Below are 115,343 nucleotides of genomic sequence, written 5' to 3'. Positions count from 1 at the left end.
AGTTAACCTACACTCGCGAAAAAAGTCTCAGCAAGGAAACCCCATGAAATATAACGTTCCCTCGATGATTGCACTGGCGCTGGCCACCTCTTTTTCAGCCTATGCGGCAACCCCGCCGGACACCCTGGTGATCGCCCAGTCGATTGACGACGCCAGCAGCCTTGACCCGGCGCAGGGCTTTGAACTGACCTCTGTGCAGGCGTTCACTAACCTTTACCAGCGTCTGGTACAGTCTGACCCGAAAAACCCTATCGACATCCAGCCGACGCTGGCCAGTAACTGGCAGGCGGGTGCCGATAACCGCAGCATGACCTTTACCCTGCGTGACGGCGCGAAATTTGCCAGCGGCAACCCGGTGCGCCCGGAAGATGTGATCTTCTCCCTCTCCCGTGTGGTGAAGCTGAACCTGGAGCCGTCGTTCATTCTGACCCAGCTGGGCTGGACGCCGGAAAACGTTGATGCGAGCCTGAAAAAAGTCGGCCCGAACCAGGTACAGGTAAGCTGGAGCGCCAACGTCAGCCCGACCTATGTGCTGAGCCTGCTTTCCGCGCCGGTGGCGTCGATCGTGGACGAAAAAACCGTGATGGCGAACCAGAAGAAAAATGACTACGGCAACCAGTGGTTGATCACCCACTCTGCCGGCAGCGGCCCGTTCCAGATCCGCCGCTTCATCCCGCATGAAGTGCTGCTGATGTCCGCCAACCCGACGTCACCGGGCGGCGCGCCGAAACTGAAAAACGTGCTGATCAAAAACGTACCGGAACCGGCTGCCCGCCGCCTGCTGCTGGAGCAGGGCGACGCGGACATCGCGCGTAACCTGGGCGCTGACCAGATGGCCGCCCTGAAAGGCAAAGCCGGCGTGAAGCCGCTCGCCATCCCGATGGCCTCGCTCTACTACATGCAGTTCAACATTGACGCCTCCCCGGCGCTGAAAAACCCGGCGTTCTGGGAAGCCTCACGTTACCTGTTTGACTACAACGGCATCGCCAATGATTTGCTGAAAGGCCAGTTCCAGGTGCATCAGTCCTTCCTGCCGGAAGGCTTCCTCGGCGCGCTGAACGACAACCCGTACACCTATGATCCGGCGAAAGCCAAACAGATCCTGGAAAAAGCCGGGCTGAGCAACGTCAGCTTTAAGCTGTCCGTGAGCAACCAGCCGCCGTACCTCGACATCGCACAGGCGTTGCAGGCCAGCTTCGCCAAAGGCGGCGTGAAAGTGGAATTGATCCCCGGCATCAGCACCGAAGTCGCGACCAACGTCAAAGCGCATAAATATGAAGCCACGCTTAACGCCTGGGGTGCCGACTACTTTGACCCGAACACCAACGCCGCCGCCTTCGCGTATAACCCGGAAGATGGCAGCACCACGCTGGCGATGCGCTCCAACTGGCATATCCCGGAGCTGACCAAACAGGTGATCGCTGCCACCGCGGAAAGCGATAAAGCCAAACGCGTGGAGATGTATCAGGCGATGCAGCGCGAGGTGCAGAAAAGCTCGCCGTATGTGATCGGGTTGCAGGCGCGTAACCTGGTGGCGGTGCGGGACAACCTGCAAGGCTACGTGCAGGGCATCAACCCTGACATGGTCTACTATTCCCAGGTCACCAAGTAATGGCGGCACCTTCCACTGAAGCCGGGTCCGCCCGGCTGTTCTGGCGCCGTGCCTCACGGGTGGCGACCGGCCTGTTGTCGGTGGTGGTGACGCTGCTCGGCCTGCTGGCGTTCACTTTTGCCCTCTCCCGCCTCTCCCCGGTTGACCCGGTACTGCAAATCGTCGGCGACCATGCCAGCACCTCAACCTATGAGCAGGCGCGCCGCGATCTGGGGCTGGACCAGCCGGTGCTGATGCAGTTCTGGCACTACCTGGAACACCTGGCGCACGGCGATATGGGCATCTCCCGCATCACCAACCAGCCGGTGTTGAGCGATCTGCTGCGGACGTTCCCGGCCACTGTGGAACTCGCCACCTGCGCGATTATTTTCGGCGCGGTGTTCGGCATTTCACTGGCGCTGCTGGCCGCCTGGAAACCGGGCAGCCTGCTCGACAACCTGGCGCGGATGATCTCGTTGCTGGGCTATTCGGTGCCGATTTTCTGGCTGGGGCTGCTGGGGCTGCTGCTGTTCTATGCGGTGCTGCACTGGTCGGCCGGGCCGGGGCGGCTGGACGATCTCTACGTCTATACGCTGGAGCCGAAAACCGGCTTTGTGCTGATCGACAGCTGGCTCTCCGGTGACCCGGAGATGTTCCGCAACGCCCTCGCCCACCTCTGGCTGCCGGTGGTGGTGCTTGGGCTGCTGGCGATGGCCGGGATCACCCGCCTGCTGCGTGCCGCGCTGCTGGAAGAGAGCAATAAAGAGTATGTGACGCTGGCACGCGCCAAAGGTGCCGGCCGCGGCCGCATCCTGCTGCGCCATATCTTCCCGAATGTGCTGGGTACGTTGATCACCGTGCTGGCACTCTCCTATGCCAGCCTGCTGGAAGGTGCCGTGCTCACCGAGACGGTATTCTCCTGGCCGGGCGTCGGGCGTTACCTGACTACCGCGCTGTTCGCCTCTGACACCCCGGCGATCCTGGGCGGTACGCTGCTGATCGGCACCTGCTTCATTATCCTGAACGCGCTGGCCGATGCCCTGACCTACCTGACCGACCCGAGGACACGTTGATGACGCAACATTTTTCTGATGCGGAAACCCTCACGCCGCCGCACCGCCGCCGCCGGGTCACTACCCTGGCGATTGGCGGCAGCCTGATTGCGGTGCTGCTGCTGGTGGCGCTGTTTGCGCCCTGGCTGGCCCCGTTTGACCCGAATGCGCAACAGATGAGCGCCCGTTTGTTGCCGCCCTCTGCGCTGCATTGGTTCGGCACCGACGGTTTCGGCCGCGATCTCTTCTCCCGCGTGCTGTACGGTGCGCGCCCGACGCTGCTGCTGGTGTCACTGATCCTGGTGCTGACCATCCCGGTCGGGATGCTGATCGGCATCAGCGCCGGTTATCTGGGCGGCTGGACGGAGCGTGTGCTGATGCGCATCACCGATATCTTCCTGTCGCTGCCGAACCTGGTGATCGCGTTGGCGCTGGTCGCGATGCTCGGCCCTGGCTTGCTGAACGGCGCACTGGCGCTGGCGTTGACCAGCTGGCCGCCGTTTGCCCGGCAGGCCCGCGCCGAAACACTGGCGCTGCGCCGCAGTGACTACCTGGCGGCTGCGCGGATGCAGGGCATCAACGGCCTGCGCCTGATGTTCGGCCACATCCTGCCGCTCTGTATGCCGAGCGCCGTGGTGCGCGCCGCCCTGAGCCTCGGCGGGATCATTCTCGCCTCCGCCGGCCTGGGCTTCCTGGGCATGGGTGTGCAACCGCCTACCGCTGAGTGGGGATCGATGGTCGCGGAAGGCAGTAAAGTGATCTTTGACCAATGGTGGGTGGCCGCTGCACCGGGCGGGGCAATTCTGTTTGCCAGCCTCGCCTTTAACCTGACAGGCGATGGCCTGCGTGACCGACTGGATACCCGCCATGGCCATTAATTCTTCTTCACCGTTAGTGATCGCTGAGCGGTTGCGCGTCTCGGTGGCAGAGACCGGCGCGCCGCTGGTTAACGATCTGCGCTTTACCCTGGGGCGCGAGCGCGTGGCGCTGGTCGGCGAGTCCGGTTCCGGCAAATCCCTGACCGCCCGTTCGCTGATGGGGCTGTTGCCGCCCTCGCTGAAGGTGCAGGCGCAGCAACTCAGTTTTGACGGGGAGAACCTGTTGCAGCTGAGCGAGCGGCGCTGGAACGCGATGCGCGGCAACCAGCTCGCCATGGTGATGCAGGACCCGAAATACGCCCTGAACCCGACCCGCACCATTGGCTGGCAGGTTGAGGAGCCGCTGAAACTGCACACCAAACTGGGGCGCGCCGAGCGCCGCGACAAAGTGTGCGACATGCTGGACGCGGTCGGCCTGCCGCAACCTGCCCAGCTGATGACGCGCTACCCGCACCAGCTCTCCGGCGGGATGGGCCAGCGGGTGATGCTGGCGATTGCGCTGATCACCGATCCGCAGTTCCTGATTGCCGATGAGCCGACCTCCGCGCTCGACCATGCGATGCGCGATCAGGTGCTCGGCCTGATCCGTAAGCTGGTCGAGCAGCGCAACATGGGGCTGCTGCTGATCAGCCACGATCTGCAACAGGTGGCGGATCACTGTGACCGGGTGATGGTGATGTACAAAGGCGACATTCTGGATTCGTTGCCGGCGGCGGAGCTGCCGCGCGCCACCCATCCCTACACCCATACGCTGTGGGCTTGCCGCCCGAACAAATCGACGCACGGCAAGCCGTTGCCGACGCTGGATCGCGCTGCGCTGGAGGCTGCCCGTGAACATGATTGAACTGAATGGCCTCAGCGTTTCGCACCGCCAGGGGTATGAGCTGCGCAAAGTGGTGCATGAGGTCTCCCTGACGGTACAGGCCGGGGAGTGTTTCGGGCTGGTCGGGCCGTCCGGCTGCGGCAAATCATCCCTGCTGTGGGTGATGGCCGGGCTGAACCCGCATTGGGAGGGCCGTATGCGGCTGGCGGAACATCAGGCGCAACCGGGCAAAGCCTTCACCGGCACGCTGCGCCGCGAGGTGCAGATGGTGTTCCAGGATCCGTATGCTTCGCTGCACCCGCGCCACCGCCTGCGCCGCACGCTGGCGGAGCCGCTGAAACTGTTTGGTTTCGACAACATCGATGACCGCATCCAGCAGGGTTTCCGGCACGTCGGGCTGGACCCGGCAATGGCGGATCGCTACCCGCATCAGCTTTCCGGCGGCCAGCGCCAGCGCGTGGCGATTGTGCGCGCCCTGCTGCTGCAACCGAAAATCCTGTTGCTGGATGAACCCACCTCCGCGCTGGATATGTCAGTACAGGCCGAAGTGCTCAACCTGCTTAATGACCTCAAGCGGCAGGACAACCTCACGATGGTGCTGGTCAGCCACGACCCGGACGTCATCGACCATATGTGCGACCACGCGGTACATATGGACGCCGGCCGCATCGTGCGGTAAATCAGCTGAATGCAAAAAGCGCACCCCGCAAGGCGTGCGCTTTTTTTATGACGGGATTTCGCGCTGGGGTGCAGCTTTTTGTTTCTCCGGGGCTGAGGCAGGCACTGATATAATATTATCATGAATTAGTATGTTGTAACTATTCATGCAATGAATGGTTCTCTTATGCTTTTAAGAATCCGGGATGGTGTTTGGCGCTGTCAGCCAGTCTGTAGTGTGGATCGGGGCCACATGCCCTCCCTGCCAGAAGAGTTGCCGGGCATTAAGGTGCCGGGCAAATGCCTGCTGTACCTGGGGTGGGGTTAATTCATCTTGTTGGGTGATGACGTAGCTGACCGGGCAGCGCAGGCGGGTAATCTGCGGTGGTGGCGGGTCAAGCAGCAACTGCACCGGCTCACTCGGTGCCAGCGGTACTTCCTGCCCCAGCAACGTGAGGAAACGCTCAGGATGCTGCAAATGGAGACGGCCACCCGGCATATCCAGGCGGCACAGGTCGGCCACGGCATGCTGCCCGCTCTCCTGATAGCTTTCCAATGCACTGCCCCCCTGGCTGGTGAGCGCACTCAGCAGCCATAAATGGCTGACCCGCTCCCCCAGCCGCGCATATGGATGCCGGGCGCATTATGCGGTAAATCAAAAGATGTAAAAAGGCGCACCCTTTGAGAGGGACGCCTTAAATCGTGCTGCAATCTTAAATATCATTTTTGCCACAGATAGCGTTTCTATTGGCTATTTCTTTTTTTAATAAGCTATAGAGCTCATCTTGTAAGCTACTTAACTCATCGTTCTCTTTTTTAAGCATATAGCCATTCCTGTGTAGAATAAGATCATTGAAAGAATTCGCACTACCAAATAGCTGTTTTATCTCGTATAATGCATCATCATAATGTGTATCAATACAATAATTAAGCCATTCAAACCTATTTACCCATAAAGCCTCATCGCTTTCAGCAAGAAGAACAATAATTTTCATCATCAATTTTTTTATTTCTTCTTTCATTTCAACCCACCGTTTTCTATGACTTTTATTCCTGGTATATTCCAAGGTGCAGGGATAACAACTTGTTCTGTACCCCCCATATAGAAACCATTTTGATATCCTATGTCTCCAACGTAGATCTTTGTTCCTGCTGGAATTTCCACCTGATAAAAGCTATCAAGGGGAGATGTCCCGCCATCAGGCCACTTTGGCAGCAGTGCCTTATCAATTCTAGCTTGAATAATGCTCAATGGCTTTTCGTAGCTAAAAAATCGTCCAAGTGCCGTCCCATTAAAACCTGCACGAAAAAAAATAGTATTCTCAGATAAAACAATCTCTTTATAAATCCCTCCAGAAAATGTTTCGGCTAATCTCTCGCTTAAAGGCCCAGGATTTATTGCTGAGTATTCACCTTCCACTTTTCCCAGAAAATGCAGTTCGCCATGTTGGGAAATCCGGTTTGCTGCCCCTATTCTTCCAACGCCTAACCCCGCAGCGACAGACGCGAGCGCAATTGCTGTCCCTACTGTTTTTTCATTGAGAATTTGTGTAAAACCTTCTGGCGCCTCACCTCCCAGTTGGCTGGCCGTTTCGCGAAATCCGTCAATGTTTCCGTTATAGATACCACCAACTGCAAGAAGCCGACCAACATTTTTACTGTTCAGTGTTTTTGCTGCCTGAGTATATTGTCGTGGAACTTCGCCATACTGCCGTTTCACTGTTGGGGCAGGCTTTCCTCTGTGGTAATAATGAACGCATTTTTCATAAGCCCGCCTTACTTCCTCTTCAAATATGCTGCAGTAGTGATCCATAAAACAGTCATAAATAAGATCACCATTGTCATCGAAGTAAAAAGGGTTAGTGAAATGATCCCACGGCTCATCTGTGTCCACACCTACAATCCAGCCCTGATTCAGGTTCCGCTGAGTGTCGTCATATAGCCCATCATAATAAGAGCGATATTTTCTTTTTGCAGGAAGAGTAAGGGCGGTGACCAAACCTTTTTTTCTTTCAGGAACCTCATGGGGAGAAACCCGATAAGGATACTTCAGATAATCCAATTCATAGAAAATTGCGGCATTTCTGAAAGCAACGTCTGGTGACTGAATGAACTGAAAATCTTCAGGAACAAGCTCTCTTTCCAGGTCCCATGTTCGGTACAATTTGAACATATACCCACTTCCCATCTTTAACCTTAGTGAAAACAAGGATTAAATAGTGTAAGTTTTTAAAAAGCAATATAAGCAGTTTCATAAAATTTGAAAAAGAGACGTAGTCAATAAAACGTGACAATTATGCCTGTCAGGCAGATGAATTTTTATCGGCCAGTTCCGGTATGTTTATATTTATAATTATATAAAGCAAGTTGTAATTATTAACGTCATGAATAAATGTTTTATGTATTTGTAAATTTTGGCGCGAAAAACCAGAAAACAGCCGGAGCCTTCGCCCCGGCCGTCACTCTTCAGAAATCCACAGCAGCGGAGAGCACCACTTCGCGCGGGTCGCCGATGGCGATACGCAGGTTACTGCCGCTGGAGGTGTAATAGGTTTTGTCGAACAGGTTTTTCACGTTCAACTGCCATTTGACATCGTAACCACTGAACGGTGTGCGCCAGGCGACGAAGGCATCCGCCACGGTGTAGGACTCCAGCCAGAAGCTGTTGGCAGCATCGCCGGGGCGTTTGCCGACGTAACGCCCGCCTACCCCGGCGCGCAGGTTGTCATTCGCCAGCAGCCCGGTACCGCCGAAGTCATTGGTCAGGAACAGCGCAGCTGTATGGCGCGCCGTGTTCGGCATCAGTTTACCGCGGTTGTCCGGGTCTTCCGTCACCCGTGCATCTGTATAGGCATAGGAGCCCATCAGGCTGAGCGTGGAAGTCAGGCGGCCGGAAGCGTCCAGCTCAACGCCCTGGGAGCGTACCTGCCCGGCAGTGCGGGTGACAGTGTCACCATCGACCAGCTCACTCACCATCACGTTGCGCTTGCGGATGTCATACAGCGCCAGCGTGCCGGTGATGCCGTTCTGGGTGTCGATCTTCGCGCCGATTTCATACGCTTTGCCCTGCTCCGGCGGCAGCGCGCCAATCTGTGTGGCAATCGATGAGTTAGGCTTGAACGACTCGGTATAGCTGGCATAGAGGCTTGACCAGTCCGTCAGGCTGTACACCACGCCGGCGCGCGGCACCAGTTTGCTGTCAGAACTCTGGGTATTGGTGACAAACGGGCGGCCTTTGCCGGCCATCACCTCAAAGCTGTCGTAACGCAGGCCACCGATCAGCCGCCAGCGGTCGTTCAGCCGGATCTCGTCTTGTAAGAACACACCGCGGCTGTCGATGTTCTCGCGCTGGTCGCTGTCTTTGGCGCTGACAGTGGTGCTCGCTGCCATCTCGCCATACACCGGATGGTAGACGTTGAACGCCGTATTTTTGCTGCCGCGGATCATATCACCGCGGAAGGTGCGGTCCGCCTCATAGTCAAACCCCATCAGCAACTGATGGTTGACGCGCCCCCAGTCCACATCCCCTTTCACCGAAGCCTGCACAATCTGCGTGCGGGCATCGGCGTCGGCCGTAGAATCCGCCTGCCGGGTTAACACGCCGGTATCGGCGTTATACGCAGTGGCGCGGGCCTGGTTGTCACTGTAGCGGTTACGGTTAAACGAATAGGTAAACTGGGACGCCCAGTTCTCGCTCAGTGCCTGATCGACCTGTAGCGTCAGCGTATCCTGATCGCCCCGGGTGGCGTTGTAGCCCTCGTCGAAGCGGCGTTCACGCGGGGTGTTGACCGGCTTGCCGGTGTTTGAGTCGATCACCGTGCCGCGATCAAAGGGGACGAGGTATTCCATGTGCTCCCACGAGACTCGCACCATCGTGCTGTCACCAAACCACATCAGCGACGGCGCGACCACTGTCTGGCGGTTGCGGCCGAAGTTGCGCCAGTAGTCGGTTTCGCTGTGGTCAACAATCAGCCGCCCGGCAAAGCCGCCGCCCAGCGGCCCGGTAACATCGAGTTGCCCGCCGCCCCCGCCGAAGCTGGTGGTGCGCCCTTCCAGATGCACATGCGGCGTCAGTTGCGGCTTTTTGCTGATGATATTGATCATCCCGCCCGGCTCATTCATGCCGAACAACATCGACGACGGCCCTTTCAGCACCTCGACCCGCTCGCTGGTCGGCGTGAAGTTACGCGCCTGAATCGAGCGCAGGCCATCGCGCAGGATCGAGCCGTCACGGTTATCGCCAAAACCACGCTTGATCACTGCGTCCTGCGTGCCGCCCAGGGTATTGGACTGGGTAATGCCGCTGACATAGTTCAGCGCCTGATCCACACTGGTGGCCGCCTGATCTTTCAGCACCTGCTCCGGCACCACGGTAATGGACTGCGGCACCTCAATGATGCGGCTTTCGCTGCGGGTGGCGGTGACGCTGGTGTGCGGCTGGTAGTTGGTAGCCGCGTCCGGCGTGCTGCTGTTTTGCCGGGTGACGATCAGCGTGTCACCCTCTTCGGCCTGGGTTAAGGCCGGGATGATCAGGCTGCTGCCCAACAGGCAGGTGGCGATGGTTTTCATGGTGGTAACTGACTCCAAAAGGTCCCTGAAAATGCCAGCGGTAAAAAGCGCTGGTAAAGGTCTTGTAATGTGTGTTGTGGGTTGAGATCGGCGAACTGCTGTGGGTAGAGCGCCTTGGCAAAGAATTCGGTGGCCACCACGTGATAGGGGCTGAGGTAAAAGTTGTGCCAGAGCGCATAAGCGCGCCCGTTCTGCACGGCACTGAGGTGCGTAAGCACCGGCTGCGCGGCCATGATCTGCCTGAAACTGGCAGACGCCTGTTCGGCCGACACCTGCGGCCCGAGGCTGACGGTTCGCGCGCCCTCTTCCGGCGCGGCCATGCCGGTGGCGATGTAGACCTGGGGGTTGGCGGCCAGCACGTTTTCCGGGTTCAGCTCGCCAAATACGCCGCTGACCTGCGATGCCGCGATATTCTCCCCCCCGGCAAACGCCAGCAGTTGCCCGAGGTTGCCGTTAACCGCCGTGGTGCAGCAGGTATCACGCCGCCCAAGGTGGAGGTGCAGCATCACGCGGGTTTTCGGGCCGTGGTATGCCGCCAGCCGCTGGCGGACAGCCTCCATATGCTGCTGGTAGAAATCGATGAATGCCTGCGCGCGCTGCGGCTGCTCAAAAATCTCGCCCAGCAGCCGCACGCTCGGCACGGTGTTGTTCAGCAGGTCAACCCGCAGATCCACCACCACGACCGGCACCCCGGCCTGCGCCATCAGCTGCATGAAGGCGGCACTGTTGGCGGTGGTTTTCGCCAGGCGCGGCAAAATCACCAGGTCAGGGCGCAGGGCGAGTACCTTTTCCGCATTGATGTCATTGATGCTGCCGTTACCGAATTGCGGGATTGTGGCCAGTTGCGGGAAGGCATGGAGGTATTGCGCCCAGGTTTGCGGATCGTATTTCGCCAGGTCGCCCGGCCAGCCGGCGATGCGCGCCGCCGGGTAACCCGGCTCCAGCAATGCCAGCGTGTAGAGCATCCGGCTTTCGCCCAGCACCACGCGCTGCGGATGGTCAGGTACTGTGACCTGCCGCCCGAGCAGATCGGTCACCTCTCTGGCCTGGCTGGTGAAACTCGCTAACAACAGTAATAAGGCGGCGATGCGCATGGGGTTATCCCGGCCATGTAATGTGGCCGGGAAAGATAATCAATATCATTCGCTTTTACAAGCCATTTGGCCGGGCGCCGGATACACGCGGAATCGGTGGGTGATTGAAAGATAAGCAAAAAACAGCAAAGATGTCAGGATTTCAGAATCCTGGGATTCTAGAATCCCAGAATCCCAGGATTATAACGCACGAGGTGGATGGCGGGCGATGAGCATTTCAGGCCCTCCGCCTCCGTCACGCCGTGGCACAGGTTTCGGTAGGGAATGCGAACAGCGCAGCCCAGCGGCGGACGCGTTCCGGGCCGGAGTGATAGACCCTATTCATCAGCCCAGCGCCTGAGACATCAGCCCGAATGCCTGCGGGGCACCGGCAGCCGGTATCCAGGGCGTTCCCCTGATCATCACGGTCGGCACATCCACCACCGGCAGCCCCTGGGTTTCCAGCCACGCACCCAGCCCCAGTAATGGATCGCTGTCGATGCGCACAAACTCCCCGGCCAGCGGTTGCAACAGCTCGCTGACCAGCACCCTGGCCTGCTGAGGGTCATGGGCGATCACCGGGCCGATAGCCAGGCCACGGCCAAAGCGGCGCAGCGCGGCGAAGCCCTGCGGCAGGCCATACTGGTCTTTCACTATCACTACCCGCTCCGCCTCGGCCAGTAACATCGCGATCAAGGCCGGACGCGATTGCCCGTGCGCCCGCTGGTCAAGCGCGGTCAGCACCGCGGCATCCTGCGGCCGTGCCGCGCTGAGGAACTGGTGCGCCGTCGGCAGGGTTGGGGTGATCCGGCCCAGCGCTGCGCACTGGTGCTGCTGGATAATACCGGTCACCTGAAAACCGAGTTTTTCATACAGCGGCCTGCCTGCGTCGGTGGCGTGCAGCCGCACGGTGTAGCCCGGCATGTTTTCCAGCACCGCCAGCAACAACTGTTTGCCGATGCCGCGCCCCTGGCAGGCCGGGTCAACGATCACCAGCCCGAGGGTGGCGTAGTGTTCACCCCAGCGCCAGCCGAGGGCCGTGCCGACCACCTGCCCTTTCTCTTCCACCACAATCCCTGCCCCCAGGCTCAGCGCCTGCTGCCAGTCCTCCAGGCGGTGCGGCCATTTCACCTGCTGTGACAGCGTCAACGCCGTGGGCAGATCGCCCTCACGCATTATCCGAATCTGCATCCTGTTTCTCCTTACATCATGCCGGGCGCGTCAAGCCCCGGGCCGTTAACCCGCCGCGCGTAGCGGCATGAGGTGGGGTCAACCACCGGATCATCATTCATCACCAGATCGGCAGCCAGCCGCCCGGCCTGATGCCCAGGCCGGGGTCGCTTTACCCGGCCGACAGCCCAGCCCCGGCAGTGACGGCACGGCACCACGTCGTCAGGGTTCATACTCAGCATAGCAGCGTCCCTACTGGTGACCTGAAAAGGCAGACGAACGCCTTTTTTAACGCATTAATAAATAACGCGGTTAGCGCAGAAGGGAAAGAGGGTGCAGGTTACATGCCAACCTGGGGGAAAATTTTAACGCGTAAGCAGCGGCGGGAAGAAATTTCCTGCCGAATCCGTTGGCATAATAGCAGGAGGAATGCGCAGCGGCGTACCAGGGCGCAAATCCAGGTTTTGTGCACTGTCACCGGGCAATTTCCAGCTGCAGTGCACCCGTACCGGCATAAGGTTATGCCTGCCGGGAATAACGCGCTGCTGTAAAAAGTGTGACGCAAATCACTACTTGCCGTGGCCGGATGGGGCGACTACACTGCCCGGCCCGCAAGGGATGGGGAGTCAAACGCAGGGATAGCCTGCCCGCGCCGGGCGGCATTACCGCAGGCGTGATAATCACTTCCGGGTTTTTCCTTCTCTCTTCAGCGCCGGGCATTGCCCTGTCGCCGTCGTTTTTCTTTTTTTTGAACCACAACCTAAGCCGTATTTCACCATGGAAAATAATCGTTATACCCCGGCGCCTGCGCCTTCCCTCGCCCTGGCGATCTTTGCCCTGGCGCTCGGCAGCTTTGCCATCGGCATGAGCGAGTTCTCTATCATGGGCCTGCTGGCTGAAGTCTGCCGGTCGATGTCCGTGACGCTGGCGCAAGGCAGCCATTTCATCAGCGCGTATGCCATCGGTGTCGTGATTGGTGCGCCGCTCTTTTCACTGCTGACCACCCAACTGCAACGCAAACACCAGTTAATGCTGTTTATGGCGCTGTTCCTGGCCGGGAATGTGGCCAGTGTGCTGGCGACCGATTACCACGCGCTGGTGCTGGCCCGCTTCGTCAGCGGCCTGCCGCACGGGGCATTTCTGGGCGTGGCAGCGCTGGCGGCGGCGTCGCTGGTGTCGCCTGACCGCCGCGGCAAAGCCGTGGGGAACGTGCTGCTCGGGCTGACGCTGGCGTCACTGCTGGGTAACCCGCTGGCGGCCATGCTGGGGGAATACATCAACTGGCGCTGGGCGTTCGGCACCGTGGCGCTAATCGCGCTGGTAGATGTGGCACTGATCGCGGCAATTTTCCCGAAAACCGCGCAAGAGCCTGCCGGTTCGCCATTAAAAGAGATTAAAGCGCTGATGAACCGGCGCATCTGGCTGACGCTGGGGATTGCGGCGATCGGTTTCGGCGGCATGTTCTCGGTCATCAGCTACATCTCGCCGGTCGTCACTTATGCAGTGCACCTCTCCCATAGCTGGCTGCCGGTGATTCTGTTCGCCTTTGGGCTGGGCATGGTGGCGGGCAATCTGGCCGGGGGCTGGGCAGCGGACAAAAAGGTGATGCTGTCGATGTTCTGCATCCTGCTCTGGAGCATCGCGGTGCTACTGCTGTTCCCGCTGCTGGCCCCGACGCTGTTTGGCGCGATCCTCGGCAGTTTCCTGATCGGCACTAACCTCGCGCTCTGCGCCCCGTTGCAGGTACGGCTGATGCAGGTGGCAGGCAAAGCGCAGACGCTGGCCGCCACGCTGAACCATTCGGCGTTTAACATCGCCAATGCCCTGGGGGCCAGCGTGGGGGCCTATGTGGTGGAAAATGGCTACCCGGTCACCTATACCGCGACGTATGGCGCCATCCTGCCGCTGCTGGGGCTGGTGATTTTCCTGGTTTCGCTGCTGAATGAGCGCGTCTCCCGCCCCCGGCCTGTGGTCATCACGCCGGAAGCGTAATCCGCGTCCCACTGAATACGCATCAGCCCGCCGGAAGCGGGCTGATGCTGCATAAAGCCATGCGCGGGGCGGTGCCGCCAGTGCTCAGGCGAATTCAAAAATATAATCAAAAAACGTATCTTCCCTGAAGGGCAAGATTTTCTTTTTATTGGCACAATCGATTAATGCCCAATCATCGAAGTCGGCCCGGCTGTCATTCAGGCGGCATTCAAACAGTTTTTTCTCTTCCCCGTTCATATGTAATGACACAAGCAACCGCCCTTTTACCCCACCCAGGCAATACATGCCCAATGGCGTAATATGCAGGTGTTTTTCTTCATTAATTAATGTCATGCCCGGAATGTGGTAAATCACTTCAGGGGCGATATGTTCTGTGAGGCTGTTTTCCCATTTTTTGCAGTGAATCGGTGTATCTGCAAACCATTTTTCGACCGTTACCAGCAGGTGTTTCGTCTCTTTCCTGAACGCCTCAATATCCTCCTGCAAATTGTCAGCAGCCGCTTTTTTGCTGATGTTATGGTCGAGTTTTTTAAAAAACTTGTTTTGAGCAGACATTATACTCTCCTTCTCATGGTAAGAGGCAGCGAGTGAACGGGTAACTTTCAGTAAACTTTTTTACCCGGCCGCGATATCTGTTTTCCCTGGTATAAATGCAGCACATTGATAAACGTGCTGTATTAATCATCACGCCTTTCCTGACGCCAGGTGTGTATTCCGTAGTTATCCCTTGAAATAAGTATAACGACGCCCTTTTTACTGCAAAAGCGCGCGGCCATAATTTAACAGCCACAATGTTTTTTTATGTTTATTTTTAGAAAAATGAGGGGATCTTTGTTATTAATGATATCCACCGCAAAAAGATAAACAGTCTCATTTTTTCTCAAAACATATTAGCCGTGCTTTTCAATCAAAGAAAATGACGCCATCCTATGTTCACCGCTTCGCTTCCCGTTATTTCACAACATTGCAAGTGTGGCATGACCGGTGAGGGGAGCGGGTATGTGAATGACCAGACTGAAGGAATATCATGAAACAGCAATCTTTATCTTATTTCTATATTTACCAGGATACGCGGCAGACATGGAATTGGCGGCTGATGTCGCGGGGCGGGCGGGTTATTGCAGTTAACCCTGCCGGATATGATGATCTCAACACCTGTAGGGAGGACATTAAACAGATGACGCTTGATGCGGGGCTGGCCGTGTGTGTAGGGGACAATCACTATATGAGGCTGACCATGTAATTTTGCTGAACAGAATACTGCATCGCCGATACAGTATTCCTGATAACCCTACGCGGCTTTCAGTGCCGCAACGCCGGCAAACGAGAGGGGCAACTTAACCCTCATTTTTAGACTGACGGGGGTTCTTCCCCCATAAATTCGCAGAACCTCAGCAGATATCCGTCCGGGTCCTGCACTAAAAATTCACGCTGGCACGCCTCTGTTTCGCCAATCAGATAACGGCTCTCCTGTACGTCCCGGTAGAGCATAACGCCATTGGCGGCGAGGTTGGTCAGCAGCGGCGTCAGGGAATCGACTTCAATTTGCAGGTTGATACCCCGCCCCAGCGGCCGTGCCAGCGTGGCCACATTCCAGCCCTGCGTGTGGAAGGCTTCCAGCATCAGTTGTGCCTCGCCCAGGCACACATAAGCAAAATCAGGATCGTCCCGCCGTACCCGGACATGGAATCCCAGAATACGTTGGTAAAAATCCAGCGACTGGGCGAAATCCATGACCGTGAGCTCCGGCACCATTTTGTTCCAGTACGTTTCATTGTCTGTGGCCACACTGTTCTCCTTGTGAAAGGTTTATTTGCTTATCACTTTGCGCTGCCAATATAAACGCATTCTTACCCGGCGGTAAATGCCCAAGCGGAATAAACTCCCGTAAAGAAGGATGAAACGGCACATAAATAACCATTTCTATTAAGCATTGAATTAATGGATAAGAAAATAAATAGGAGGCTTATTTTTACAGCCGGCGCACCCTGTTTTTATGGGTTAAAAAACACCCTTAAAACATATAGATTATTGATCGATTTAAGATTATGTATTTTTTCAGTTAATGATTTGCACTTACTGCGCGCACTTACGTCTCATATATTTTTTCGATCATTCAACTTTGATTGATCCATCAGGCAAATAAAAGCACCAAGAGACAGTAAAATCAATACATTAAAAACAATTAAGTGAAAATAATATAAACATTAAAAATCTGTAAATTGATATGTCGCCTCTCTTATTTAAGATGCCTGTGACTTCTCCACCCCGCTTTCCCAAAACGGGTGAGCGTGTTTTCTTTATATTGATTACTCATGGGATTTTTAAAAATGAAGAAAGGATTTTTTGTTTCTGCCGTTACCGCCCTGGTGGTAAGCCACTCCGCTTTTGCTGCAGATATCGGAGACGGCACCATTCGTTTTAAAGGCGAGATTGTTGATGCGCCTTGCGTGGTGTCCGCGGATTCCCAAAACCAGGAAATCAATCTGGGCCAGGTGAAAGCCACGACATTAGCCACAGCGGGGGATAAATCCCCGGCAAAACCCTTCCAGATTAAATTAGAAGAGTGCGATATCACCAGCAAAACCAAGGTGAAGGTGCAATTCAACGGCCTTGCCGACGCAGATGGCCGCTTGCTGGTGAATAATGAAGCCGGGGCGGCCACGAATGTGACCATTGGTCTTTTCGACAAAGCGGGCGCGGATATTAAAGTCGGCACCGCCACCGCAGAAGAAATACTGAGAGAGGGCCAGCACGTGCTCTATTACTCCGCGGCTTATGTCAGTAAAGGCAGCGCAACGCCGGGTTACGGCAACAGCCAGGTTGATTTCGATGTGACCTACAACTAATTACGCAAGGCGCACCTCTATCAGGTGAATCGCTGTATTTTGCGGGCGGCATCTTCTTTTCATACCGCCCGTTTCTTTTTATGCCGGGCGCAACCATGAAATTGACCAAAAAACTCCTCTGCTCTTTTTTATGCCTTCTCCCGTTGGCGCAAACTGCTTACGCCGCCGGGGGCATCGCCATGAGTGCCACGCGCGTGATTTATCAGGCCGATAAAAAGGAAGCCGCGCTTACCGTCAGTAACCGCAACCCGAAAGAAGCCTTCCTGATCCAGACCTGGGTTGAAGACGCGGGCGGCAATAAAAAAACCCCCTTTGTGATTACACCGCCGCTGTTCCGCCTCGACCCGGCTAAAGACAATGTGCTGCGTATTGTGCATCTCGGTACGCCGTTGCCGCAGGATCGGGAATCCGTTTACTGGGTGAATGTGAAGGCCATTCCGTCTACCCCGGAAGCCGGCCAGAGCAAAAACGTGCTGCAAATTGCCGTGCGTACCCGGCTGAAGCTGTTCTACCGGCCGGCCGGGCTGACGGGCAATGCCAATGAGGCCTACCGCCAGTTGACGTTTACCCGCCAGGGCGACCAGGTGGTGATCCATAACCCCACGCCTTACACCATGTCGTTTGATCATCTCGCGTTTGATGGCCGGGATGCCGGCCGCGTGCCGATGGTGCCGGCCAAAAGCCAGGTAAGCCAGCCGCTGCCTGCCGGTATGCAGAGCGTCGCCAACGTGACTTATTCGGTGATCAATGATTTCGGGGCCTCAAGTGACTCCCTGAATCAGCCGGTTAAATCCTGAATGTCTTCCTTTTCTTTCTTACCTGAGTGACCTTCACCATGCAGCGGATGCACAAACGCCCACACCCGGCCCTCTGTCAACTTTTTATACGTTCGGCCCTGGCGGTACTGGTCGCCGCTGCCTGTCACACGCAGGCCGCGCAGTTTAACCCTCGCTTTCTGGAAGATGTCGGTACCGGCAGCGCACTGGCCGATTTGTCGATTTACGAAGGCGCCACCGGGAAGCAACTGCCGGGCAATTACCGGGTAGAGATTATCGTTAATGAGCGTAAGCATGAGGTACGCGAGCTGGCATTCAGCGCCGCGACGGCCGCCCAACAGGCCGCCGGTGAATCCCTGACGCCTTGCCTGAGCCGGGTGCAACTGGCGGAAATGGGCGTGCGGGTCGGGAGTTTCCCGGCGCTGGAGGCGTACCCGGCAGAGGCGTGTGCGCCGTTTACGGAGCTTATCCCCAACGCCGCCAGCCATTTTGATTTCAACACTCAGACTTTAATCCTCAGCTTCCCCCAGGCGGCGATGGTGCAGACCGCCCGAGGCACGGTGCCGGAAAGCCGCTGGGATGAGGGCATCCCGGCGCTGCTGCTGGACTACAGCTTCTCCGGCAGTAACGGGCGCACCGACACCGACTACCAGGAGAACCACTACACCGATGAGTGGGGCCGTGAGCATGATGACAGCAGCGGCGGGCGCAGTTACAGCAACGGCTACTATTTCAACCTGCGCAGCGGCGTTAACCTCGGCGCGTGGCGCTTGCGCAATAATTCCACCTGGAGCCGTTACGACGGGCAGACCAGCACCGATAACCTCGGCACCTACCTCACGCGCAATATTGTGCCGCTGAAAGCCGACCTGACGTTGGGTGACACCTACACCGCCGCCGATGTGTTTGACAGCGTGCAATTCCGCGGGGTGCAGCTCACCTCGGATGATGAAATGCTGCCGGACAGCCAGCGCGGCTTTGCGCCGGTGGTGCGCGGCATTGCCCGCACCAATGCGGAAGTGGTCATCGAGCAGAATGGCTATGTGATTTACCGCACCTTTGTCCAGCCGGGCGCGTTTGAGATTACCGATCTCTACCCGACCTCCAGCAGCGGCGACCTGACGGTGACCGTCAAAGAGAGCGACGGCCGTGAGCAGCGCTTTATCCAGCCGTTTGCGGCCGTCTCCATCCTGCTACGCGAAGGGCAGTTGAAATACAGCGTCAGCGGCGGTGAATACCAGGGCGGGAACTATGAGTCCGGTAACCCGCAGTTCGTCCAGGGCCATGCGATCTATGGCCTGCCGCACGGCATTACCGCCTATGGCGGCACCCTGTTTTCTGAAGACTATAACGCCCTCGCGCTGGGCGCGGGCATTAACCTGGGTGACATCGGGGCCATCTCGCTCGACGTCACCCAGGCAAAAAGCGATCTGGGTGACGGCCGCGACGAACAGGGCCAGTCTTACCGGTTCCTGTATGCCAAAAGTTTTGCCGACAGCGGCACCGATTTCCGCCTGCTGGGCTACCGCTACTCCACGCAGGGCTATTACAGCTTCCAGGAAGCCACCGACGTGCGCAACCACGCTGACAGCGACTATGCCCGCTACCACCAGCGCAGCCAGTTACAGGGCAATATCACCCAGCAGATGGGGCGCTACGGCTCGGTCTATTTCAGCATGAACTTACAGGATTACTGGGGCGATGATGATACGCAGCGCTCGGTCAGCGGCGGCTATAACGGCCGCATCGGCGCAGTGAGCTGGGGCATGGCCTACAGCTATACGCGCTCGCCGGACTATGACGACGCCGACCATCTCTTCTCCTTTAACGTTTCGGTGCCGCTCGGGCAGGCCTGGAGCTCCTACCGTATGACCAGCGATCTGCACGGCCGCACCAACCATCAGGTCGGGCTGAGCGGCACCGCGCTGGAACAACGTAACCTGAACTGGAGCGTGCAGGAGGGCTACGGCTCAGACGGCGTCGGCAACAGCGGCAATGCTTCGCTCGGCTACCAGGGCAGCAAAGGCAACATCGATCTCGGCTACAACTATTCGCGTGACAGCAACCAGGTGAATTACGGCCTGCGCGGCGGCGTGATCGTCCACAGCCAGGGCGTGACGCTGTCACAACCGTTGAGTGAATCCATGATTCTGGTGAACGCGCCGGGTGCCGCGGGCACCAGCGTCAGTAATAACAGCGGCGTGGCGCTGGACCACTTCGGCAATGCCATCATTCCGTACGCCACCCCGTACCGGGAAACCGAGGTGTCGCTGCGTACCGATACGCTGGGCGACAACGTCGATCTCAGCGAGCCGATCCAGTACGTGGTGCCGACCCGCGGCGCAGTGGTGCGGGCGCAGTTCACCACGCAGGTGGGCTACCGGGCGATGGTCAGCCTGAGCCGGGCGGATGGCAGTGCGGTGCCGTTTGGCGCGGCCGCCACGCTGGTACAGAAAGAAAACGTGAAAACCCCACAAAGCGGCATCGTCGGGGAAGCGGGCCAGCTCTATATGAGCGGCCTGCCGGAAAAAGGCACCCTGACGGTGAGCTGGGGCAAAGAGGCCGGGCAGCAATGCAGTGCACCCTATCAGGTGCCGCCTTTAGGTGCGGAACCTGTTGCCGTGGTCACCCTGACGGCGCAATGCCGATAACGCTGCAAGCCGATAACTATGCAAAAGGTGAAAACAATGAAGTGGAAAACAGGCGGTACGCTGGCGGCGCTGGTTACCGGGTTGCTGCTGCTGAATGGTTCGGCAAGGGCAGAGGATGGTTGGGGGGCATGCTGGCCGAAGAATGGGCCAAACCTGTTCTCTGCCACGATAGATAAGCCCCTTGACCCGGAAAAAAACTACGCAGGCGCGTTATACCCTTCGGCCTTTAGCTGGAATCACTCGGCCACGTACAAATTGTTATGTGATTGCCCTACCGATACGTCGCAGCACAGATATACTTATTTTAAAGCAGAGCCTAATTACAGCTTGCCTATTGGGCATGAAGAAGGGTTTTATCAAATCAATGAAAACCTCGAATTTGCAGCTTATATTAGTGTAGGTAACCGCGGCCAGTTTAGAGCGCCTTTTCAGGACATCCCTAATTCATCGGATAACCGTTCCGGCTGCCCTGAGACCAATGCAGACTGGGGGTCGGGTTATAGAGGACATCTCGATATTTATATTAAAAAGCCTTTTGTCGGCGAAAAAGTCATCCCGTTAACTACCCTTGTCTCAGTCTGGGCGACAAAACAACCCGGCGTTTATAAAGACGATCTTCCGGTCACCATCATGCAAATTGAGGGGCGGATTGAGATTCCGATGGGGTGTGAAATCCCGGCTGGTTACAGCACCCAAATTGATTTTGGTGACTATAACGCCAGGGATTTCAAAAACAGAACCGGTAATGTTCCGGTGAATGCCCGTGCCATTGAAAAGAAACTGGACTTCAAATGCAATAATATTTCTGAGCATTCCACAATTTATTTAAAACTTGAAGCGACGCCTAACCCCAATAATCCGATGGCGATTGATATGGGTAACCCTGATATTGGGGCCGTCATCCTGCGGAAAGAGAGTAATATGCCTATCCGCCCTGGTACTAACGATAATGTGGAATTGACGACAACATCCACTGACGGTATTAACCGTTATTCCAGCGTGACGTTAAGAGCTTACCCCATCAGCACCACCGGCAAAATTCCGCAGAGCGGTGAATTCGAAGGCATTGCCACCCTCAGCCTGGATGTGGAGTAACGGGATGAAACAGATAACATGCGCCCTGCTGGCGGCCTGTGCCGTCGCCCCGCTGCTCTCGCCGGCCTCACAGGCGGAGATGGCCCATATCGGTAAACCCGGCGAGCTGCATTTCAGCATCCGCATTATCCAGGGCACCTGCATCCTGGCGGACAGTATGCTGGAGGTGGATCTCGGCACGCTCTACCTGCACCGTAGCCGGGGCGGCAGCCAGGGCAACGATACGCCCGGCACCGTGCTGGGTGAAAAACCGTTCGCGCTGGAGCTGGAAGAGTGCGGTGACGTGGCACGCGCGTACGTCAAAATGGATGGCGAAGCCGACGGTGACGACGATACCCTGTTTAAACTCAGCGGCGGCGCACGCGGTGTCGCGTTGAAACTCAGCACCGCCGCCGGGCAACAGCAGCGCCCCCAGCCACTCTCTGCCGCAGAAGCAGGGATGCAGTGGAACCTCGTCAAAGACCAGAACAACCGGCTGGATTACGTGGCACAGTATGTCGTCACCCAAAATAATCCGCAGGCAGGCCACGCCGATGCACTGGTGAATTTCTCGATTACCTATGAATGAGGCCGCTGAGGTGGCTGCCTGCCCCATAAAAAATCCCGCTGAACGCAGCGGGATTTTTTTATATCACGTTAAAACAGGTGCGGTCAGCGACGCGTAGCCTGTTTGCGCAGATAGAGCGCCAGCAGGATAAAGGTCAGCAGCCCAATCGCCGCGCCGGTTTCGCCGATGTCGCCCAGCGAGGAGAACAGGATGATCTGGTTGCCGAGCAGCGCGCCGAGGCCAATCCCCAGGTTCACGATGGATGAATAAATCGACATGATGATGTCCGGCGAATTGGCGTCCGTCGCCAGCACTTTCACCTGGAATGACAGGTTTACCATCATGATCGCCATGCCCCAGAACACGCTGAGGATCAGCATCTCCAGCGCACTGGTCGCCACAAAATTCAGCAGGAACATCGAGACGGTGATCAGCGCAACCGACAGCATCAGCAGCGCGGTGGTGAACCGCTCGCCCATAAAGCCGAACAGCAGGCTGCCGAGAATGCCCGCCCCACCGAACACCAGCAGCAGCAAGGTGGTAAAGCCATCGCCCATCTGGCCGATCTCTTTGATATACGGCTCAATATAGCTGTATGCGGTGTAGTGCGCGGTGAACACCAGCGCGGTGAAGAGGTACAGGCTGAGCAGCATCGGCCGGCGCAACAGGGTCGGCACGCTTTTCAGCGAGGCATGGTGCTCACTCGCCAGCGGCGGCAGCAGTTTGTAGAGCATCACCAGCGTCACGACGGCAGACACGCCAATCGCGACGAAGGTCATCCGCCAGCCAAGCAACTGGCCGATAATCCGCCCCAGCGGCAGGCCGAGCACCATCGCCAGTGCCGTACCGGTTGCCAGCATACTCAGCGCCTGGGTTTTCTTGCTCGGCGGGGCGACACGGATGGCGATCGATGCGCTTATCGACCAGAAAATCGCGTGCGCCAGCGCAATGCCGATGCGCCCGGCCACCAGTATCCAGAAATTCCACGCCAGCACCGACAGCGCATGGCTGAGGATGAACACCACGAACGTCCAGAGCAGCAGGGTTTTGCGCTCTACCTTGCTGGTGACCAGCATCAGCGGCAGCGACATCAGCGCCACCACCCAGGCATAGATGGTCAGCATCCAGCCCGCCTGCGCGGTATCGATCTGGTAGGTTTGTGCGATGTCGGTCAACAAGCCCACCGGCACAAATTCCGTGGTGTTAAAAATAAAGGCGCTGATGCTGAGCAGAAGCACGCGGGACCACTGAACGCGGCGTGAAGTCTGGGGGAGTTCCGAAATGGTGTCAGTCATGATGCAATTTACGCGTCCTACGCTGAAGTGAACAAATATTTTGAGACTTTCATCGCAAAATTATAATGATTTTATTGAAGTCTAGACACAAGAATGTATCGCGGCAACCTGTGATAGCGCATTGATCTTAAAAAAGAGAATGCCGCAAAATCGCTGAAAAAGTGTGCCGTCCGGCACAGTATGATCTGATGCGCCCTGCTCCCGCCGTTTCGCCATGATTTATCCATTTCCCAGCTAACCAAATCCACAAAAAGCATTTAATCATTAGGCATATATTATTCCGATAAAGCCGTTTTCAATTCAGTGTCAGCTCGTCAGGATGGGGGCATTCCGTGCGGCGCAATGGCATTGGCACGGTCACCCTGATCCCTGAGATGAGACGAAAACATGCGTAAAAAAGGATTCCCTCTTCTGTTCAGCGCGGCGGCCATTGGGCTGGCGCTGGTCGCCTCTTCTGCCGTGGCCGCAGAGAAACCCGAGACCGTGAATATCGGCTACCAGAAAGCCAATATCTTCGCGCTGCTGAAATACCGCGGCACGCTGGATGAGGATTTCAAAAAACAGGGGATTAAGGTGCGCTGGGTAGAATTCCCTGCCGGGCCGCAGATGCTGGAGGGGCTGAACGTCGGCAGTATCGACCTGGCAGCCACCGGCGATGCACCGCCGACCTTTGCCCAGGCGGCGCAGGCCGATCTGGTTTACCTCGGCCACTCCCCGGCGAACCCGAAGACCGAGGCGATTGTGGTGCCGGAAAACTCGCCGATCAAAACGGTGGCCGATCTGAAAGGCAAGCGCGTGGCGCTCAACAAAGGCTCGGATGTGAACTACCTGCTGGTCAGCGCACTGGAAAATGCCGGTCTGAGCTACAAAGAGATCACGCCGGTCTACCTGCCGCCCAGCGATGCCCGCGCCGCGTTCCAGCGTGGCTCGGTGGATGCCTGGGTGATCTGGGACCCGTTCTACGCGGAAGTGGAAGCCCATGCCAACGCCCGCCTGATCAAGGATGCCGAAGGGCTGGTACCGCACTACACCTTCTACCTGGCCAGCCGCAAATTTGCTGACCACTACCCAGACACCGCCAAACAGGTGGTGGATGAACTGGCGACCCTGAGCACGTGGGCAAACAGCCACCCGGATGACGCGGCAAAAATCCTGTCGCAATCCACCGGGCTGGAACAGGCCATCTGGTCACGGGCGCTGGCGCGGATGCCGTTCGGTGCCGAACGCATGACGGCGGAGGTGTTCACCCAGCAACAGGCACTGGCGGATAAATTCACCCAGATTGGCCTGCTGCCGGTCAAGGTGGATGTACGCAGCGCTACCTGGTCACAGGACGCCGCGCTGAAGAAGTAAGGCCCCGCCGAAGAAACAAGATCGCAGGCGGCCAACCGGCCGCCCGTTCTGCTTAGCCGCCGTTGCCAATCTGCCAGACAAACACCGGCTCCTTGCCGTTCACTTCCCAGTCCCCCACGTTGCGGAGTTTATAAATCACCGGGTTATGTGACGCCACCGTGCGCGCATTGCGCCAGTGGCGGTCCAGCGCCTTGCTCAGGCGGGTGTCTGACGCGCCCAGCGCATTGAACAGCTCAGTGGCAGCGCGCGGCACCAGTTCAGTGGCGATCGCCTGCGCTTTGGCGGCGTCAATTTCTGCCGCTATGTTCAGCGCCTGTTTCAGCGCCTCATCCCCTGACAGATGCGCCTCATACGCCTGTTGCAGCGAGTGCGTGGCCTGCAACACCGTGGCCTCGGTGGCGAACGCCCAGGAGGCGATCTGCCCGACCACCTGCAATACCTGGGCATCATCGCGCACCTGCCCGGCGTTGCCGTGGCTGTAAACCCGGCGGCGCTGCTGTACCTCTTCTTTCACGTCCCGCAGCACTGCCCGCGCAATCCCGGCCAGCGTCGCCAGCAACACGTGCTGATAAAACGCGGTCTGGTAGCGGAACCGATCCGCAAAGTCATACACATGCTCCTGCTCCACCTGCGCCGCCTTAAAGCGGGTGGTGCCGCTGCCGGTCAGCCGCTGGCCGAAGCCGTCCCAGTCATCCAGACGCTCCACCGCGGGCTGGTGGGTGCTGACCAGCGCAATCACCGCGCTGCCGGTATCGCTGCGCTGCGCGAACACATCGATCCAGTCCGCAAACAGCGTGCCGGTGCTGTAGAACTTCTCGCCTTCCAGTTGCCAGCCCTCACCTTGCGGCGTGACTTTGGTGTTCACCTCGCCGAGTTTGACATTGCCGATCTCCGTCCAGCCGCTGCCGACAATCTCGCCGTCAATAAAACGCCGGAACCAGCGATCGCGCGCCGGGGAGTCGGGCTGGTTAAGCTGGTCTTCCACAAACGCCACATGCGCCCGCAGGGCTTGCGGCAGGTTGGAGTCCGCCTCCGCCAGTTCAATCAGCAAACTGGACAGTTGCGGCAGTGATGCCCCAAACCCGCCTTTCGCCTGCGGGATGCGCACCGTGCCGAACCCCGCCTCTTTCAGCCACTGGATCGGGGCTACCGGCAGTGTGCGGTGATGTTCGCGCTCCCGCGCGCCCTCAGCAATGCGGGCAAACACCGGGCGGAAATGCGCCGCCAGCGCCGCGTAATCTGTACCGGTTGAGAGTAATGGCGTGCTCATAAAGATTCCCCTTCAGGTTGGTGATCGTCAATGTCATGGCGGGTCGGCTCAAAACGCACCACCAGCAGAAAAATAATCGGGATGATGGCGCTGAGCGACACCACCCAGAACATGTTGGTGCCGAGCGAAGCTTGCAGGATCGGCAAGATAAACAGCGCCAGCGCACTGCCGATGCCGGAGAGCGAGCGACTGAACCCCACGCCGGTGGCGCGGATCGAGGTCGGGTAAGAGAGTGCCGGGTAGATCATCAGCTGTGCGCCGGGGCCAAACCCTTCAGCAAACAGCCAGAGGCCCAGCATCAGCACCGCAAAACCGATGCCCAGCGCGGCCTGCGGGTGGCCAATCAGCGCCAGTGCCACCAGCGCAATAAATTGCAGGGCGAAACCGGCAATCGCCACGTGGCGTGACGGGTATTTCCACGCCAGCCGCATCCCGAGCAGCCCGCCGGTAAAGGCAAACAGCGCATTCAGCCCCAGCGAGGCGGAGATGGTTTCAAACACCCCGGCACCCAGGAACTGCGCCAGAATCGACGGCAGGAAAAAGGCGATGGCGGTGTACTCAAAGGAGATACAGACGTTCATCACCCCAGCGACAATGGTGCGTTCCCGGTAAGGCTTCTCAAACAGCACGCGGAAACTGACTTTCGGCGCGGCCACCTTTTTTACCTGTGGGGCAGCGGGTTGTGCCTCATGGGCATGGATGCCGTAGGAGTCACGCAGGATGCGCACCGCCTCTTTCAGGTCGCCCTGGCTGGCGGCCCACAGCGGCGACTCGTTCATAAACCGGCTGCGTACCGCGATGATCAGCAGCGCCGGCACCGCCCCGAACAGCAGCGAAGCACGCCACAGCCAGTCGAGATGCTGTTCCGGCAGCAGGAAATAGAGGCCGAAAATGATGAAGAAACAGACGGACGACGCGGCGTACCACATCGGGCACCAGGCCGCGAGCCGCGAGGCTTTGTTGGCCTTGCCGCTGAATTTGGAGAACTCCGCCAGGTAGGCCATCGCTACCGGCAAGTCGATGCCGACGCCGATGCCCATCAGGAAACGGGCGCCGATCAGCACCCAGACGTTGGGTGCCAGCCCGGCAGCCACCGCCGACACCACAAAGAACAGCATATCGGCCATAAATACCGAGTAGCGGCCATATTTGTCGGTGAGCCAGCCACCCAGCAGGTTACCGACGATGGTGCCGATCATAATCGACGAGGTAACCAGCCCAGTCAGGGTCGGCGTCAAATTAAATTCGCGCACTACATCATCAATGCCGTAAGAGAGTGTGGTGAGGTCATAGGCGTCGAGAAACACCCCGCCCAGCGCCAGAAACACGATCATGCGGGCGTAGCTGTTTTTGTCACTGCGGGTGTTGATCAACCGGGCCACATCACTGGCAGAGCTGACCGGCGCAGAGTGTGGCGGCGGCACCGCCAGGCTGTCATCAATCGGTATGGTGCTCATGGCATCCTCTGTTGTTTTCAGGCAGGTGAGGAGACCGTTATAAAAGTTACCGGCTGACATCACAAACAACAAAAACTGCTTTTAAATACTGATAATTCAAAAAGATAGCGCAGATTCCAGCCAGCAAAAATACCGGGTCAGCCTGCGCGGACCCGGTAGGGAAACCTGTTTTTCTCACCGGGGGCAAGCTTACGCCCCCCAGGTGTTATGCCGCCGTGACGCTGTCACGCACGCTGCGGCGATACCCTGCCGCCGGGTGCGGTGCGGCCAGCCGCGGCCCCTGGCCAAAAAGTTTTTCGCGCATCGTGCCGGGGGCATAGTCACGCTTATACACGCCGCGTTTTTGCAGCTCCGGGATCAGCAGTTCCACCACATCGGTAAACGTCTCATGCGTGACGGCGTAGGCCAGGTTGAAGCCGTCCACGTCGGTTTCGTCCACCCAGCTTTGCAGCTCATCGGCCACGGTTTCCGCACTGCCCACCAGCAGCGGGCCAAACCCGCCGATGCCGACCCAGTCCGCCAGCGCCTGCACCGTCCACTGGCGGTTGGGGTCAGCGGTCGAGAAGGTCTCGACCGCCGACTGAATGGCATTGGTGTGCAGGTGTTTCAGCACCTGATCCGGCGCGTACTGGCCGAAATCAATGCCGGTCCAGCCGGAAATCAGCGCCAGTGCGCCCTCATAGCTGACGTAAGATTTGTACTCCTGCCATTTGGCCTGGGCCTGTTTGTCGGTTTCACCGACGATCACCGTTTGCAGGTTGAAAATCAGCACGCTGCGCGGATCGCGCCCGGCCTCTGCGGCACGGCGGCGGATGTCGGCCACGGTTTTCTTCAGCAGCACTTTGGACGGCGCAGCCACAAACACGCATTCCGCATGTTCCGCAGCGAACTGCTTGCCGCGGCTCGACGCCCCGGCCTGATAGAGCACCGGCGTGCGCTGCGGCGAAGGTTCACACAGGTGCATCCCCGGCACCTGGAAGAAGGTGCCCTGATGGTTAATCGGGTGGATTTTAGCCGGGTCGCTGAACAGGCGTCGGGCGCGGTCACGCAGCACCGCGCCCTCTTCCCAGCTTCCCTCCAGCAGTTTGTAGATCACCTGCAAATACTCATCGGCATAGTCATAGCGCGCATCGTGGTCGCTCTGCGCCTGATGGCCGAGGTTACGCGCGCCGCTCTCCAGGTAGGAGGTCACGATGTTCCAGCCAATGCGCCCTTTGGTGAGGTGGTCGAGCGTCGAAAGGCGGCGGGCAAAGGGGTAAGGGTGCTCAAAGGAGAGCGACGCAGTCAGGCCGAAACCGAGATGCTCCGTCACCAGCGCCATCGGGGTGATCAACGCCAGCGGATCGTTCACCGGCACCTGCGTTGCCTGCCGGATGGCGGCATCGCCGCTGCCGTTCAGCACGTCATACACCCCCAGCACATCGGCAATAAACAGGCCGTCAAATTTGCCGCGCTCCAGCAGGCGCGCCAGATCGGTCCAGTACGCCAGATCCTTGTACTCCCAGGAGCGGTCACGCGGGTGCGCCCATAAACCGGGGGACTGGTGGCCGACGCAGTTCATATCAAATGCATTCAGGCGGATTTCACGTTTTTGAGACAGGGGCAATGGCAGAGACATGGTTTTTCTCCAAAAGGCGTCCGTTGGGCCGGTTGGCCCACACAGGGAAAGGTCAGTAAGGGGGAAAATCAGGGATCAGCGTGAGCCGGGACATCGCTCGTCAGCGTGCAGGGTATGCAGCAGGCGGCGTGCCACCGCTTCAGCATGTTCCGCCACTTGCGGCAGCCCCATCAGCTCGCCAAAGCGGCCGCGTGCCGCCGGGCCGGCCACCAGCAGCCGGGGGTTGGCCTCGCCTTGCCGGTTCAGGGTTTCTGCCTGTGCATTCACCAGAATACCCAGCCCCAGCGGGTCGGCCTGAATCACGCCCTGCCGCGCCAGATGGTGCAACAGCGGCTGGCTCTCCAGCAATGCGCTGTGCGCCGGGCCGGTGGTGACGATCACCCGGTCAACCTGTACCTGTTCGGTACTGCCGTGACGGCGTTGCAGCAGGAGCGCGGCGGCCTCCCCGTCCGGCGCAATCTGTTTCAGCCTGGCTGCCAGCACCTGCAAACGGCCCTCCGCCCGCGCGGTGTCGATGACTGCCGCCACCTGCGGCGCGATGCGGTAACGGTGCACGTCCCACCAGGGGCGGAGATGGCGTAAAAAGCGCTGCTGATCCGCCAGCGACAGCGACGGCCAGATCTGCTGGCCCTGTGCGCGTATCTCATCCAGCACCGCCTGCCAGCTGATGCCCTGTTCCGCCGCGGCGGCGATCTCCTGCCGGGTACGCCTCAGCCAGCCGCGCAGGGCGTGCGGCAATGGCGATGAACGCAGCGACCACGGCGCATAATCCCCGCGTGCGTTGGGGCGCGGCAGCAACCCACGGCGTGAAAAGGCCGTGACCGGCCCGCGATGGCCGCGCCGGTGCAGCGACGCCACCACATCCGCCATGCTCAGCCCGGTACCGATAATCGCGACCCTGTCCTGTTCGCCGATGCGGTCAAAGGCGCCCGGCTGCCACGGGTCGGCAATCAGCGCCGGATGCTGCGCCAGCGCGTGCGCCACAGCACCGGGCACGGTGGGCGGCGGGTGGCTGATAGCCAGCACCACCGCATCGGCCCGGAGTTGCACGCCGTTGGCGGTTTCTACCGTGTGGCCGTGCAGCCGCGTCGCCCGGTCACGCAGGTGGCGCAATGTGGAAGGCGTGGTCGCCGCCGCCTGAAGGAATTTCTCCGCCACATAACGGCCGAATGCCGAACGCTGCGGGTAGAGTTTGCCGTCTTCCCAGCGCGCGCCGGGGTCATCGGCAAAGGCCGGGCTGTTTTGGTACCAGCGCTCAAAATCGCCCTGTTCTTCTGCCGACAGGAACATCCGCCCGGCAGGCACATTGATGCGGTGCGCTGGGTCTTGTGCCGAATAAGCCACGCCGTGGCCGGGCAGCGGGCGCGGCTCGACCAGCGTGATCTCAAGCCCTTCTGCGCTGAGGCGCGCCAGATGGATCGCCAGCGCCGTGCCGGTAAAGCCGCCGCCGATAATCACCACCCGCCGCTTAGCCATGCTCAGTGACCGCCTGCTGTTGCCGCTCCAGTTCCCGCACCCGCGGCAGCACTTCACGGCCGAAATACGCCACTTCTTCCTGGAAATGCAGGAAGCCGAGTAGCATCAGGTCAGTACCGGCATTTTTATAGGCGATGATGCGTTCCGCGATCTGCTGCGGCGTGCCGATCAGGTTGGTTTTGAACCCATCGTTGTATTGCACCAAATCCTCCAGCGTTGAGGCGGCCCAATTGCCCTCACCTTCCGGCGAAGCGCGGCCGGCATTCTGTACTTCATGGTGGAAGCCCTGCACTGCCGCCGGATCGGCCTGATCGAGGATCTGTTGCAGCACCTGTTGCGCCTCCTGTTCAGTATCACGGGCGATGACAAAGCCATTGACCCCGATTTTCACCTGATGCCCGTTATCCTGGGCTTTGGCCTGGATATCTTCGATCTGGCGGCGGATATTGTCCACGCTGTTGCCGTTGGTGAAGTACCAGTCCGAAACGCGCGCCGCCATGTCCCGTGCGGCCCGCGAACTGCCGCCCTGAAAAATTTCCGGCAACGGGTCGAGCGGCTTGGGTTTCATCACATAGTCACGGTAGCGGTAAAAATCCCCGGCGAAGGTAAAACTCTCCTGTTGCCAGATCCCCCGCAGGCAGCGGATAAACTCCTCAGAACGCAAATAACGCTCCTCATGGTCAAGCCAGGGTTCGCCGATGGCCTTGAACTCCCCCCGGAACCAGCCGCTGACAATGTTCACCGCAATACGCGCCTGGCTGAGGTGGCTGATGGTGGCGATCTGCTTGGCCGCCAGCGTCGGGTGCCAGGGGCCGGGCAGCAGCGCGGCGATCACTTTCAGCCGCGTCGTCGCGCCCAGCAGCGCCTGGGAAAAAGCCACCGACTCGTGCTGGTTATCCGCCCCATAACCGGCGGTAAAGCGGATCTGGGTCAGGGCGTAATCAAACCCCGCCCGTTCGGCGATCTGCGCCAGTGTCCGGTTGTACTCCGCATCCCAGCCGGTACGCTGCGGGATCTTACTGACCACCAGCCCGCCCGAGACATTCGGTACCCAGTAAGCGAACTGGAGAGGGGCATGTCGGTTTGTTTGCTCAGGCATCAAAAGCTCCTTTGAAGGCAGAGGGACATCGGCGCTGTTTATCCGGGCACTTATTTACCCGGCCGCTTGTCGTTGCCGATGGTTTCCCCAAACGGCCCGGTGTTGATGGTGCGCGCTCGCGGCTGGGCGGCGCTGTCCAGCGGCAGCAGCGGCATCACCAGTTCGGCAAAGCGGTGCGCCTCTTCCAGATGCGGGTACCCGGAGAGGATGAAGTTCTCAATCCCCAGCGCCTGATACTCGCGGATGCGCTCGGCCACCTGTTCCGGGCTGCCCACCAGCGCGGTGCCTGCCCCGCCGCGCACCAGCCCGACGCCTGCCCACAGGTTCGGCCCGATGCGTAGCCCGTCACGCGAACCCTGATGCAGCGCGCTCATCCGTGCCTGCCCGGTGGAATCCATCCGCGCAAAAATTTTCTGCGCCGCAGCGATGGTTTCGTCATCCACATGCGCAATCAGGCGGTCAGCGGCGGCCCAGGCTTCCTCTTCCGTCTCGCGCACAATCACATGCAGCCGGATGCCGTAACTCAGGGTGCGGCCCCGTGCTTCAGCGCGCTGGCGCACCACGGCAATCTTCTCTGCCACCTGTTCCACCGGCTCGCCCCAGGTCAGGTAGCTGTCAATCTGTCCGGCCGCCACGTCGATAGCCTCCGGTGAGGAGCCGCCAAAGTAGAGCGGCGGGCCATTTTCCTGCACCGGCGGGAACAGGATCTCTGCCCCTTCCACATGGATATGTTTGCCTTTGAAGTCCACTTTCTCGCCTTTCAGCAAGCGGGAATAGACGTTCAGGAACTCGTCCGTGACTTCATAGCGTTCAGTATGGCTCAGGAAAATGCCGTCGCCTTTATTCTCGACCGGGTCACCGCCGGTCACCACGTTGATCAGCAAACGGCCTTCAGAGAGCCTGTCGAGCGTCGCGGCCATGCGCGCCGCCAGGCTTGGCGGCTGCAAGCCGGGGCGCACCGCCACCAGATAACGCAGCCGCCGGGTGATCGGGGCCAGCGCAGACGCCACCAGCCAGGAGTCTTCGCAGCTTTTGCCGGTCGGGATTAACACCCCATAGTATCCGAGGTTATCGGCTGCCAACGCAACCTGCTGTAAATACTGCAAATCCACCGGGCGGCCGCCCTGCGTGGTGCCGAGGTAACGGCCGTCGCCGTGGGTAGGTAAGAACCAAAATAGTTTGATTGTCCCGTCTGCTGCCTGGCTCATATGCGTTTCCTATATAACGTTATCTGTTATTTATCGGATGAATATCCGAGTTTGGTTATAAAAGACAAAGCAGGAACCGTGCCAGATTTCTGAAAATTTTTTACTGTTTACTATCAATGGATTAGAGGAACGTGGGTAAAACAGGCCTGTTGCAAATGCAACAGCGGCAACGCGGCGGCAGTTGCTTTTGCAACTTTTGCGGCAGGTTGCCCCCTCGTTCTGCCGGAAAGAGTGGGATAAGCTTTTTCCACCGCTGCTGCCAGGAGTGCACACCATGCAAAGCCCGTTACCTTATACCGCTGATCACCCGGTGCTGATCGACCCCGCCTCGCTGGCCTTCCAAAGCGTGCTGGACAGGCTGGCCCCCACCGATGCCACGGTGCTGATTGTTGGGGAAACCGGCACCGGCAAAGAGGTGGTGGCGCGTTACCTGCACCATCACAGCGAGCGGCGCCAGCAGCCTTTTCTGGCGGTGAACTGTGGTGCGTTAAGCGAAACCCTGGCAGAAGCCGAGCTGTTCGGGCATGAGAAAGGGGCATTTACCGGCGCAGGCCAGCGGCAACCGGGCTGGTTTGAGGCGGCCGAGGGCGGCACCCTGCTGCTGGATGAAATTGGTGAGCTGAGCCTGTCGTTACAGGTCAAACTGTTGCGGGTGTTGCAGGAGCGCGAAATCACCCGCGTCGGTTCACGCCGGCCGGTGCGCATCAACGTGCGGGTGATTGCCGCCACCCATGTCGACCTGGCGCAGGCGATCCGCGACAAACAGTTCCGGGAAGATCTCTACTACCGGTTGAACGTCGCTGCCGTCACCCTGCCGCCGTTACGCCGCCGCCGCGAGGATATCCCGGTGCTGGCGGCGCATTTTCTGTCGCTGTATGCCCGCCGCCTGGGTCGCCCGCAGATGCGGCTCTCGCCGGAGGCGCTCACGGTGCTGAAAGCCTACCCGTGGCCCGGCAATGTGCGCGAACTGGAAAATACCCTGCATAACGCGGTGCTGCTGAATAAAGAGAGCGTGATTGCCCCACAGCACCTGCGGCTGAACCAGGAGCTGTCCGCGCCGCAGGCCGACGAGGACGACGGGCTGGACGGCTTTATCCATCGGCAACTGGCGAGCGGCACCCCACACCTTTTCCCGCGGATGGTGAATGCGCTGGTGCGCCAGGCGCTTGAGGCCGGGGGCGGCAACCAGATGCAGGCGGCGGCGCTGCTCGGCATCAGCCGCCATACCCTGCGCACCCACCTCGCCAACCTGGGCATGATTAAAGGGCGCAACAAACCCGCCCAGCCTGCACCGGCACGGCCGGCGGCCGGGCGCGAACTGCGCATCGGCTATCAGAAGTTCGGCAATCTCGGCATTCTTAAGGCGCGGCAAAGCCTGGAAACCTTGTTCGCCCAGCACGATATCGCCGTGCTGTGGAGCGAGTTCCCCGCCGGGCCGCAACTGTTGCAGGCGTTGCAGAATAACGACATTGATTTCGGCACCACCGGCGAAGTGCCGCCGATTTTTGCGCAGGCGGACGGCAGCCCGCTGGTCTACGTGGCGTACGATCCGCCCGCGCCGCAGAGCGTGGCGCTGGTGGTGCCCGCCAATAGCCCGGTGCGCACCCTGGCTGACCTGCGCGGCAAGCGGATCAGGGTAAATAAAGGGTCGAACGTGCACTATCTGCTGGTGCAGATGCTGGATGAAGAGGGGTTATCGCTGGAGGATGTGCGCATCGTCTACGCGCCGCCCACCTACCCGCTCTCCCCCAGCGATTACCACGCGGCAGAGGCCTGGATGATGTGGGACCCGCTGCTCAGTGACGCCGAGCGCAGCGGCACCCTGCGGGTGGTGGCTGACGGCAGCCGCCGGGTGCTGAACCAGCAGTTTTATCTGGCGCGCCGTGACTATGCCAACCACTCTGCGGACATCCTCCAGCGGCTGCTCCAGGCCCTGCAACAGACCGGGCACTACATCGACACCGAGCGGGCGCAGGCCGCCCGGCACCTCTCAAGCGAACTGGGGCTGCCCTCCCCGGCGCTGGAACAGGCGCTCTCCCGCCGCAGCCACCGCACCCAACTGATGGACAACCAGGTGATCCGCGACCAGCAAACCATCGCCGACCGTTTCTACGCCCTCGGCCTGCTGCCCCGCCCGATTCAGGTACGCGACGCCATCTGGCAGCCGGGCGGGTAAAGCATGCTCATTTATCCAGGTCATTCACACATAGGGCGGAGAAAATACGCCCGGGCTGTGATTACGGTGATAATAAAATCTTATATGGCCCAGGTAATTCTCTTCATTACGCGGGCTTAGACACACTATTTTCTTTCGCACGCTGATGCTCATAATGCCTTTTGCTATAAATAATCAGCAGACAACCTGACGCCAGGGTGATGAGAATAGAGACGCCCATTAACGCGTAAACCAATATCGTCGAGCCGGTTGAAAAATACAGCAGCATCCCGACCAAAGGCAATATGGATTGATTTAACAGCATAATTAATGACGATGTGCTTGCCAGGACATGAGAAGGAATGACTTCTATCCTGATCATTCTGCCTATATTCCCCGAAAACACTTTACCAATGATTGATACGGCGTAACACCCAACAAAGAATAAAAATGAGGACTGATTAAAAATCAATACTGACGAACTGACGGTTATCAACGTCACTGACAAGCCCAATAACACCCGCCTGTCAAACGCACGTTTAATGTACCCATATAAATAGGTTCCGATAACGCCGCAGACACCTGCCGCCACATCAATCATGCCGAAATACTTAATGGGCAAGCTCATTTCCCGGTGAATCAATGCTGCCCCACTGGACTCGACCAGACCATCAAACATATTATTCCCTACCGCCAGCAAAACAGCACTGACGATAATCGGGGTTGTAAAAATAAACAGGACATGTCTTTTAAGGCTCAGTGCATCACTATTAACCCGCTCATCGGCGGTGCAATGAGAGTGAACGTCATTTTCTTCGGCGCGCAGCGCCTCTTTTTTTACGTAAAAGAAAAATGCATTGCTGATATAGAGCAGGCAAGGCAGGGCTAACACATATTTGTAGCCATAATCGAGCAGCGCCATGCCAACCAATGGGCCGGCAATCATAGCAAGGAAGTCCATTCTTGACATAATATTAACATGATGCTCTTTCGCATCACTTATCAAGGCAATGATCTTTTCGTAAGCAATAATCGTTTGTGAATTCCCTATAGATATTATACTGCCGACAATGCCAAAAGACACGGCAACCATGATGTTTGAAGAGAAATCCACACAGATAAGGAATAAGCACCCCATAACCTTTACCACATCAGAAAATATTGATAATGCTCTGACGCCAATTTTATCTATATATCTTCCAATTAAGGGGATGATAAAAATCCTGGGTAACCACCACAACGCATAAGAAAGGCCTGAATATTCTATACTTCCAGTAAGCTGATAAACGATGACTGAAGTCAGAAAAACCATCAGACCATCTGCTGTCAAAACAAAAAAAAGCAGATAAAAAAATAGGATGCTCATAGTGACGGTTTACACCTTTTCCTTCAAAAGGACTTTAACATGCTTACCTGTCTCTTCATCATAAACCACTATCGATTTTGGTGTACGATGCGTTGGCGCATCTTTAACGATCTCTTTCTGTTTAGAAACAATGAAAGTATAATAATCAAGATCGGCTTCGAGAGTATTTGTTTTATAACTCAGATAGTTTTTATTATTGATTGGCCAGTCAATAACATCATGCCCAGGAATATACTCTTTATTTTCATCAAGATATATAACAGGCCGGTTAATGGTTGTTATCCGGGCCATGTTAACCAGCGCGTGTGCTACGCCGCAGGGTATGACCAACTCAACATTGGGATGGGGGGTAAAGGTTATTTCTTCCTCAACAAAGAGGGTATCGGATCCCTCCCGCATATCCACCAACTTCAGGGTTATTTCATGTGCTGAATGCCCCAGGAATGTTAAGTGATCCTCTTGCCCTAAATGTAAACCGTAAGAGTCAAAGTCATAATTATCATTGCCATGTTCGACAATGTACATTGGCGATTGCCTGGTTAATGGGACGATGCAACTCTCTTTACCGGTTTTGATAGAGGGGATCTCCCTGAATTCAACACCCGATATTTTGACAACAGGTAGAACCAGTTCATTCTCCTCTGTGATTTTTTCCCTTATCCGCACATTAACCTGGCTTCCATCCTCCAGGATGAATTCGCGCGTTTCGGAATGTTGGAACTTATGCTTCTTGAGGTTTTCCTGCTGAAATTCGCCAATTCGATGATAAACCAAATCAGACGCCTCTTCCGTCATAGGCTCATAACCTTCGACATCATCAGCAGATATATCTTCTGGAATATTAATAACGTCATTTCCCGGCGACCATGTCAGCTTGCTGCTTAATAACCTGTCGACACTGGGTAAAAATAGCTTATACGAATTTAATGTAAATACGTTTTCCAGATTATGAAAGGTATGCGCAACCCCAGGAGGGATGATCAAGGTTTTTCCTGACGATGGAAAGATAGAAAACATCAGGCTTTTTCTGAAGGTGGGTGAGTTTTTCCGGCAATCAATAAATTTCGCGAGTATGGATTGTTTTTCGTCACCTAAAAAAGTCAGCGTGTCTTGCTGGCCAAGATGAATACCATATTGGCCATATTTAAAATCGTGTTCGCCATGATAAACAACATTGATCGGGAACGTGGTTGAAAATGGCACGACGTAGGAATCATCCTTGCCGTTATTGACTCTCCATCGTGGCACCCAGTGCAAGCCTTCAATGCTGATATTTTTATTCAACTCATTAATTTCATCGCTCATAGAGTGCTCCTGAGTATAAGGCAGCCTTTCGGCTGCCTTCATTTTTAAAGGTTGACTACTTCAATGTCATAACCTGCATTTTTAGCACTTTTCATCAGTTCACTTAAACTGCTGGTATTTAACTGAGCGTATTTATCATCTGCAGGGGCATTTTTGATACCGGCCAGATAGGCCAGCTTATCAAAAGCCGCTGTAGCTGCATTTTTGGTTTGAAAGATCATATCTGTGAAGCTATTGCCTTCTACATTTTTTTCTTCTACGACTGGTCTGGTTTTATACAGATTTGCAATGTCATTTATTTTGCTCATAAGACACCTCATTTATTTCCAGTGAGAAAGGCCGATTCAAACCAAATAGCCTAGTTAATGAAATGTTAAATAAACACTTCAGCGCAACTTTTATCATTACTAATTATTGGCTGTCAATTAGCCCCTCTTTTACTGCATCGGCGGTATTTTTGCAGACAAAAAAAATAACTCAATGAAATCATTCTGTTGTGATCCACCGCTTTTTGCTGCTTTTTCTTTAATAATTAAAATAAACCGATAATACCTTGGTTTTACAGGATAATGGTCTGCCCTGAATCACTACAGGCAGCGTTAATCACCACTATGATCTTATTTTTAACCTTAAAATTTCGATTTATAATTAAAGAGAACTCAGTAACATCTTATTCCCGCCCAGACATCTTTTAGTTTCACGCTAATTTATAAATAAAAAATACCTTATAAATCATTTGTTTAATTATGATAACACTCTCTATTTAGCGACTGGTATTCCGGTATACTAACGTAACCAATGAGGTAAGCGCGCCTGAATAGTTTTACCGTCGATAATTTGATCGTTGTCATACTTTACGTCATGAAGGAATAAGTTAACGTAAAAGAGAGCTACCGGCGTTCACCTCTCCCCCCTTCACGCCTATGATTTGTCTATTTATTCACCATAAACCCCTAATTTGTAAGATTATATTTAATCCCTCTAAATGCAAAGAAAAGGTAAACAAATGAGAATTTAATGCGTCCTTGTTAATTTTTTGTATTACATAAGTAAGTGAGCGCAGTAAATGTCTAAACAATTTTCAGGAAACTCCCGCCGGGATTTCTTGTTGAAAACCATTACCCTTGCCCCGGCCGTAGCCATTGGTGCCAGCGGGCTGGGGGCGTTAACCTCACCAGGTAAAGCGGACGCCGCGGAAGATATCGCGCCTGCCAATCAGAACGCGAAAGCGTACACCCCAACGTTCTTCACCCCGGAAGAGTTTGCCTTTATCAAGGCGGCCGTGGCGCGCCTGATCCCCGCGGACGATCGCGGCCCCGGCGCGCTGGAAGCAGGCGCTCCCGAATACATCGACCGCCAAATGTCGACCCCGTATGCAACCGGTTCCAATTGGTACATGCAGGGGCCGTTTAACCCGGATGCTGACCCGGCGCTGGGCTACCAGTTACCGCTGGTGCCGCGGGATGTCTACCGCCTCGGCCTGGCCGAAGCCGATGCCTTTGCCAAAAAACAGCATGGGAAAGTCTTTGCTGAACTCAATGCAGATCAACAGGATACCCTGCTTGGCCTGATGGAGAGCGGTAAAGCGGACTTTACCCAGGTGCCGTCAAAAACCTTTTTCGCCATGCTGCTGCAAAACACCCGTGAGGGCTTCTTCAGTGACCCGGTACACGGCGGCAACCAGAATATGGTCGGCTGGAAATTGATCGGATTCCCCGGTGCACGGGCAGATTTTATGGACTGGGTAGAACGGGGCGAGCGTTATCCCTTCCCGCCGGTATCCATTCGTGGCGAGAGGGCGTAAGCGATGGCAAATGCAATGAAAAAAGTGGACGCGGTGATCGTGGGGTTCGGCTGGGCCGGGGCGATTATGGCCAAAGAGCTGACGGAAGCCGGCTTAAACGTGGTGGCGCTGGAGCGCGGCCCGCACCGGGATACCTACCCGGACGGCGCTTATCCGCAGGTGATCGACGAGCTGACCTATAACATCCGCCGTAAGCTGTTCCAGGATCTCTCCAAAAGCACCGTCACCATCCGCCACAACAGCGGGCAGACCGCCCAGCCCTATCGCCAGCTTGCTGCGTTCCTGCCTGGAACCGGTACCGGAGGCGCGGGGCTGCACTGGTCGGGCGTTCACTTCCGTATCGACCCGATGGAACTGCGGATGCGCAGCCACTATGAAGAGCGCTACGGCAAGAAGTTCATCCCGGAAGGCATGACCATCCAGGACTTCGGCGTCAGCTACGACGAGCTGGAGCCCTACTTCGACAAGGCCGAGAAAGTGTTCGGCACCTCCGGCACCGCCTGGAGCGTCAACGGTAAGGTGATTGGCAAAGGCAAAGGCGGCAACCCGTTCGCGCCTGACCGTTCCAGTGATTTCCCGCTGCCGGCACAAAAGCGCACCTTCTCCGCCCAGATGTTCGCGCAGGCGGCCGAAAGCGTGGGTTACCACCCGTATGACCTGCCCTCCGCCAACACCTCCGGCCCGTACACCAACCCGTATGGCGCGCAGATGGGCCCGTGCAACTTCTGCGGCTATTGCAGCGGCTACGCCTGCTACATGTACTCCAAGGCCTCACCGAACGTTAACATCTGGCCGGCACTGCGCCAGGAGCCGAAATTTGAGCTGCGCGCCAATTCCCACGTATTGCGTGTGAACCTGAGCGATGACAAAAAACGCGCCACCGGCGTGACCTACGTTGACGCCCAGGGCCGCCAGATTGAGCAACCGGCGGACATCGTGATCCTCGCTGCGTTCCAGTTCCACAACGTCCACCTGATGCTGCTCTCCGGCATCGGCAAACCTTACGATCCGGTAACCAACGAGGGCGTGGTCGGCCGTAACTTCGCCTACCAGAACATCTCCACCATCAAGGCATTCTTTGACAAAGACGTGCACACCAACCCGTTTATCGGGGCGGGCGGCGCGGGCGTCGGGGTGGATGACTTCAATGCGGACAACTTCGACCACGGCAAATATGGCTTTGTCGGCGGGTCACCGTTCTGGGTGAACCAGGCGGGCACCAAGCCGATCTCCGGCCTGCCGACCCGGCCGGGCACCCCGGCCTGGGGCAGCAAATGGAAAGCGGAAGTGGCGGACGTCTACACCCATCACCTGTCGATGGATGCCCACGGCGCGCACCAGTCTTACCGCACCAACTACCTGGATCTCGACCCGAACTACAAAGATGTCCACGGCCAGCCGTTGCTGCGCATGACGTTCGACTGGCAGGAGAACGACATCAAGATGTCGCAGTTTATGCATGGCCGTATGCACAAGATTGCCGAGGCGATGAACCCGAAAGTGATCGCCGGGGCACCGAAACATCCGGGCCAGCATTTTGATACCACCATCTATCAGACCACCCACATGAACGGCGGCGCGATAATGGGCGAAGACCCGAAAACCAGCGCGGTGAACCGCTACCTGCAAAGCTGGGATGTGCATAACGTCTTTGTGCCGGGCGCGTCGGCGTTCCCGCAGGGGCTGGGCTATAACCCGACCGGCACCGTGGCTGCGCTGACGTACTGGTCAGCACGCGCCATCCGCGATCAGTATCTGAAAAACCCAGGCCCGATGGTGCAGGCATAAGGAAACAGCCATGAAAAAGATGATCTTTGCCCTCACCCTGGGGGCAATCAGCGTGGGCGCCTGGGCGCAGGACAACGGCGCCGAGCAGATTGCGCGCGGCGAATACCTGGCGCGCGCCGGTGACTGCGTGGCCTGCCACACCGCGATGGGCGGCACCGAGTTCGCCGGTGGGCTGGGGATGAAAACGCCAATCGGCACCATTTACAGCACCAACATCACGCCGGACAAAGAAACCGGCATCGGTGACTATTCGTTTGAGGATTTCGATAACGCGGTTCGCCACGGCGTCGCCAAAAATGGCCAGACGCTCTACCCGGCGATGCCGTACCCCTCTTACGCAGTGGTGACCGAAAGTGACATGCGCGCCCTGTACGCCTACTTTATGCACGGCGTGGCACCAGTGAAGGCCGCCAACCGTGACAGCGACATCCCGTGGCCGCTGTCGATGCGCTGGCCGCTGCGTTTCTGGCGCGGCATTTTTGCGCCGGAGGTGAAAGATTTCCAACCTGCGAAAGCGGAAGATCCGGTGCTGGCGCGCGGCCGTTACCTGGTTGAGGGCCTTGGCCACTGCGGCGCGTGCCATACGCCGCGCAGCCTGACGATGCAGGAAAAAGCGCTGAACAACAGCGAAGGCAGTGACTATCTGGCGGGCAGCAACGCGCCGATTGATGGCTGGGTCGCCACCAGTTTACGTGGTGACAACAAAGACGGCCTCGGCCGCTGGAGCGAAGAGGAGCTGGTACAGTTCCTGCGTACCGGCCGCAATGACCATACTGCCGTGTTTGGCGGCATGACCAGCGTAGTCGAGCACAGCCTGCAATACCTGAGCGCGGACGATGCCACCGCCATCGCCCGTTACCTGAAATCGCTGCAACCGGCTGACCCAGGCCAACCGGCGTTCAAACCCGATGACACCGTGGCGCAACAGCTGTTCAAAGGCGATGACAGCAAACCCGGTGCCTCGCTCTATGTGGACAGCTGCGCCGCCTGCCACCGCACTGACGGCAAAGGCTATACCCGCTTCTTCCCGGCATTGCGCGGCAACCCGGTGGTGCAATCTGACGACGCGACCTCGCTTATCCACGTGGTGCTGACCGGCGACACCCTGCCGGGCGTGAAAGGCGCGCCAAGTGCCGTCACCATGCCGGCCTTCGGCTGGCGGCTGAACGACCAGCAGGTGGCGGACGTGGTGAACTTTATCCGCAGCAGTTGGGGTAACCATGCACCCGCCATTACCGCGAAAGACGTGGCTGACGTGCGCAATGATAAGGACGTGATCACTGACCCGATCATGCTCGGCAATCCTTCCATTGATAAATTGCATGTGAAGTAAGCGCCCCATCACAACAAAGCCGCGATCCCTCGCGGCTTTTTTTATTGGTGGAACCCCAGCGGTTACGGTGCCGCCGCCACCGGTTTGCCGTTCACCGCCAGCCAGCCTTCCGGCAGGTGCAGCGTGGTGCTTAGCGCCTCATCCATCGCATGTGCCCCGGCAATCACCTGATAGTCACCGCGATAGAGGTGCCACTGCACTTTCCCGTTGTCCCAGCGGGCGATCAGCCGTGGGTCGACGTCAACCGTGACATCCCCCTGCTCGCCCGGTTGCAGCGTGATCCGCTGCCAGCCCACCAGCCGTTTCACAAACCCGTGGCCGCTGCTGCCGTTACGCAGGTAGAACTGCGGCGTGTCGGTGGCGGCGCGCGAACCATTATTGATGACCGTCATCCGCAGCCGCAACCCGCCGCCCGCCACCGGCTCCACCTTCAGGTTATGGTAGTGGAAGCGGCTGTAGGTCAGGCCATAACCGAACGGGAACAGCGGCGTCAGCGCCTGCCGCTCAAACCAGCGATAACCGACGTCTGACCCTTCGATGTTGTAATCCACCCGGATGGCCTGCTTCAGCGGCAGCCCCGGCATCGCCGTGGTGCTTTCCGGATCCGGCAGCGTGCGGCGCGGAAGCTGGGACTCATCCACCGGGAACGTCACCGGCAACCGGCCGGACGGCGACACCTTGCCGCTGAGCACGTCAGCGATCGCCTCACCGCCGCGGCTGCCGGGATACCACGCCTCCAGCACCGCGCCGACCTTTTCCAGCCACGGCATTTTCACCGGCCCGCCGGTCTGCAATACCACCACGGTGCCGGGGCGCGCCTGCGCCACCGCCTCGATCAACGCATCCTGGTTGTCCGGCAGTGAGAGATCAGGCGCATCCACCGACTCCGCCATCCACTGCCAGGCGAAGACGATCGCCACCTCCGCGGCCGCGGCTTTTTCAGCCGCCCGTTTGGGGTCGCGGCCATCGTCATAGCTGATTTCCGCCTGCGGGAAGGCTGCGCGCAAGGCAGCCAGCGGCGCGGAGGGGTGCAGGACCCGTTTGCTGACGAAAGCATTCTGGAACGGCGTCGGCAGGCTGATGCTGCCGGCCGGCACCACCTGGCTGGAGCCGCCGCCGGACATCACCCCTTTATCCGCATCGCCGCCTATCACCACCACCCGCCGCACGTCAGGCTTGAGCGGCAAACGCTGTTCCGCATTTTTCAGCAGCACCATGCCCTGCCGCGCCACCTCCGCGGCCACCTCCGCATGGGCGGCTTCATCCACGGCGCGCGGGCGCGGCGGCTGTGCCAGCCCATCGACGGCAATCAGGCTGCGCACGATGCGGCGCACCATATCATCCAGCCGCGCCACCGGCACGCGCCCGGCTTCCACCGCCTCTTTCAGTGGCGCCACAAAGAAGCGCGCCTTGTCCAGCTCCTCGCCGGACTGCTGGTCCAGCCCGGCCATCACCGCTTTTTCAGTGGAATGGGTCGCGCCCCAGTCAGACATCACCCAGCCGGGATATTGCCAGTCCCCCTTCAGCACCCGGTTCAGCAGGAACGCATTTTCAGAGGCGTACTCGCCGTTGACCAGGTTATAGCCCGGCATGACCGACCCCGGCTGCCCGCGCTCCAGTGCCAGCTGGAATGCCAGCAAATCGGATTCGCGGGCGGCCGCCTCCTCAATCACTGAGTCCGCCTGCACCCGCCCGGTCTCCTGCGCGTTCAGCGCATAATGTTTGACGGTCGACACCACGTGGCGGCTCTGGATGCCCGCCACCGCCTCACCGGCCATGCGCCCGGTCAGCAGCGGGTCTTCGCTGAGGTACTCAAAATTGCGGCCGTTGCGCGGCTCCCGGATCAGGTTCATGCCGCCGGCCAGCAGCACGTTAAACCCCTTGGCGTGCGCCTCTTCGCCCAGCATCTCCCCGCCCCGGTACGCCAGCTCCGGCGAGAAGGTCGCGGCGCTCATCAGCCCGGAAGGCAAGGCGGTCGCGCTGTCACCAGGGCGGATATTGCCGGGGTTGGCGATGCCGAGGCTGGCATCGGTCTCTTGCAGGCCAGGGATGCCGAGGCGCGGAATGCCCGGCGTATACGCCGCTGACCCCACCGCCCCGGCCGGTTTGCTCCCCGGCCCCAGTGGAAAGCCAAGCGGGGCGTGCACCAGCATGATTTTCTCATCCAGCGTCATTTTGCTGACCAGCGCCGCCGCCTGGCGATCGGCCGGTGCGGTGGCCTGATAAATCATCTCTTCCTGTTGCGCGTTCTCCGCCATCCTTTTTTCCTCTTTATCGACATGTTCTTTAAAAGGTAGTTAATGGCGTACCGGGCGAGGCCTGTTTTTACAAAAACCTCACAATGAATGGCCTGATTGCGCACGCTCAGCTAACGTCTATTCAGGCAGAGCACAGGAGGCAGCGATGGGAGTTCGTTTAGCACGGCCGGATGAGGCCGAAGAGACCTGGAAAATCCGCAACCTGGCGTTGCGCCACGGCTGCCGCGCGGTGTATGACGCCGACGCGCTGGCGGCCTTTACCCCGGACGCCATGCCCGCCAACTATCGCCGGGCACTTGAGGAGAACCCGTTTTTTGTCTTTGAAGCGCGCGAAAAGGGGCAGTTGGCGGCCACCGGGTTTCTTGATGTGCGGGAGCAGAGCGTCGAGGCGATTTTTACCCTGCCGGGCTGCGAAGGGCGCGGCTATGCCTCAGCGATTCTGACGGCCATTAAACAGGAGGCGCTGCGGCGCGGCATCAGGACACTGACGCTCTCATCCACGCCCAATGCGGCCGGGTTTTACCTGCGGCACGGTTTTACCCGCCTGCGCGACAGCCACTATTTTTCCGCCCGGACCCGCAGTTATTTTGCCTGCGTAGAGATGGCGTGGGCGGACGCACGCGGGCAATAAAGTAAACCTGGAACAGGGTTTTACTGGCAGGGCGTTGGTTGATTCGGAAAAGTTACCTATAAGCTTTCTTTACCTCTTTTTTACATAACTTTACCGTAAAGGGCAGCCTGTCTGGGGGACGATTTTTTATTCCGTAAGCGCTCATTATGTATCCCTCTAATCTTATTCTGATTCTTTTCCAGACTGATTAATGTGGTAAATCACTGTGCTATAAATCCCCCCACAACCGCACTGGGCTTGCTTTTGGCCGGGTTTTACCCGCCGGGAAACCTTTGTGTCCTGCTTCTTTTCTGGAGAAAACTATGCGTCTGGCTTCAACCTTAATTACTGCTGCAATCGTTAGCGCCGTTGTCAGTGCTGTCGTGATGAAAACCCCGGCCCTGGTTGACAAATACCACGCCATGACCGCCCCAAAAGATGACCCGGCGTTCTGGGTGACGCCGACCATCGAAGGTTACGGCCCGGTCCACAACTTTGAAGATGTGGCTTACAAACCTGCCGTAGGCAATGGTGACCCGTACAAAATCGTCTTCTTTGTGAACAAACAAGAAGTCGGCCCGGCACAGATTAACGAAGGGCTGGATCGCGTGGCGCGCGCCGTGAACCTGTATGTCGGTTCCGGCGTGCCGCTGAATCAGCTGAAATTCGTGGCTATCCTCACCGGCGGCGCGACCCCGGCGACCCTGAACAACGAGCAGTACCGTAAAATCAACGGTGTCGATAACCCGAACCTGCCGCTGATTGAGAAACTGCGCAAAGCGGGCGTGGATGTCTCCGTGTGTGACCAGTCCGTCGCAGCCCACCACTATGAGACCTCCTGGGTGGATAAAAGCGTGACCCAGGCGCTCTCCGGCCTGACCACCGTGACGGTGCTGGAGCACCAGGGTTACACCTTCATGCCGTTATAAGGCCCCCGGCGGCACGCCCTGTGCCGCCGTTTTCCTGCCCGGCCGCAATCGTTATTCCGTTTTGTTGTAAGCCGCTCATTGGACACGGCTATTTTCGTCTACTAGCCTTTAAAGACGTCACCAATAATGGATAAACAGGAGATTACGATGAGCCAGGTCACCCTTTCCCAGTTGTCGAAAGAGATTAAAGATATCGATTACGCGATGTTCTCCACGCTGAGCGAAGGCGGCACTATTGCCAGCCGGCCGATGAGCAATAACCGTAATGTGGAATATAACGGCGACGCCTATTTCTTTACCACCGAAGACAACCAGATCGTGGCGGATATTGAAAACGACGCCACCACCACCCTGAACTATGTCACGGCCAAATCCTCTGACAAGCCGAGCCTGTTTATTTCTATCCAGGGCGAGTCTTCGTTAATCCGCGAGAAAGACGCGCTGAAAGAGTACTGGACGCCGGACGTCGAGAAGTGGTTCCCGCAGGGCATCGATACGCCGGATCTGCTGTTAATCAAAGTCACTGCGCAGCACATCACCTACTGGGATGACAAAAATAACCACCAGGAAATCGCGTTGTGATTTCCGGCGGGCCGGGGCACCCCGGCCTGGTTTTCATCCCCTTCCCCGCGTTATTCCCCGTTAATTTGAGATAGGCAGCCTGTTAATTTGAGATAGGGTTGCGGCTAATTTGAGATAATAACCGGCCGCATTATTTTTGGCCTGTGCATTGATTTGATTCTCAAAAAGAAAAAATAATTTCCCTGGTAAACTTTCAACCTTTTTCTGGCCGGGCCGATAAAGATCGGTGAAGCCCCCTATGCGCCGGTGTACGTTACCCATGACAGGAAAAGAGCCAGAATGCTGCCATTTTCAGCCGACCCCGATAAACCCACACCGGTGGTAAGTTATTTTACCCTGCCCCAACGGGTAATAAAAAACGTTGCCCTGCTGACCGGCGCCCTCTTTCTGATTACCTGCGCCGCGCTGTTTTATATTGTGGCACAGCAAAACCACCGCCAGATCGAGCACAGTAAAGTCGACGTCGCCAAAGCAATGCAGAATTTGCAGGATAAGGTCGGCAATGTGCTGAAAGATTACGCCTTCTGGGGGGATGCCTATATTTTCACCCAGAGCAGTATTAATCTGGACTGGGCCTACAACCGCGACAATATCGGCGAGTCACTTTATACCCAATATAATCTGGAAGGGGTATTTATTGTCACCCCTGACCTTAAAACCCGCTATGCGCTGATTGATGGGAAAATAAGCCAGGCCGATGCCGCCACCTGGCTGACCGGTGATTTAACGCGGCTTATTGCCCTCGCCCAGGAAAAGGCCGCCACCGATGATTATGCCTCCGATTATTTTTTAATTAACGGCAACCCGGCGATTGTGTCAGCGGCGGTGATCCGCCCGGACAACAGTTATACCGATTACGCGCACCTCTCGGTGCTGATTTATGCGTTTATTCTGGATAACGAAAAATTAAAGGCCCTGGACGAAGACTTTGACCTGCATAACCTGCGGCTCGATCTCTCTGCCGGGAAATCATTGAAAGAACCGTTTATCACGCTCAGCTCCAGCGGCGGCACGCCGTTCCACCTGCGCTGGGATGCCGAGTATCCGGGTAACCACCTGCTGAAAACCATTCTGCCGCTGTTGCTGGCGCTGGCGATCCTGTTCTGCCTGATTTTTAACCGGCTGAAGACGCGGCTTTATCTCGCCGCGAAGAAACTCGATACCATCCAGGCCTCGCTGACCCTCAGCGAGGAGCGCCTGCGCCATGTGATTGAAGGCAGTTCAGACTGGATCTGGGAGACCAATGCGCGCCAGGAGCTGATCTACCTCTCCGACCGGTTTATCTGTATGACCGGCTACACCGCCGGGGAGTGGCTGGGCAAACCGTTCCACCAGCTGGTGGATTATGATCTCGACGCCTTTGAGAAAGGGGCGTTTGACCCGGTCAGCAGCCCCGGCATCCGCAAGCCGCTGCCGTGCCGGTTGAAAAACCGCATCGGCCTGACGCGCCATTGCAGCCTCTCTGTCCGGGCGATCCTTTCTGGCCGGTCGGTCATCGGCTATCGCGGCACCGTGTGTGACATTACCGAAGAGGTTGAGGCGAAAGCCCACATTGAATATATGTCGCTGCATGACGGCCTGACCGGGCTGGCAAACCGCAACCATATGCATAACTTCCTCCAGGCCAGCCTGGGCGGGATGCCCGGTGCCCAGCGGATCGCGGTGCTCAGCCTCGACCTCGACCGTTTCAAACCGATTAACGATACCCTGGGCCACGCGGCGGGTGACCGGGTGCTGAATGAGATCGCCGGGCGGCTGAAACAGTGCATCCGCCAGTGCGATCTGGTGGCGCGGATGGGCGGCGACGAGTTCATTATCCTCGCCATTGATCCGGGCAACCAGCAGAACACCGAGAAGCTCTGTCGCCGCATCATCGACGCCATCAATACCACCATTTTCATCGGCGAGCATGAGCTGAGCGTCGGGGTGAGCATCGGTATTGCCCGCTGCCCGGAAAACGGCACGCTGGCCAACGACCTGCTGCGCTATTCCGACATCGCGCTGTATGAGGCCAAATCCGCCGGGCGCAATAACTGGAAATTCTACGTCAATGAGATGAATGAGCGCATCCTGGAGCGCCGCCAGGTGGAGACGGATTTGCGGCAGGCGTTACGCCGTAACGAATTCTTCCTGGAGTTCCAGCCGCGCTTTGAACTGAACGCGATGCGGGTCGCCGGGGCAGAGGCGCTGATCCGCTGGAACCACCCGGTGAAAGGGTTACAGAACCCGGCGCACTTTATTTCCGTGGCGGAAGAGACCGGCCTGATTGTGCCGATCAGTGACTGGGTCATGCTGACGGCCTGCCGGGAAGCCACCGGCTGGGATGAAGATGTGTTTATTTCGGTTAACCTGTCGCCGGTGGAGTTCTATTGCGGTGACCTGATCGCCAGGGTCAGCAACGTGTTGCAGGAAACCGGCATCTGCCCGGCCAGGGTCGAGCTGGAGATCACCGAAAGCGTGATGATGGAGGATGCCGACCAGGCGCTGGTGATTATGCGCGGGCTGAAGGCGCTCGGCATCCGGCTCTCCATGGATGACTTCGGCACCGGTTACTCTTCCCTGAGCTACCTGCGCCTCTACCCGTTTGATGGCCTGAAAATTGACCGCAGCTTTATCGCCAACCTCGACGACAGCCAGAGCAGCCAGGCGATTATCCAGTCCGTTGTCGGGCTGGGCCGGGCGATGTCCCTGACCGTCACCGCCGAAGGGGTGGAAACCTCCGCCCAGCTTGATGAACTGTTGCGCGTCAATTGCCATCAGGCGCAAGGCTTCCTGCTGGGCAGGCCGATGAGCGTGGCGGCGCTGAAGGCGCTGATGAAAACGCCGCTGCACCAACCCTGACCGGCATCAGGTGACGTTTAACATGCCCATCATGCCCAGCTCCTCATGCTCGATGATGTGGCAGTGGTACATCCGCATCCCTGGTGAGTCCTGCCGCATCAGCAGCCGGACAATCTCACCGGGGCGCAGGTTGACCGTGTCTTTCCACGCCAGGCAAGCCGGGGCGCTTTTTTTGCCGAGGTACTGGCGCTCTGTCACCTGGAACTGCCCGCCGTGGATATGGAACGGGTGATCCATCGTCGTGGCATTGATGATCTCCCAGCGGTCAACCACCCCCGCTTTGCTGTTTAAATCCATCCGCGCCATATCAAAGGGTTTGCCGTTAATCAGGAAGGCGCGCGGCGGCGTGCCGCCTTTGTTCTTCATGATGTCGCCCATTTTCTCCATCATCACCGCGCGGAGCTGGTTGCCCGGCTCGCCCAACGGCGCAATGGTGCGCAGGGCCGCGCCCTCACTCACCGGCAGCGGGGCAGCGCGGTAACTGACCGTGGCAATATCGGTGGCCGCCTGTGGCGGGGGTGACATCATCCGGTGGCGGTTGTAGGGCAGCAGGGCCAGCGAGGTGTGGCCGTCCGCGCCGGTGACGAGCACTTCCATCCGTTCGCCGGGCGAGAGCAGAATCGCCTCCTGGGCGGGCAGCACCTTCTCCAGCAGGCCGCCGTCACTGCCGACCGGGATAAACCGGCAGCCCGGCAGCGACAGGTTGAGGTAGCGCGCTGAACACATGTTCCAGATGCGCACCCGGTGGGTGCCGCTGAGCGCCATCGCCGGGCGGTACTGGCCGTTAATCAGCACAAACTCCCCTTCACGCCCATCCACCCAGTCGCCATAAGTATGCGGTGGGATCTGCGCGTCGGCGTCGAGCCGCAGGTCGCTGATCGCCCAATGCTGCTCCGGCAGCGCGGCAAGCGGGTCTTGCGGCGCGCGCACCACAATCGCCCCGGCCAGCCCGCGGGCAATCTGCCCGGAGACGCCCTGATGCGGGTGCGGGTGATACCAGTACGTCCCGGCGCTGCCCGGCGGCAGGGTAAAGCGATAGACCCGCGTTGCCCCCGGCGCGACCGGGTCATCCGGGCCGCCATCCTGATTGGCGGGAACCGGCAGGCCATGCCAGTGAATGGTGCTCGGTTCCGGCAGCCGGTTGATAAAGGTCAGGCTGACGTCCATGCCCTCTTCCAGCACAATCAACGGGCCGGGCAGTGACTGGTTATAGCGCCAGCAGGCGGTGGCGCTGGGGTCGTTGGTCAGCTGGGCGCTGCCCGGCTCCGCCACCAGCGTGCCGGCAAAGGTGCCCGGTTGGGTGGATTCATTGCGCAGCAGCGGCAAAGGCCGGAGTGCCTGCCCGGCGCGCAGGCGGTCAGCGGGCAGCAGCGCGGCGGCCTCCGCAGCGGCCGCGGCCGGCGCGGCGTGAGGGGTCATGGCAGAGGCGGAATGCGCCGCAGCAGGCGCGGGGTGGGCCACGGCCCGGCGCAGCACACCGGCTGCCGCCAGCGCCGTCAGGCCGCATTTCAGAAAATGGCGTCGATGCATAAAGGGTTCCAGAGCGAGCCAGGCCACTCAGGGCCAGGGGTAGTCGGCAGTTTTCATGCCCTCTTTCAGATAACGTTTCACCAGCTCCCGCCGGTATTTCACGACATCCTCTACGGGGGTGCTGCGCAGGGTATTCACCTCTTGTGCGGTAAAGGCCGGATAGCCCTGCGGGTCACCCCATTTATCATTCAGGTAGTTCATCAGCTCGGCGAGCTGCGCATCATTGAGGCTCGAGGCCACAATGCCCGGCACATGCATCAGGTAGAGACGCCCGGCCGGGTCTTTGGTAAAGGTGCCCAAAAAGCCCGGCAACGGGGGAATGCCCCCCGGCAAAGAGCCTGAGCCGTCCATGTCGTGGCAGCCGGAACAGCGCAACACATAGTTCTGCCACGGCGTATTTTTTTCACGATAGGCTTCAGCCTGGGCAAAGACAGGCAGCAGCAACAGCAGCAACACGTATAACCCTGTTCGTCTGTGTTTGCCCGGCATGGCTTACCCCCCGTTCCTGAGTTTGCGTAACGCCGCGTGCTCGGGCGGGCTGGCCTGGTACTGGGTGATCAGCGCCGCGGAAGGGCCGTCGCCCACCTGGTTGACGTCGCGCAGCACATATTGGGTGATTTCCACCAGCGTCGCGGTGTCGAGGTATCCCAGCGGCGGCATCACCAGCCCTTCATAAGTGGTGCCTTTTGACTGGAGGGTGCCGCTCATGCCGCCGGTGACCACCCCGGCAATGTACGCCTGCCGGTTGTCGCCCAACGCTTTCCACAGGTCGGCATTGTGCAACGGCGGGGCCAGCCCCTCAATCCCTTCTGCATCAGCACCGTGGCAACTGGCGCAGTTCTCTTCAAAGGCCGCATGGCCGTCGGCCCAGGCAGCGGGGGCCAGCAGCGTCAGCAGCCCGGCCAGGATAAGCGGTTTATTCATTGGCAATCCCCACCAGTGTCGCCACTGTGCAGTGGTAGCCTTTGTTGGTGTTCGCCATGCACCAGTTGATGTCGTTATGCAGCCCCATGCGGTAACCGGGGCGCTCGCCCTGGCTGGTAAAGCAACTGGTGGCGTTGGCGACCGTGGCTTTGCCGCAGCAGTCGTTGTAGGAGACGAGGTAATCCTTATTGTCGTGCGGGTTGCGGCAGGTGCCGACCCACGCCACTTTGGAGGCCTCCGCGCCGGGCGGGCAACTGGTCATGCTGCCGCCGGAGGTGGAACAGAGACTGCCATCCAGCGCGCAATAGCGCCAGTAATCACAGGAATTGGCATCCTCTGCGCCGGTGGCGGCAAACGCCTTGCCCATTGAACGGTCAAACGGCAGCAGCGGCATCAGCCCGGTGCCGACCAGCACCGCCCCGGCTTTGGCAAGGAAACTGCGCCGCCCCAGCCGCCGGGCCGAGTCCCGCATTTTTCGTTCGGAAAGCGTATCAAGCGACGCCAGTAGTGAAGTCAGAAATTTCATAAAATTCTCCTGCCGGTTAAGGGTTGGCGGTCAAAGAGGAAGCGCGGCTGTAAGCCTGGATCGATTCAACGCCGGACTCCTGCGCGTTAAACAAGCTTTCAAACTGTTCGCGGCTGTTGATCAGGCCCTTGGATGTGATGACGCCCTGCGGGTTAAGCAGCACCGAGAACGGCAGCTTCGCCACGCGCCAGGTCATGCCCAGCTCCTGCGACAGCACATAGGGGATGTCGTCCAGTTGCTGTTGCCGGATAAATGCCCGCTGTTTTTCGCTGTCACCATCACTGGCCAGCACGATGTTCAGCCATGCCCGTTCGGCGGTATGCAGGTTTTTCACCACCGGCAGCAGCGTTTTGCAGATTGGGCAGGTCGGCGACAGGAAAAACACCAGGGTGCTTTTCGCCTGTACGCCGCCCAGCGTCACCGGGCCGTGGTTAAGGCTCGGCAGGGTAAATACCGGGGAGGGATCGCCGATGGCCGGGCCGTTGTCATTGATCATTGCGCCCACCGGGGTGATGCGCTCAAACAGCACGCCAACCTGCCGCGACAGCGCCAGGAACGCGACAATCAAACCCACCACCAGCACCGTCAGCAACGCCAGCATAAAGAGGATCAGGGTATTCATAGGCACCTCAGGGTTAAGGGGTAACGGAGCCCGGCGATAACTGCGCGCGCAGGCTGTGCAGACGCAACAGCTGGTCGAGCAATTGGTAACCGAGCCACAGCACCAGGCCAGACAGTATCGCAACGGCCAGATTAAGCGGGGCGACCGGCTGGCCGCCGGTCAGCGCCGCCAGCCCGGCCAGCGCCAGCAACACCGCGTTGCGCACCACCAGCAGCCGGGAAAGTGGCTGGGTTGCGCCGCCGCAGCCGCAGTCAATGTGGCGCTTACCGTGCCGCAGGGCCAACAGCATTGCGCCGCCATACAGCGCCAGCAGCGCGCCCATCAGCATCAGCCCGGATGCGGAGGTTGCCGGGGTCAGCGTCAGCCCCATCGCCGCGCCCTCCGCCACCACCAGCAGCCAGGTCACCGGCAGCGCCAGCGCGGGGGCAACCACGCCGTAATCCGCCACATAACCGGAGAAGCGCCGCACATCCCCGGCTTTGTGCAGCGCCGCCTGGCCGAACAGCAGCGTCAGGAAGGTCAGCACGCAGAGATGCAGCATGTCACAGAGGGCGGCCATCTTAGTTGTCCACCCGCAGCAGCAGGTTGAAGTCGCCCAGCCCCTTCACACTGCCCTGCTGTTGGGCGGTGAATTTTTTATCGTTGCTGAAGCTGTATTTGGTCACCGTGCCGCCCTCGCCCTCTTCGTTATCTTTCAAGGTGAAGAGTTGCGGCTGCTCAGTGGCGCTGACCGTGACGGCCACCGGGTTATCCACCTTGAAGCGCGTCACCACCTTATGGCCGGCCATGTCGATGCCCCACACCTCTTTGGCGGCATCTTTATGGCTGCCCTCTTTGCCGTCAGGGTGCATGGTGACAAACATCAGGTTATTGGGTTTGTTGTACGCGAGGATCTGGAACCCGCCCGGCACCCAGTGGCCTTCCACACCGTCGGTGTAATTGAATTTCTCTACCAGGGTGGCTTTGGCCGCTTTGTCAGACACCACCACCATGTTGCCGGTAAACGAGGTAAACATCAGGTTATCGCCGTCACGCTGGGCAGCCAGGAACAGCGCATCTTTGTCGCTGTCGAACAGCTTTTCGCTTTTGCTGGCCTGGTAGTTCTTCTCATCGGCGGCGATCTGGTAAGACGCGATCGTGCCGTCACCGCACAGCGAACTGAATTTGCCCGGTTGTTGCGAGGCGTAAATTCCCCAGCAGCCCGGCGTCGGCACTTCCAACAGATGCCGGCCGGTCGCCAGGCTTATCACGGAAACAGAGGCCGCCGGGGTGGCATTCTGCACAAAGGCATATTTGTCCTCCGCGGAGAGCTGGAAACTGTTAATTGACGGCGCGACCTGTGCCATTTTCGGCAGGGTTTCCATCTCTTTGATTTGGCTAAGGGTGGCGATGTCAAAATCCTGGACAACCGCTTCCGTGGGGCCGGACATAATCCGTTTCGGATATACCGAGGCGGTATAAAGATGTTTTTTATCTTGTGACAGGGTGAACTGGCTGATTAAACCGTCGGAAATATTTCCTTTGGTGGAGAGGTCATCGGCGGAGAGTACGGTAATGGTGCTTGCCCCTTTCCAGTTCTGATCAAGCACGAACACATTCGGGCCGGGGGATATATTTTTTTCAACGCTGATGCGTTCGGGTTTAAACGGTTCTGCGGCCTGACTGGTGGTAAAACTCAATATTCCCAGGGTGGTAAATAACGTTAATGAACTATATCGCATACAGGCTCCGGGTCAGTGAAGGTCGACTGAAAAAGCCTTTGCAACTCGTGTGCCAACTCTTTTTTAATGTTTCCCTACCGGCGGGCTGCCTGTTACATGCGATACCGGGAGTAACGCGCCCATTGCGGCGCCTCAAAAGTGTGCAACGAAGCCGGTTTTGAGTGAAAAGCGCACCATTTCGGACGAAACCAAAAGGGTTACGTTGATTTCTTATGCTTTTTTCTCGTCCGCCGTGAGCGGCACCCGCCGCCACGATAAAAAAATCCGGGGCAAGACCCGCGGGGATGAGGCGCTGATCCACCGGTTGCCGGCCTTTCCCGCTGACGATTTTTTACGCTTTTTTACCTTTATTTCTGCGCCCGGCGCGGGCCGGCCCTGAAAAAACTCCTGCGAATTTTCTTAACCGTCGGTGAATCGTTATTTCTCTGCAAGCTGCCGTTAATAACCGGCAGCTATTTCCATCATGGTGCAAACGGCTAAGAATAATCCTTGTGATGAGCCGGAAAAATATCAGGCTGCCTTAAGGGAGGTTTTTTTTCGCGGGGGGAAAGCCTGGGCTGCCACGTTATTTGTTCACTGCCTGCCGGGAAATTTAGCTTAACGGTGCCAAAGCGGCGCAATAAAGTCCCACTAACGATAGGACTACCCGGTTTTATTGCCGGTGCGGATCAGGGTATGGCGATGGAACAGCGAATAATATTGTTTATTAAACGCCCGATCAGCGGTTTATTTGGATTTTTCGCTTATTCATTGACCGTTAAAACTCCGTTTACTGTTCCCGTAGTCTATCCTTCTGATATAAATGTTATGCGTCAACGGAAACAATAAACCTTGATAACCATAAAAACAGGTCCTCTCTGCTATGAAGCTTCGTAAGAAACAAGTAAAGCCTATCGGCTTGAAGGACGTAACCATCATTGATGATGCCAAGTTACGGAAAGCCATTACCGCGGCCTCTCTGGGTAACGCTATGGAGTGGTTCGATTTCGGGGTGTATGGGTTTGTGGCGTATGCCCTGGGCCAGGTCTTCTTCCCTGGTGCCGATCCTGGCGTACAGATGATCGCCGCGCTGGCGACCTTCTCTGTGCCCTTCCTGATCCGCCCGCTCGGCGGCATGTTCTTCGGGACGCTGGGTGACAAATATGGCCGGCAAAAAATCCTGTCGATCACCATCATCATTATGTCGGTCAGTACCTTCTGTATCGGCTTAATCCCTTCCTATGCCTCTATCGGCATCTGGGCGCCGATATTGCTGTTGCTGGCAAAAATGGCGCAGGGCTTCTCCGTCGGCGGCGAATACACCGGTGCCTCGATTTTTGTGGCGGAATACTCCCCTGACCGCCGCCGCGGCTTTATGGGCAGCTGGCTTGATTTCGGCTCGATTGCCGGGTTCGTGCTGGGCGCGGGTATCGTGGTGATCATCTCCGCCGTGATAGGCGAAGAGAGCTTCCTGGATTGGGGCTGGCGTCTGCCGTTCTTCCTGGCGCTGCCGCTGGGCATCATCGGCCTCTACCTGCGTAACGCACTGGAAGAGACCCCGGCATTCCAGCAACACGTGGACAAGCTCGAGCAAGGTGACCGCGAAGGGCTGCGTGACGGCCCGAAAGTCTCCTTCAAAGAGATTGCCACCCGCCATTGGCGCAGCCTGCTGGCCTGTATCGGTCTGGTGCTTTCCACCAACGTGACCTACTACATGCTGCTGACCTACATGCCGAGCTACCTGTCGCATAACCTGCATTATGCGGAAGATCACGGGGTGATGATTATTATCGCCGTGATGCTGGGGATGCTGTTTGTCCAGCCGGTCATGGGCCTGCTGAGCGACCGCTTTGGCCGCCGCCCGTTTGTGATTGGCGGGAGTATCGCGCTGCTGTTTCTGGCGGTACCGTGCTTCATGCTGATCAACAGCCATGCTACCGGCCTTATCTTCTGCGGCCTGCTGCTGCTGGCGGTGATCCTGAACGCCTTTACCGGTGTGATGGCCTCTTCCCTGCCGGCGATGTTCCCGACCCACATCCGTTACAGCGCGCTGGCCAGCGCCTTTAACATCTCCGTGCTGATCGCGGGCCTGACCCCAACCGCCGCCGCCTGGCTGGTGGAAACCACCGGTGACCTCTATATGCCGGGTTACTACCTGATGGTGGTGGCGATTGTCGGCCTGGCAACCGGGATCTTTATGAAAGAGACCGCCAACAAGCCGCTGCGCGGTGCCACTCCGGCCGCTTCTGACCTCAGTGAGGCAAAAGAGATCCTGCGTGAGCACCACGACAACATTGAGCACAAGATCGAAGACATCAATGCGCAGATTGCGGAACTGGAGGCGAAACGCGCCAACCTGATCCAGCAGCACCCGCGTATTAACGAATAACATCACCGCGTCATCCCCGGCCTGTGGCACACCCACAGGCCGTTTTTTTTCAGGCCCGCCAAAGCTGTACAACCGCCCTCACGCCGTCTAATTTTGTGTAATATTTAGACAATTTTCTTAACGAAATCTTTAAACACGCCGTTTCCCGCGATTTCTCTTTTGTTAAATAGTCTCCTATTCAATCGGTTAGCGCGACGCAGAAGAAAATGCGCCTTTCAACCGCCCGCCTGCGACTTTAAGAAATATCTTAATTGATGATTTCCCCTGCTCATTTTCTCTCATGGCCTTTAACCGGGTTCTATAACTTATACGTGTTGTGCGCCCGGCCAGCATGTCAACCCGGCCGGTTCGGCGCACGCTGACACAGTTCTGCCCCTCCCTCCGTTGCGGCCTCTGCCGTGGCTGGAGCTTTTATGTGAGCACCTCGTTTATATCAGCACCACAATGCGATTTTCAGGGATCCCCCATGAAAATCGACCACCCGAACATTGAGGATGGCGAATGTTTAAACATGTGAAATCACTTCAGTACACCGTCCGTGTCGCCGAGCCGAACCCCGGCCTTGCCAACCTGTTACTGGAACAGTTTGGCGGGCCGCAGGGCGAGCTGGCCGCGGCCTGCCGCTACTTTACCCAAGGGCTGGGCGACGATGACCCAGGGCGCAAAGATCTGCTGCTCGACATCGCAACCGAAGAGTTAAGCCACCTGGAGATCATCGGCACCATCGTTGCCATGCTGAACAAAGGCGCAAAAGGCGAGCTGGCCGAAGGCACCCAGAAGGAAGCCGACCTGTACCGCTCGTTGACCGGCAACGGCAATGACAGCCACATCACCAGCGTGCTGTATGGCGGCGGGCCACCGCTGATCAACTCTGCCGGCGTGCCCTGGACGGCGGCCTACATTGATACCATCGGCGAGCCAACAGCCGATCTCCGCTCCAATATTGCCGCCGAGGCCAGGGCTAAAATCGTCTACGAACGTCTGATCAATCTTACCGACGATGTCGGCGTACGGGATGCCCTCTCTTTCCTGATGACACGTGAAGTGGCGCACCAGCTTTCGTTTGAGAAAGCGCTGTACGCCATCCGCAACAACTTCCCGCCGGGCAAACTGCCGCCGGTGCCGGAGTTCGCCAACACCTACTACAACATGTCTGATGAAGGAGAAGTGCGCGGCAGCTGGAACTCGGACGAGAACTTCAACTACGTGGCCAACCCGCAACCGGCGGTGGATGGCGGCGACGGCCTGGCCGTGCTGACCATTCCGGAAGCGCAGAAAGTGGATTATGAAGTGATGGCGCAACGCACCCAGTCTGACCCGTCGGTGAACCCCACCACCGGTGCTGAGCTGGGCGCCACCTCGCCAACCGGTATCGCGCAGGACAAGGACGCCACCGATCCGAACCTACCGCCGGCCTGAGGCAGCAGATAAAAGAAACCGGGCACGCCTTGCGGTGTGCCCTTTTTGTTGGCGTTGGCCCGTGTTTTACTTCAGGGCAAAACGTGGGTCAAAGTAAAAAGGGGCTCGCTGAACGGTGTTAAGGGCGGCAGAGGCCGCCGGATGCCGGGGGTTAAAAAGCGCGTTCCATTCGCCGGTAATGGTACTGGGCACTTTTAATACCAGGCCATTATCCGTACTGCTCAGCCATCCATCGCCAATCTCTTTTGTTGAGGCGGGCGCCGGGTCGTCCTGCCATCCGTCAGGCAAGGCGGCCTTATCAAGCTCAGCAATCAGCGCTTCGGGGATGTCCAGCGACAACATGGAATAGTTGTGCGACAGATCGGCAATAGTAAGATGGACAAGCGATTCAAGCACACACAGCGCCCGGCTTGATCCCAGGTACACGCAGGCGTTGCCGACCGAATTCCAGCGCCCACCATAGGTACGGGCACCAAAGCCATCAAAGGCGTTACCGGCATAGGTGGTTTTAACCAACCGATAGAACGTCACGGTGGCCATCAGGTGATAACACTATGCTCAATCTGGCCGATCAGGTTAATCACCGCCTCTGCACCGACCACGGTTGAGGTCAGCTCTGACGGTTTTTTGCCCCCTAACCCTTTGGCAGGCGTATCAAGCCATTCAGCCGCACGGCGCATGTCACCATTAAACAGTTTTCCGGCGGCGGAGAGCACCCGGATCAGCATATAAATCCGCCCGCTCTGGTCAGCAGAAAACGTCTGCTCTGTGCTTTTTACCCGGCGGTTATAGGTGTTCCGGTCAATCCCCGCCAGGCGGCACAACCAGGCTTCATCGAATGATGAGAGCGACGCTGTCTGTTTTAACAGCGTTGCGCTCAGCCCATCCGTTATGCGGTTATGGGCTTCAGGCAGTGTTTCCGGCAGATTCAGTGAAAACAGCAATGATCGTTCAACCTGCTGTTTATGCGGTTTGTAGACATTGACAGACATACGCCGGCCCTCCCATGTTCATTTGATGCTTATTTTAGCTCACATGAACATGACCGGCAAGGCAGCATACCGGTGCCCCTGGCCACTAATGAGCTAAACCTGCCGTCGGCGTAAGGCTGGCGATAAAAAGAAAAGGGCACGCTGTAAGGCGTGCCCTTTTTGTTTACCCTCGCCCCTGGTTCCGCAGGGTATGGATCACGTGCAGCACTTTGCCGAAAATCTCCAGCTGGTTGGGGGCCGGGTAGAGCGGCGTGTAGGCCGGGTTCATCGGCTCCAGGCAGAGGCGCGGGGTCAGGCAGAGCCGTTTTACCGTGAACTCCCCTTCTACCGCCGCGATCACGATGTCCCCATGTACCGGGGTCTCTGCGCGATCCACCACCAGCAGGTCTCCGCTGTTGATCCCCGCCAGCAGCATCGAATCCCCCTCCGCGCGCACAAAATAGGTGGCGCTGGGGTGGCGGATGCAGTACTCGTTCAGATCAAGCGAACGCTCAATGTAATCCGCCGCCGGAGACGGCACCCCGGCACGGCAATAGTCAGCAAACAGCGGCAACGCCAGTACCGGTAATCCCTCATCCGGACAGGTGAACAGTTCAGTCACAATCACATCACTTCCCTCAATGATACTGTATGTATACCCAGTATAAGACAATTTATCTTCTTGAGAAGCGGCATTGATCCCTTTTCTTCAACGATTTATCAGCAAAGGCATAACATTTTTGCTTAGTGGTGTGCGGCCAACGCGGCGGCCAGCCCGGCGCGGCAGGCGTCACCATCAGCCTGGAAACGCGCTTTCTGCGCCGGTGTCAGGGCGCGGTAGGCGTCAATCACCCGGTTGGCCTCCTCCTCATCCAGCGCTTTATGGTCGAGCGCATACGATGCATTCCCTTTCTCAATCACCGTGCTGAATTGTGCAAGATAATAATCCGCCGGGTGGCCGGTTCCCTGCCGTTGGCTAATCACACACATCAGGGCAGAATAATAGGCGTCATTTTCTTTATGGGCTTTATCCGAGCGGGATTTCATCACACCGCCCCCAACGGCCAATATCAGCCCCACGGTCAGAATAGCGGTTACGCTTTTTTTCATGTTTTGTTTTTTTCACCAGAATAAAAGGCGATGGTAAAGCGGAAAAGGGGAAACCACCAGAGGAAATAAGCGGCCGGGAGAGGTAAGGTTTAATTAAGGGGGATCCGGGCACGAAAAGGGTATCAACGGACGGCAGTAGCAACGGATAACGGTATCAACGGACAACAGTATGAACGGGCGCCGCAGCGCCCGGAGGTGTCAGAGGGCGAAATCGTCCAGTGACTTGCCGGCATCCAGCGCCAGCTTGATCGGTTTTGGGGTACGGCCCTGGCCGGTCCAGGTTTTGGTTTCGCCGTTTTCATCCACAAACTGATATTTGGCCGGGCGCGGGGTGCGCGTCTTGCGGCCCGGTTTGCTCTCGGTCAGTACCAGCAGCTCGGCCGGGTCGATGCCGTCTTCCTGCATCAGGGACAGGTACTCTTTCAGTTTGGAGGCGTGTTCTTCTTGCTGCTGCTTTTGTGACGCTTCTTCCGCGCGGCGTTCTTCCACGATGGTCGTCAGCTTTTGCAGGATTTCCTCTAAGGTTGACAGATTAACCTCCCGTGCCTGGGTACGCAGGGTGCGGATATTGTTCAACGCCTTCAGAAAACCATTCATAATAAATCCTTCCACATTATTGCTTTATATTTATGCATGTCTTAAAAAACCGGGATAGTATAATATCTTCCCGCAGAATAATACCCACGGGCCGAAAATCGGCGACAACAGATGAATTATTACCCGATTCCGGGCGGATATAGTCCGCGCGCGGAAAAGGGTTTATTCCCCCGGCAAGAAAGCCGCGGCGGAAATAGCAGGCCGTTACTGCGTCAGGCGTGGTGAAATATCCCGGCCATATCGGCGGATATATCCGCCGCCCTACAACAGCAGCGCCAGCTCCATTGCCGTACGTTGTAACTGCGGTAATACCTTCTCGCGCAGGGTCTGTGCCGACACCTGTGACGCATTAACCCCAACGTTCATCGCCGCCACCACGCCCCCTTTGCGCGAATGCATCGGCACGGCAATTGAGCGCAACCCAAGCTCAAGCTGCTGATCGTTAATCGCGTAGCCCTGCCGCCGCACCCTGGCCAGTTGCTCCCGCAGTTGTTCCGCATTGCGCACCGTGTGCGGCGTCAGCGGTTCAAAGGTCACGCGCGAGAGGTAGGCGTCCAGTTCCGCCTCGTCCAGCGCACTTAATAACACCAGCCCCATCGACGTGGCATAGGCCGGTAAACGGCTGCCGCGCCCGAGATCAATCGTCATGATGCGTTTCACCGTGGCGCGGGCGATGTAGAGAATATTGTCCCCGTCCAGTGTGGCAACCGAACAGGACTCATTGAGCTGTTTACTCAGGAACTCCAGCGAGTTTTGCGCCGCTTTCGCCAGTTCTGAACTGGAAAGATAGGCATGGCCGATGGTCAGCACCCTGGGCAGCAGCACATAGTGCCGCCCGTCCGGGCAGTGCACAAAACCGAGCGCGCGCAGCGTGTAGAGGCAACGCCGCACCGCCGCGCGTGGGATGCCGGTGCTCTGGCTGATTTGCGACACTGACAGCCGGTGGTGCAACGGGGTAAATGCCTGCAACACCTCCAGCCCGCGCGCCAGCGACGCCATAAAATTGGGGTCGCCTTTGTAGGTGGCGTCCGTCAACGCGCCAATCTCATCAAGACGTTGTAATTCACTGTTGCTGTCCATGAGCCTCCTTCTTCGCTGCCGATTCTGTACCTCACCCTGTTGCGCCGCGGCAAGCCTGCACCCGCGCTTTTCTCTGGGTAGATCACAATTTTAACACCTCAATAACAATATGGCCGATAATCGCACAATGTTTTGATATTCGGTCTTGCAGCGGCCGGGTGGGCAGGCATAGGGTGAAAAAAGAGCAGCCGACAAGGCAGACACAGGACAGGAGAGCCGATGATTGATAAAAGCGTCCCCTCCACCGACGACGCGGTGGCGGATATCCCCGATGGGGCAACCCTGATGATTGGCGGGTTTGGGCAGGCCGGGCAGCCGTTCGCCCTGCTGGAAGCGTTGATCCGCCGCCGCCCGCGTGACCTTACGCTTATCAGCAACAATGCCGGGAACGGTGACACCGGGCTGGCGGCGCTGCTGAAAGCGGGCTGCGTGCGCAAGGTGATCTGCTCCTTCCCGCGCCAGTCCGATTCCTGGGTATTTGATGACCTCTACCGCCGCGGCGAACTGGAACTGGAACTGGTGCCGCAGGGCAACCTGGCGGCGCGCATCCAGGCAGGCGGCGCCGGGCTGGGCGGGATTTTCACCCCGACCGGCTACGGCACCCAACTGGCCGAAGGCAAAGAGACGCGCGAGATCGACGGCCGCCACTATGTGTTTGAACGGCCGCTGAAAGCCGATTACGCGTTGATCCGCGCCCATCTGGGTGACCGCTGGGGCAACCTGGTGTATGACAAAACCGGGCGCAACTTCGGGCCGATCATGGCGATGGCTGCCACCTGCACCCTGGCCGAGGTCAACCGGCTGGTGCCGCTGGGCGGGCTTGACCCGGAACAGGTGATCACCCCCGGCATTTTTGTCCAGCGTCTGGTGGCGACTGCCCCGGCTGACCGCCTTTCCGCCTGAGGAGCCGATGATGGATCCCGTGAACTATGAACAAAAACTGACGCACGAACAGCTGGCACGCCGGATCGCCCAGGACATCCCGGAAGGGGCGTATGTCAACCTGGGCATCGGGATGCCGACGCAGATCGCCAATTATCTGCCGCACGATAAAGAGATCTTCCTGCAAAGTGAGAACGGCATCCTCGGCATGGGGCCTGCCCCTGCGGAGGGCGAGGAAGACCCGGAGCTGATCAACGCCGGGAAACAGTACGTGACGCTGCTGACCGGCGGCTGCTATTTCCACCACGGTGACTCCTTCGCCATGATGCGCGGCGGCCACCTCGACATCTGCGTGCTGGGCGTTTATCAGGTGTCGGCACGCGGTGACCTGGCAAACTGGAGCACCGGCAAGCCGGGCGCGATCCCGGCAGTGGGCGGAGCGATGGATCTGGCGATCGGCGCGCGGCAGGTGTTCGCAATGACCGAGCACCTCACCCGCCACGGCGAGTGCAAAATTGTGGAGCACTGCACCTACCCGCTGACCGGCATCGGCTGCGTGAGCCGTATCTACAGCGATCTGGCGGTGATGGATGTCACGCCCGACGGGCTGGTGGTGACGGAGATTTTCGGCGGCCTGACGCCGGAACAGTTACAGGAGGTGACCCCGGTCCGCCTCATTTTCAACCTGACGCAAACCGAGGCCGCCGATGAACGCCGCTTATCTGTGTGATGGAGTCCGTACCCCCTTTGGCCGCCTGAATGGCGGGCTGGCCGCGGTGCGCGCTGACGATCTGGCCGCGCTGCCGATCCAGGCGCTGATGCAGCGCAACCCGCAGGTGGACTGGGGCCAGCTGGACGATGTGCTGCTGGGCTGCGCCAACCAGGCGGGCGAAGACAACCGCAACGTGGCGCGCATGGCGCTGCTGTTGGCCGGGCTGCCGGTGTCGGTGCCGGGCTGCACGGTCAACCGGCTGTGCGGTTCCAGCCTGGATGCGGTGGCGATGGCCGCCCGCGCGATCAAAACCGGCGAGGGCGACCTGCTGCTGGCCGGCGGCGTGGAGAGCATGTCGCGCGCGCCGTTTGTGATGGGCAAGGCGGAGAGCGCCTTCAGCCGCACCATGCAACTGGAAGACACCACCATGGGCTGGCGCTTCATCAACCCGAAAATGCAGGCGCTGTATGGCGTGGAAACCATGCCGCAAACCGCTGAAAACGTCGCGGCGCGCTTTGGCATCAGCCGGGAAGATCAGGACGCCTTTGCCCTGCGCAGCCAGCAGCGCACCGCCGCCGCCCAGGAGAGCGGGATATTTGCCCGCCAGTTGATGCCGGTGACGATCCCGCAAAAACGGGGCGAACCGCTGCGCGTTGAACGGGATGAACACCCGCGCGCCACCTCCCTGGAGGCGCTGGCAAAGCTGAAACCGGTCGTCAACGGCCAGGGTACTGTGACGGCGGGCAACGCCTCCGGCCTGAATGACGGTGCCTGCGCCCTGCTGCTGGCCAGCGAGCGCGGCGCACAACGCAACGGCCTGACGCCGCTGGCGCGGGTTGTCGCCAGCGCGGTTATCGGGCTGGAACCGGCGTTTATGGGCGTCGGCCCAATCTCCGCCGTGCGCAAAGTGTTGCAGAATACCGGGCTGAGCCTTGACCAGATGGACGTGATTGAGCTGAACGAAGCCTTTGCCGCGCAGGCGCTGGCCGTGACCCGTGAACTGGGGCTGCCGGATGATGCGCCGCACGTTAACCCGCACGGCGGCGCGATCGCGCTCGGCCACCCGCTCGGTGCCTCCGGCGGGCGGCTGGCGATGGCCGCGGCCTATGAACTGCAACGCACCGGCGGCCGTTACGCCCTGTGCACCATGTGCATCGGCGTCGGCCAGGGTATCGCGCTGATCCTGGAACGGGCCTGAGGAGAGATGATGGAGATTGATTACCGCCTCGACGGGCCGGAGCAGGCCCCACTGCTGGTGCTCGCCAACTCGCTCGGCACCACTTATACGATGTGGCAGCCGCAGATGGCGGCGCTGACCGCCCATTTCCGGGTGCTGCGCTATAACCCGCGCGGCCACGGCACTACCCCGCTGCCCGCTGAACCGCTGACGCTGGCGCAACTGGGTGAAGATGTGATTACCCTGCTGAATCACGTCGGTGCAGAGCAGGCGTATTTCTGCGGCATCTCGATGGGCGGGCTGACCGGGCTGTGGCTCAACCGCTATGCGCCGTCACGCTTCCACGCCTTTGTTGTCGCGAACACGGCCGCCCGCATCGGCAGCCGCGAAGGCTGGCTGGAACGGGCGCGGCTGGTACGCGCAGAGGGGCTGAAGCCGGTGGCGGAGGCCTCCCCCGCCCGCTGGTTCAATGAGGACTTTATCCGCCGCCATCCGGAACAGGTCAATGCCCTGGCCGCTGCGCTGGCGGCCGCCGATGCAGAGGGCTACGCCGCCTGCTGTGAGGCGCTGGCCGGGGCGGACCTCCGCAGCGCACTGCCCGCCATGCCGCGCCCGATGCGGGTGCTGGCCGGGCAGGATGACCTGGTCACCACCGTGCAGGATGCGGGGGAGATTCTCCGCCACGCGCCGGATGCTGAACTGCATATTCTGCCCGCCTCGCACCTCAGCAATATCGAAGTGCCGGACGCCTTCACCGCCCAATTGCTGCATTTTTTAGAACGACAAGGAGCCGCCGATGAGCATTCAGATCGCACGCATTGAGAGCTGGCTGGTGGATATTCCCACCATCCGTCCGCATAAACTCTCGATGGCCACCATGGGCTGCCAGACCCTGACCATCGTCAAAATGACCGACAGCGACGGCGCAGTCGGCTGGGGCGAGGCGACCACCATCGGCGGCCTGAGCTACGGCCCGGAAAGCCCGGAGGGCATCAAATCCGCCATTGACACTTACCTCGCCCCGGCGGTGTGCGGCAAACGTTTTGACGGCCCGGCATCACTGGCAGCGGCGATGAACCTGCCGGTGAAGGGCAACACGTTTGCCAAATCGGCGCTGGAAACCGCCCTGCTCGACCTTCAGGGCAAACGCCTCGGCGTGCCGGTCAGCACCCTGCTGGGCGGCGCGATCACGCCTTCCCTGCCGGTGTTGTGGACACTCGCCAGCGGCGATACCGGGCGCGATATCGACGAGGGAAAACGGCTGCTGGCAGAGGGCCGCCATCAGGCCTTTAAGCTGAAAATCGGCGCGAAAACGCTGGCGGAAGACCTGCGCCATACCCAGGCAATCAAAGAGGGGCTGGGCGACGGCGTCAGCATCCGGGTGGATGTGAATCAGGCGTGGGACGCCGTCACCGCCGTGCGCGGCATGGCGGCGTTGCAGGAAATCGGCATCGACCTGGTGGAGCAGCCGGTAGCATTGTGGGACCGTGCCGCGCTGGTCAGCCTCAGCCAACGTTTTGTGCTGCCGGTGCTGGCAGACGAAGCGGTAGCCGACGCCCACGACGGTTACGCGCTGGCGGCGGCCGGGTTTACCGGGGCCTATGCACTGAAAATTGCCAAAGCAGGCGGCCCGGCGCAGGCGCTGAAGCTGGCCCATGTGGCGCAGGCAGCGGGCATCGCGCTGTATGGCGGCACCATGCTGGAGGGTACGCTCGGCACCGTGGCCTCGCTGCACGCCTGGTCAACCCTGCCGCTCAGCTGGGGCACGGAGATGTTTGGCCCGCTGTTACTGAAAGACGATATTATTGCCAACCCCCCGGTTTTCCGTGATGGCCGGGTTACCCTGCCGCAAGGCCCAGGGTTGGGCATCACGCTGGATGAAGATAAATTCCGCTTCTACCAACGCAAATAGATCTTACACAGGAGTCACCGGATGTTATTTAAAGTTGAGATGACCGTGAATATTCCGCTGGATATGCCGAAAGATGTGGCAGATAAAATAAAAGCGGACGAGAAAGCCTATGCCCAGAAATTACAGGAGCAGGGCAAATGGCGGCATGTCTGGCGGGTGGCAGGCAGTTATGCCAACGTCAGTATTTTCGACGTGGAGAGCAATGAAGAATTGCATAACCTGTTGAACGGGTTGCCGCTTTACCCGTACATGACCATCAGCGTGGCACCGTTATGCCGCCACCCTTCCAGTATTCATAGCGACGACCGTTAATTAAAAAAGGCTATACCGGGCGGTGTATTCACGCCGCCCTGCCGCTGTCTACCCTGACCTACCCTACACTGCAATGAGGGCGATAACATGACAACTAAATTCAGCCAGCATGAAGACGTAAAAAAATTAATTGAGATCAGCAGCGGGCTTAATAGTGAAGGCGGCGATCTTCGCTTTAAAAAAATAATGCACCGGCTGGTGGGCGATATTTGTAACCTGATTGATGAATTTGATATTACGCCGGAGGAGTTCTGGCAGGCGGCCAATTACCTGCACACCCTGGGCGGGCGGCAGGAGGCGGCGCTGCTGGCAGCAGGCCTGGGGCTGGAGCACTACCTTGACCTGCGTGAAGATGCGCGCGAGGCCGAGGCGGGCTTTGGCGGCGGCACCCCCCGCACCATTGAGGGGCCGTTGTATGTGGCGAATGCCCCGTTAAGTGACGGCTATGCACGCATGGATGACGGCCGGGATCAGGGCCGGGTGATGTGGCTGCATGGCCAGGTGAAAGACACCGACGGCGAACCGCTGCCGGGGGCGATTGTTGACATCTGGCACGCCAATACGCTCGGCAATTACTCGTTCTTTGATAAATCACAGAGCGAATACAACCTGCGCCGCCGTGTGAAAACCGATGCCGACGGCCGTTACGCCGTGCGCAGCATTGTGCCGTCCGGCTACGGCTGCCCGCCGGACGGCCCAACGCAGGCGCTGCTGGACCGCCTCGGCCGCCACGGCAACCGCCCGGCGCATATCCACTTCTTTATCTCTGCGCCCGGCCACAAGCACCTTACCACCCAGATCAACCTCAACGGTGACCAGTACCTGTGGGACGATTTCGCGTTCGCTACCCGTGATGAACTGATTGCTGAACCGGTGGAGATCACTGACCCGCAACTCAGCGCCCGGCGCGACCTGCCGCACCCGCACACCGAGATTGAATTTGATTTCGTGCTGGCCCCGGCCACCCAGCCGCTGGAGGAGCAGCGCATCAACCGCCTGCGTGCCTTGCAGGAATAAAGCAGGAAGGAAAACACGGGCAGCGCGCCTGCCCGTGAACAAAGGGAATCAGTGGGTATGAACCGGCGCAGAATGGGGATTTTCCAGTTTTACAGACAGGGTGCGCCCATCGGAAATCTCCAGGCTGACGGCATTGGTGCGGCTGGCGGCCAACAGGTTAAACGTCAGCAGCATCACGACCGCCACCTGCTCCTCGGCCCCCAGTTTGCTGCTGATCAGCACCTGTTCAAGCCGGTCTAAAATATTGTCTCTTTCTTCATTCTTCATAACCCGTCACTCCGGAAACACAACCATGTGTCATCAGACGGCACGTGTGCAGGGTGCCCGGCCGCCTGTGGCGCTTACCTGCTGAATCAGGCGCGGAGAGTATACAAATTTAGCCACACAAACCAAAAGGCTATTCGCCATAATGGGAAACGTGCCGCATAAAATCAGCCGGGGCAGGAATAGCTGCAATAACAGGCACAAGCGTAATCATCAACTATTCTTATCTATGGTGGCACCCGTCGCGGATAATCTGATGAGGGGTGCTGACGTTGCGCCTTGCGGGCCGGAGCTTGCCCCAGAGTGGCGCGAGACGACAGGGAGGAGCTGATGACCCTTTATGTATGTTCCACGTGCGGCACCGCTTACCCGCCGGTCGCAGCCGCACCGGCACACTGCGCAATCTGCGATGATGAACGCCAGTGGGTACCGCCTGATGGGCAAAAGTGGACCACCGCCGAGCACATTGACCAACACTACACCCACGCCTGGCAGTTGCACGAGCCGGGCCTGTTCAGCCTGCACCCGACGCCTGAGCTGGGCATCGGCCAGCGGGCTTTTTTACTGCAAACCCCGCACGGCAATATCTTATGGGACTGCACCGCCCTGCTGGATGACGCCACCAAAGCGCTGGTGCAGAGCCTCGGCGGGCTGGCGCATATTGCCGTGTCCCACCCGCATTACTACACCCGGATGCAGGACTGGAGCGCAGCGTTCGGCAATGTGCCGGTTCACCTGCACGCCGCCGACCGTGCGTGGGTGGTGCGCCCTTCCCCGGCGATCCATTTCTGGAAGGGGGAAGCCCTGGATCTGCTGCCCGGTGTGCAGCTCGCCTGCCTCGGCGGGCACTTCCCCGGTGCCACGGTGTTGCACTGGAACGGCACCCACGATCGCACCGGTGTGGTGCTGGTGGGCGACACGCTGCAAATCTCCCCGGACAACGCCCACGTCTCCTTTATGCGCAGTTACCCCAATCTGTTGCCGCTGGGCGCAAGCGATGTGCGCCATATCGGCAGCCGGTTGGATACGCTCTCCTTTAACCGGTTGTACGGGGCATTTCCCGGCCAGCAAATCCTGCATGACGGCAAGCGCGTCGTGGCACAGGCGGTAAAACGCTATATCGATCTGCTGAGTTAGCGGGAAAAACGGGCCGGACAGCGGATGTCCGGCCGGCAGGTTACGGCGCGGTTGAGACGGCCTGCGGGGCAAAGGCCGCGGGCTGGCGGCTCAGGAACCGGGCGCGCCAGGGTTTCAGCACCCAGAGCGCCAGGGCCGCGGTGATGAAATCCAGGGTAATCGCGCTGCCGAACACCAGCCCCCAGCCACCGCTGTGCTGATAGAGCATCGCCGCCAGCGGCCCGCCGAAGATGGAGCCCACCCCTTGCGACATATAGAGCCAGCCATAGTTGCTGGTGGCGTGTTGCGCCCCGAAGGTGTCCGTCAGCGTGGACGGGAACAGCGAGAAGATTTCGCCCCAGCCAAAGAACACCAGCCCGGAGAGCAGCACAAACAGCACCGGATCGCTGCGGCACATCAGCCAGAGCGTCATCGCCACCCCTTCCAGCGCAAAGGCCCAGAACATCATCTTTTCACGCCCGATGCGGTCAGAGATAAAGCCGCACAGGGGGCGGGTCAGGCCGTTGGTGAAGCGGTCGATGGTCATCGCCAGCGGCAGCGCCGCCAGGCCAAACACCGTCACGCCGGTCATGCCGAAATCGTGGGCGAAGATCGCCATCTGCGAGGTGACCATCAGGCCGGAGGTGGACATCATGGTCATCATCAAAAACATCAGCCAGAACAGCGGCTGGCGCAGCATTTCACCGGGGCGGAACTGCCGCTGGGCAGGCGCGCCCGCCGTGGCGTCATGATGCGCCAGCACGGCCGACGGCGGCACCCGCAGCCCCTGCGCCGCGACAAACCCAATGGCGGCAAAGATCAGCCCGAACAGCCACAGGGTGTGGCTCAGGCCATACGCCGCCAGCGATGCGGAGATCGGGAATGTGGTGACAATCGCGCCCATGCCGTAGCCCGCCGCCACCATCCCGGCGGCAAAGCCGCGCTGCGCCGGGAACCAGCGCACCATCAGCCCCACCACGCCCACATAAACAATGCCGGTACCGAGGCCGCCCATACCGCCATACACCAGATAGAGCATCGGCAGGCTGGCGACCTGTGAGGTCAGCACCCAACTGAATCCCGCCAGCAGCGTGCCGAGCGAGATAAGCAACCGTGGGCCAAAGCGGTCAATCAATTTGCCCTGAAACGGTGAGAAGAAGGTCTGAAGGATAATCAGCAGGGAAAAGGTCACCTGAAGTTCTGCCAGCGGCACGTCCAATGACGCGGCCAGCGGCTTGGTCAGTAACGTCCAGACATATTGCGGGCTGGAGATTGCCGCCATACAGATCAAACCGAGCACCAGTTGCTGCCATTTGGTGCGTGCCGTAAAACCCAGCGGGAGAGTGTGTGCCGTCATACTTATCGTTCCTTTCATTCCGCCGCCGGGCGCGGGGATCGCGCCGGCCGCCAACAGGGATAAGCAGGTAATGCAGGATGTGTGCCAGGGGAAAGGGTAACCGTATGGCGCAAAAAGGGGCATTCGCCCCTTTCGCCTTCAGCGTGACAGCGTGGCCAGGCTGGTATCGAGTGCGCTGACCAGCCAGTCGATGTCGCTGGCCTGGAACGCCAGCGGCGGGCGCAGTTTCAGCACGTTGCCATACGGCCCGGCAACCGAGGTCAGTACCCGCTGTTCGCGCAGCCGTTCAGTCACGTCCAGTGCCAGCGCTTTGTCCGGGGTTTTCGCCGCCCGGTCGCTGACCAGTTCGAAACCGATAAACAACCCGGCCCCACGCACATCGCCCACGCACTCATACTTCGCGGCCAGCCCCTGAAGCTCACGTAACAGCTGTTGCCCCACGGCCAGGCTGTGTTGCTGCAATTGCTCGTCTTTAATCACCTGCAACACCGCCTGCGCGGCGGCCATCGCCACCGGGTTACCGCCAAAGGTGTTGAAATAAGGGATGGTGTCACTGAAGGCAGCCAGCACCTCGCTTTTTGCCAGCATGGCGGAAACCGGGATGCCGTTGCCCATCGGCTTGCCGGTGGTGACGATGTCCGGCACGATGCCGTGGCGCGCAAAGCCCCAGAACGCCTCACCGGTGCGGCCAAAGCCGGGCTGCACCTCATCCGCGATATAGATCCCGCCATTTTTATGCACCACGTCGATAACCGGTTGCAGGAACCCGGCCGGGTCCGGCAACACGCCGTCTGAGGAGAAGATCGAATCCGCCAGGAAACCGGCGAATGTAATGCCGTGCGCGGCCATGTCATCAATCTGTTGCTGGATCTGGCCGGCAAACCAGGCACCGAGATCAGGGTCAGTGACCCGGTAGCGGTCCGGCGGCGGCACCAGCCGGGTGGTGGCCGCCAGCGGCTGGCCGCTGCCGAGCGCCGGGGAGACGCCGGAGGTCAGTTCGCTGGTGCCGTGGTATGCCTCCTGCGTGACAATGATGCCGGTGCCGCCGCTGTACGCCTTCGCCACGCGGATCGCCAGATCGTTGGCTTCCGAGCCGGTGCACATATACATGGCGCGGTCGAGGGCGGCGGGCAGCGTCGCCAGCAGATCTTCTGAATAGTCGAGGATGCGCTGGTGCAGGTAACGGGTGTGGGTATTCAGTTGCTGCATCTGTGCCGTTACCGCCTCCACCACGGCCGGGTGGCAATGGCCGATGCTGGCGACGTTATTGTAGACATCCAGGTATTTGTCCCCGGCGGCGTCCCACAGGTACTGGCCGCGGCCTTTCACCAGATGCACCGGTTTGCGGTAGAACAAGCGGTAAGATTCCCCCAGCACCCGGCTGCGCTGGTCGGTCAGGCGGCGCGTGTCGCTGTCCAGCTGGCCGGCATGTTCCGCGCGGAAGCTGTTGGTGTCCATGATGGTTGAGCGTGTAGCCATAATGATCCCTTGTTTGCTGGGCGCGGGCGACCCCCGCGCATAATGGTTAATCCTGGGTCAGCATGCTGTCTTTTGGTGCGGCGGCGCGCTGGGCATGGGTCAGGCGGAAGTAGCCGTAACCCAGCAGCATCAGCCCGATAAACAGGCTGCCCACCTCCGGGTTAAACCAGAACATCGCGGCCAGGCAAACCAGCGCCAGCCCAAGCGCGATGCCCGGCACCAGCGGGTAACCCGGCGCGCGGAACGGGCGGCGCAGCCCCGGCTCGGTACGGCGCAGGCGGAACAGGCTCAGCATACTCATGATGTACATCACCAGCGCGCCGAACACCGAGAGCGTAATCATCGCCGCGGTCAGGCTCATGCCCTGCAAGTTCACCCGGCCATCCGCCAGGATCGCCATAATCCCGATCGCCCCGCCCGCCAGGATTGCCCGGTGGGGGGTGGAAAAGCGTGACAGTTTGGCCAGAGACGGCGGCAGGAACCCGGCGCGCGCCAGCGCAAACCCCTGCCGCGAGTAACCGAGGATGATGCCGTGGAAACTCGCCACCAGCCCAAACAACCCGATCCAGACCAGCATATGCAGCCAGCGTGAGTCATCCCCCACCACCCGTTTCATCGCCTGCGGCAGCGGGTCATTGATGTTGGCGAAGCTGCGCCAGTCGCCCACGCCACCGGCCATCAGCATCACGCCAATCGCCAGCACCACCAGCGTCAGAATGCCGCCGATATAGGCGCGCGGAATGGTGCGCACCGGGTCTTTGGCCTCTTCCGCCGCCATTGCCGTGCCTTCAATCGCCAGAAAGAACCAGATGGCAAACGGGATGGCGGCAAAAATACCGGAGAGCGTCTGGAGCGAGAAGTGATCGGCCCCCGCCCAGCCCTGGGCGGCAAAGTTCGCCACGCTGAACCCCGGCGACACCACGCCCATAAACACCAGCAGTTCCACCACTGCCAGCACCGTCACCAGCAGCTCAAACATCGCCGCCAGATGCGCACCGAGAATATTCAGCGTCATAAACACCAGATAGGCACCGATCGCCGCATAACGCGGATCCAGCGCCGGGAACTGCACATTCAGGTAAGCCCCGATCGCCATCGCAATCGCCGGTGGGGCGAAGACAAACTCAATCAGTGTGGCCATCCCGGCCAGAAAACCGCCGGTTTCACCCCAGGCCCGGCGGCTGTAGGCAAACGGCCCGCCGGCATGGGGGATCGCGGTGGTAAGCTCGGTAAAGCTGAAGATAAAGCAGCTGTACATGGCCGCCACCCCGAGCGTGGTGACCAGAAACCCCAGCGTCCCGGCCACGCCCCAGCCATAGCTCCAGCCGAAATATTCGCCGGAGATCACCAGCCCGACAGCAATACTCCACAAATGCCAACTGCCCAAAGAGGGTTTTAACTGACTCATTGCGTTACTCCGGTCGAGGTCAAAAGAGTGATCCCGATAATGCACGCCTTGTGCGCGGCTGACTTGACCGCAGCCGGTCAGCCGCTGTGCGCTGAAGTCAACTTTGCCCTTTGCGCCGCGCCCGCGTGTTCTGCGGTCAACTTCCTGCCCTGTGCGGTCAGGTAACGCCCTGCGTCCCGCCGCATCCTAACGCCATCAACCGCTCAGGCCGTATGCACCAATGACAGGGGACGCCACCATGACCACCATCGCCAAACAGTACGACACGCTGGACAACGCCGCCCTCGGCCGCCTCGCCGCCCAGGCGCTGGCCACCTGCCCCCAGGTTACCGCGCCGCAGATAGCGCTGTTCTGCCGCTCAGAGAATGCCACCTTTCAGATTACCGATGCCCGGCAGCGGCGTTATGCGCTGCGCATCCACCGGCCCGATTACCACCAGCAGGCGGAGATCCAGAGCGAGTTGCTGTGGCTGGACGCACTGCGTGATGCGGGCATTGAGGTGCCGGCGGCGCACACCAACCGTGACGGGCAGCAGGTGATCCCGCTGCGCACGGACACCGGCGACACCCGCTATGCGGTGCTGTTTGACTGGATCGCCGGGGAGGTGCTGCAAGATGACCTCAACCGGGTGGCGCGGGAGGATTTTATTGAGCTGGGGCGTACCACCGCCCGCCTGCACCAGCACAGCCGGGGCTGGCAGCGCCCGGCACATTTCCGCCGCCTGCGCTGGGATCACGCCACCATGACTGGCCCGGACGGCCACTGGGGTGACTGGCGCAGCGCGCCGGGGCTGAGCAACGCGGATATCCCGCTGGTGGAGGAGACGCTGCATCAGGTCAGTGCCGCCATGCAGGCGTTTGGCCAGGGGCCGGACCGCTTCGGGCTGATCCATGCCGATTTGCGCCTGACCAACCTGATGCGCCATCAGCAGCAGACGCGGGTCATCGATTTTGATGATTGCGGGTTTGGCTGGTACCTGCACGATCTGGCGGCAGCCATCAGCTTTGTTGAGCACCATCCTGATGCCCCGGCATGGGTCGCGGGCTGGCTGGAAGGGTATCAGCATACCTGCCCGCTCACCCCGGCTGAGGTGGCGGTCATCCCGTCGATGCTGATCCAGCGCCGGATTCAGTTGCTGGCCTGGGTGGGTTCCCATGCGGACACCGGGCAGGCGCGCTCGCTAGGGCCGCACTGGGCACAGGAGAGCATCAGGCTTTGCCGCCGTTACCTTGAACAGCGCGGGCTGCCGGTGGGTGCAGGCTGAATCGCCCTCTGGCAGGCATGGGCGATGGCACAGCTTTTGCTTTACTCCTGAGGTGCCCGTTTATCAGGAGAACGCGATGATCACTGCCCAGACCTTGCCCCACCCTGCTGTGCTCCCGGCGCTGACCCAACCGGCGATCTCCGGCCATCAGGGCATTCTGGCCGCAGCGGCCTGCGGGCTGGAAGCGTTTATCGCCCAGCAGGGCGGCGACCCGGAGCGCATCCTCGGCATGTGCCGGATCTCCCCGGCCCTGCTGACCCAGCCCACCCAAAGCCTGACGCTGCCCGGTTACTGCCGGGTGCTGGAGGAGGCGGCGCGCCAGACCGGTGCGGATAATTTCGGCCTGCACTACGGCCTGCAATTCAAACCCCAGCAGCTCGGCCTGATTGGCTATGTCGGTCTCTGTTCTGCCACCGCAGAACAGGCGCTGCGCAACCTGGTGTTTGCTTTCCCGTGGCACCAGCACGCCACCCTGACCCGGCTGGTGGACCTGCCGCACTGCCTGCGTTTCGATTACCAGATCCGCCACGGCGCGATTATCTCCCAGCGGCAGGATGCTGAGCTGACGCTCGGCATGGTGATCAACCTGCTGCGCCATGCGCTGGGGCCGCAGTGGGCCCCGAAAGAGGTGCATTTTGAACACCCCCGGCCGGAACAGTGGCACGAGCACTGCAAATATTATGATGCGCCGGTCTATTTCGACCAGCCGTTCAACTCGCTGCTTATCCCGCGCCATGAGCTGCAACGCCCGATGCCGGAGAGTGACCCGATCCTGCTGATGGTGATGCAGGACGCGATGCGCCGCCTGAACCAGAGCAGCCAGCCGTTATCCGTGCTAGACCAGGCGCGCGCTGCCATCCGCCAGCAGTTGCCGCAGGGTGAGCCGGTGATGGAGCAGGTCGCCGGGCTGCTCGGCATGTCGGGCGCGTCGCTGCAACGGCGGCTCAGTGACGAACAGCTCACGTTCAGCCGGGTGGTGGACAGGGTGCGGCAGGAGATGGCGACGCACTATCTGGCGCAGCGCCATTTGCCGATTTCGGATATGGCTTTCCTGCTGGGGTACTCTGAAGTCAGTGCCTTTTCCCGCGCCTTCCGCCGTTGGTTCGGCATCAGCCCACGTGCCTGGCGACAGCAACAAGACCGCCCCTGACATGCTGGGCGGTTCCTGCCGCCCGCCGCTTTTTTTACCGCCAACCGCGTATTCTCTCCTCTTTCCTGAGGTAAACCCCTACACCTGCTACACTTTTATGCACACATGGCAGAAGAAAACGGGGCGTGAACCCGCCCCCGACAGAGCATAAGAGGATACGCGCTATGGATTTTTTAGGGTGGACAGCCGCAACCGGTGGGTTGTTGCTGATGATGTCGCTGGCATCGGGGTGGATTAGCCGCAGCCCGGTCAGCACTTTTGGGCTGTATCTGGCCGCCGGGATTTTATGCGGCCCCTGGGCGCTGAACCTGTTACAGGTAGACGTGGTTGACCACTCAGTGCTGGTCGGCCGGGTCACGGAAATTGCGATGGCGGCCTCGCTGTTTATCACCGGGTTGAAACTGCGCCTGCCGTTTAGAACCCGCAGCTGGCGGATGGGCGCCCGGCTGGCGTTCCCGGCGATGTTGCTTACGGTCGGCGGGGTGACGGCGGCCGCGCACTATATGCTGGGCTTTGACTGGCCGCTGGCGCTGGCGTTCGGGGCGATTGTCGCGCCGACTGACCCGGTGCTGGCGAGCCTGATTTCAGTCAACGATGCCAGTGACAATGATGATTTGCGGGTCGCGCTCTCCAGCGAGGCCGGGATGAACGACGGCTCGGCGCTGCCGATCCTGATCCTGGCGATGATGCTGATCGGCTCACAGGGCAGCCTGAGCGGCGAAGAGTGGCGGCACTGGGCGCTGGTGGATGTGGTCTGGGCGTTGCTGGGCGGGCTGGGCATCGGGTTTGTGATGGGGCGGCTGGTTGGCCTGCTGGCGACCCTGTTGCGCAGCAAGCAGCATGACGTGGCCCCCAATGACTTTCTGGCGCTGGCGCTGATCGCCCTGAGTTATGCGGCGGCGCAAAGCCTGGAGGCCTCCGGCTTTCTGGCGGCGTTTGCCGCGGGCGTCGGGCTGCGCCGGGCAGAGATGAAAGTGATTAACCGCCACCCGCCGGAGGAGATCAGCGAGCATGAGAATTACCCGCCCGCCGAGGAGCTGGTTAACCCTAACCAGCGCCACACCATCGATACCGTCGGCCCCGCGCATTCGGTGGGCCTGGTGGTGGGCGATGCGCTGGCGTTCGGTGACATCATGGAGCGGATTTTTGCCGCTGCGATCGTCATCGTCCTGGGTATCACCCTCGCCCAGCACTGGGATTTCCAGGGGCTGTTGATGGCGGCGGTGCTGTTTCTGGTCATTCGCCCGGTGTCGGTGTGGATAGTGAGCATCGGCACCGGCATTCCGTCCCTGCGGCGCTGGCTGCTTGGCTGGCTGGGCATCCGCGGCATCGGCAGTATCAACTACATTGCCTACGCCTATACACACGGGCTGGGCAACGGGCCGGACGCCACGCGCATGGTGGACATCGCCTTTACGGTGATTGCCGCCAGCGTGATTGTGCACGGCATCACCGTCACGCCGCTGCTTAACCTGCGGCAGGCGCGCAAGGCAGCAAAAGAGGAACGCCGCCGCCAGGAGCAGGAACAGCGCGAAGCGGGTGAAGAAAAGACGCAGGAAGAGCAACAGAAACAGTGTGAAAAAGTCGAAAAATCAGAGGATTAATCTTTTTACGGTGCGCGCGGTTTTGCCGGATTTCAGGTATGTTGGCTATAGTTACTTTTTAGCCCATAGCCTGAGGATGTGAGTAAATGGAACCGATGAACGTAGCACGTATTGCGGCTTTTTCTGACAGATGGCAGGGCGGTAATCCGGCAGGGGTGATGATTACGGATGCCCTGCCGGAGGCGGCCGAGATGCAGCGGATTGCCGCAGAGGTGGGTTATTCCGAGACGGCGTTTCTGGCCCCGCAGGACGACGGCTGGCGCATCCGGTATTTTGCCCCGGAGATTGAGATCCCTTTCTGCGGCCACGCCACCATTGCTGCCGGTGCGGTACTGGCCACCCGTTTCGGGCCGGGACGCTACCGGCTGTTTCTGAACAATGGGGAGATAAGCGTGGAGGGTGACAGCCAGTCGGGGCTCTCTGCGGCGGCCCTCGACTCCCCGCCGACCCGCAGTGAAGCGGCCCCGGCGGCCCTGGTGGCAGAAGCGCTGGCGCTGTTCGGCTGGCAACAGGAGGATCTGGATGCACGCCTGCCGCCGGCCCTGGCTGAAGGCGGCGCCCGCCATCTGGTGCTGGCATTGCATGACCGCGAAACCCTGCGGGCGATGCACTATGATCAGGCGCAGGGCAAGGCCATGATGGAAGCGCACGGCATCACGACGTTCTGCCTGGTGCATGCCGAAAGCCCGACCCGCTTCCATGCCCGTAACCCGTTTGCGATCGGCGGGGTGTATGAAGACCCGGCCACCGGCGCGGCAGCGGCTGCGCTCGGCGGCTACCTGCGTGATATCAACTGGCCGCACGGCGGCGAGGTGGACATTATTCAGGGTGAAGATATGGGTATGCGCTCGCTGCTGAACATCCGCATCAGTGACGAGCCGGGCGGCAGCATCCGCGTGGCCGGTACTGCCCGGCCAATGGACAACACCGCCATCAATGTGGCGTAACACGCCCGCCTCCTGCCAAGACTTTTATGGCGGCCCTTGTTCCGGGGCCGCCATTTCCTAAAGAAACTTTTAACGTTTACCCGCCCCTGCCTGTGTCTATGTCATCGTCTGGCATGGAAAAATTTTCACCGGCCGCGCGGCTATTTTTTACGAGAACACGTAACAGGTTAATTAAATTTATTTTCGTATAAATGAAACCATGATTAATTCAGCAATGGGTTTCTTTTTTTAAAACGCTTGTTACACTCCCACCCCGTTCTAAACCGCTAGCAGGCTCGTTATTCTAATTAGATTTTATTTAAACCGATAATGTTTAGCGGGAAGATCCTATCTTCATCCTCTTTTATTAACATGTGCCAACAAGATGCCACCCGTTTAATAAAAGGAATGATGATTAAATTAAGCGCAGAACCCCCCACCATGATGATCGGTGGCAAGACGAAAACTGACTTCGCCTGACATAACCTTCAGGACGCCAGGGCTCGGAATATGGCGTGGCCGGGCAGTTGAGGGCTCGTGAGTAAACAATTCAGAGACTGGATTCACGGTGTTGATGCGCCTGATTGACGTGAATAATAACGCGCCAATCAGGCTGATATAGCGCAATAATGTACGCGTTTACTTATTCCCTTACTGACGGAAGCCACTTTCAGCCAGCGGTTTTATTTTTGCGCATTCAGAATTTTTGGATATGACGCCACCGGCTATCTCACATTTTCTTTTAGCAGATATAAACGTCAGGCAAACATCATTTTGACGGGCTATCCCGGATGCAGTTATGAAAAATAATTATCTCAGGCTGACGCTGTCTGCACTTTTTATGGCGGCAGTCTCCTCCTTTTGTATCGTGGCCCGGATTAACCCGCGAGTACCGGCTGACCATCAGCCGGAGAAGTGGGGTGACCCCGGTGCGGAATTCCCGGCCTTCGCCCTGAAGCGGGTGACATTGTCACAAACGCGGGGTGAAGGCTGACCATGCCCGCTTACCTAATTACTGCCTATTTCTTTGCCGGCGGGCTCCTGTCCTCTGTATTCCGCGGCTGGCGGTGGTTCACCGGGCTGCGTTTCAGGCTGGCACGGGTGCTGCTGCGGCATGTCCATTACCGCTGGCTGTTCAGGCTGGCGCATCTGGCGCGCGCGCTGGGCCTGACGGAAAAAGCACAGCGTTACCGCAGCCTGGTCGCCCAGGAAAACTGCCGCTGTTTGCTGGGTGATGCCCAGCCGCTGGATTTCACCTGGGTGGCGCAACGGCGCGTGATTCTGGAGATCGCCGCCACCTGGGCACAAAACCCGGCGTTTATGCGCGAGATTGAGGCGTGCGCGGCCCGGCTCAACCAGGTGCTGCAACCGCTGCTCGACGCCAAAACGCCGATCATCCTCGCCCCGATGCATAACGTGTCAGACATTGTTGCCGTGATTGTCGGTGCCAAAGCGATCGGCCTGCCGCTGACGGTGATCGTCTCCTCCAATGCGGATGTCTATCACCCACAGGAGCGCCAACAGGCCGGGCTGGAAAACATCAGCTATTGCTCCATCCACGCCCCGGCCGAAGGGCGCGCCTCACAGCTGATGAACGACCTGCCGGCGTGCGCCTCAGGGGCGCGGGCCATGCTGCTTTTTCCCGATATGGTGCAGGAGTATACCCAGACGGCAGCCAGCGGCGAGATGGGTGCCTACCCCTGCCGCCTTTTTGGCCGCCCGGCCTCCCTGCATAACGGCATCGTCCGGTTGTCTCGGGCCATTTCGGCCCAGGTGGTGTTTTACTCGCTCTCCTTCGACAACGGCCTGGCTATCTCCATTGACGCGCCCGTGCCCGCCCGGCAACTGCCCCAGCGGATGCCGGAAATCATTGAGGATGCCCTTCGCCGCTATCCCGGCGAGTGGTTGTTATGGCATCTCCACTCCCTTTTTTTTACAAATCGAGCCCCATGAAAAAAACCATTATTCCCGGCATGGTTTTGCAAAGTGAAGCCAATGAGTGCGGCCTGGCCTGTATCGCGATGCTGGCAGAAACCCAGGGCGTGGATACTTCCCTGGAAATGCTGCGTAAAACCTACCCGGCCTCTGCGCACGGCATGACCATGAAACAGCTGTGCGACGTCCTCCAGGATCTCGCGATCCCCCATTACCCGGTAAAATTTGACTTCTCCGAACTGGATGCGCTGCCCCTGCCGGCGATCCTGCACTATGGCGAAGGGCATTACGTCGTCCTGGCTTACTGCCGCAACGGCAAACTCTGTGTGATGAACCCGGCGCTGGGGCAACAACTGCTGCCCGCGCAAGCGCTGAAACAGGCGATCAGCGGCTACGCGGTGGTGGTGGCCCCGGCGGAAGCGGCGGAAGAAAAAGTCCGGGAAAAAGCGCGTGAAAAAGCCGCCACCGCCCTGAAGCGCCGCCGTCGGCTGGCCTTTATGAGCCTGAAGGAGACGGCAGGCATCCGCGGTATTTACCGGCTGATGCTCATTACGTTTTTGATCTCACTCTCCCTGTTTATCATGCCGATCATGGTGAGCAGCGCGATCAATGACGTCTACACCTCACCCACCACCAGCGATTTCCCCTACGGCCTCTACCTGCTGGTGTTTGTGGCCTCCTCGCTGCTGGCGCTGGGGGTGAGGCTTATCAGTGAGCGCTTTATCAAACGCTTTGTGGTGATCGCCAGCCAGAACGGTTTTTCGCGCCTGCTGGCCAACTCGCTTAACTTTTTTGAAAAGCGGGCGCCCGGTGAGATCTATAGCCGCTTTATCTCCTGGCAAGGCACGCATGGGCAGAAAATTGAACTGGATAACGGCCTGCGCACCCACTGGGTGATTGTGCTGATCGCTTTCGTGATCATGGCGTATATCAGCCTGCCGCTGGCCCTGCTCTCGCTTGGCGGGATTACGGTAATGGGCCTGATCAGTGTCTGGGCGATGGCCCGCGACCGCTATTACACCCAGGCATTAGAAGAGTACGGCGCGAAACAGAATGATTTCATTATGGAGAGCATCCAGGGTTACGCGACCATCAAATCCGCCGGGCTGATGCAGCAACGCAACATCGCCTATGCCGGCCACTCCGCAACGCTGTTTGAAACCGCCCGGCGCAAGAATATCTACGAAACCATCAAAAATACTATCTACCAGCTGGTGAGCAGCCTGGAGATGGTGTTCTTTATGCTGCTGGCGCTGCCGCAGCTTAAAGATGGGAGCATTTCGCTCGGTGCATTCTTTGCCTACAACTTTATCCGGCAAATTTTCGCCAGCTATGTCACCACCCTGTTCTTTGCCGTGCTGGAGAAGAACCGCATCAGCATCATTGACAAGCGCGCCGGGGATCTCTTCTCAGCCGAGGCCCCGCCTGCCGCAGGTTCGCTGCCGCCGGTCACGCCGGATACCCCGTTAACCTACCGGGATATCGGTTTCCACTATGAGGGCGAGCCGCAGCCGGTGCTGGCGCACCTCAACCTGACGGTGATGCCGGGTGAGTGCCTGGCGGTGGTGGGTGAATCCGGGTGCGGCAAAAGTACGCTGCTGAAGATTATCACCGGCTTACTCGATCCCCAGCAGGGCACGATTGAAGCCGGCGGGCAGCCGCTGAGTGCCGAACACCGTAACCGCCTCTGTTTCCTGCAAAGCCAGGAGGACATCCTGTTCAGCGGCAGTATGCTGGAAAACATCACGCTGTTTACGGACGTGCCCCCGGCGCGGCGGGCTGACATTGACGCGATGCTGGCCTGGCTGAACCTGCAAGAGGTGGTGGCGCAGTTGCCGGGCGGGCTGAACGCCCTGGTGCGTGAAAGCCACTCCGGCCTCTCCCTCGGTCAACGGCAGCGGCTGCTGCTGGCGCGCGCGCTCTACACCACCCAGCCCATCCTGATGCTGGATGAACCCACCGCCAACCTGGACGCCGCCACCGCGCACCAGGTGATGGCGGGCATCGTTGACCAGTGCCGCCGCCAGGGCCGCACGCTGATTGTGGTCACGCACAGCGCCGCATTATGCCCCCTGTTCGACCGGACGCTGTTGATGGAGCACGGCGCACTGGCTGAGCAGGCCGCCCCGGTGGTAATGGAGCGTGCCTCATGACGCGCCGCGGGGTGTGGTGGGGCGGCAGTGCCCTGATCGCGCTGGCCCTGTGCGGCGCGGCGCTGATGGTGCCGGGCACAGATGACAGCGCCCCGCAGGCGCTCTCTGCGCAGCCGGTGACGCGGGGCGACATCGAGCAATGGGTCATGGCGACCGGCGTGCTCAAGCCTTCGGCGCAGGTCAATGTCGGGGTGCAGGTCAATGGCCAGCTGAAAAAACTCTATGTGAAACAGGGTGAGAGGGTCAAAACCGGCCAGTTGCTGGCGGAAATTGACCCGACCTTGCAGCAGAACGATCTGCGTAACGCCAAGGCGGAGCTGAACAGCGCACGGGCGCAGAAAATCAGCGCTGAAGTCCTGCTGAAGCAGTATGAGAAACGGCTGCGCCGAGAGCAGAAGATGGCGCGCGAAAGCGCGGGCGTGCCTGCCCAGCTGGAAGAGGCCGAAGCGCAATACTACGCCCAGCGTGAGCAGATCAAGATTTCGCAGACGCAAATCACCCAGGCCGAAGTGAATGTCGAAACCGCCGAGGCCAACCTGGGTTATACGCGCATTGTCGCGCCGATTGACGGCGAAGTGCTGGGCATCATCGCCAAAGAGGGGCAGACCCTGGTCTCCTCCGACTCCGCGCCCACGCTGATGGTGCTCGGCAACCTGGATGTGATGGAGGTGCATACCCGCATCTCGGAAACCGACATCCTGAAAGTGCAGGCGGGCCAGCCGCTCTGGAGCTATGTGCAGGCCGACCCTGATACCCGTTATGACAGTACGCTGGACTATATCCAGTCCATCCCGGAAGAGGCGTTGCAGCAGCAGGCGGACAGCAGCAGCAGCGGCGGCGGGCAGCAGCAGGGGGCGGTCTATTACAGCGCCCTGTTCACGCTGAAAAACCCGGCGCGCCGGTTGAAAACCGCCATGACGGCGCAGGTCTTTATCCGTACCGCACTGGCGAAACAGGTGCTGCGCCTGCCGCTGAGCGCGCTGGGCACGCCCCTCGCGCCGGATCGCTATCAGGTCAGCGTCATCAAAGAGGGCGTGCCGCAGGCGCGGGACATCACCGTCGGCATCAGCGACCGTAACCTGATTGAGGTGAAATCCGGGTTGCAGGAAGGGGAACAGGTCGCCCTGGTGCAGCAGGAGGGGGCGGCATCGTGAGCACCCCCCGCTATGCGGTTGAATTACGGAAAGTCTGCCGCACCTTCCGCTCGGGTGATGAAACGCTCGAGGTGCTGAAAGAGGTTGATTTGCGCATCCGGCCGGGCGAAATGGTCGCCATCATCGGCACCTCGGGTTCGGGCAAATCCACGCTGATGAACATCATTGGCTGCCTCGACACCCCCTCCCGCGGCGCCCTGTTCATTCATGGCGAACCGGTGGCGGAGGCCGGCCAGGAAAGCCTGGCACGGCTGCGCAGCCGCCATATCGGGTTCATCTTCCAGCGCTACCACCTGATCCCGTTCCTGACGGCGCAGGAGAATGTGCTGATCCCGGCCCAGTACCGCGCCTGGGATGAAGCCACCCGCGACAGCCATGCGCAATTCCTGCTGCGCCAGCTCGGCCTGGCCTCGCGGGAGAACCATTTACCGTCGGCGCTTTCCGGCGGGCAGCAACAACGGGTCAGCGTTGCCAGGGCATTGATGAACGGCGCGGACATTATCCTGGCGGACGAGCCGACCGGCGCGCTGGACAAAGCCAGCGGCGAACGGCTGATGGCGATCCTGAAAGCGCTGCACCATGCCGGGCGCACGGTGATTATCGTCACCCACGATCGCACCGTGGCCGAACAGGCTGAACGCATCATTGAAATCGATGAAGGCGTCATCACCCGCGACACGCCCTGCGCCCCGACGAAAAGCGAACCGCTGGTTATGCCTGAACCGGGCATCCTGCCGCCTGCGGGCCTGGCACAACGGTTGAAATGCGCCATGCAAATGGCCTGGCGCGCCCTGATGGGCCACCGGGTACGCGCCCTGCTCTCCATGCTTGGGATCATCATCGGCATTACGGCGGTAGTGATCTCGCTGGCGATGGGCGAAGGCGCACGGCAACAGATTTTAAAAGAGATCGGCGCACTGGGTGCGCAGACCCTGGAAATCCTGCCCGGCGAAAGCCTGGAGAAACAGTTCACTTCCCATCCCGCCCCACTGACGCTGCAAGATGCCGCGTTCCTGCACGCGCAGCCGGGCATCGACAGTGTGTCGCCGTTGCTCCAGACCTTCGCGGTGGCGGCCGCGCAGAAAAAATTGCAGGACGTGATGGCCAGCGGCGTTGATACGCCCTATTTCCATGTGCGGAATATCACCCTGGTCAGCGGGCGCGGCTTCTCGCCACGGGATATGTCCGGCAGCGAACCGGTGGCGATTATCGACACCACCCTGCATAAAACGCTGTTCCCGGAGGGTTCTCCTGTGGGTCAGGTGATTGGCGTCAACGGCATCCCTTTCCGCGTGATCGGCGTGGCGCGCGCCGCAGAAGCGGGCTACGTCGGCGGGCAGGCAGAACTCTGGATGCCCTACACCACGCTGACCCGCCGCCTCAGCGGTGAGCAGCCGTTCAGCAAACTGGTGGTGCGCATCGCTGAAAGCCGCAATGTGGTGCAGGTGCAGCAACAGGTTGAACAGGCGCTTGCCCAGGTGCGCGGCAAACGGGATTTCCATACCCGCACCAACGAACGCCTGGGCGAAGTGATGGAGAAAACCTCCCGCTCGCTGACGCAACTGATTACCTCGATTGCCGCCATCTCTTTGCTGGTGGGCGGCATCGGCGTGATGAACGTGATGCTGGTGTCAGTCACCGAGCGCATTTATGAGATCGGCATCCGGCTCTCCGTCGGTGCCCGGCCTGTGGACATCATGCTGCAATTTTTGATTGAGGCAGTGGTGATCTGCCTGCTGGGCGGCGTTGCCGGCATTCTGCTTTCGCTGGCGGCCGCCAGGGTGGTGCCGCGCATCCAACCTGAGTGGGTCATGGTCGTCACCTGGCCCCCGATCCTGCTCTCCTGCCTGTTCTCCGTGCTGATTGGCGTGGTGTTCGGCTTTTTCCCGGCCAAAAGGGCGGCAGGGCTTAACCCGGTGGAGGCCCTGGCAAAAGAGTGAAACGTACACTGAACCTGGGATGGGTGCTGTGCCTGGCCGGTTGCGGCACCCTCACCGAAAGCGACTACCAGCGCCCCGACCTCGCGTTGCCCGCCTGGCAACAGCAGGACACCGGCAGCGAATACCTGCAACACAGCGGCCGCTGGTGGCAGCAATTCAACGACCCGACACTCTCCGCCATTATTGAGCAGGCGCTGGTCGCCAATAATGATTTGCTGCAAGCCGGGCTGCGCCTGAAGCAGGCGCGGATCCAACGCGAACTGACCGCAGGCAACCTGACACCGTCGGTGTCGGCAGGCGGCAACGCCGGTAACAGTAAATCGCTGAAAGCGGATCGCGACCCCGCCGAAAACTACAGCGCCTCACTCAACGTCGGCTATGAGCTGGATGTGTGGGGCAAACTGGCCAGAACGCGCGATCAGGCGCAATGGGAAGCGGAAGCCAGCGCGCAGGATCTGCAAGAAACCGCGCGTGTCCTGATCGGCACCACCGCCCAGCTCTACTGGCAAATCAGCCAGTATAACCACCAGCTTGAGCAACTGGCCCAGATCCAAACGCTGCGGGAAGAAACAGAGCGCCTGGTGCGCGCACGCTATCAGGCCGGGAATGAGGCCCGTGAGGGCGTGTTGCAGGCGGAGCAGCGGGTGCTGGATGGGGCGAACCAGATCCACCATGTGCAGGCAGAACGCGAAAAAAGCCGTGATGCGCTGGCCCTGCTGCTGGGGCGGTCGCCCAGCCAGCCGCTGCCGGAAGGCAAACCGGCGGCGGATGCCGCCCCGGTCACCGTCACACTTTCAGCCCCGCTGGACATCATTGCGCACCGGCCGGATGTCCAGGCCGCGGAGTGGCGGTTACGCGCGGCGCTGGCCGGTTCCGACGCGGCACGCCTGAGCTTCTACCCTACGCTGTCGCTGAGCGCGGCCCTGAATGCGGGCAATGCGCTGTTCCGCCAGTGGTTCGATAACCCGGCGCGCACGCTGGGCACCACGCTTTCGCTGCCGTTCCTGGAGTGGAACAAGGTGCAGCTCACCGTGGAACACGCACAGATCAGCGTCCGGCAGGCGTCGCTTGAATTCCGCAACAGCGTGTACCGCGCCTTGTCCCAGGTGGCGGATGCGCAGGCAGAACGGCAGGCCGCCGTGCAGAACCTCACCTTTTTGCAAAAGAGCGTAACGCTGAACCAACAGAGTGCCGACCTGACCCGCAGCCGCTATCTGGCGGGTGCCGTTCCCCTGAGCGAATGGCTGGCGGCACAAGAAAATCTCTTCACCAACCATATCAATCTGGTCGATGCCCGGATCCGTTACCTCAATGCCACGCTGACACTCTGCCTGGCAATGGGCTATGACGGCCGCGATGTGCTCCCTGACCAGGCAAAAGGACCATAAGATGAGTACACCATCACGCCGGGTTGTCGTCACCGGTTACGGCGCGGTCACCCCATTGGGAAACAGCGCGGAACAGAGCTGGGCCGGGATTATGGCCGGGCACATCGGTTATCGGCGGGTTGACCGGCAGGCCGCCGGGATCGCGTCGCACTTTTATGGGCTGGCCGACCCAAAACCGGACATCGCCTTTTTACCGGCCGCCATCCGCCGCCGCCTGCCGCGCTTCGCGCAATTGGCGCTGGTGTCGGCCCGTGAGGCAATGGCGATGGCCTTCGGCGACAGGCCGGTGGCTGAGGTTTATGACCCGCTCGCCTGCGGCGCGATCATCGGCACCGGCTGGGCCGGGCTGGATGAGGCGCTGGAAAATTATGACCAGTACCAGCAGACCGGCATGGGGTCGATGTTCGGGTGCTTTCTGACCATGCCCAATGTCGCCACGGCCGCCTGTAGCCAGTTCTGGGGGCTGCGCGGTTACCAGGCTACCCCGGTGGCCGCCTGCGCCACCGGCACCCTCGCGATTGGCGATGCGTTTGAGGTGATCCGCAGCGGGCGCGCTGACATGATGCTGGCGGGCGGCGCGGAATCGCTGACCAAAGACAATTCCATCTGGAATATCGATGTCCTCAAAGCGCTGACACCGGAACAGGATGACCCGGCGCGCGCCTGCTGCCCCTTCAGCCTCGACCGCAGCGGGTTTGTGCTGTCAGAAGGCGGCGCGGTGCTCTGCCTGGAGGAGCGTGGGGCGGCGCTGGCACGCGGTGCCGCGATCCTGGGTGAAATTACCGGCTACGGCAACTATTCAGACGCCGTCAACTTTACCGCCCCGGCCGCGGACAAAATCCCGCGCACCAAAGCCATCCGGGCGGCGCTGGCGCAGGCCGGGCTGGCCCCGGAAGCGCTCGGCTACATCAACGCCCACGGCACCTCCACGCCGCTCAACGATCTTAATGAGTCCGATGCCATCAAAATGGCGCTGGGCGATGCGGCCTATACCATCCCGATCTCCAGCACCAAGAGTTACACCGGCCATATGATCGCGGCGGCGGGCAGTTTTGAAGCGATTGTCTGCCTGAAGGCGCTGGCCGAACAGGTGATGCCGGCCACGGCCCATCTCCGCCGCCCTGACCCGCAGTGCGATCTGGATTACATTGCCGAGGGCCACCGCGCCGCCCGCTTTGACCATACCTTGAACCTGAGCTTTGGGTTTGGCGGCGCGAATGCCGCGTTAATCCTGTCGCGGGGCCAGGCATGATCCGCTACACCGCGGCGCATATCCGCCACTGGAGCACCTTTTCCGGGGATAACAACCCTGTCCATTACGATGCCGGTTTCGCCCGGCGGCTGGGGCTGACGCAGACGCCAATCCAGGGGATGCGTGCGCTGCTTGATGTCAAGGCTGCGCTCAGCACGCCCGCCGGGAAACGAAATGACCCGCCGCAAGCCTGGCATTTCACCAGCCGGTTGCGCGCGCCGACCTACTGCTGTCAGCCCTATCAGCTCAGCGTGGAGCAGACCGCCAGGGGCGTCAGCGCCAGGTTGCTCGATGCCCAGGCGCAGCCCTGCATCAGTGCCTGCCTGGCCGGCAGCCCCCCTCCGGTGTTACAACCGGGGCTGGCCGTCAGGCAGTGCGATCTGGGTGATACCGCCGTGCTGCCGCCGGGTCTTCCCGCCTGGGTCGCGCTGGACGCCCTGTTGTTCCGCGAGCTGCTGGCCTCGCCCGAAGTGATGCAAACCGTGCATGACATCCTGCCGGAATTGCAGGCCACCACCCTGCCGGACGTGATGCCGCAACTCCCGCTGATGCAGACCCACAACGAGGCCTCATTTTCTGCCGCCCTGCTGGACACCCCGGCAGGGGCGGCAGGGGGTGCCGCCGTGGATTACGCCGTGCTGCCCGCCCTGGTGCTGGGCGACCGGCAGCGCGGTTTTATCTTGCGCCTGGGTATTCAGGCCAGCCTGGGCACACAGGCCATGACGCACTTTATTTCGCTGAAAACTCGGCCCGCCCCATTCCAACACCAAGGAGATTACGATGACTGACTACACCACCCTTTACACCACCATTGCGGACACCCTGTGTGACGCCAAAGACCTCGACCCGGCCACGCTGGACGCGGATATGCCGCTGGCGGCGCTGAAGCTGGACAGCCTGGACTATGTGGAGCTGATGGTACTGCTGAAACGCGAGTTCGGCCTGACGCTGGAAGCCGATCTGTTTGTGCAGAACCCAGGGCTGACGCTGCGCCAGTTTTGCCAACATTTTGCCGGTGAGGAGGCCTGAGCCATGACAGGGAGCTGGGTGCTCGTCACCGGCGGCAGCCGGGGCATCGGCGCGGCGCTGGTCACACGGCTGTCACGCCGCATGAACGTTGCATTTACCTGGCGGCAGAGTGAGCAGGAGAGCCGTGCGCTGGAGCAGGCGGGCGGCGCAGGCTGGGTGAAGGGCTTCCGGTGTGACGGCCGCGATGAGCAGCAGGTGACCGACACCGCCCAGGCGTTGCTGGCACAGTACGGCGCACCGTCAGCGATCATCCACAACGCCGGCATCTGCCGGGACGGGCTGCATATCCACCACGCGACTGAGAGCTGGAACCTGACCCTGGACACCAACCTCAACACGGTGCTGTTCTGGCATCGCGTGCTGCTGCCGGCCATGATGGCGCAGGGCCACGGCACGGTGCTGTTGATGTCTTCCATTACCGGCATTCACGGCAACACCGGGCAAACGGCGTATGCGGCCAGCAAAGCGGCGATGATCGGCATGGGGCGTTCGCTGGCGCATGAGCTGGGGCGGTTCGGCATCCGGGTTAACAGCCTGTTGCCGGGGTTGATTGAGACGGACATGACCGCCGCGATGCCCGCGCATAAGCGGGAAGCCCTGCGCAAAAGTATTCCGTTGCGGCAGTTTGGCCAACCGGATGATGTGGCCCAGGCCGCGGAGTTCCTGATCGGTGAGGCCGGCCGCTATATCACCGGCCAGACGCTGATCATTGATGGCGGCCTGACCGCCTGATCCGGCTTGCGGCAGTGATGCCGACAGGCACCGGCGCACCTTTTGTACCGGTTAATACCTCTGGGAAATACCTCTGGGCATAAAGCCGCACAGAATAAAAATGCGGCTGAATAATAACGCCATGTTTGGCGGTTTCTCGTTGGCGCAGCCTGGGCTGCCCCTTTTCTGCCCTGCCCCTGACGTTTTACTCCGGCAAGAGAGAACAGCAGGATGCAGGGCTTTTTTTCGCCTGCTGTTTGTCCGCACGTTCACCCTTGTGTGTCAGTAAACCCTGCCCGCAGGTAAGCAGCAAATTCCGTGACCGCACGCGGCACCTGCGCGCTCCACGGCCGCACGATATACAGGTTTTGCGCAAACACCCCAACCGGCTGCCAGGCGGCCAGCAACGGCACCAGCGTTCCCGCCTCTAACGCCGACCGGGCGCTGAAGTCCGGCAGCAGCGCGATGCCCATCCCGGCGATCGCCGCATCCCGGATCGACTCACTGTTATTGGTGGCGAACATGCCGCTGACCGGCACCGTGACCGGCGATGCTTCGTGCAGCATGTTTTGCTGCGCCTCTTTTTCTTCTGAAACAAAGGCCCAGCCCGGCTGCTCGGTGCCGCGTGGGTAGTAGAGGCACTGGTGATCGGCGAGCTGTTGCGGCGTGTCCGGCGTGCCGTGCCGGCGGAGGTAGTCCGGCGCGGCGACCACCAGCGTGCGCGTGGCGCAGAGCCGCTGGGCGACATGCGTCTCCGGCAGGGTGTCACTGTGGCGGATCGCCAGATCAAACCCCTCTGCCGCCAGCGACACCAGCCGGTCACTCACCTCAAGCTGCACCCGCACCTGCGGATAACGGCGCATAAAGCCGATGATGTGCGGCACCAGTTGCTGGCGGGCGAAGGCCACCGGGGCCGTTACGCGCACCCGCCCACGCAGCGGCCCCTGGGCATCCCGGATGCCGATAAAGCTGCGCATAATCTCCGAGAACGGCGCTTTCAGCTCCTCCACCAGTTTCTGCCCGGCGTCGGTCAGTTGCATGGTACGGGTGGTGCGGCGCACCAGCGGCACCCCGGCCAGTTGCTCCAGCTCTTTGATTTTCTGGCTGACCGCGGCTTTGCTGACGTCCAGCCGTTCCGCCGTGCGGGTAAAACTGCCCTGCTCCGCCAGCACCGAGAGCCAGTGCAGGTGTGTCCAGAGGGCATCGGGTTTCAAGTCTTTCATCGCATTGTTCAATAGAGTGAATAATCAGTTCAAGGATAGCGCTTTTTCCCGCCGCATTCTTGCTTTACGCTGGCCTTCCGTTATCCCGTTGAACCTGAATGCACATTGTGAGGTGACCCATGCCGTTATTGATGTTTGACGTCCTTGAAGGGCGCAGTGAAGCTGAAACCAAAACTATGCTGGACGCCGCGCACCGTGCCGTATTGACGGCGTTCAAGGTGCCGGCGCGCGACCGTTACCAGATTGTTCACGAAAACAAAGCTTACCAGATGGTGATTCAGGATACCGGCTTAGGGATTGAGCGCACGGAGAAGGTGGTGGTGTTGCGGGTCTTTACCAGCCCGCGCAGCCCGGAACAGAAAGCGCTGTTCCTTACCGAGCTGTGCCGTGAACTGCACGAGCACTGCGGCATTGCCCCCAGCGATGTGATGGTGTCATTTATCAATAACGACCGTTCCGACTGGAGTTTCGGCAACGGCGTGGCGCAATATCTGACGGGTGAGCTTTGACGCCCACGACGACCAGACAGACAACAAAAAGGGACGGTATGCCGTCCCTTTTTTTACGCTGTTGCAGTCAGCGCGCCCCGACGAAGCCACCGGTCTGGTGACGCCACAGGCGGGAGTAGAGGCCCTGCTCGGTTTGCAGCTCCTCGTGGTTGCCCAGCTCGACAATCTGCCCCTCTTTCATCACCACCAGCTGGTCCATTTTGACGATGGTGGAGAGCCGGTGGGCGATGGCGATCACCGTTTTGCCTTTCATCAGGGTGTTCAGGTTTTCCTGAATCGCCGCTTCGACTTCAGAGTCGAGTGCCGAGGTCGCCTCATCCATGATCAGGATCGGCGCATCTTTCAGCAGCACACGGGCGATGGCGATACGCTGGCGCTGGCCGCCGGAGAGTTTGACGCCGCGCTCACCCACATGCGCATCCAGCCCGGTGCGGCCCTGATCGTCGGTCAGGAACGGGATGAACTGATCCGCGTGCGCCCGTTTGATGGCGTGCTCCAGCTCCTCTTCCGTCGCGTCGGGCCTGCCGTACAGCAGGTTATCGCGGATGGAGCGGTGCAACAGCGCCGTATCCTGGGTGATCATGCCGATTTGCGCGCGCAGGCTCTGCTGGCTCACTTGCGAGATGTCCTGCCCGTCAATCAGGATACGGCCGCCGTCGAGGTTATACAGGCGTAACAACAGGTTAACCAGGGTGGACTTGCCGGAGCCGGACGGGCCGACCAGGCCGATTCTCTCGCCCGGTTTGATCACCAGGTTGAAATCCGGGATTAACGGCGTGCCTTCGCGGATGTAGTTGAATTTCGCATGTTCGAAGCGGATTTCACCCTGCGTGACCACCAGTTCCGGCGCGTTCGGCTCGTCAGTGACGCTCACCGGCTGGGTCAGGGTTTCCAGCCCATCCTGCACCATCCCGATATTACTGAAGATGCCGTTGACCACCCACATGATCCAACCGGACATGTTCACCAGCCGCAGCATCAAACCGGTCGCCAGCGCAATCGCCCCGACAGTGATGATGTTCTGCGTCCAGAGCCACAACGCCAGTGCGGTGGTGGCGACAATCAACAGCCCGTTCAGGGTGCTGATCACCACATCCATGCTGGTGACCAGACGGCTGGTCAGCTGGGCTTTGTGGGTCTGCTCCTCTAGGGCGGTGCGGGCGTAATCCTGTTCGAGGTTTTTATGCGCAAACAGCTTGAGGGTCAGGATGTTGGTGTAGCCGTCCACAATGCAGCCCATCAGGCGTGAGTTGGCATTGGAGGCGGCAACCGAACGGTTTTTAATCCGCGGCACAAAATACGCGAGGCTGATGGCATAGGCCACAATCCACACCAGCAGCGGAATGATCAGCCGCCAGTCCGCCTCGGCGAACAGCACCATTGACCCGATGGCGTAAATCAGCACATGCCAGATCGCATCCACCGCCTGAACAGCGGAATCGCGCAACGCATTGCCGGTCTGCGTAATGCGCTGGGCGATGCGGCCGGAGAAGTCATTCTGGAAGAAGCGCAGGCTCTGCCGCAGGATATGGTTATGGTTCTGCCACAGGATCATGCTGGACATGCCGGGGTTGATGTTCTGGTGGATAAGCAGGTCATGCAGGGCGATAAACAGCGGCCGCAGGATCAGCGCCACGATCAGCATCCAGATCAGCTCGCCGCTGTGCTCGCTGAAGAACCGCTCCGGCGTGGTGTCGCGTGTGAGGTCAATGATGCGGCTGAGGAAGTCAAACAGCACCACTTCCAGCAAGGCGCTGATCAGCCCAACGAACATCAGGCCAAGGAAACTGGGCCAGACCTGACGCAAATAGTAAAAATAAAATGCCCAGACCCGGTTCGGCGGCGTCTCCTTCGGGGCGGGTTTAAAGATATCAATCATCCTTTCGAAGCTGCGGTACAACATATTACGCCTCTCATGTCATGTGCGGATTTTATCAATTACGCAGTGCTGAAGGCCGCCTGCGGCCTCAAAAGTGACGTTGTCACCGCTATAAAGTGTAGCCATATTTATTATTTATGGGAGATTTCATGCCGGACGGCGGAGATGACGCATGCCCGGCCGAAGCGCAGGCAGAACAAGCGGCGCCCCGGCAAGCGGGGCGCGCGGAGGTTAACTGCCGGTACCGTCTTTGCGTTGCAGCGCTTTGACTTTCTGCGCCGCGTTCTTGCCGGCCACAAAGGCGTGATCTGAATTGTAGTACTCCCATTCGCTGTAGCGACCCGCCAGCACAATGTCATGCTTGGCCAGCCAGGTGCGCACCGTCGACACATGCTGGGCGCGGGTGTGGTCGTAGATCACATAAGCGTAAGGCATGTCGACGATGTTGGCCGCCAGCACCTTGTCCTCTTTGGTAAACATCCCGACCTGGATGCACTCCTCGATGCAGCGGTCAATAAGCGCCTGCCCATCCACCGGCAGCGGTTTGTGCGGTGAATAGGTGATTTCACAGGTGATACCGAACCCACCCGGCGCATTGCAGTGCGGGCTGGCGTTACCCTGCACAAAGATGCGGTGGAAAATGGTTTCGCCGGGGTAATAGATCCAATGCTTATCGGTGAGGTTTTCACGCCCGATGCCGAGGTTCACACATTTCACCGAAATATGCTGCAACCCGGCAGCGGCTTCCTGCACCGCAGGCGGCGCGGCATCGCCCATCATTTTAATCAGCTCCGGCAGCGGCAGGGTGCTGACCAGGTGGTCATAGCGGTAGCGGCGGCCGTCGGCCAGTGTCAGCAGGTGTTCACGCGGCTGCACCTGGACGATTTTCGCGCCGGTTTCCAGCTGGCCCTCAATATGCGGCAGGAACCCTTCCATCAGCGCCTGGAAGCCCCCTTTCAGCGGGTAACCGAAACGGGAGTTCGGCCCCATCGGCGGCGGTGACGGCTCCAGCGCGCCCTGGATAATCTGCTCCAGATCCGGCAGCGGCACACGCCCGCCCAGCCAGGAGGTTTCCATCTCAGAGAGCGGCACCGTCCAGAGTTTTTTGTTGTACGGCACGGCGAAGTGTTTGGCGATCCCTTTGCCCCATACCTGATGGATAAACTGCTCGAAGTTTTGCGGCTTTTTAGTGCTGCCCTCGCGCACCGGGGTGTTCTCGTCCGGCGCGCTGCCGTCTGCACAGCAGTCATCCAGCGGCTTAACGACTTTACCGGTGGCTTTTTGGGCCTCGTCACCGTAGCGGGCTTCGATGGCCCCGACGATGCACTCTTTAATCACCTCCGGCGGCAGCCCATACAGCGCCCCCTGGAACGGGTAACGGGTGAACACGTCGTTGCTGTAAACCCAGGCTTCGCGGTTCTGCCAGTGCATGTTATCCCCCAGCAGCATCTCGTAGAGTTGCAGCACGTACGGGTCATTGGAGAACATGATGTGGCCGGCGTAATCGAAGGTGAAGCCATTGTCTTCCACGGAACGGCACCAGCCGCCGACGCTGTCGTGGCGCTCCAGCAGCAGTGCGCCCGGCCCGTAGTGGTAAGCCGCGCTCAGGCCGGTCGGCCCCGCCCCGGCGATCAGGCACGGAATACGCAGCGCCTCGCTCTGGACATTGCCGGTGCTGAGCACCGCCACGTTGGAGCCGGAGAGTTCGGCGCGGGTCGGCATTTCCGTTTCCAGCACCGGGTGGCGGTTGTGCAGCAGCGCCTCATCCATCAGCGTCGCCATCTGTTCTGCGGTGGCATCCCAGGAGGTACGGGCGATGCGGGTACGCATCACCGAGGCGGTTTCCGCCAGTTGTTGCTCATCCTGCGCCAGCGCCCGCTCACAGGCGGCGATAAACTCTTCCGCCGTGTGGCCGATGGCCACCACATCACTGTAAGGCTCCACCACATCCTTAATCGGGGTGCTTACAATCGGCAGTTCTGCGGCCATATATTCCAGCACTTTGGTCGGGCTGATAAAGCGCGTGGATTCATTAAGCGCGAACGGCAGCAGGCAGACGTCCCAGCCTGCCAGGAAATGCGGCAGTGACTGATAGGTTTGCTGGCCGTAGTAGTGGATGTTCGGGCGTTGCGGCAAGGTGGCCGGGTCGATTTTTACCACCGGCCCCACCATGATCAGCTGCCATTCCGGGTGGCTGTCCGCCAGGGCGGCGATCAAATCGAGATCCAGCCGCTCGTCCAGCACGCCATAGAAGCCCAGGCGCGGGCGCGGCAGGGCCTGTTGCAGCGGGTGGCCGTTGTTGCGGTCACGCGCCTGCTCGAAGTGCACGGCGTCCACACTGCTTGGGAAGCAGTAGCTGTTGTTGTGGCGGCCCTGTTTGGCGGCATGGAGGCTTGGGCCGCCGGTGAACAGCAGATCGGCCCGCGCCAGCAACGCGGACTCACGTTGCAACAGCTGTTTGGGCGCGTTTTTAAACGCCGCCAGTTCATCCATGCAGTCGTACACCACCAGGCTGGCATGGAGCGGGGCCAGCAACGGCAGCGCCATCGGCGTATAGAACCAGACAATCGGGTCGCTGCTGTCGTCGATCAGGTTTTCCAGCAGCGGTTGCAGCACGGCGATCTGGTCATCATGGAAACCAGGCGCGTGCACAGGGGTATGAGGGCGGTAAACGGTGATATTGGCTGCCGGGGTACTGGTCTCCAGATAGGGTTTACCTTCGTCATACACCGGTTCTTCGATGAACAGGATCTTGTGAAACTGAGCCAGCCGGCTAAGTAATTGTTGTGGTCGTTGATAGACGAAGTCCCAGCGCAAATGGCAAAACACAATAATTGTCGACATAGAGCTTTCCTGGCCCATGGGGCTGTTGTTGAAACACAGTTTCGAGTGGAGCCGATGCAGCATTCCCTGAGCACGACGAAGGGCTGCGGCATAGTGAGGAACCAGTACCCGGGCATAGGGATCGGGGCCGAGATAGTCCAGATCCCACAGGCCGCTGCGGTGCCAGTGGGTAACGTTGTCCCAGTCGGGACGGTCAATAATCGGGTAGAGACACACCCCCCGCACATCTACCCCCGCCAGCAGCGCCTGCGCCACTTCGTTGGTAATGTCATTGACCCAGGTACCGCGGCCGCTGCCGACGTGGCTGGTTTCCGCCAGCAAAATCGGGCGGCCGTAGCGCTGGTAAAGTTCTTTCAGCATCAGGTGCAGCGGCTTGCGCCGCGGGTCACCCAGATGCCACCACAGCCGGGCTTCCGTCCCGCCCTCCCACTGGTTGCTGTGGTAATAATTGGCACCAATCAGGTCGAGGTAGCGCGGCGAGCCGCCCAGCTCCGGGGCGAGGCGGCCGCACAGCATGTCCCACCCGGCGTACTGCGCCTGACGCCAGCCTTCGACTGAGCCGTCAAACCCTTCGACCTCTATTTCCGGCGGCACCAGGTGGATAATCGGGTCACACTGCAAGATGCGCGCGCGCGGGTCTGCCGCCCAGATGGCATCACACCCGGCGATGGTGGCGCGCACAAACTGGCGTTTGCCCTCGTCTGCCACGTTCTCCCCCGCCCCCGCCGGCACCGGGAAAATGCCGTTTTCCATGCCCCAGCTGGTAAAGGAGATTTCATTGATCGGGGAGTAGATGGGCGTGTCGGTATACGGGGCGAGGTAACGGGTCAGGGCATCGCACAGGCGGGCAAAGCGGGTGATAAATTCCGGGGAGAACATCTCAACATCGTCGGGGTAGCCGTAATGGCAGAACGTCCAGCAAATCTGGATGCCCAGTTCCTGGGCAATCCGGGCGCGCTCCTCCAGGGAGCTGAAATCAAACTGCCCGTCTTTTTCCACCAGCCGCCAGCCCACGCTTTCGCGCACACAGCGGATGTTAAAACCCAGCAGCGCGGTGTAATCCTCCCGCACTCTCGAGAAATGGCCGGTGGCCTCATTCATCGACAGCGGTTCACCCAGGGGGTTGATATGATCCGCACCTTCATATCCGGCTTGCCAGAAACTGGAAAATGGGGTCATGACGTGTTCCTTTTGCATAAAATGAGCCGGCGCTGCCTTTTGCCTGCCCATTGGCCATTTCTGGCAGGCAGGGCATCGCGACACAAACGCTGGGGAAGCCGCCTCCTGTCCGCAGGAAAACGGCCGTGTTGCAAAACGGTATCACTGTGTGGTGCGGCGTACCGGTGACCGGCTACGCGCGAAAGAGAAAGGCCTCAGCCCAATGCCGGACTGATGAGCAGAACGGCATAATCACGGGATCTTTCGGCAAAAACATATCGTTATTTTGAGAAAGTCAGGGACAGGTTTGTCCATCCCACTTATGAGTCAGGATAGACGAAGTATTGTTCATCCAGTGGTTTATGCACGCGATACAAAACTTTTAGCTGCAATAAACTAAATAAACGATTTTTTACAAAATTTACGGGAAGTTATTAGCACGAATTACTAAACCGGCGTTGTTTATCCTGCTAAATAACGCCGGTTTGGTAGGGGAAGATCATAGCGGCATTAATACATAGCCGTCTTCTTCCAGGGAAGTGATGGTCGTCAGGCTGGAGAGCGCGAGCGTGACGTGGGGGTCGATCGCATCATAAGGGTAGTGGTGCCCGGCCACCGCCTGGCTGCATACCGCCAGATCCACACCGGCGCGGGTCAGTTGCTCAATCAATGCGGCATTGGGGTTTTTGATGCCAAACACCTCATGGTAGTGCTCATTGCTTAAAATTGCATCAGTGGCGGCGCCCGAAATTGCCCCGACAAACTTAAGCTGGCTGAGCGGCACACCGGCGGCGACATAGAGGTTTACCGTGCGTGCCAGATGATCGAGTTCTTTGTTCACTTTGTCGGGCGCATCGGCCTGTTCGGTAATCTGGAAGACAATTTTATGCACCTTATCCGTACGCGGCAGGTAAGCCGATTCCGGCAGATAGTGGATTTTGCCGTAACCCTCGATGGTGGGCGTCTGCCAGAACCCGGCCGGGGCGGTTTTTGCCGTCTGTGTGCCGGAAAAATGGGTGATCAACCTGGGCGCTTGCGTGGCCGCAGCCCCCACCGCCCCGCCCAGCAAAGCAACGATCACTAATGATGTCAGATGGCGCATAGCGTTCTCCCTGAACAGGCCGGCAGGCGGCCGTTGCAGTCAATACGGTGAATCAGGCAATAATCTGTATCAGAATATGTGTGGGGTAATTTATCACGCACGCTACGCAACCGGGTAACGCCAACCCGGCCGGAACGGCGTTTTAAGAGGAGTCCCATGTGGGCTGGGACAAACGCGCAGGGTTAACCCTGTTCACGCCCGCTTCCCACAGGGGGTTGCCGTTGATGCCAGCAGTAACGTCCGTATTTTATTCTCTGCTTCCCGCTTTCCCTTATATTTCCCTGCCACAAAGAGCCATTACCTCACAAGCTGGTGAATTCAACACTTCATTAACATTTTTATTGCGGGCGCAGAAGAATAATCTTATTACTATTTAGTCTCTTATGCCCAACAGCGACCCCAGCCTGTTAATAAAAATAATGATAAGGATAGCTTATGACGAGTAAACCGGTCGTTGAAGCCAGTGCGGCAACAGGCCTGTTCCAGACGCTGAAATCTTTTCCGGCGACTGTCCATGCGCTGCTCTTTTTTACGCTCGTCATACGGTTCAGCTATTTTATGGCCTGGCCGTTTATCGCGGTGATCATGACGCAGAATTACCATATGTCGCCGGTTGCTATTGGCCTGGCGATGACCAGCAGCGCCCTGTTTTCGGTGGTGCTCGGGATGTATGGCGGGCAAATTTCGGACAGGCTGGGCCGGCGCGTTATTCTTCTGCTGGGCTGTGCGTTTTCCGCCGTGGGGTATATCACCCTGGCGCAGGCAACCGGGATAGGGCTGTTTATCGTCGGCCTGATGATCATTGGTGTGTCCTTTGCGTGGGTTGATCCGCCCCTGCGTGCGCTGATGAGTGATTTGCTGGGTGACCGCCGCCGCCGGGCGCTTGCCCTGCAAATGCGCTACTACCTGATTAACGTTGCGGCGGTATGCGGCCCGCTGGTGGGGATAGCATTTGGCCTGACCTCTCAGAAGGGGACATTCCTGATAACCGGGCTGTCTTATCTGCCTTTTTTCGTCTACGTGCTGCTGTTTATCCCGGCGGGCAAACTGCTGGCTGAGCAACAGGCCGGCAGCGGGCCGGCGGTTAAGCTGCACCAGGTGATAGGTATTATCGCCAGGGATAAAATCTACATGGCGGCGCTGCTGTGCAGCATTTTGTGCAGCGTTGTTTTTATCCATTACGAAGCCATATTGCCCCAGTATCTCCTGTTACTTGACGGCAACGCGGCGGTTAAGCTGATTACCCTGATACTGGTCACGAATGCCTGTACCGTGTTGGTATTTCAAACGTTTATTATGCGGTTTCTGGCGCACATTGCCCTGCCGAAACGCATTCTTCTGGGCGGCATCATTTTCGCTTTATCGCAGCTGTGCTTTTTTTCCATCCGTACGACGGACATCTGGCTATGGCTGACGGTGACCGGTGTGTTCAGCATGGGGGAAGCGATTCTGATGCCGAACCTGAACATTTTGCTCGATCAGTTGGCCCCGGCAGCACATCGTGGTGCCTACCTGGGCGCGTCCATGCTGTCTTCGCTTGGGATCGCTGCCGGGCCGTTAATCGGTGGTGTGATGCTGTCGATGACCGGTGCGGGGGTATTTATCTGCACGGCGTTACTCAGCCTGCTGTTGTGCGTGATTATTTACGCCTGCCGGGTAAGTATGCTGGCACGCTTGCAGGATGCATAATCAACGGGTTTGCAGGCGTCCGGGCACTGAGCGCCTGCATTGCGGCCGGTGAGCCGCTTGCCGCTTAGTACGCCTGTGTCTGTTAACATAAGGCTCTATGTTAATGCTTTTGGGTAACAGTATTATGCCGCAAATGACGCTTCATATTTTGAATGCGCACGGGAAACTCACCCCTTACTGTGAATGGCTTCATAGCTGCCTGCCCCATACCTACGCCCTCGCAAACAAACTGCTGCCGCTGCCTGCTGTCGATGTTGTGGTAAAAGCGGGGGCGTATGTCATCCCGGAAAAAGGGCATATGGGATATTGCCCGGAACCGGGGGTGGTGTATATCACGGTTGATCCTGAAAACCCGGCGTTTTCTCACAATGAAGAGGATGCCCTTGAGCGGATGTTTGCGCATGAGCTGCACCATGCTGCGCGGTGGGCCGGGCCGGGATATGGCCGGACGCTCGGTGAAGCGCTGGTGTCTGAAGGGCTTGCCGGGCATTTTGCGCTTGAGCTTTTTGCAGGGGAACCAGAGCCCTGGGAGCGCCTCAGTTCAGACATACTCCAACCCTATATTCCACACCTCAATGAATACTGGCATCGCACGGATTACGATCACAATGCCTGGTTTTACGGAACCGGCTCTTTACCCCGGTGGCTGGGATATAGCGCAGGGTTCCACCTGGTTTCTCGCTACCTTGCCGCTGCCCCACACCTCCGGGCCTCAATGCTTGCCAATGCAGAGGCGGAAGCGTTCAGAACATTTATGTAAGTGAACATCACCGGTCAGGCTCATCAGGCCTCCCTGTTTCAGCAAGTGAAAAGGTAACGGGTGAAGAGACGCCTCCATCAAAGAGATGAAGGAATCTGCTTTCCGGTTACCCTGATGTTATGTTTTAACCGGCGCGTTTATTCAGACACCATGCCGTTCGCAGCCGCTTTTAACGCGTCTTCACCCATCACATAAGGTCTCCACTTACTGTCAGGGCAGCCGCCATGCTTTTTGTAAAAGGCTTCTGCAGGCTGATTTCCGACCATCACATCCCATTTCAGCCGCCCCCCACCCTCAGCAATAGCCCAGGCCGCCACATGGCGAAAAAGCGCAGAGCCGGCGCCTTTTCCCCTGTGCCCTGAATCCACAAAAAACTCTTTCAGAACCAGCGTTTTCTTTAGATCGTAGGTAAAGGGGATAACCAGCCCAACCGCATAGCCAATAATGCCTTCACGGCACTCGGCGACAAAAATATGGCATTCAGGATGTGGCCCAAACGCGCGCGTTAACAGGGACTTTTCATCGACAGTAAAGTCGCTGATATAATGCTCGAACTCTGCCAGCGAACGCATATGCCTGAGCACATCCGGGATATCACCGGGCATCGCTGCCCGGATAGTGAGGGGGGAGTCAACATTCGCAGGAGAACCCATCGGCCGGGGCGGGAATATGTTCTCCCTGCAGGGGAAGCCCTTCGTCAACCCAGCCGGTAAGGCCGCCAATCATCTCTTTTACCGCAAAACCCAGCCCAGCCAGCCGGATGGCGGCACGGTGTACGCCGTTACAGTGGGGGCCGGCACAGTAAACAACAAACAGCGTCTCGCGTGGATACCCGGACATGCGCTCCTCAGTGAGGGTACGCGTGGGAATACTGATCGCGCCGGGGACATGCGCTTTTGCAAAGGCTTCACCACTTCTGACATCGACCAACACATAGTCGACATTGCCTGTTTTCTGGCTCTGATGGACATCGGAGCAATCGGTTTCAAACGCTAAACGGCGGCTGAAATGTTGCAGGGATTCAGCAGGTGAGGCGGCGGGAACTTCACTGATTAAACTTGGCATGAGCACTGTCTCCTTTCAAAGTGTCTGATGATTGTAAGAAGCAGCCTCACGCTGATAAAGTGGCGGCACTGACAATAACTGGTAGTTTTCCGCCAATGTTAAAACACCCCGGCTTGGTCGCCATCCTGGCTTATGACGGACTTTGTGCGTTTGAATTTGGGATCGCGGTAGAGATTTTTGGCCTTCATCGCCCTGAATTTGATTTTCCCTGGTATCAACACCGGATAGTGTCGGTCGACCCTTCCCCGATAAAAGTGTCAGAAGGCATCCAGGTTGTTTCAGATTTTGGGCTGGACTCGCTCAGCGAAGCACAGACCATCATTATTCCCGGCTGGCGTAACCGCGATGAAAAGCCACCGCAGGCCCTTCTGGACGCAGTGTGTGAGGCCTGTCAGCGCGGGGCGCGCCTGCTCTCTATCTGCTCAGGCGTTTTTGTCCTGGCGGCTGCCGGCTTACTGAACGGCAAGCGTGCGACCACCCATTGGCGTTATACCAGTGAGCTGGCGGCGCACTATCCCGATATAACCGTGGACCCGAATGTCCTGTATGTCGACAGCGGGCAAATTATTACCTCTGCGGGAAGCGCAGCAGGGATTGATGCCTGCCTTCATCTGATTTGCCGTGATTACGGTGCGCATATTGCTAACGTGGTGGCGAGGCGTTTAGTGATGGCCCCGCAACGTTCTGGCGGGCAAATCCAGTTTATCCCGTCTCCTGTTGCACAGAAGCCGCGTGATGAGATTGCCCCGGTGCTTGAGTGGGCGCTTCAGAACCTGGACAGGGCGCTGTCAGTCAGGCAAATGGCAGACAGGGCGTTAATGTCAGAACGGACTTTTCTGCGGCGTTTCAAAGAGGCGATGGGGACAACCCCCAAAGCCTGGTTGCTTCAGGCCCGGATGAACCTTGCGCGCGAGTTACTCGAAAATAACCACCTGCCTAACGAACACGTCATGGAATATTGTGGGTTCGGGTCTATGGAGAGTTTCCGTGCCGCATTCCGTAAATCGGTGGGCGTCTCACTCTCCTCCTACCGTAAGCTGTTTGGCAGCATGGCGACGGAAAGCGCAGGCACCGGCGCATTGGGCGGGTAGCCACAATGCGACGGAAAGCCGGGCGCGCAGGGGTTTTCCGGCCAGAAAGCAAGGCGGTGGAATATCAGTCGTATACCGGGGGAAAAAGCCGGACTTTAACGCATTACGGTTTACTCTATTTTGGCAGAACTGATGTTGTCTTCGGCTTTCCAGATGCGGTATTTAACCTCAATGTTGCCTGGCGTATACACCACGACGGGAAGTTTACTGTTATAACGCAACATGCCATTCGCCCCGAGATTTGCGTCGACAAATTTCTTTTCCTTTTTCCCTTCAGGGCAGGCCATCATAGTCGAGACGTGCATCATGCCTGAATCCGGCGTTTTTGCCGGCTCATACACGTAATAAGGGTATCCCCAGCCATCCACCGTTTCGCTCCGCAGCTGGCCCAGCAAATGGTGCTGGTTACAGTCGGTTTCTAACGTTTGACCAATCATCAGCTCAATTTTATATAAATACTCATTCTTACGTTCCGGCAGCTGGATCACCTGCCGGCTTATTCCTTTCTCCGGTTGCGGATAAGGTGCGATATTTTTTAAAGGCGGCTGCTGAGCGAAAGCGCTTGCTGAAAGGCAACTGGCGGTCATCAGCAAACAGATGGCCAACGGGGACGTTCTGGTCATGGAAGGTGTCCTTGATTGCATTTTGTCCAGACAAATGGCTGGAAATATTGAATTAAGAAGTATTAAGCGCTGCAATTCTATTTAAAGCCAGCAGTTATTGTCACTCAACAGAGAAGGATCGGGGCGCTGCCTCCCGTAACAAATAGTTTACACAGGCTGTTTGGGTTCATCCGTGCCTGATCCTGACACCGCCGGTTATCTCAGGCGACAGAGCAGAAGAGCACACGTTGATAGCATTTAACGGCGGAAGACGATGTAGGGGAAGGTCATGCCATGACCACAAAACAACCGCCTCAATGCGAGGCGGTATCCGGGCAACGCCTTCAGGCATGGGCTTTCCGGTCGGCGAGCAGCGTGTCGACGAATGCCGCGATCTCAGGCTTCTCCTGTTCTATCTGCGCAATTTTATCGGCAAATCTAGGCAGATAGGCTTTGTGGGCGTAGAGCAGCGCATCCAGTACCTTAACGGCCGTCTCCCCCGCCGGGATAAGCGGGTTGATGGTGAAGGCATGCAGGGCGGCACCGTAATCACCGGTGACGGCCGCGTCGATCACCGTCTCTTCCATGGCTTTCATTAACTGGATCATGCCGCGGGCAGCCGGCGGCAACGCACCCCAGCGCAGCGGCTCCGGGCCGTGCGACGTGATGGCCGCAGTGATTTCCACCACGCAATCAAACGGCAAATCAGCAATAGCCCCATTGTTACGGGTAGAAACCACCATCAGTTTACCGCTGTTGTTCTGGATAGACGCGATCAGGTCACACGCGGCATCGCTGTAATGCGCACCGCCGCGCTGGCTCAGCTCCTCAGGCTTGTAGTTCAGGTTCACGTCTTTATACAGCTCAAACAGGCGCGCTTCGGTTTTCTTGACCACTTCCGCACGGGTTTCATAGCGTGCGAACTCCTCGACAGCGTGTGCCAGCATCGGCTCCTGCAGGTAGTAGTAGCGGTGGTAGCCACAAGGCAACAGGCCCAGATGTTTTACCTGGTCGAAATAGAAAGGGATCTGGTGGATGTTTTTCAGCCCTTCATCCGTTCTCTCCTGCTGCTCAGGGGAGTAGATTTTCTCAATCAGTTCTGCGGTGCGCTCATTGCCCTGCTGGTCCCAGACGCGGTGCCAATGGAAATGGTTAAGCCCGGCGAATTTGAAATAGAGATCCTTTTCCTCTTTGCCCAGCACTTTGCACGCCTGGGTGATATGGCCGAAGGGGACATTACATAACCCGACGGTTTTTTCCCATTTGCCGTATTTGATGGCAGCTTCCGTGACCATCCCCGCCGGGTTGGTGAAGTCCACCAGCCAGGCATTGGGGCATAATTCACGCATATCATCGATGATGTCGAGAATAACCGGGATGGTGCGGAACGCTTTGAAAATACCGCCTGCGCCGTTGGTCTCCTGCCCCATCAAACCGTTGGCTAATGGGATCACCTCATCTTTCAGGCGCGCATCCAGCAAGCCGACGCGAAATTGTGTGGTGACATAATCCGCATTTTTCAGCGCTTCCCGGCGGTTTAACGTCAGGTGCACCTGCCAGTCCAGCTTCGCCGCGGCGATCATACGCTTCGCCATATTCCCGACGATTTCCATTTTCTCTGCGCCATCGTCAATATCCACCAGCCACAGCTCAGCAATCGGTAACTGGTCTTTACGCAGGATAAGGCCTTCAATCAGTTCCGGCGTATAGCTGGAACCCCCGCCGATGGTGACAATCTTGATCTTATTTTGCATAGGATGTAACTCCGTTTGGTGTGAGTCAGGCGAGGGGAATAGGCCGCGCAGGGCAGCAGGAAGCCTCACCGTAGGGATGCTGTTTTCCAGGAGATGCAGGTATTAAAAATTCAGCCTGCCGTCGCAGGCCGGAAAGGTTATGTGTGCCGATCGAGATAATGGCGCACGGCGCCCAACAGGCCCGCGCTGTTCCCATGCCTGGCGCTCCGTACGTCAACGGAGAGGCGATACCAGGCCAGGTGCTGTTTAATCTCTTCCAGGAATTGCGGGCGCTCGGTAATGCCGCCGCCGAGGAAAATACATTCCGGGTCGAAGATATGGGCGAGGTTATGGATGCCGGAGCAGATATCCTGCATAAACTGATTCACCAGACGTTGGCAGGTTATATCGCCCTGGTCGTATAAGCCGAATATCTCCTCACCGGTGACCTCTTCAGGGTTTTTCCCGACATGGCCGGCGTAACGCCGGCGCAACACCGTGAGCGTACAGGTCTCATTCATGGTGGATTTCATCAGCCGGTCACTGCCGGGGCGCTCACTGAGAATGTAGCCGAATTCGCCCGCCCGGAAACGGTGGCCGCTCACCAACGCGCCGTTGCAGAATATCGCGCCGCCGATGCCGGTGCCGATGGTCATCATCAGGACGTTGTCCATCTGCCCGGCACTGCCCAGCCAGCGCTCCGCCAGCAGTGCGCAGTTGGCATCATTTTCGGCGCTGACAGGCAAACCGGTTTTATTTTCCAGCCACCCGGTGATATCGAAATGATCAAAATCGCGGATGGCGCCGCCCATGGTAATAAAGCCGCTGTGGGGGTTGATATAACCCGGCACACTGATGGCTATCCCCTCACACCCTGGGTGCTGCTTCAGCCAGCCGAGGATGGCGGCAAGAATGGCCTCGCCGGAACGGTGGGGAATCTCTTTCTTATCTTTGTGAAGAATATCCCCCTGGCTGCTGACTACCCCCATTTTTAATGAGGTACCGCCAATATCAAACGCTGCTATTTTCATGCCCCGCTCCTTGCAGGCTCAGTGACCGCCACCGGCGATATCAGCCTGTAACATCAACGGCTGTTCAGAGTGATTCACCGCGGGTGGCGATGACGTTTTTATACCAGCCGAAGCTTTTCTTTTTCGAGCGCGAAAAGTCGCCGGTCTGGTCATCATGGCGGTTCACGTAGATAAAGCCGTAGCGTTTGCTGTACTGGCCGGTGCCGAACGACACGCAATCAAGGCAGCCCCAGGGAGTAAAGCCCATCAGGTCGACGCCATCTTCCAGCACCGCTTTCTTCATCTGCACGATGTGCTCACGCAGGTAGGCAATGCGGTAGTCATCATGGATTTCGCTGTTTTCTGCGACCTTGTCGACCGCCCCAAAGCCGTTTTCAACAATAAATAACGGTTTCTGATAACGCTCATACAGGGCATTCAGCGTATAGCGCAGGCCCACCGGGTCGATTTGCCAGCCCCAGTCAGACGCCGGTACATAAGGGTTTTTGCGGCTGCCGGGGAAGGCCTCGAATTCGCCGTCACCCTGGGCGGCACTCGCGTACTCCACGGCGTTGCTCATGTAATAGCTGAAACCGAGGTAATCCGTGCAGCCTTCACGCAGGGTCTGCGCATCTTCCGGGGCCATCTCAATATGGAAACCGCGCAGCGCCCACTCTTTCAGGATGTAAGACGGATAAGCGCCCCGCATGTGCACGTCGCCAAACAGGTAGCGCTCCTGCATCGATTTTTGCGCATACATCACGTCGTCAGGGTTACAGGACCAGGGATAGAGCGGCACCATGGCGAGCATACAGCCGATTTTGAAGTCAGGGTTAATCTGGTGGCCGAGCTTCACGACTTTCGCGCTGGCCACGAACTGGTGGTGCAGCACCTGGTACATCACCTCTTCCGGCTTGTCATGATCGGTAAAAATCACCCCGGAATTGCTGTAGCCAAACAGCGGCCTGCGCCAGTTACGCTGGTTATTGATCTCGTTAAAGGTCATCCAGTATTTCACTTTGTGCTGATAGCGCGTCATCACCACCTCGCTGTAACGCACAAAGAGATCGATCAAGTCGCGGTTGAGCCAGCCGCCATACTGCGTGACCAGGTGCAGCGGCATTTCGAAGTGTGAAAGCGTGATGACCGGCTCAATGCCGTACTTCAACAGCTCATCGAATACGTCATCATAAAATTTCAGCCCCGCCTCGTTAGGCTCCTGCTCATCCCCGTTGGGGAAAATGCGCGTCCAGGCGATAGAGGTGCGGAAACACTTAAAGCCCATCTCCGCGAACAGGGCGATGTCTTCCTTGTAGTGATGGTAAAAGTCGGTGGCCAGATGGTTGGGGTAGTGTTTGCCTTCGACGATCCCGTCGGTAATTTCACGCTCAACCCCGTGCGCGCCGCCGGTGAGCACGTCCACAATGCTGGGGCCTTTGCCGCCCTCTTTCCACCCACCTTCAACCTGGTGCGCGGCCACCGCGCCCCCCCAGAGAAAACCAGCCGGTAACGTTGACATAATTCATCCTTTTAAATTGCTGACAATGGCTTACTGCGTATTCGCTTTTGACAGTTCCTGCACTTCGCGGTGCAGATAGATCAACTCTTCCACCAGGTCGCGGCACAGCATGGCGTTCATCAGGTGGTCCTGGGCGTGCACCAGGATCAGGCTGACGGAAATTTTGCCGCAGCCCTCATCGGCACCGATCAGGGCCGTCTGTATTTTATGGGCTTCCCGGGCGGCTGAACCGGCGTTTTCCAGCAGCTCATCCGCCTCGCCCCACTGGTATTTTCTTGCGGCCTGCAGCGCCTGCATGGCCGATGAACGCGCTTCCCCGGCATGGATGATTAACGCCATGACCGTGCTTTCCAGTTCCTGCATCTCTTCCATCATTTCATCTCCGCAGCCAGGTTTTCGCTCACCATTTCCGCCTCTTGTTCAAGCAGCTGGCGTTCGTACATTTTGAAGAACGGGTAATAAATCAACGTGGATAAACAGATCAGGAACGCCACCAGAACCACCGCGCGCCAGTCCCACCCGGTTGACCATGCCGCGCCAATCGGGCCGGGGGTGGTCCAGGGTGCCAGCGAGACAACGTGGTTAATCAGGTCAGTGCGGGTGGCCGTCCAGGCAATCACGGCGTTAATCAACGGTGTGGTGATAAACGGGATGAACAGCAGCGGGTTCATGACCACCGGCGAGCCGAAAATAATCGGTTCATTGATGTTGAACAAACCGGGCACGAAGCCGAGGCGGCCGATGGAGCGCAAGTGCGCGGAGCGGCTGCGCAGGTACAGGATCACCAGCCCCATGGTGGCACCCGAGCCGCCCACGGTGATAAAGAATTGCCAGAAAGGCTCAATGAAGATTTTAGGGATCTCCTGGCCGGCGTTTAACGCCTCCTGGTTCAGCCCCAGGTTGCTCAGCCAGAATGCCTGCAAAATACCGCCGACAATCGCCGCACCATGAATGCCCGCAAACCACAGCAGGTGGCACAGCAGCACGGCGATCAGCACCGCAGGCAGGGAGTCCGCCGCCGAGATAACCGGCGCAAACACCGACATAATCGCCTGGGGGATTAACAGGCCAAAGTGGTTCTCAATAAACAGGTTCAGCGGATACAGTGTCAGGAAAATCACCATAATCGGGATCAGCAGGTCAAACGACTGCCGGATCTTCGGCGGCACCTGCTCCGGCAGCTTGAAGCCGATGTTGAACTTCACCAGCACGTGCATCACTTCGGTGCAATAGAGGCTTATCAGGATGGCGGTGAAAATCCCTTCCCCACCGAGGGAAGCCACTGACAGCGCGCCGTCTTTCTGCGGTGAGGCCACCACCAGAAACGTCATCAGCGACAGCAGGGCGGCCATCAGGCCATTCATTTTGTAGCTTTGCGCCAGGTTGTACGCGATGGCACCGGTGATAAAAATCGACATGATGCCCATGGTCATGTTGTAGGGCATCATCAGCTGGTCGTTGTACTGCTTGATCATGCCCAGCCACCACTGGGCGAACCCCCACTGGCTGTTTTCGCTGAAGGGCGGGTGGGAGAACAGCAACATAAACGAACCCACAATCAGGAAAGGCATGGAGGCGATAAAGCCGTCTTTGATCGCCACCACATGCCGTTGCGAAGAGAGCCTCGCAGCAATGGGACTGATGCGGTTCTCAATCACGCCGAATAAGGAATCAGCCAGTGTGCTCATTACGCCCCCTTATTGGCATCAATCAGTGCGAGCGCCGACGCCAGGATTTTTTCCCCATTCAACATGCCGTAATCCATCGTATTAATAACGGCAACGGGTTTTTTATATTCCTGCGCATTCCGTTCAAACTCCGCCAGCTTATATTTGATCTGCGGGCCGAGCAGGCAGCAGTCATAATCGGCGATCTTACGGGTAAACTCTTCCATGCCGACGGCCTCTATTTCGGCCGCCAAACCCCGCTGTGACGCGGCTTTCTGCATTTTTTGCACGACCATACTGGTAGACATACCTGCGGAACAGCACAATAGAATTCTCATCATGATATCCTCCGTTTTTTTTAACTATGTACGCGTTACGCCGCGCGCCTGCAACCGGTTACAGATTTGTTTTGTTTCTTTTGTGATCCATAACTCAAACCGAAACCCCCTATTTTCAGGCACGACAAAAGAATAATCTGATACCGGTTTCAGATTATTTTTCAGTTAAATCATGATAATTACCGGCGGCGGCACCGGATTAATTAACCCGCGGCGAAATGGGTAACCGGCTTTACCGGAATCGGCCGTTTTTCAATGCGGGATTTTGCGTTACAATGCCTGGGTACGCTGAAAAGGACGCTGAATGACTACGATGCTCGATGTTGCAAAACGCGCAGGCGTTTCGAAAGCCACCGTTTCACGGGTGCTGGCAGGGCACGCTTATGTGTCGAAAACCGTCAGGGATCGGGTCATGCTGGCCGTTGACCAGATGGGCTACCGCCCTAACCTCCTGGCCCGGAACCTGGCCACAAACCGGTCGCAAAGCATCGGCCTGATGGTTCCCAATACGCTGTACCACGGCCCTTTTTTTACTGAGCTCCTCTTTCAGGCAGCGACGTTAACCGAACAGTTAGGCTCCCAGCTGGTGTTGGCGGATGGTAAGCACAATGCGGAACAGGAGCGCCAGGCAATTAATTTCCTGATCGACAGTTGCTGTGATGCCGTGATTATTTATCCGCGATACTTAAGCGTTGATGATATTGATGCGTTAATTCCCACCATCAGCAAACCATTAATTGTATTAAACCGCCGGTTAAAAAAATTCCCGCAATATTCCGTCTGCGCTGACCATGAAAATGACACGCTGAATGCGGTAAACCATTTAATTTCACAGGGCCATAGAGAGATCGCCTTTATCAAAGGCATGGGCAGTTCCTATACCGGGCAGAGCCGCTTAAGGGGCTATATTTCATCGCTTACCGAAAACGGCCTGGCATATGATGAAAATTTGATTCTGGAAGGCAGCTGGACAAACGAAAGCGGCCGTCAGGCGGCTGAAGCATTGCTTAAGAGAAACGTGGCTTTCTCCGCGATTGTCGCCAGTAATGACGACATGGCCATCGGTGCCGCCTGCGCCCTGCACGCGGCGGGCCTGCATATTCCCCGTGACGTCTCGTTACTGAGTTTCGATGACATTCCGGTCGCGCCCTTTTTCATTCCGGCCTTAACCACGGTGCATGTGCCCATGGCGGAAATGGTCTCCAGCGCGCTGATGCAACTGACCCACATGCTGGATGGGGAAGAGGTCGCCCCGCTGTCATTGATGCCCGGCCAGCTGGTCATCCGCGACTCCATCGCCCAGGGGCCGTATGCGCGGTGAAGTTAACGTTGCTCCCCACTCATCGCGGCCGGTGTGCCTGCGTTACTCAGCAGGCCGCCGTTCATCCCTTCAACATCCCCTACACGGTGCAGTGCCGGTAAACACGCTTTACCGGCACCCTCTAAAAGCCCAGCCCCACCCTCAGCTCTCGATCGAGATATCTTTATTGCTGGTCTCTTTGCTGAAATACGTACATGCCGCAGATACCAGGGCTAAAAAGACCATATACCACGCGATGGCGTAAGGCGTCCCGAAATAGCTCAGTAAAAAAGCCCCAATGATCGGCGCAGTGCCGCCACCGACAATTCCCCCGACATTGGTTGCCATGGCAAAGCCGGTAAAACGGACTCCGGTGCTGAACGCCTCGCCGGTGAAAGAGGCGACGGCACCGTAAACCAGCCCATAGCTGATCATTAATAAGCTTGCCCCTGCCAGCATCGGCATAAATTCCCCGCTGGAATACAGGGTCCAGAACGGAAAGGCGGATAACGCCGTCACGGCAAACCCGATAAGCATCATTCTGCGGCGCCCGATTCTGTCAGAGAGCGCGCCCGCCAGGGGGACGACCACAAGATGCGTGCAAATGGCCAACATCACTACCGCCAGGACAAGGCTGTTGGACATGCCGAGATCTCTTTGCGCATAGCTCATTGAAAAAACGGTAAATAAATAGAAGGTAGAGAAGTGGCAAATGTTTGCCCCGGCCACCAGCAGGAGCTGTTTCGGGAATTTTGTAAACAGGGTCATGGCCGGGGACATTTCCGGTTTAGCTGCTTGCGCCCTTTTGGCGGCGGCTTCCACGAAGACCGGGGATTCTTTCACTTTCGATCTGACAAAAACGCCCACCACCAGGAGCGCCAGGCTGGCCACGAACGGTATCCTCCAGCCCCAGGCGTAAAACTCGTCCGTGGGCAGCACCGAACTGACGATCAGGAGTAAGCCTGCCGAACCAAAAAAGCCAAATACCGGGCCGATGTTGTTTATTGCGGTATAAAAGCCCCGTTTTCGCCGGGGTGCGTGCTCCAGCAGCATCAGAACCGCGCCGCTGTATTCACCTGCAAAAGCAAACCCCTGAATAAAGCGCAAGATACACAACATGATCGGCGCCCAGATACCGGCGCTGGCGTATGTCGGCAGTAAGCCTATCGCCACCGTACTCAGCCCCATGACAATCAGCGTCATGTATAATAATTTTTTCCTGCCTATTCTGTCCCCGAAATGGCCGATGACCAGGGAACCGAGCGGGCGGGCAATAAATGAAATGGCAAATGAGGCCAGTGACGCTAACCGCGACACGGTTTCATCCGCTTCGGGAAAGAACAAAGGCGCAAATATTAAGGCCGCAGCAGTGCCGTACAGGTAAAGGTCATAGGTTTCCAGGGCCGTACCAAACAGGCTGCCGGCAACCACATTTTTCATTGATTTATTATTATCGGCGTCAGTACTTTCACTATGTGTAGGTGTTTGTTCCGAGACAGAGATGTTCATCGTTATTATCCTTCAGTGCAGGTGCTTTTTATATCAGCCAACGTTTTTCAGCGTTGCTTACCCTTCAGTGCCTGAACAAAATAGGTTTCATCCCCCATTTGGCCGCCCTTCAGCGCTATTTCCAGCCCTGACAAAAACGGTTTTTCAGATAACGCCTTACATAAAGGCGCGCCGGGTGAAATAGCCGATTGGATAACCAGCGCATCAGGGGCGAGTATTTTCGTCACCTGGCTTGACGTATCGCCACCTGAAACCACGATCCGTTTAAGCGGGTGCCGCTCCAGAATTTTTTGGGTGATAAGCCCAAGCTCAATACTTAATGCCTTCCCCCCCTGGGTTTTAGCCGCTTCAGGGCTGGCCCCCCGGGACACCATGAACGTGATCATGTCGGCGATACGTGCATCATCCGGGCCTTTTGCCGTATGGATGACCACATTTTCCCCGCCCTGCAGCAGTTCAATGGCTTTATCAATGATGTCCTGCGCGGCCTGTTGCTTTTCGTTTTCAGAAATCAACGCCCTGGCCTCTACGCCAATCTCCACAAAGCCATGTTCTATGGCCTTTTTAATCTGTAAATAGCTAAACGGGGAGGCGCTGCCGGATATCACCAGCAATTGTTCCACCGGCGTTAAAGACGTATCCGGTGCCGGGCTGTGGTCAATCTGACCAGACTGCTGCCAGTGCTGGATAAGGCCATATTCAACCCCTGAGGAGCCGACGACAAACAGCGGCGATGACTGTTCAGCGAAGGTTGTCAGGATATTACCGACAGCCGTAAGGTGGGCGGGCGTTGCGCCATCAAATAAAATGGCATCGTCATTTTCAGCCATCTTTTCCAGCGCCGGTTTTAACCCGGTGTCGTCATCCAGTTGGTTAATCGTGACCCGGCCAAATTTCAATGATTTCTGTTTTCCGATATGCAATGCCAGATCGGCTTCATGCATTGGCGTAATAGGGTGGGATTTCATCACCGGATGACGATCAATACGGTGGACGGCATGATCTGTTTTTGAAAGCGCAAATAAATTGCCGAAAATACAGTACCGCCCCAGCGCAGGGTTACCGGCCACCACCGGTACGGCGCTTTTTCCAAATATTGCTGACGCCATACCGATAACATGGCCGATATTCCCGGTTTCAGGTGAACTGTCGAACGTTGAGCACACTTTGTAATGAACAACCTGTGGGGCCAGTGCTTTTAACGCCGAAAAGACCTCAGGAAGGGTGTTATCCATCTCGTCGGGAGACATGGCGCGGCTGTCGCCTGCTATGCCTATCGCGTCAAACGTCCCTAATGTGCTTAATAACCCGGCAGAAGGGGGCGTCAGGAACATCGCACATTTCAGCCCGGCAGCTGCCAGAACTTCCAGCGCATCCGATGACCCCGTGAAGTCATCGCCATAAAATGCCAGTCTGAGCCCAGGCTGCGTGGTTGTCTGCTGCGTGTTTGCATGCATAGTTATGCCCCTCCAAATTTTTCCAGGGCAGCCGCCAGCGCCGGCCTGGTTTTGGCATACTGATGAACAGGAACCTGATGAATAGCGGCCTCCCAGCCTTCGCGCATACTTTGTACGCCGGCAGCGATACCGCCCGGATGGCCGATGATGCCGGCACCTGCCAAATGCATCAGATCGACTGATTTAAGGTGGCGATAGAGATCGGGTGCCTGCCCTGCCCATTGCCCGGAAGAGAAAACAGGCATGACAGGTTGCACACCCGAAAAGGGCGTCAGGCAATGTAGTGCTGAATCAATGACGGAGTCATCAGGCTCCCAGAATTTGCTCTTGATACCGTTAACATGTAAATGGTCTATCCCGCACAGGCGCCAGATTTTCTGATAAGCCGGGAAGGAGAAGCCGAGACTG

General features: G+C 58.7%; 104 protein-coding genes (1 of these 104 cut by a window edge). 51 read left to right on the top strand and 53 right to left on the bottom strand.

Annotated elements, in window-relative coordinates:
• Positions 1–43 precede the first annotated feature (43 nt).
• The 5 genes from JK232_RS07375 to JK232_RS07355 are packed head-to-tail and all read left to right on the top strand — an operon-like array spanning position 44 to position 5,023.
• Complete coding sequence (locus JK232_RS07375) at positions 44–1,612, top strand: ABC transporter substrate-binding protein (RefSeq protein ID WP_212588990.1); 1,569 nt, start codon at positions 44–46, stop codon at positions 1,610–1,612.
• A complete protein-coding gene (locus JK232_RS07370) occupies positions 1,612–2,664 on the top strand; it encodes an ABC transporter permease (protein ID WP_072928057.1) in 1,053 nt (350 codons plus the stop codon). The genes JK232_RS07375 and JK232_RS07370 overlap by 1 nt, the downstream gene beginning before the upstream one ends.
• A complete protein-coding gene (locus tag JK232_RS07365) occupies positions 2,664–3,521 on the top strand; it encodes an ABC transporter permease (RefSeq protein WP_101829332.1) in 858 nt (285 codons plus the stop codon). Before JK232_RS07370 ends, JK232_RS07365 begins: the two co-directional genes overlap by 1 nt.
• Complete coding sequence (locus JK232_RS07360) at positions 3,481–4,365, top strand: ABC transporter ATP-binding protein (protein ID WP_212588989.1); 885 nt, start codon at positions 3,481–3,483, stop codon at positions 4,363–4,365. Before JK232_RS07365 ends, JK232_RS07360 begins: the two co-directional genes overlap by 41 nt.
• Positions 4,358–5,023, top strand: a complete 666-nt coding sequence (locus tag JK232_RS07355; RefSeq protein ID WP_072928062.1) for an ABC transporter ATP-binding protein — start codon at positions 4,358–4,360, stop codon at positions 5,021–5,023. Before JK232_RS07360 ends, JK232_RS07355 begins: the two co-directional genes overlap by 8 nt.
• A 171-nt stretch (positions 5,024–5,194) precedes the next feature.
• On the opposite strand, the gene JK232_RS07350 is transcribed toward JK232_RS07355, so the two are convergent.
• The 7 genes from JK232_RS07350 to JK232_RS07320 all read right to left on the bottom strand — a co-directional run bounded on the left by JK232_RS07350 (position 5,195) and on the right by JK232_RS07320 (position 12,055).
• Positions 5,195–5,557, bottom strand: a complete 363-nt coding sequence (locus JK232_RS07350; RefSeq protein WP_212588988.1) for an alpha/beta fold hydrolase — start codon at positions 5,555–5,557, stop codon at positions 5,195–5,197.
• Between the two features lie 157 nt (positions 5,558–5,714).
• Complete coding sequence (locus JK232_RS07345; RefSeq protein WP_212588987.1) at positions 5,715–6,023, bottom strand: DUF6966 domain-containing protein; 309 nt, start codon at positions 6,021–6,023, stop codon at positions 5,715–5,717.
• Positions 6,020–7,174, bottom strand: coding sequence for a DUF8093 domain-containing protein (locus JK232_RS07340; RefSeq protein ID WP_212588986.1), 1,155 nt, complete (start codon positions 7,172–7,174; stop codon positions 6,020–6,022). The genes JK232_RS07345 and JK232_RS07340 overlap by 4 nt, the downstream gene beginning before the upstream one ends.
• 293 nt (positions 7,175–7,467) lie before the next feature.
• Entirely contained in the window at positions 7,468–9,570 is a 2,103-nt protein-coding gene (locus tag JK232_RS07335) for a TonB-dependent siderophore receptor (protein WP_212589017.1), read from the bottom strand.
• Positions 9,567–10,664, bottom strand: coding sequence for an ABC transporter substrate-binding protein (locus JK232_RS07330; RefSeq protein WP_072928070.1), 1,098 nt, complete (start codon positions 10,662–10,664; stop codon positions 9,567–9,569). Before JK232_RS07330 ends, JK232_RS07335 begins: the two co-directional genes overlap by 4 nt.
• 324 nt (positions 10,665–10,988) lie before the next feature.
• Positions 10,989–11,834 carry a GNAT family N-acetyltransferase gene (locus JK232_RS07325; protein WP_072928071.1) on the bottom strand — a complete coding sequence of 282 codons (846 nt, stop codon included), beginning with the start codon at positions 11,832–11,834 and terminating at the stop codon, positions 10,989–10,991.
• A gap of 11 nt (positions 11,835–11,845) precedes the next feature.
• Entirely contained in the window at positions 11,846–12,055 is a 210-nt protein-coding gene (locus JK232_RS07320; protein ID WP_072928073.1) for a hypothetical protein, read from the bottom strand.
• 535 nt (positions 12,056–12,590) lie between these two features.
• On the opposite strand from JK232_RS07320, the gene JK232_RS07315 reads away from it, so the two are divergent.
• Positions 12,591–13,805 (top strand): MFS transporter, encoded by a 1,215-nt coding sequence (locus JK232_RS07315; protein ID WP_079205198.1) that lies wholly within the window; start codon positions 12,591–12,593, stop codon positions 13,803–13,805.
• 84 nt (positions 13,806–13,889) lie between these two features.
• On the opposite strand, the gene JK232_RS07310 is transcribed toward JK232_RS07315, so the two are convergent.
• Positions 13,890–14,360, bottom strand: coding sequence for a hypothetical protein (locus JK232_RS07310; protein ID WP_101829335.1), 471 nt, complete (start codon positions 14,358–14,360; stop codon positions 13,890–13,892).
• Between the two features lie 472 nt (positions 14,361–14,832).
• Between JK232_RS07310 and JK232_RS07305 the strand changes: the two genes are divergently transcribed.
• Positions 14,833–15,048 carry a YegP family protein gene (locus JK232_RS07305; RefSeq protein ID WP_072928076.1) on the top strand — a complete coding sequence of 72 codons (216 nt, stop codon included), beginning with the start codon at positions 14,833–14,835 and terminating at the stop codon, positions 15,046–15,048.
• 107 nt (positions 15,049–15,155) lie between these two features.
• Here the strand turns inward: JK232_RS07305 and JK232_RS07300 are convergent, their stop codons facing one another.
• The gene (locus JK232_RS07300; RefSeq protein WP_101836230.1) at positions 15,156–15,593 is read right to left on the bottom strand and encodes a bleomycin resistance protein; all 438 of its coding nucleotides are present in this window, start codon (positions 15,591–15,593) and stop codon (positions 15,156–15,158) included.
• A gap of 542 nt (positions 15,594–16,135) precedes the next feature.
• Between JK232_RS07300 and JK232_RS07295 the strand changes: the two genes are divergently transcribed.
• From JK232_RS07295 to JK232_RS07275, 5 genes are all read left to right on the top strand, one after another.
• The gene (locus tag JK232_RS07295; protein ID WP_206602315.1) at positions 16,136–16,654 is read left to right on the top strand and encodes a fimbrial protein; all 519 of its coding nucleotides are present in this window, start codon (positions 16,136–16,138) and stop codon (positions 16,652–16,654) included.
• Between the two features lie 95 nt (positions 16,655–16,749).
• Positions 16,750–17,451 (top strand): fimbria/pilus periplasmic chaperone, encoded by a 702-nt coding sequence (locus JK232_RS07290; protein WP_072928081.1) that lies wholly within the window; start codon positions 16,750–16,752, stop codon positions 17,449–17,451.
• Positions 17,452–17,498: 47 nt separating this feature from the next.
• Positions 17,499–20,081: an outer membrane usher protein LpfC gene (gene lpfC / locus JK232_RS07285; RefSeq protein WP_212589016.1), complete on the top strand. Its 2,583-nt coding sequence runs from the start codon at positions 17,499–17,501 to the stop codon at positions 20,079–20,081.
• 36 nt (positions 20,082–20,117) lie between these two features.
• Positions 20,118–21,176: a fimbrial protein gene (locus JK232_RS07280; RefSeq protein WP_165699931.1), complete on the top strand. Its 1,059-nt coding sequence runs from the start codon at positions 20,118–20,120 to the stop codon at positions 21,174–21,176.
• A 4-nt stretch (positions 21,177–21,180) separates the two neighbouring features.
• A complete protein-coding gene (locus tag JK232_RS07275) occupies positions 21,181–21,744 on the top strand; it encodes a fimbrial protein (protein WP_212588985.1) in 564 nt (187 codons plus the stop codon).
• 83 nt (positions 21,745–21,827) lie between these two features.
• Here the strand turns inward: JK232_RS07275 and JK232_RS07270 are convergent, their stop codons facing one another.
• Positions 21,828–23,018, bottom strand: a complete 1,191-nt coding sequence (locus tag JK232_RS07270; protein WP_072928087.1) for a sugar transporter — start codon at positions 23,016–23,018, stop codon at positions 21,828–21,830.
• A gap of 387 nt (positions 23,019–23,405) precedes the next feature.
• Here JK232_RS07270 and JK232_RS07265 point away from each other — a divergent pair, with 387 nt between their 5' ends.
• Positions 23,406–24,371, top strand: a complete 966-nt coding sequence (locus JK232_RS07265; protein WP_072928088.1) for a sulfonate ABC transporter substrate-binding protein — start codon at positions 23,406–23,408, stop codon at positions 24,369–24,371.
• 52 nt (positions 24,372–24,423) lie between these two features.
• Here JK232_RS07265 and JK232_RS07260 read toward each other — a convergent pair whose 3' ends face one another.
• From JK232_RS07260 to ssuD, 6 genes are all read right to left on the bottom strand, one after another.
• A complete protein-coding gene (locus tag JK232_RS07260) occupies positions 24,424–25,641 on the bottom strand; it encodes an acyl-CoA dehydrogenase family protein (protein ID WP_212588984.1) in 1,218 nt (405 codons plus the stop codon).
• The gene (locus JK232_RS07255; protein ID WP_212588983.1) at positions 25,638–27,098 is read right to left on the bottom strand and encodes an MFS transporter; all 1,461 of its coding nucleotides are present in this window, start codon (positions 27,096–27,098) and stop codon (positions 25,638–25,640) included. Before JK232_RS07255 ends, JK232_RS07260 begins: the two co-directional genes overlap by 4 nt.
• Before the next feature lie 205 nt (positions 27,099–27,303).
• Complete coding sequence (locus JK232_RS07250; RefSeq protein ID WP_212589015.1) at positions 27,304–28,698, bottom strand: LLM class flavin-dependent oxidoreductase; 1,395 nt, start codon at positions 28,696–28,698, stop codon at positions 27,304–27,306.
• Positions 28,699–28,791: 93 nt separating this feature from the next.
• A complete protein-coding gene (locus JK232_RS07245) occupies positions 28,792–30,192 on the bottom strand; it encodes an FAD/NAD(P)-binding protein (RefSeq protein WP_101855262.1) in 1,401 nt (466 codons plus the stop codon).
• Positions 30,185–31,291: a dimethylsulfone monooxygenase SfnG gene (gene sfnG / locus JK232_RS07240; protein ID WP_072928093.1), complete on the bottom strand. Its 1,107-nt coding sequence runs from the start codon at positions 31,289–31,291 to the stop codon at positions 30,185–30,187. The genes JK232_RS07245 and sfnG overlap by 8 nt, the downstream gene beginning before the upstream one ends.
• A 50-nt stretch (positions 31,292–31,341) precedes the next feature.
• A complete protein-coding gene (ssuD, locus tag JK232_RS07235) occupies positions 31,342–32,499 on the bottom strand; it encodes an FMNH2-dependent alkanesulfonate monooxygenase (protein WP_072928094.1) in 1,158 nt (385 codons plus the stop codon).
• 274 nt (positions 32,500–32,773) lie between these two features.
• Between ssuD and JK232_RS07230 the strand changes: the two genes are divergently transcribed.
• Positions 32,774–34,675 carry an aliphatic sulfonate ABC transporter substrate-binding protein gene (locus JK232_RS07230; RefSeq protein ID WP_101834900.1) on the top strand — a complete coding sequence of 634 codons (1,902 nt, stop codon included), beginning with the start codon at positions 32,774–32,776 and terminating at the stop codon, positions 34,673–34,675.
• A gap of 106 nt (positions 34,676–34,781) precedes the next feature.
• Here the strand turns inward: JK232_RS07230 and JK232_RS07225 are convergent, their stop codons facing one another.
• The 3 genes from JK232_RS07225 to JK232_RS07215 are packed head-to-tail and all read right to left on the bottom strand — an operon-like array spanning position 34,782 to position 37,633.
• A complete protein-coding gene (locus JK232_RS07225) occupies positions 34,782–36,020 on the bottom strand; it encodes an MFS transporter (RefSeq protein ID WP_101828269.1) in 1,239 nt (412 codons plus the stop codon).
• Positions 36,021–36,029: 9 nt separating this feature from the next.
• Positions 36,030–37,325 carry a dTDP-4-dehydrorhamnose 3,5-epimerase family protein gene (locus JK232_RS07220; RefSeq protein WP_101828268.1) on the bottom strand — a complete coding sequence of 432 codons (1,296 nt, stop codon included), beginning with the start codon at positions 37,323–37,325 and terminating at the stop codon, positions 36,030–36,032.
• Between the two features lie 44 nt (positions 37,326–37,369).
• Positions 37,370–37,633, bottom strand: coding sequence for an XRE family transcriptional regulator (locus tag JK232_RS07215; protein WP_101828267.1), 264 nt, complete (start codon positions 37,631–37,633; stop codon positions 37,370–37,372).
• 758 nt (positions 37,634–38,391) lie between these two features.
• Between JK232_RS07215 and JK232_RS07210 the strand changes: the two genes are divergently transcribed.
• The 3 genes from JK232_RS07210 to JK232_RS07200 are packed head-to-tail and all read left to right on the top strand — an operon-like array spanning position 38,392 to position 42,250.
• A complete protein-coding gene (locus tag JK232_RS07210) occupies positions 38,392–39,129 on the top strand; it encodes a gluconate 2-dehydrogenase subunit 3 family protein (RefSeq protein WP_072928103.1) in 738 nt (245 codons plus the stop codon).
• 3 nt (positions 39,130–39,132) lie between these two features.
• On the top strand, positions 39,133–40,917 hold the full coding sequence (locus tag JK232_RS07205; RefSeq protein WP_072928104.1) for a GMC family oxidoreductase: 1,785 nt from the start codon (positions 39,133–39,135) through the stop codon (positions 40,915–40,917).
• Positions 40,918–40,927: 10 nt separating this feature from the next.
• Entirely contained in the window at positions 40,928–42,250 is a 1,323-nt protein-coding gene (locus tag JK232_RS07200; protein ID WP_072928106.1) for a c-type cytochrome, read from the top strand.
• Between the two features lie 62 nt (positions 42,251–42,312).
• On the opposite strand, the gene JK232_RS07195 is transcribed toward JK232_RS07200, so the two are convergent.
• Complete coding sequence (locus JK232_RS07195) at positions 42,313–44,508, bottom strand: beta-glucosidase family protein (protein WP_246538386.1); 2,196 nt, start codon at positions 44,506–44,508, stop codon at positions 42,313–42,315.
• Positions 44,509–44,653: 145 nt separating this feature from the next.
• Between JK232_RS07195 and JK232_RS07190 the strand changes: the two genes are divergently transcribed.
• The 4 genes from JK232_RS07190 (at position 44,654) to JK232_RS07175 (ending at position 49,470) form a co-directional block, all read left to right on the top strand.
• A complete protein-coding gene (locus JK232_RS07190) occupies positions 44,654–45,139 on the top strand; it encodes a GNAT family N-acetyltransferase (protein WP_072928109.1) in 486 nt (161 codons plus the stop codon).
• A gap of 302 nt (positions 45,140–45,441) precedes the next feature.
• Positions 45,442–46,047 (top strand): DsrE family protein, encoded by a 606-nt coding sequence (locus JK232_RS07185; RefSeq protein WP_072928110.1) that lies wholly within the window; start codon positions 45,442–45,444, stop codon positions 46,045–46,047.
• Positions 46,048–46,194: 147 nt separating this feature from the next.
• A complete protein-coding gene (locus JK232_RS07180) occupies positions 46,195–46,629 on the top strand; it encodes a pyridoxamine 5'-phosphate oxidase family protein (RefSeq protein ID WP_072928112.1) in 435 nt (144 codons plus the stop codon).
• Between the two features lie 279 nt (positions 46,630–46,908).
• Entirely contained in the window at positions 46,909–49,470 is a 2,562-nt protein-coding gene (locus tag JK232_RS07175) for a bifunctional diguanylate cyclase/phosphodiesterase (RefSeq protein WP_072928113.1), read from the top strand.
• Between the two features lie 6 nt (positions 49,471–49,476).
• Here the strand turns inward: JK232_RS07175 and JK232_RS07170 are convergent, their stop codons facing one another.
• From JK232_RS07170 to JK232_RS07140, 7 genes are read right to left on the bottom strand one after another with little or no spacing between them, the layout of a single operon-like run.
• A complete protein-coding gene (locus JK232_RS07170; protein ID WP_072928115.1) occupies positions 49,477–51,000 on the bottom strand; it encodes a multicopper oxidase family protein in 1,524 nt (507 codons plus the stop codon).
• A 27-nt stretch (positions 51,001–51,027) separates the two neighbouring features.
• Positions 51,028–51,489, bottom strand: a complete 462-nt coding sequence (locus JK232_RS07165) for a c-type cytochrome (protein WP_212588982.1) — start codon at positions 51,487–51,489, stop codon at positions 51,028–51,030.
• A gap of 3 nt (positions 51,490–51,492) precedes the next feature.
• The gene (locus tag JK232_RS07160) at positions 51,493–51,924 is read right to left on the bottom strand and encodes a c-type cytochrome (RefSeq protein WP_079205201.1); all 432 of its coding nucleotides are present in this window, start codon (positions 51,922–51,924) and stop codon (positions 51,493–51,495) included.
• On the bottom strand, positions 51,917–52,450 hold the full coding sequence (locus tag JK232_RS07155) for a methylamine dehydrogenase light chain (RefSeq protein WP_072928117.1): 534 nt from the start codon (positions 52,448–52,450) through the stop codon (positions 51,917–51,919). Before JK232_RS07155 ends, JK232_RS07160 begins: the two co-directional genes overlap by 8 nt.
• A 16-nt stretch (positions 52,451–52,466) precedes the next feature.
• Complete coding sequence (locus JK232_RS07150) at positions 52,467–53,072, bottom strand: redoxin domain-containing protein (protein WP_072928118.1); 606 nt, start codon at positions 53,070–53,072, stop codon at positions 52,467–52,469.
• A 13-nt stretch (positions 53,073–53,085) separates the two neighbouring features.
• Entirely contained in the window at positions 53,086–53,631 is a 546-nt protein-coding gene (locus tag JK232_RS07145) for a MauE/DoxX family redox-associated membrane protein (RefSeq protein ID WP_212588981.1), read from the bottom strand.
• Between the two features lies 1 nt (position 53,632).
• Positions 53,633–54,793: an amine dehydrogenase large subunit gene (locus JK232_RS07140; RefSeq protein ID WP_101854730.1), complete on the bottom strand. Its 1,161-nt coding sequence runs from the start codon at positions 54,791–54,793 to the stop codon at positions 53,633–53,635.
• 862 nt (positions 54,794–55,655) lie between these two features.
• Here JK232_RS07140 and proP point away from each other — a divergent pair.
• Positions 55,656–57,161 (top strand): glycine betaine/L-proline transporter ProP, encoded by a 1,506-nt coding sequence (gene proP, locus JK232_RS07135; protein ID WP_072928123.1) that lies wholly within the window; start codon positions 55,656–55,658, stop codon positions 57,159–57,161.
• A 501-nt stretch (positions 57,162–57,662) separates the two neighbouring features.
• Entirely contained in the window at positions 57,663–58,580 is a 918-nt protein-coding gene (locus JK232_RS07130) for a manganese catalase family protein (RefSeq protein WP_072928124.1), read from the top strand.
• A gap of 66 nt (positions 58,581–58,646) precedes the next feature.
• On the opposite strand, the gene JK232_RS07125 is transcribed toward JK232_RS07130, so the two are convergent.
• From JK232_RS07125 to JK232_RS07100, 6 genes are all read right to left on the bottom strand, one after another.
• Positions 58,647–59,120: an RES family NAD+ phosphorylase gene (locus JK232_RS07125; protein WP_072928126.1), complete on the bottom strand. Its 474-nt coding sequence runs from the start codon at positions 59,118–59,120 to the stop codon at positions 58,647–58,649.
• On the bottom strand, positions 59,120–59,572 hold the full coding sequence (gene parS, locus JK232_RS07120) for a type II RES/Xre toxin-antitoxin system antitoxin (RefSeq protein ID WP_072928128.1): 453 nt from the start codon (positions 59,570–59,572) through the stop codon (positions 59,120–59,122). Before parS ends, JK232_RS07125 begins: the two co-directional genes overlap by 1 nt.
• A gap of 163 nt (positions 59,573–59,735) precedes the next feature.
• A complete protein-coding gene (gene umuD, locus JK232_RS07115; protein WP_072928325.1) occupies positions 59,736–60,176 on the bottom strand; it encodes a translesion error-prone DNA polymerase V autoproteolytic subunit in 441 nt (146 codons plus the stop codon).
• Between the two features lie 119 nt (positions 60,177–60,295).
• A complete protein-coding gene (locus JK232_RS07110; RefSeq protein WP_101834919.1) occupies positions 60,296–60,661 on the bottom strand; it encodes a hypothetical protein in 366 nt (121 codons plus the stop codon).
• Positions 60,662–60,859: 198 nt separating this feature from the next.
• A complete protein-coding gene (locus JK232_RS07105) occupies positions 60,860–61,258 on the bottom strand; it encodes an H-NS family histone-like protein (RefSeq protein WP_212588980.1) in 399 nt (132 codons plus the stop codon).
• Positions 61,259–61,519: 261 nt separating this feature from the next.
• Positions 61,520–62,338 carry an IclR family transcriptional regulator domain-containing protein gene (locus JK232_RS07100; protein WP_072928133.1) on the bottom strand — a complete coding sequence of 273 codons (819 nt, stop codon included), beginning with the start codon at positions 62,336–62,338 and terminating at the stop codon, positions 61,520–61,522.
• Positions 62,339–62,557: 219 nt separating this feature from the next.
• On the opposite strand from JK232_RS07100, the gene JK232_RS07095 reads away from it, so the two are divergent.
• The 7 genes from JK232_RS07095 to catA all read left to right on the top strand — a co-directional run bounded on the left by JK232_RS07095 (position 62,558) and on the right by catA (position 68,350).
• Positions 62,558–63,241 (top strand): 3-oxoacid CoA-transferase subunit A, encoded by a 684-nt coding sequence (locus tag JK232_RS07095; RefSeq protein WP_072928135.1) that lies wholly within the window; start codon positions 62,558–62,560, stop codon positions 63,239–63,241.
• A gap of 10 nt (positions 63,242–63,251) precedes the next feature.
• A complete protein-coding gene (locus JK232_RS07090) occupies positions 63,252–63,950 on the top strand; it encodes a 3-oxoacid CoA-transferase subunit B (RefSeq protein WP_072928143.1) in 699 nt (232 codons plus the stop codon).
• Positions 63,928–65,130 carry a 3-oxoadipyl-CoA thiolase gene (gene pcaF, locus JK232_RS07085; protein WP_101854727.1) on the top strand — a complete coding sequence of 401 codons (1,203 nt, stop codon included), beginning with the start codon at positions 63,928–63,930 and terminating at the stop codon, positions 65,128–65,130. The genes JK232_RS07090 and pcaF overlap by 23 nt, the downstream gene beginning before the upstream one ends.
• A 9-nt stretch (positions 65,131–65,139) precedes the next feature.
• Positions 65,140–65,931, top strand: a complete 792-nt coding sequence (gene pcaD / locus JK232_RS07080; protein WP_072928146.1) for a 3-oxoadipate enol-lactonase — start codon at positions 65,140–65,142, stop codon at positions 65,929–65,931.
• On the top strand, positions 65,906–67,021 hold the full coding sequence (locus JK232_RS07075) for a muconate cycloisomerase family protein (protein ID WP_072928147.1): 1,116 nt from the start codon (positions 65,906–65,908) through the stop codon (positions 67,019–67,021). Before pcaD ends, JK232_RS07075 begins: the two co-directional genes overlap by 26 nt.
• 21 nt (positions 67,022–67,042) lie before the next feature.
• Complete coding sequence (catC, locus tag JK232_RS07070; RefSeq protein WP_072928149.1) at positions 67,043–67,333, top strand: muconolactone Delta-isomerase; 291 nt, start codon at positions 67,043–67,045, stop codon at positions 67,331–67,333.
• Positions 67,334–67,420: 87 nt separating this feature from the next.
• Positions 67,421–68,350 (top strand): catechol 1,2-dioxygenase, encoded by a 930-nt coding sequence (gene catA, locus JK232_RS07065; protein WP_072928150.1) that lies wholly within the window; start codon positions 67,421–67,423, stop codon positions 68,348–68,350.
• A gap of 48 nt (positions 68,351–68,398) precedes the next feature.
• Here catA and JK232_RS07060 read toward each other — a convergent pair whose 3' ends face one another.
• Entirely contained in the window at positions 68,399–68,617 is a 219-nt protein-coding gene (locus JK232_RS07060; protein ID WP_072928152.1) for a hypothetical protein, read from the bottom strand.
• A gap of 327 nt (positions 68,618–68,944) precedes the next feature.
• Here JK232_RS07060 and JK232_RS07055 point away from each other — a divergent pair, with 327 nt between their 5' ends.
• On the top strand, positions 68,945–69,751 hold the full coding sequence (locus tag JK232_RS07055; RefSeq protein ID WP_072928153.1) for an MBL fold metallo-hydrolase: 807 nt from the start codon (positions 68,945–68,947) through the stop codon (positions 69,749–69,751).
• 40 nt (positions 69,752–69,791) lie between these two features.
• Here JK232_RS07055 and oxlT read toward each other — a convergent pair whose 3' ends face one another.
• From oxlT to eat, 3 genes are all read right to left on the bottom strand, one after another.
• The gene (gene oxlT, locus JK232_RS07050) at positions 69,792–71,087 is read right to left on the bottom strand and encodes an oxalate/formate MFS antiporter (protein ID WP_072928155.1); all 1,296 of its coding nucleotides are present in this window, start codon (positions 71,085–71,087) and stop codon (positions 69,792–69,794) included.
• Between the two features lie 138 nt (positions 71,088–71,225).
• Positions 71,226–72,566 (bottom strand): aspartate aminotransferase family protein, encoded by a 1,341-nt coding sequence (locus JK232_RS07045; RefSeq protein ID WP_072928156.1) that lies wholly within the window; start codon positions 72,564–72,566, stop codon positions 71,226–71,228.
• 46 nt (positions 72,567–72,612) lie between these two features.
• Positions 72,613–73,974, bottom strand: a complete 1,362-nt coding sequence (eat, locus tag JK232_RS07040) for an ethanolamine permease (RefSeq protein WP_072928158.1) — start codon at positions 73,972–73,974, stop codon at positions 72,613–72,615.
• Between the two features lie 238 nt (positions 73,975–74,212).
• On the opposite strand from eat, the gene JK232_RS07035 reads away from it, so the two are divergent.
• The 14 genes from JK232_RS07035 to JK232_RS06970 all read left to right on the top strand — a co-directional run bounded on the left by JK232_RS07035 (position 74,213) and on the right by JK232_RS06970 (position 90,501).
• A complete protein-coding gene (locus tag JK232_RS07035; RefSeq protein WP_212588979.1) occupies positions 74,213–75,238 on the top strand; it encodes a phosphotransferase enzyme family protein in 1,026 nt (341 codons plus the stop codon).
• A gap of 76 nt (positions 75,239–75,314) precedes the next feature.
• Complete coding sequence (gene qhpR / locus JK232_RS07030; RefSeq protein WP_101834935.1) at positions 75,315–76,388, top strand: AraC-like transcriptional regulator QhpR; 1,074 nt, start codon at positions 75,315–75,317, stop codon at positions 76,386–76,388.
• A gap of 164 nt (positions 76,389–76,552) precedes the next feature.
• On the top strand, positions 76,553–77,992 hold the full coding sequence (locus JK232_RS07025; protein WP_101828259.1) for a cation:proton antiporter: 1,440 nt from the start codon (positions 76,553–76,555) through the stop codon (positions 77,990–77,992).
• An 86-nt stretch (positions 77,993–78,078) separates the two neighbouring features.
• Entirely contained in the window at positions 78,079–78,939 is an 861-nt protein-coding gene (locus JK232_RS07020) for a PhzF family phenazine biosynthesis protein (RefSeq protein WP_072928165.1), read from the top strand.
• Between the two features lie 778 nt (positions 78,940–79,717).
• The gene (locus JK232_RS07015; RefSeq protein ID WP_101834937.1) at positions 79,718–79,912 is read left to right on the top strand and encodes a hypothetical protein; all 195 of its coding nucleotides are present in this window, start codon (positions 79,718–79,720) and stop codon (positions 79,910–79,912) included.
• Between the two features lie 2 nt (positions 79,913–79,914).
• Positions 79,915–80,871, top strand: coding sequence for a hypothetical protein (locus tag JK232_RS07010; RefSeq protein ID WP_072928168.1), 957 nt, complete (start codon positions 79,915–79,917; stop codon positions 80,869–80,871).
• On the top strand, positions 80,868–83,006 hold the full coding sequence (locus JK232_RS07005) for a peptidase domain-containing ABC transporter (RefSeq protein WP_212588978.1): 2,139 nt from the start codon (positions 80,868–80,870) through the stop codon (positions 83,004–83,006). The genes JK232_RS07010 and JK232_RS07005 overlap by 4 nt, the downstream gene beginning before the upstream one ends.
• Entirely contained in the window at positions 83,003–84,160 is a 1,158-nt protein-coding gene (locus tag JK232_RS07000) for an efflux RND transporter periplasmic adaptor subunit (RefSeq protein WP_212588977.1), read from the top strand. Before JK232_RS07005 ends, JK232_RS07000 begins: the two co-directional genes overlap by 4 nt.
• Positions 84,157–86,100 carry an ABC transporter permease gene (locus JK232_RS06995; RefSeq protein WP_338086301.1) on the top strand — a complete coding sequence of 648 codons (1,944 nt, stop codon included), beginning with the start codon at positions 84,157–84,159 and terminating at the stop codon, positions 86,098–86,100. Before JK232_RS07000 ends, JK232_RS06995 begins: the two co-directional genes overlap by 4 nt.
• Positions 86,097–87,488, top strand: coding sequence for an efflux transporter outer membrane subunit (locus JK232_RS06990; RefSeq protein ID WP_212588976.1), 1,392 nt, complete (start codon positions 86,097–86,099; stop codon positions 87,486–87,488). Before JK232_RS06995 ends, JK232_RS06990 begins: the two co-directional genes overlap by 4 nt.
• Before the next feature lies 1 nt (position 87,489).
• Positions 87,490–88,740, top strand: a complete 1,251-nt coding sequence (locus JK232_RS06985) for a beta-ketoacyl-[acyl-carrier-protein] synthase family protein (protein WP_101828252.1) — start codon at positions 87,490–87,492, stop codon at positions 88,738–88,740.
• On the top strand, positions 88,737–89,528 hold the full coding sequence (locus JK232_RS06980; RefSeq protein WP_212588975.1) for a hotdog family protein: 792 nt from the start codon (positions 88,737–88,739) through the stop codon (positions 89,526–89,528). Before JK232_RS06985 ends, JK232_RS06980 begins: the two co-directional genes overlap by 4 nt.
• Positions 89,521–89,769 carry an acyl carrier protein gene (locus JK232_RS06975; protein ID WP_072928179.1) on the top strand — a complete coding sequence of 83 codons (249 nt, stop codon included), beginning with the start codon at positions 89,521–89,523 and terminating at the stop codon, positions 89,767–89,769. The genes JK232_RS06980 and JK232_RS06975 overlap by 8 nt, the downstream gene beginning before the upstream one ends.
• Before the next feature lie 3 nt (positions 89,770–89,772).
• Positions 89,773–90,501: an SDR family NAD(P)-dependent oxidoreductase gene (locus tag JK232_RS06970; RefSeq protein WP_072928180.1), complete on the top strand. Its 729-nt coding sequence runs from the start codon at positions 89,773–89,775 to the stop codon at positions 90,499–90,501.
• A 248-nt stretch (positions 90,502–90,749) separates the two neighbouring features.
• Here JK232_RS06970 and JK232_RS06965 read toward each other — a convergent pair whose 3' ends face one another.
• The gene (locus tag JK232_RS06965; RefSeq protein WP_212588974.1) at positions 90,750–91,703 is read right to left on the bottom strand and encodes a LysR family transcriptional regulator; all 954 of its coding nucleotides are present in this window, start codon (positions 91,701–91,703) and stop codon (positions 90,750–90,752) included.
• Positions 91,704–91,822: 119 nt separating this feature from the next.
• On the opposite strand from JK232_RS06965, the gene JK232_RS06960 reads away from it, so the two are divergent.
• Positions 91,823–92,212 (top strand): tautomerase family protein, encoded by a 390-nt coding sequence (locus JK232_RS06960; protein ID WP_101857945.1) that lies wholly within the window; start codon positions 91,823–91,825, stop codon positions 92,210–92,212.
• 67 nt (positions 92,213–92,279) lie between these two features.
• On the opposite strand, the gene JK232_RS06955 is transcribed toward JK232_RS06960, so the two are convergent.
• From JK232_RS06955 to JK232_RS06945, 3 genes are all read right to left on the bottom strand, one after another.
• Complete coding sequence (locus JK232_RS06955) at positions 92,280–94,115, bottom strand: ABC transporter ATP-binding protein (RefSeq protein ID WP_072928185.1); 1,836 nt, start codon at positions 94,113–94,115, stop codon at positions 92,280–92,282.
• A gap of 207 nt (positions 94,116–94,322) precedes the next feature.
• On the bottom strand, positions 94,323–98,114 hold the full coding sequence (locus JK232_RS06950; protein WP_212588973.1) for an FAD-dependent oxidoreductase: 3,792 nt from the start codon (positions 98,112–98,114) through the stop codon (positions 94,323–94,325).
• A gap of 478 nt (positions 98,115–98,592) precedes the next feature.
• The gene (locus JK232_RS06945) at positions 98,593–99,195 is read right to left on the bottom strand and encodes a DsrE family protein (protein ID WP_072928188.1); all 603 of its coding nucleotides are present in this window, start codon (positions 99,193–99,195) and stop codon (positions 98,593–98,595) included.
• A gap of 158 nt (positions 99,196–99,353) precedes the next feature.
• Between JK232_RS06945 and JK232_RS06940 the strand changes: the two genes are divergently transcribed.
• The 3 genes from JK232_RS06940 (at position 99,354) to JK232_RS06930 (ending at position 101,644) form a co-directional block, all read left to right on the top strand.
• Complete coding sequence (locus JK232_RS06940; RefSeq protein ID WP_146000853.1) at positions 99,354–99,572, top strand: hypothetical protein; 219 nt, start codon at positions 99,354–99,356, stop codon at positions 99,570–99,572.
• Positions 99,573–99,630: 58 nt separating this feature from the next.
• Entirely contained in the window at positions 99,631–100,884 is a 1,254-nt protein-coding gene (locus tag JK232_RS06935) for an MFS transporter (protein ID WP_101834954.1), read from the top strand.
• Positions 100,885–100,981: 97 nt separating this feature from the next.
• The gene (locus tag JK232_RS06930) at positions 100,982–101,644 is read left to right on the top strand and encodes a DUF2268 domain-containing putative Zn-dependent protease (RefSeq protein ID WP_246538384.1); all 663 of its coding nucleotides are present in this window, start codon (positions 100,982–100,984) and stop codon (positions 101,642–101,644) included.
• 137 nt (positions 101,645–101,781) lie between these two features.
• Here the strand turns inward: JK232_RS06930 and JK232_RS06925 are convergent, their stop codons facing one another.
• Positions 101,782–102,216: a GNAT family N-acetyltransferase gene (locus JK232_RS06925; protein WP_212588972.1), complete on the bottom strand. Its 435-nt coding sequence runs from the start codon at positions 102,214–102,216 to the stop codon at positions 101,782–101,784.
• A 58-nt stretch (positions 102,217–102,274) separates the two neighbouring features.
• The gene (locus tag JK232_RS06920; protein WP_101854711.1) at positions 102,275–102,709 is read right to left on the bottom strand and encodes a rhodanese-like domain-containing protein; all 435 of its coding nucleotides are present in this window, start codon (positions 102,707–102,709) and stop codon (positions 102,275–102,277) included.
• A 95-nt stretch (positions 102,710–102,804) separates the two neighbouring features.
• Here JK232_RS06920 and ftrA point away from each other — a divergent pair, with 95 nt between their 5' ends.
• Positions 102,805–103,800 carry a transcriptional regulator FtrA gene (ftrA, locus tag JK232_RS06915; protein ID WP_101834958.1) on the top strand — a complete coding sequence of 332 codons (996 nt, stop codon included), beginning with the start codon at positions 102,805–102,807 and terminating at the stop codon, positions 103,798–103,800.
• Between the two features lie 110 nt (positions 103,801–103,910).
• Here ftrA and eco read toward each other — a convergent pair whose 3' ends face one another.
• The 7 genes from eco to JK232_RS06880 all read right to left on the bottom strand — a co-directional run bounded on the left by eco (position 103,911) and on the right by JK232_RS06880 (position 110,672).
• A complete protein-coding gene (gene eco / locus JK232_RS06910; protein WP_101828243.1) occupies positions 103,911–104,423 on the bottom strand; it encodes a serine protease inhibitor ecotin in 513 nt (170 codons plus the stop codon).
• 323 nt (positions 104,424–104,746) lie between these two features.
• Complete coding sequence (locus JK232_RS06905; RefSeq protein ID WP_072928194.1) at positions 104,747–106,156, bottom strand: 6-phospho-beta-glucosidase; 1,410 nt, start codon at positions 106,154–106,156, stop codon at positions 104,747–104,749.
• A 137-nt stretch (positions 106,157–106,293) separates the two neighbouring features.
• Entirely contained in the window at positions 106,294–107,166 is an 873-nt protein-coding gene (locus JK232_RS06900; protein WP_101828241.1) for an ROK family protein, read from the bottom strand.
• A gap of 64 nt (positions 107,167–107,230) precedes the next feature.
• The gene (locus JK232_RS06895) at positions 107,231–108,664 is read right to left on the bottom strand and encodes a 6-phospho-beta-glucosidase (protein ID WP_212588971.1); all 1,434 of its coding nucleotides are present in this window, start codon (positions 108,662–108,664) and stop codon (positions 107,231–107,233) included.
• 30 nt (positions 108,665–108,694) lie between these two features.
• The gene (locus JK232_RS06890) at positions 108,695–109,039 is read right to left on the bottom strand and encodes a PTS lactose/cellobiose transporter subunit IIA (protein WP_072928197.1); all 345 of its coding nucleotides are present in this window, start codon (positions 109,037–109,039) and stop codon (positions 108,695–108,697) included.
• A complete protein-coding gene (locus tag JK232_RS06885) occupies positions 109,036–110,352 on the bottom strand; it encodes a PTS sugar transporter subunit IIC (protein WP_101854708.1) in 1,317 nt (438 codons plus the stop codon). Before JK232_RS06885 ends, JK232_RS06890 begins: the two co-directional genes overlap by 4 nt.
• On the bottom strand, positions 110,352–110,672 hold the full coding sequence (locus JK232_RS06880; protein ID WP_072928199.1) for a PTS sugar transporter subunit IIB: 321 nt from the start codon (positions 110,670–110,672) through the stop codon (positions 110,352–110,354). The genes JK232_RS06885 and JK232_RS06880 overlap by 1 nt, the downstream gene beginning before the upstream one ends.
• A gap of 301 nt (positions 110,673–110,973) precedes the next feature.
• Between JK232_RS06880 and JK232_RS06875 the strand changes: the two genes are divergently transcribed.
• On the top strand, positions 110,974–111,990 hold the full coding sequence (locus JK232_RS06875; protein WP_101854707.1) for a LacI family DNA-binding transcriptional regulator: 1,017 nt from the start codon (positions 110,974–110,976) through the stop codon (positions 111,988–111,990).
• A 141-nt stretch (positions 111,991–112,131) separates the two neighbouring features.
• Here JK232_RS06875 and JK232_RS06870 read toward each other — a convergent pair whose 3' ends face one another.
• The 3 genes in view from JK232_RS06870 to JK232_RS06860 are tightly spaced (at most 47 nt apart) and all read right to left on the bottom strand, a layout consistent with a single transcriptional unit that may run on beyond the window.
• The gene (locus JK232_RS06870) at positions 112,132–113,478 is read right to left on the bottom strand and encodes an MFS transporter (RefSeq protein ID WP_072928201.1); all 1,347 of its coding nucleotides are present in this window, start codon (positions 113,476–113,478) and stop codon (positions 112,132–112,134) included.
• A gap of 47 nt (positions 113,479–113,525) precedes the next feature.
• Positions 113,526–114,935: a four-carbon acid sugar kinase family protein gene (locus JK232_RS06865; RefSeq protein WP_101828238.1), complete on the bottom strand. Its 1,410-nt coding sequence runs from the start codon at positions 114,933–114,935 to the stop codon at positions 113,526–113,528.
• Between the two features lie 2 nt (positions 114,936–114,937).
• On the bottom strand, positions 114,938–115,343 hold the final stretch of the coding sequence (locus JK232_RS06860; protein WP_212588970.1) for a ribulose-bisphosphate carboxylase large subunit family protein. The gene runs 872 nt beyond the window's last position; only the last 406 of its 1,278 coding nucleotides appear in the window; the start codon falls outside the window, past its right edge; the stop codon is at positions 114,938–114,940.

The sequence above is a fragment of the Nissabacter archeti genome, from assembly GCF_018257325.1.
Taxonomy (GTDB): domain Bacteria; phylum Pseudomonadota; class Gammaproteobacteria; order Enterobacterales; family Enterobacteriaceae; genus Chimaeribacter; species Chimaeribacter arupi.
This window is presented reverse-complemented; position numbering and strand designations above follow the sequence as displayed.

Excerpts from the sequence above, each read along its gene's own strand:
- JK232_RS07375 (WP_212588990.1), top strand. The coding sequence starts at position 44 with ATGAAATATAACGTTCCCTCGATGATTGCACTGGCGCTGGCCACCTCT.
- JK232_RS07370 (WP_072928057.1), top strand. The coding sequence starts at position 1,612 with ATGGCGGCACCTTCCACTGAAGCCGGGTCCGCCCGGCTGTTCTGGCGC.
- JK232_RS07365 (WP_101829332.1), top strand. The coding sequence starts at position 2,664 with ATGACGCAACATTTTTCTGATGCGGAAACCCTCACGCCGCCGCACCGC.
- JK232_RS07360 (WP_212588989.1), top strand. The coding sequence starts at position 3,481 with ATGGCCTGCGTGACCGACTGGATACCCGCCATGGCCATTAATTCTTCT.
- JK232_RS07355 (WP_072928062.1), top strand. The coding sequence starts at position 4,358 with ATGATTGAACTGAATGGCCTCAGCGTTTCGCACCGCCAGGGGTATGAG.
- JK232_RS07345 (WP_212588987.1), bottom strand. The coding sequence starts at position 6,023 with ATGAAAGAAGAAATAAAAAAATTGATGATGAAAATTATTGTTCTTCTT.
- JK232_RS07340 (WP_212588986.1), bottom strand. The coding sequence starts at position 7,174 with ATGTTCAAATTGTACCGAACATGGGACCTGGAAAGAGAGCTTGTTCCT.
- JK232_RS07335 (WP_212589017.1), bottom strand. The coding sequence starts at position 9,570 with ATGAAAACCATCGCCACCTGCCTGTTGGGCAGCAGCCTGATCATCCCG.
- JK232_RS07330 (WP_072928070.1), bottom strand. The coding sequence starts at position 10,664 with ATGCGCATCGCCGCCTTATTACTGTTGTTAGCGAGTTTCACCAGCCAG.
- JK232_RS07325 (WP_072928071.1), bottom strand. The coding sequence starts at position 11,834 with ATGCAGATTCGGATAATGCGTGAGGGCGATCTGCCCACGGCGTTGACG.
- JK232_RS07320 (WP_072928073.1), bottom strand. The coding sequence starts at position 12,055 with ATGCTGAGTATGAACCCTGACGACGTGGTGCCGTGCCGTCACTGCCGG.
- JK232_RS07315 (WP_079205198.1), top strand. The coding sequence starts at position 12,591 with ATGGAAAATAATCGTTATACCCCGGCGCCTGCGCCTTCCCTCGCCCTG.
- JK232_RS07310 (WP_101829335.1), bottom strand. The coding sequence starts at position 14,360 with ATGTCTGCTCAAAACAAGTTTTTTAAAAAACTCGACCATAACATCAGC.
- JK232_RS07305 (WP_072928076.1), top strand. The coding sequence starts at position 14,833 with ATGAAACAGCAATCTTTATCTTATTTCTATATTTACCAGGATACGCGG.
- JK232_RS07295 (WP_206602315.1), top strand. The coding sequence starts at position 16,136 with ATGAAGAAAGGATTTTTTGTTTCTGCCGTTACCGCCCTGGTGGTAAGC.
- JK232_RS07290 (WP_072928081.1), top strand. The coding sequence starts at position 16,750 with ATGAAATTGACCAAAAAACTCCTCTGCTCTTTTTTATGCCTTCTCCCG.
- lpfC (WP_212589016.1), top strand. The coding sequence starts at position 17,499 with ATGCACAAACGCCCACACCCGGCCCTCTGTCAACTTTTTATACGTTCG.
- JK232_RS07280 (WP_165699931.1), top strand. The coding sequence starts at position 20,118 with ATGAAGTGGAAAACAGGCGGTACGCTGGCGGCGCTGGTTACCGGGTTG.
- JK232_RS07275 (WP_212588985.1), top strand. The coding sequence starts at position 21,181 with ATGAAACAGATAACATGCGCCCTGCTGGCGGCCTGTGCCGTCGCCCCG.
- JK232_RS07270 (WP_072928087.1), bottom strand. The coding sequence starts at position 23,018 with ATGACTGACACCATTTCGGAACTCCCCCAGACTTCACGCCGCGTTCAG.
- JK232_RS07265 (WP_072928088.1), top strand. The coding sequence starts at position 23,406 with ATGCGTAAAAAAGGATTCCCTCTTCTGTTCAGCGCGGCGGCCATTGGG.
- JK232_RS07260 (WP_212588984.1), bottom strand. The coding sequence starts at position 25,641 with ATGAGCACGCCATTACTCTCAACCGGTACAGATTACGCGGCGCTGGCG.
- JK232_RS07255 (WP_212588983.1), bottom strand. The coding sequence starts at position 27,098 with ATGAGCACCATACCGATTGATGACAGCCTGGCGGTGCCGCCGCCACAC.
- JK232_RS07245 (WP_101855262.1), bottom strand. The coding sequence starts at position 30,192 with ATGGCTAAGCGGCGGGTGGTGATTATCGGCGGCGGCTTTACCGGCACG.
- sfnG (WP_072928093.1), bottom strand. The coding sequence starts at position 31,291 with ATGCCTGAGCAAACAAACCGACATGCCCCTCTCCAGTTCGCTTACTGG.
- ssuD (WP_072928094.1), bottom strand. The coding sequence starts at position 32,499 with ATGAGCCAGGCAGCAGACGGGACAATCAAACTATTTTGGTTCTTACCT.
- JK232_RS07230 (WP_101834900.1), top strand. The coding sequence starts at position 32,774 with ATGCAAAGCCCGTTACCTTATACCGCTGATCACCCGGTGCTGATCGAC.
- JK232_RS07225 (WP_101828269.1), bottom strand. The coding sequence starts at position 36,020 with ATGAGCATCCTATTTTTTTATCTGCTTTTTTTTGTTTTGACAGCAGAT.
- JK232_RS07220 (WP_101828268.1), bottom strand. The coding sequence starts at position 37,325 with ATGAGCGATGAAATTAATGAGTTGAATAAAAATATCAGCATTGAAGGC.
- JK232_RS07215 (WP_101828267.1), bottom strand. The coding sequence starts at position 37,633 with ATGAGCAAAATAAATGACATTGCAAATCTGTATAAAACCAGACCAGTC.
- JK232_RS07210 (WP_072928103.1), top strand. The coding sequence starts at position 38,392 with ATGTCTAAACAATTTTCAGGAAACTCCCGCCGGGATTTCTTGTTGAAA.
- JK232_RS07205 (WP_072928104.1), top strand. The coding sequence starts at position 39,133 with ATGGCAAATGCAATGAAAAAAGTGGACGCGGTGATCGTGGGGTTCGGC.
- JK232_RS07200 (WP_072928106.1), top strand. The coding sequence starts at position 40,928 with ATGAAAAAGATGATCTTTGCCCTCACCCTGGGGGCAATCAGCGTGGGC.
- JK232_RS07195 (WP_246538386.1), bottom strand. The coding sequence starts at position 44,508 with ATGGCGGAGAACGCGCAACAGGAAGAGATGATTTATCAGGCCACCGCA.
- JK232_RS07190 (WP_072928109.1), top strand. The coding sequence starts at position 44,654 with ATGGGAGTTCGTTTAGCACGGCCGGATGAGGCCGAAGAGACCTGGAAA.
- JK232_RS07185 (WP_072928110.1), top strand. The coding sequence starts at position 45,442 with ATGCGTCTGGCTTCAACCTTAATTACTGCTGCAATCGTTAGCGCCGTT.
- JK232_RS07180 (WP_072928112.1), top strand. The coding sequence starts at position 46,195 with ATGAGCCAGGTCACCCTTTCCCAGTTGTCGAAAGAGATTAAAGATATC.
- JK232_RS07175 (WP_072928113.1), top strand. The coding sequence starts at position 46,909 with ATGCTGCCATTTTCAGCCGACCCCGATAAACCCACACCGGTGGTAAGT.
- JK232_RS07170 (WP_072928115.1), bottom strand. The coding sequence starts at position 51,000 with ATGCATCGACGCCATTTTCTGAAATGCGGCCTGACGGCGCTGGCGGCA.
- JK232_RS07165 (WP_212588982.1), bottom strand. The coding sequence starts at position 51,489 with ATGCCGGGCAAACACAGACGAACAGGGTTATACGTGTTGCTGCTGTTG.
- JK232_RS07160 (WP_079205201.1), bottom strand. The coding sequence starts at position 51,924 with ATGAATAAACCGCTTATCCTGGCCGGGCTGCTGACGCTGCTGGCCCCC.
- JK232_RS07155 (WP_072928117.1), bottom strand. The coding sequence starts at position 52,450 with ATGAAATTTCTGACTTCACTACTGGCGTCGCTTGATACGCTTTCCGAA.
- JK232_RS07150 (WP_072928118.1), bottom strand. The coding sequence starts at position 53,072 with ATGAATACCCTGATCCTCTTTATGCTGGCGTTGCTGACGGTGCTGGTG.
- JK232_RS07145 (WP_212588981.1), bottom strand. The coding sequence starts at position 53,631 with ATGGCCGCCCTCTGTGACATGCTGCATCTCTGCGTGCTGACCTTCCTG.
- JK232_RS07140 (WP_101854730.1), bottom strand. The coding sequence starts at position 54,793 with ATGCGATATAGTTCATTAACGTTATTTACCACCCTGGGAATATTGAGT.
- proP (WP_072928123.1), top strand. The coding sequence starts at position 55,656 with ATGAAGCTTCGTAAGAAACAAGTAAAGCCTATCGGCTTGAAGGACGTA.
- JK232_RS07130 (WP_072928124.1), top strand. The coding sequence starts at position 57,663 with ATGTTTAAACATGTGAAATCACTTCAGTACACCGTCCGTGTCGCCGAG.
- JK232_RS07125 (WP_072928126.1), bottom strand. The coding sequence starts at position 59,120 with ATGGCCACCGTGACGTTCTATCGGTTGGTTAAAACCACCTATGCCGGT.
- parS (WP_072928128.1), bottom strand. The coding sequence starts at position 59,572 with ATGTCTGTCAATGTCTACAAACCGCATAAACAGCAGGTTGAACGATCA.
- JK232_RS07110 (WP_101834919.1), bottom strand. The coding sequence starts at position 60,661 with ATGAAAAAAAGCGTAACCGCTATTCTGACCGTGGGGCTGATATTGGCC.
- JK232_RS07105 (WP_212588980.1), bottom strand. The coding sequence starts at position 61,258 with ATGAATGGTTTTCTGAAGGCGTTGAACAATATCCGCACCCTGCGTACC.
- JK232_RS07100 (WP_072928133.1), bottom strand. The coding sequence starts at position 62,338 with ATGGACAGCAACAGTGAATTACAACGTCTTGATGAGATTGGCGCGTTG.
- JK232_RS07095 (WP_072928135.1), top strand. The coding sequence starts at position 62,558 with ATGATTGATAAAAGCGTCCCCTCCACCGACGACGCGGTGGCGGATATC.
- JK232_RS07090 (WP_072928143.1), top strand. The coding sequence starts at position 63,252 with ATGGATCCCGTGAACTATGAACAAAAACTGACGCACGAACAGCTGGCA.
- pcaF (WP_101854727.1), top strand. The coding sequence starts at position 63,928 with ATGAACGCCGCTTATCTGTGTGATGGAGTCCGTACCCCCTTTGGCCGC.
- pcaD (WP_072928146.1), top strand. The coding sequence starts at position 65,140 with ATGGAGATTGATTACCGCCTCGACGGGCCGGAGCAGGCCCCACTGCTG.
- JK232_RS07075 (WP_072928147.1), top strand. The coding sequence starts at position 65,906 with ATGAGCATTCAGATCGCACGCATTGAGAGCTGGCTGGTGGATATTCCC.
- catC (WP_072928149.1), top strand. The coding sequence starts at position 67,043 with ATGTTATTTAAAGTTGAGATGACCGTGAATATTCCGCTGGATATGCCG.
- catA (WP_072928150.1), top strand. The coding sequence starts at position 67,421 with ATGACAACTAAATTCAGCCAGCATGAAGACGTAAAAAAATTAATTGAG.
- JK232_RS07060 (WP_072928152.1), bottom strand. The coding sequence starts at position 68,617 with ATGAAGAATGAAGAAAGAGACAATATTTTAGACCGGCTTGAACAGGTG.
- JK232_RS07055 (WP_072928153.1), top strand. The coding sequence starts at position 68,945 with ATGACCCTTTATGTATGTTCCACGTGCGGCACCGCTTACCCGCCGGTC.
- oxlT (WP_072928155.1), bottom strand. The coding sequence starts at position 71,087 with ATGACGGCACACACTCTCCCGCTGGGTTTTACGGCACGCACCAAATGG.
- JK232_RS07045 (WP_072928156.1), bottom strand. The coding sequence starts at position 72,566 with ATGGCTACACGCTCAACCATCATGGACACCAACAGCTTCCGCGCGGAA.
- eat (WP_072928158.1), bottom strand. The coding sequence starts at position 73,974 with ATGAGTCAGTTAAAACCCTCTTTGGGCAGTTGGCATTTGTGGAGTATT.
- JK232_RS07035 (WP_212588979.1), top strand. The coding sequence starts at position 74,213 with ATGACCACCATCGCCAAACAGTACGACACGCTGGACAACGCCGCCCTC.
- qhpR (WP_101834935.1), top strand. The coding sequence starts at position 75,315 with ATGATCACTGCCCAGACCTTGCCCCACCCTGCTGTGCTCCCGGCGCTG.
- JK232_RS07025 (WP_101828259.1), top strand. The coding sequence starts at position 76,553 with ATGGATTTTTTAGGGTGGACAGCCGCAACCGGTGGGTTGTTGCTGATG.
- JK232_RS07020 (WP_072928165.1), top strand. The coding sequence starts at position 78,079 with ATGGAACCGATGAACGTAGCACGTATTGCGGCTTTTTCTGACAGATGG.
- JK232_RS07015 (WP_101834937.1), top strand. The coding sequence starts at position 79,718 with ATGAAAAATAATTATCTCAGGCTGACGCTGTCTGCACTTTTTATGGCG.
- JK232_RS07010 (WP_072928168.1), top strand. The coding sequence starts at position 79,915 with ATGCCCGCTTACCTAATTACTGCCTATTTCTTTGCCGGCGGGCTCCTG.
- JK232_RS07005 (WP_212588978.1), top strand. The coding sequence starts at position 80,868 with ATGAAAAAAACCATTATTCCCGGCATGGTTTTGCAAAGTGAAGCCAAT.
- JK232_RS07000 (WP_212588977.1), top strand. The coding sequence starts at position 83,003 with ATGACGCGCCGCGGGGTGTGGTGGGGCGGCAGTGCCCTGATCGCGCTG.
- JK232_RS06985 (WP_101828252.1), top strand. The coding sequence starts at position 87,490 with ATGAGTACACCATCACGCCGGGTTGTCGTCACCGGTTACGGCGCGGTC.
- JK232_RS06980 (WP_212588975.1), top strand. The coding sequence starts at position 88,737 with ATGATCCGCTACACCGCGGCGCATATCCGCCACTGGAGCACCTTTTCC.
- JK232_RS06975 (WP_072928179.1), top strand. The coding sequence starts at position 89,521 with ATGACTGACTACACCACCCTTTACACCACCATTGCGGACACCCTGTGT.
- JK232_RS06970 (WP_072928180.1), top strand. The coding sequence starts at position 89,773 with ATGACAGGGAGCTGGGTGCTCGTCACCGGCGGCAGCCGGGGCATCGGC.
- JK232_RS06965 (WP_212588974.1), bottom strand. The coding sequence starts at position 91,703 with ATGAAAGACTTGAAACCCGATGCCCTCTGGACACACCTGCACTGGCTC.
- JK232_RS06960 (WP_101857945.1), top strand. The coding sequence starts at position 91,823 with ATGCCGTTATTGATGTTTGACGTCCTTGAAGGGCGCAGTGAAGCTGAA.
- JK232_RS06955 (WP_072928185.1), bottom strand. The coding sequence starts at position 94,115 with ATGTTGTACCGCAGCTTCGAAAGGATGATTGATATCTTTAAACCCGCC.
- JK232_RS06950 (WP_212588973.1), bottom strand. The coding sequence starts at position 98,114 with ATGACCCCATTTTCCAGTTTCTGGCAAGCCGGATATGAAGGTGCGGAT.
- JK232_RS06945 (WP_072928188.1), bottom strand. The coding sequence starts at position 99,195 with ATGCGCCATCTGACATCATTAGTGATCGTTGCTTTGCTGGGCGGGGCG.
- JK232_RS06935 (WP_101834954.1), top strand. The coding sequence starts at position 99,631 with ATGACGAGTAAACCGGTCGTTGAAGCCAGTGCGGCAACAGGCCTGTTC.
- JK232_RS06930 (WP_246538384.1), top strand. The coding sequence starts at position 100,982 with ATGTTAATGCTTTTGGGTAACAGTATTATGCCGCAAATGACGCTTCAT.
- JK232_RS06925 (WP_212588972.1), bottom strand. The coding sequence starts at position 102,216 with ATGCGTTCGCTGGCAGAGTTCGAGCATTATATCAGCGACTTTACTGTC.
- JK232_RS06920 (WP_101854711.1), bottom strand. The coding sequence starts at position 102,709 with ATGCCAAGTTTAATCAGTGAAGTTCCCGCCGCCTCACCTGCTGAATCC.
- ftrA (WP_101834958.1), top strand. The coding sequence starts at position 102,805 with ATGTTAAAACACCCCGGCTTGGTCGCCATCCTGGCTTATGACGGACTT.
- eco (WP_101828243.1), bottom strand. The coding sequence starts at position 104,423 with ATGACCAGAACGTCCCCGTTGGCCATCTGTTTGCTGATGACCGCCAGT.
- JK232_RS06905 (WP_072928194.1), bottom strand. The coding sequence starts at position 106,156 with ATGCAAAATAAGATCAAGATTGTCACCATCGGCGGGGGTTCCAGCTAT.
- JK232_RS06900 (WP_101828241.1), bottom strand. The coding sequence starts at position 107,166 with ATGAAAATAGCAGCGTTTGATATTGGCGGTACCTCATTAAAAATGGGG.
- JK232_RS06895 (WP_212588971.1), bottom strand. The coding sequence starts at position 108,664 with ATGTCAACGTTACCGGCTGGTTTTCTCTGGGGGGGCGCGGTGGCCGCG.
- JK232_RS06890 (WP_072928197.1), bottom strand. The coding sequence starts at position 109,039 with ATGATGGAAGAGATGCAGGAACTGGAAAGCACGGTCATGGCGTTAATC.
- JK232_RS06885 (WP_101854708.1), bottom strand. The coding sequence starts at position 110,352 with ATGAGCACACTGGCTGATTCCTTATTCGGCGTGATTGAGAACCGCATC.
- JK232_RS06880 (WP_072928199.1), bottom strand. The coding sequence starts at position 110,672 with ATGATGAGAATTCTATTGTGCTGTTCCGCAGGTATGTCTACCAGTATG.
- JK232_RS06875 (WP_101854707.1), top strand. The coding sequence starts at position 110,974 with ATGACTACGATGCTCGATGTTGCAAAACGCGCAGGCGTTTCGAAAGCC.
- JK232_RS06870 (WP_072928201.1), bottom strand. The coding sequence starts at position 113,478 with ATGAACATCTCTGTCTCGGAACAAACACCTACACATAGTGAAAGTACT.
- JK232_RS06865 (WP_101828238.1), bottom strand. The coding sequence starts at position 114,935 with ATGCATGCAAACACGCAGCAGACAACCACGCAGCCTGGGCTCAGACTG.